This window comes from Caballeronia sordidicola, from assembly GCF_000729995.1.
Taxonomy (GTDB): Bacteria; Pseudomonadota; Gammaproteobacteria; order Burkholderiales; family Burkholderiaceae; genus Caballeronia; species Caballeronia sordidicola_A.
The window spans coordinates 170829-279640 of the sequence record NZ_JNFG01000007.1 but is presented as its reverse complement, the minus strand read 5'-3'; the positions used below and the strand labels follow the sequence as shown (position 1 = coordinate 279640).

Below are 108812 nucleotides of genomic sequence, written 5' to 3'. Positions count from 1 at the left end.
AGTTGTGGCTGTCCTTGCCCAGCTTCGCTTCAATCTCGTTCAGACGCCTCACCAAATCAATGATGAGCGCGTCTTTCTGCTCGTCCGTTAGATTTTTAAGGTTGGGCACAAATGTCATCTCCGAATCATGCCGAGCTTCGCAGCAGTTTACAAGTGCTGACTAGTTACGAAAAAAACAGGAATGCTGCCTTATGGGATGGATGAAAATTCTTTTGGAATGGGAAACACGGTTTACCTATATAACCCAGATAATTTTCCGGGAATGGATGAAATAAAAAATAAGTCCCAGAAATTGAACATCAAATCCATAGACCCGATGCACACGTTATTTAACACGTACGATCTAGTGATAGACGGGGTAACCTACGTACTAGCTGTGGCAAGCTTGCCGCCGGCGGACTACGATACGTTTTAAACGCGTAGATCGCTCCGATGGAAAGAACGAATAGGATCGACCGGCGCTGATTAGGTAACGAGTCATAGCCGAAAGCAGCGATAGCGTGCATCCATCCACTGATCGGATTTTCACGGATTGGCGACGATCTTCATAGCGATGTCGAAGGGCCGAAGATGGCCGATCCCGGTCCGACAGCAGTCCCGCGGTGGGGTTCACCGATCATCCATCCCCATCTAGCAGAAGTCGATCCCTTCCTGTCGTTCGGAACAGCCTTGCCGCGAGGTCCTTTTCGGGAGCACTACGACGAGGTTTGATTGAGTGGCCGAGATGAAATCTCCGCTGGCCAAGGCAAAGCAGGTGTTCGAGTGTCAGGGGGAAAGCCTGGGGCGTCGCCGCTTATGGCCGATGCCGTCGGACCGGACATAATCAACTATTTCACTTTGTCGACACGACACGATAGCTTCGCGCACTGTCGACAACAACGTCGCCCAGACAGAGGAGCCCGTCATCTGCCCGTTGTTCAATTTGTCGACGACAGCATTCTATTGTCTCGAATCCGGTACCCGCGCGGAGCAACAGCCGACAAAAACGACGTATATGGCGCCTCGGCGATTTGCTCAAAACTCGTCCGAACACTTTCCGTACTCGGTGCGGTGACTGTACGGTCGGTATTCGCTGCCGCCCTTATAAGGATCGCAGCGTCCTCAAGTGTTTTTGAGGCGCGAGTCATTCGCTCATCGTCTTGGGTCTTGTAAGTCGTTTGCGCGTTTGCCTTCCCATCACTAGCAGCCTGCTGCCCCTCGGCCCGGTCGGTGCGCGCCTTTTGAGCATCATCCTCGCCATTAAGCGTGTCGACCAATTGACGAATGGCCTGAGCTTCAACGAGCCCTAGGGGCACGAGTGCGCCAGCACTGGGACCGAGCTGGCGCCGAACTACAGCCTGCGACGCCAGGTACAGAATGAAGTCGAATTCCAGTCCAGTTCTGACCGCCAGCAACACCGGGTCTTTCGATTCGAGCTGACCTATCGAGGAGATGCCCTCCGCTGCCAGCAGGGAACTGGTTCTCACGGTCACACCTTCGAGACTAAGAAGCTGGTCGGGAACCTGCCTGGTGTCGCCAGTCTGAATTTGGCCCATCGTAATTCGGCGAAGCAACTTCTGAATTTCTTCTATCGGAAATGCTCCCAGGCCGAACGCGACGAGGGTGTGAGAATCGGTAGTTGCCCCGCTAAAATTGCCGACCGCGACTCCCAAAGGTATCGCGATAAGGAGCCTCAACGCATACCAATAGACATCCGCAATATTAAGAGTGTTTTGTCGGACTGAGTTAACACCGTCCCCGACAGCAAACATGTAAGCACCCGCCATTGCCGCTGTCGCAAGATTAGGGTTTGCTCCGAATACCAGGCACTGATTCGAAGTTGCCCCGAACTGCCTTGCGCATCCCCAAAGCCAGGAAACCAAGGCTGCGTTAGCAAACGATATAACTAACAGCAGGATAAATGGCGTCATAAACGCCTTGATACCGTATTGCTCATCGTATATTTTGAGAAAAAGCTCGCCCGATTTGTCCCGTGTCGGCCGAGTGGTCCTGATATCCCGGGAGACCCTACCGGTGTTTTGGTCAGTCAACTCGCTGAAATCTATCTGTTCGACCGTCGCACGCCTTAGCCAGTAACGGTCAAGATAGCAAAGAAGAGCCCCGTCCGATAATCGATTCCGGAACTCGTTGCGCCTGACATACCATTGCTTTGTCAAGAAAGTGATAAAGGGAGCCGCACCCAGAACAACGACAATCGCCGAAAGGAGGACCGCTCGAGTGAACTCGTTTCCCCGCAACTGAACGACGAGAAGTAGAAACAAACAGCCGGCTGCCCAGCCGACCACGACTAGCGCGCATAGCCATCTAAACCGTATCAGCTTGCTGTCCGGCTCCCTTTTATCGACTTCGGAAAGCAAATCGGGTGGCGCGTTAGCAAGATCCGTCACTGGCATGTCCGACATTGCTTTGCTCTCCCCCTGCAAAAAGTGAAGGTTGGAACCCAGCCAGCGTTGCTTTACTCAGAAAATATCCGCTACGTAAGTTAGATGACAGCGCATAACGCCGTCGCTTAATCATAGGCGATAAAAACCCCACAGCAAATACACCAGTCTGAGCGCGCAGCCCGCCGTAGCAACGATTAGCGCATGCCGCAGCGGGACTTAGTGATGCTAAGCACTTTGACCGGTCGACGAACGTCAGCCATCTGAGTGAAGCGGACCATGTAACGTCCGCCTGAATGTGCGGTCGAACAGCTGTTCATGGCCGATCCCGGTCCGACGTTGAACTGGCGAAGTGGGCCGCCAATGATAGGTCCGCGTCGGGCAGAAGTCGACCCAATGGCGACGATCGTCGAATCCTGCTGAACGGCAGCTCCACCCGCCGGGTTCGGACATTCATTGGCGCCACTCGCAGGATTGATCCAAACGATCGTTCGCAGTGAGACCGCGCGGTCGCCGAAAAGGCTGACCAGCATTAGTTGGCAAGCTGAGGCTGCGGGACGATCCATTTTCCATTGAGAATTTCAGCACGTGGACGATAAAGGCGGAGCGTGTAGTTCCAGCCGTTCATTGTCGGCAAGCAGTTCGGAACCTTGCCATCGCACCCACCGAACTGGACGGTAACAGAGCCGTCTGCATCCTTTTTCGATGTGATGTTATTCAGCGAATAGGCGTTGTACTCGTTCTTCTGAAAGAAACCATCCGCGTTGTACAGGCTGATAGACCAAAAGCCATCCACCGGCACGTCCTTGACGTGGAGCTTATAGATGGTGGTCCCGTCGTTTTTGGGAGGTGTGAAGTTCAGATAGATTGCATCTTTCCTCGGATTTCCGCCCCAGGTCGTGGCTGCGGCGACCAATCGCTGAACAGGATCAACCTCGCCCTTCATTCCGAATGCGTGACTGGTGTCGGTCATGGTTGTACCAAGCACGATCAATGCGTCACGCACCTTCTTCTGGCTGACAGGATCCCATTTAGGCACCTCGAAAGTGCCTGATGACTTTTGCTCGACCTTCACCGCATCCTGCAAGGCATGCACCTTCTGCATGTCTGCCGGGTCGTTGGGATCGACTAGCGTTCTGATTCCCACCAGCACATAACGCGTACCGATCTGCTTTTTGGTGAGGGTATGCCTTCCCGGCGTGTAGATCGCCGGGAGAGAATACTCGTCCGCGCTGATCGCCTGCATTGACATGAAGCGGTGGCCAGCGTTGGGAAGCGTGATGGTCACAGGGCCCGCGTCCAGGTCAAAGACCGCAGCGGAATAAAGCGTGTCGCGGTTCTGGCGAATGATGGTCTGTGCATCGACCGGTGACAGTTCGCGATGATGTTCGAACTTTCCGAAGCCGTTCTCCTTCGTAGCCACGGCTGCCAGATACATGTCCGACTCGGCGCGAATGAAGTTATTCACGGTTACCGGTACTGTCGTATTCGCTGGAGACTGCTGCGCGGCCGCAGTGCCTGTAGAGAAGAGAAGCACGGTGAACATGGTCGAAATTTTCATATCTGCCCTTCGGTATCTATGAGTTCGAATATGTCGCGAATAGCGGCATCGAGCGCTCCCCAACCCAGTCACTGGGGGGCGACTTTCGCGACGTCCGGCAGCACCCATTGCTTGTCGAATAAAGCCTTCGTCGGCGCGTAAAGCCGGAACATCAATTCGAACTTGCGAGCGGGGTCAGTTGGCACCCAGTTGCTATCTTTCCCGGTCGGAGCTTGCGGGCCGAAGAAGATGTCAATTGAGCCGTCTGCGTTCTTTTGCAACTCGGGAATCTGCGAAGAGCGGCTCGCGCGCGGCATATTGCGTATCAGTGCATGCGTCTGCCGATCATAGGCGGTCACCGACCAATATTGCCTGACTGGAGCGTCAGCCGGGACCCGCAGCCGATAGGACTTGCTTCCATCAAAGGAATCGCCGTCCTTGTCCCTAATGGAGATGAGATACATCTGCCCGGCGCCGAGGTGCTTGATACCGACAAAGGCATAGCTGTAAGACAGGCCGCGCGCGTCAACCGGGTACGAATTCGGATCGGAGAATGAGTTCGCCGCGGCTTTCACCAGTTCGGGAACGGCCGGAACCGTCCAGCGGCTGGTTTCCGAAAAGAACGGTGGCAGGCCCGCGTCGTACTCCTGTTCCAGCAACGCCCCGGCCGCGCGTGCAGCCGTATCGAGTTGCTTCGTTGTGGCGTCGCCCGGATTGAACGGCTTACCCTTTTCTATGCCGAGGGACTTGAGTTGATCAATCATGATGCGGTCGCGGTCAAGCCAAGGCTCAGCTTGTACGAACCGATTCAGATGCTCAAAAAAGCTCGCATCGTAGTGGATCGTTGAGTCGAAGATGACGTCCTTGGCATCAGTGAATACCGTAGCTGGCGGATTGGCGGCTTGCGCGAGCGGATATACCTTGACCCTTTTACCGTAGGCTACTGACCGCTCAACATCGGCATCACCATGACTATGCAGATTCGAACGAATGAGCGCATAGCCGCCAAAAGTATCGGAACGCAAAACAATGTAGCCAGCAGGCACTTTGCCGGTGTACCCCGGAGGCAGTATGAGAAACTTTCCCCCGGCACCTTTGTCCACCCCTAGCAGGCCAGCATCTTCGAGCGGCACCTGCCAGGCGGTGACGATATTGCCGTTGAACGATCCGCTTTTGTTCCCCGGAGGCAGGTCGAGGACGATCGGCCCATCTTTCGTATCGAAGAAGGCCATAAAGTAGATCGCATCTGGATTGGGGGTCAGCGTCTGATTCTTCCAGTCAAGAGGGTGCCCCCAGTAGACGACCCCATTCACCTTGCCGTCCGTCTTACTAAGCATTTCCTGAAGCATGAGGTCGTAATTGACCGCAGGCATGCCCCAGATCACTGCCTCCACCGCGCGGTTTTTGACCAGTTGACCATCAGACTCATCGGGCGAACGGGTTTGGCTCGAAGCGGGGCTTATGAAAAAAAGAACCGAGCAAACCACAACGACAAATCTAAACATCGCTGCCTCCGCGCAATATCGGGTAGGTCGACGCCGTGTTGGCTGTGCACCAATGGCATTTGACACCGATAACCGTTTTCGGTCGTCCGGTCAACAATCGAGCCTCAACCGTGGCGAAGCGGGCGCCGCTCGGGAATGACCGCATCTCACTTCTCAGCGGTCTTTGGTTGCCTTCGAGCGAAGGGCGCTTGTTGGCCGAGATGGAATGGACACCGACCTCCCTTCGGTGAGGTGGGCATGATTGAGGGCCGAACCCGGTCCCATACCGAAATTCCGTGCTGGACCCATCGCTACATCTACCAAGCCGTGAAACGCAAGCTTACTCATGGTTTCGGGTCTTGTCGGGCATGCAGGACTTCAGGAATTCTTTGGCCTCCGACGGTCGGGTAATCTCCGTCCATTGCAGATGAGCATAGTGTGGGTCTTCCCGGAGTTTGGCGAACTTGATGCGGTTCTTCGCGAACGTCGTGTATGACCACAGAAGTATCGAGTCGCGGGATAAAAATGCCATACGCAGCGACTCACGATTTCCGTGTGAAAGGCGGGTGCGCAGGATTCCCCGGCTAATGGTACGGCAGAGCAAACGGGGGAAGACGGTGGTGCGGCCAAAATTCAGCCAGACGACATGCGTGGCACGAGACCAGAGCAGATCGCGTACGGCACTATAGTTGCCGTCTGTCACCCAGCACTCTCCGGCAGTGGATTCCCGAACCGGGTTTTCGAAGCTTGAATGTGGAACGGGCTGCCATTCAGGGCCCCAATAAAGCTGGTCGAGTTCGATGTAAGGACAGTCCATGATCCTTGCCAATGCTTGAGCCAAGGTGGACTTTCCCGCTCCGCTTGTTCCGACAATGAGAAAACGCATGGACATCGGGCCTCGGGCCTCGCTTCGGGCGGATTATTTTATATCGTGACCTTATTTGATGTGCTGCCATTGTTGACGATCTGGCAGCTACCGTCGGCTGTCTCTTTGTGGCCTACATCTGCCGATATCGCATATCCTCACCGGAGAACAAGGCCGCTCCCCGGGAGGGCACGGAGCTGCTTTCAATGTTCAGCTATGCCTTGCTTGGCGAGGCCGTCAAGATATCGAGCCGCGCGCCTTGTATCCCAGATCTTCCGGCTCTTCGTAGACCCGCTCAACGTCTTCGGCGAGATACAGGCTGGCGGCAAAATCGAAGTGCTTATCCGCCTTGATCGTAACGAAGGGATTGGCCTTTTTTGCCCCAAACAACGTACCCCAGCGTTCGTCCTCAGCGATACATTCGATCATCGGGACGCACGGGACATGGTCAATAAAGGATGACCGTTTTCTGACAGTGCGCGGGTGTATTCTGCCGTCGTATGCTCGCAATTTCACCGACGTCGGCGCTCATTGTCTGGAGAAGCGATGAACACTAGCACACACAGGCCTGACACCCTTACCTGCCAACTGGTGCAAGCTGGCCCAGAGTTCGAGGGGAAGCAAGGGCTGACCTACGCTGTAGGTATCTCAGCTCAGAGTGCAGGATCGAAGCATATGCATCTTCAGCTTGCAACAATTCCACCAGGTGCCCGTGCCAAAGCCCATCTTCATGCGGAACATGAGACGGCCATCTATCAGCTGAGCGGCGTCTCGGGGTGCTGGTATGGCGAACGATTGGAGCACCATGCGACGGTTCGGGCCGGAGATTTCTTCTACATCCCCGCGGGGGTGCCGCATGTTCCGTACAACGTGAGCGCGGATGAGCCTTGCGTCGCGGTGATCGCCCGAACGGATCCCAACGAACAGGAAAGCGTCACGATGCGGCCAGATCTTGATGCCTTACCTGACTGGTCGCGCGTTACGCCTTGACCGCTCTATTTGCGATGTGTGCAACGGAGCCGTCGCACGACGACGCATCACCACGTCGTCCCTGATCAGAGCAGACAAGCATCTGGCACTGCATGTGCCATTCGAAGGCATGCGACCCATTTCGACCCGCTCCAGCCGTTCGACACCAGGGGCCGCGAGGACCGCTTTCACGGTCCAACGATCATTCCGGCCTTCTTGCTTATTTCAAAGCAGCAATCGCGTTCGTCGAATCAGGACGCGCGGATGGATGGAAGGAAAACGGCAATCCCTGCCTACAAACCGCGAGCAAGCTCGCGAGCTTTTTCGCTGGCCTCATTGCGGGATGCATGGTCCTGCTCGGGGCCTAGCAATGTTTTTTCGACACTGATCACCCGTACGTCGGTGATTCCAACCATACGCGACCACATGGTCAGATAGGTGGTCTGAAAGTCGAACTGCTCCGGTGGAAAATCCGCTCCAAGCCCAACGCCTCGCGCCGCGATCGTGACGACTGTCCTTCCGCCAAGCAGGCCGTTCAATCCTCTTTCGTCGAATGAAAACAGCACGTCCTTCTGCGATATGACATCGATCAGATGCTTGAGGCGATACGGGATGCCGAAATTCCACATGGGTACGCTGAAGAGAATGACGTTTGCCTGTCGGAACCGTTCGGCAAGCGTTGTGACGATGCGCCACGCGTCGGCCTGCGCGGGATCGAGCGGCCGGCCCTCGATGCCCGCGTATTTTGCTTCGAGCACCGGCCCGTCGAAAACGGGCAGGTCGATTTCCCAGACGTTCAGTTCGTCGACTGTCCCGTCGGGATGTCGCTCCTTCCAGGCTTCAGTGAAGGTGTTAGCGACCTGCCGAGAGGCTGAGCGCCCTGTGCGTGGCGAACCAATCACGTGAAGAAGATGCATAAGTCCTCGCAAAAGCTAAGTTGGATAAGGGGCGATTTCCGCCGCGAAGTCATGTCAGCATCTGCGTCAAGTCGGGATCGCCCTTTGTCATCGCGCGCTGATATCCGGCCCGTCTGCCGATGCGCTGAAGATACTCCAGTATGTTCGGATATGTCGCGAGATCAACAGGATGAAACAGGCGCATCGTGGTGAGCGAAAAGACGCTCATGATGTCGGCCGCGGTAAACATGCTTCCAGCGAGATAGTCGTTCTGTGCAAGCCGCGCTTCGATCAGCGCGAGCACCTTGGATAGTTGATATTACTTTCACAGATCGTCAAGCACGCGCTTTCTTTGGCGAGAACCAGCCCCTACTTTTGGGCAGCAACAACAGCAAAGCAGCCACTACTTCGGCAATGAGCCAATAACTACTTTTTAATACAGGGAAAAATGGGATGTGGTAAGTAAATGATAGGTATGCCTGGTATATAAACGCTGCTGCCAACAGAGTTGATATAATCGCCACTACAATTCGCGCCCAATTTTTTCGCGTTGCTAACTTAAAAGCCAAAAATACTTGTAGAACAGCAAACGCGAAGCCGGCTGCTAAAATCCCTATTACTAGCATGTGGACGGTATCGACTGGAATTTTAGACGCGGAAATTGAATCTCTGATAATTTTCTCTGTAAAAATAGCATGCATCACAAGGTAGAGAGTCAGTAAAGACGCAACCCAGTAAATCAAGATCGCAATTTTTGCAAGAACAGGGGCATCTTTTGTTTCGATTAAGCCAGTTCCAAGATTATCTTTCATTATCCTGACACCTCTTTAGCCAATGAATCACATTGAATTGTAATTTCCGAAAAAGACGGACTGCATTGTTTCTGATTTCAAGTCCAGCGCGCAGTAAAATTCATTCTGCATCTAGCAGTTAAGAATAGAGTTCAGCATAACGGCCAACGTTGGTCAAGGCAACAATTGTTAAGCCGGCGAATGACCATTTGAAACTGGCCACTGGCGGATGCAAACTACTGCGCCGCATGAATCTCGCAAGCCCCAATCGATAGCGAGCGAGCCGGCACGTATCTCCAATTCGTCCGGAATCGGGAATCCATTCAGTTCGAAAGCTACAATCGAATTTCAAGAAAAATACGTTTTCATTCGGGCAACGTGCATAACGGCTTGCAAAAAAATGAATCCGCTAATGTCTCTGATGATTACCGATTCCATCCGCGCTCTATTTTCTTCGACTTTGAGTCAACTGCCGACGATCCAGGAGTAGAGGTCGAACGCCTCATGCCGGCCGCACTCGGAAATAAAAGGTCAGCGCCACTACGCACGGCTACCAACCCAGGCCGAGAGCGAAATCAGAGGCCGACTTTCACTAACTGCGGCCCTGGACAACACCTCGGCGCTCTGAACTCTCGACGGTGGACAAATGCGACGGATGAATCGGCGCTCGATTCAGCGTTCGTGATAGATCGCAAGCCAGACGGTTTGCTCTTTGGCATGCGTCCAGGCAACGCGATGTCGGCAATGCGGCTCGATCAGCACGTAGTCGCCGGGACGCATGTCGTGCAGCGTCGAGTCGTCTTCGAACTCGAGCACGGCTGCGCCCGACAGCAGTGCAACCCACTCGGCGCGCGAGTCGTCGTACCAGAACCCTTCGGGACTCGTGTGTCCCATGGATACGATCCGCTCCACGTTAAGGCGCTGCCCCGTGATGAGCATGTCGATGCGCTCTTCGCCGCCGTGCTTCGCTTCGAAGCTGAACAGGTTACCCGATTGAAGTTGCATGGCTCGACCTCACGTTAGCCTTCACGTCACACGCGCAAGACCGTCGAGCAGCGTCGGGCGCAGCTCACTGATCGCTGGATGGATACGCTTTGCAACTGTAGCGCATAAGAATCAGTAAAGAGGACTGGCCGATGCCGGCGGCAAATGAGCCATTGCAGTGACCGGTCTTTCAATCAATCGGGCGATCGGAGATGGCCAAACTCCGTCCGCCCGTTCGTCATGTACGACCGGGCGAGTCCGTTCGGAGTTGCGCACTTTCGACGGCACGGTCCGCTCGCCTTTTCAATGACTCCGTCACGCGGAAGTCTCGACAGTGACAGCGGTTTGCGAAAAGCCGGACGAAATGAGATGGCCGGTTTTACTAACTGGGGCGCCGCACAACATCTCGGCTACCTAAGCTAGAGGGGCGTATGTGTGCGCGCTTTGTCGCCGCGCGGCGTGAAAAAAGCCAGCGCCGCCGCGACGATAAACAACGCGGGTACATCGCCGAATAAATGGCCGACATGGCGTGCCCCGTCCATCTCGACGCCGAAGGACTGCACGGCCATGATCGCGCCGTGCACGACGCTCGACCACACCGTGAACCAAATCAGGCTCAGATGTTTCATCGGATCGCGCGATGCCATTAGCAGGAACACGCCGAGCGTCGCGTAGATGCCGACGATCATCAGCGGGTAGTCGGAATGACCGCTGTGCCACGTCCAACCGGACGGCCACAGGAACATCAGCGGCCAGATCGCGAACACGGCGATCAGACCCACAACGATCAAAACGATGCGCAAGCCGGCGAGTCGTTGGGTATCGTTCATGCGGCCTCCTTAGTGCATTGAGTCTGTGGGACACGATACTCCCGTGCGCCGCTTTGGAGAGCAATTGTTGGCGATCGTGGCGCTGGCAGCGAATGTCGGAGCGTGGCTGTGTAGAGCCAACTGTTGTTTAGGACGCTGTCGGCACGAGGCCTGTGCGATGAGCTCGCGCAAGTCGTAGGGGTTGCCCTACGCGAATGCGTAGGGCGAGAATCAACGGATCTCGACGCCCATCTGGCGGCTGGTCTGCTCTTGGCGACGTGGACCGTGGGCCTCGTCCAAGCTCACCGGACCTTTCGACAGAATCGAGATACAGAGGAAGCGAAAGCGGCTTTTCTGGCTATTGTTGATAAGGGAACCATCGGTGTGAAAGCTGCAATGGCAGGCACGCTTTTAACCTGACGTCGCAATCTCTGAGAAGTAGTTCGGGCGAACGAATCCTTCTGGCCGGATTGAAACCCGGCCGCAAAGTCTTTCTGGCAGACGTAATTGTCTCGTCCGAACTCCCCCGAGTCGCCCGACGAGCCATCGCCGGTGACAGAACGCTCGTGGGCCGACACGCGCGCTTCAGGCCCTCTGAAGAATATCCACCGCTTTTTCGGCGTCATCCAACGAGTCGATGGCGAGATAAGCAATGAACTGTGTGCCGAGTACAGCGGCGGATAAACCGCGGAGGTTGATCCCCTCGTCTGCCAGCATCTGGGACATTTGCGCAATGGCCCCCAACTGGTCCAAACCCATTACACGGACGGAGTAAAGGCTCGTTGTGATGCTGAATCCCACCTGTGTCGCGGCGCGGATCTCCCGTTCCCCCTGCAGCGGTGCGACAAAAACGACGCCCTTATCCGGTGCTTCCGGCGTGCGTCGCGCGACGACGAACTGCAAGTCCACGGCAGCATCGCGTAAAGCGCTTAATACTTGCGCCAGTCCGCCCGGTTTGTCCTCGATGGTCGCTGCCCAGACATCGACGCGTTCTACGCTCAGTTCCATGGCCGTCCCTCCCGCCTGATGCCTCTCTCAATGAAAATCTAGTTCACCAAGTGCGCGCAAGCAAGGCCCGCAGCGAATACCGAACCCGCGGGACCGGCACCGTCAGGTTTCATGCAATGCAGCACGGGCACTGTGCGGCCAGGAAACCACCCGCGGCAGCTCCTCCAGCGCAGTCAACGGTCGTTTATCTCTTCGAGTCCGCCGGCAGGTCGCCGGCCAAACCGCGATGGCGCGCCTCGCTAGTCCTTGAACGTCGCCACCGATTGCACCGCCGCGCTGTTTAGCGCCTATTGTTGTCCCGCTATGAACGACTGTTGAACAGCACGGCGCCTTAGATCTTCGGTAGTTTCCCCTTTGTTATCGGGTCGCCAGCCGGGCGGATTGATTGCATAGCCACACGCCTCGCCTATCGAACGCGCTGATAAAAGATCGCGCAAGAACGCTCGCCAGTGTTCGAACTCGATAGTCAGCAAGTTGTAGGTCATCATCGGCTGGACCAGACCGAAGCGACACGGCACGGTGCGTTTTTCCGCGATGTAGGTACCAAATAGCCGATCGAACACGATCAGCACTCCGCCATAGTTTCCATCAAGGTAGTCGAGGTTGGATGCGTGATGCACGCGGTGCGCAGAAGGCGTGTTGAGAATCCATTCAAGCGGCCCGAGCCGTGGAATCCAGGTTACGTGCAGCCAGAACTGGTAGAGCAGGTTGAGCGAAAGCAGCATCAGCACGATCTGGGGCGGCATGCCGAATAGCGGCGCGAGCACGAAAAACAGCAGCGATCCTGTAAGACGGCCAGTCCAGCCAATACGGTACGCGGCGCTGAGGTTCAACTGGTTCGGCGAATGGTGGACGGCGTGGGTGCACCAGAACCAACGCGTCCGATGCGCCGCACGGTGGTACCAGTAATAGCAGAACTCCTGACCAATGAAACACGCCAGCCATCCGCTCCAATGATTCATCGGCAAAGTCCAGAGCCTGTGCCGCCAGAACCAGTTCATCCCTTCGTTCCAGAACGCGAGCGGCAGTATCCAGTGCAATGGATATTCACGAAAGAGAAAGTCCGACACGGACACACCAGTTGCCTTCCAGTCATAGCCGCGTCGAATGGTAAGCACCACAGCCTCGATCAATGAAGCGACGAGGATCAGGACGTTTGCGTATTTGAGCAGGGTGAGCAATGCAGCCATGGCCGGACCATCCATAGGGTGATTCCAGCCAGCGTAAGTTGACGTCCATCGAGCCGCAATCGATGTGGGATGAACCGGGTCTGCCGTGGGGCAGATGGGGCGCGCGGCGCTAGGGCCGCAGCCGTTGCATCAAAGTTTCCCGATGCTGCCGGCTGCAGGGCACCTCGGCGCCGCTGCGCAGCAGGACTGTCGCATCGCCTTTTCCCCGTGGCCGCACGGCGAGCACGGCGGCCAGCGCCACCGCGGCGCCTCGGTGCGTGCGGACAAATGCGGGAGCGAGGTCATTGAGCAAGGCGGCCAGCGTGCGTCGTATCAGCAGGCTTCGCCCGGGGAGATGGAGGTTGACGTAGTTGTCGGCAGCCTCCAGCCATTCGATATCCACGCAGCGCACCACATGCGTTGTCCCGCGATCGGCGACTATCAGATGCGCGGGCATGCCGACGCTCGGGCGAACCGCACCGCGGACGGCGCCTCGCAAGCGCAGCACGGTGCGTGCGAGGCGCTCCGGCTCGACCGGTTTCAACAGGTAATCGGCTGCCTGGGCGTCGAATGCCCGCACCGCATACTGGTCGAACGCGGTCACGAATACCAGCGCTGGAGCGTCGTCCGGCAGCGAGGCCGCCACGTCGAAACCGTCGATTTCGGGCATCTGTACGTCGAGGAAGATCACGTCGGGCTGCAACTGCGCAGCTAGCGTCAGCGCTGCTGCACCGTCGGCGGCTTCGCCTATCACCTCGATATCGGGAAACGCCTGAAGCATGCGCAGCAGCTTGCTGCGTGCGAGTGCCTCGTCGTCCACAATCAGTGCGCGCACGGCAGGCTCACCCCAACGATCAGGCCACCGCCAGATCGCAATCGCAATTCGAGACTCGCCTGCGTGCCGTACAACGATTGCAGACGGCGCTCGAGGTTGCCAAGACCCACGCCGCGCTTGTCAGGAAGGCTCTGCAGATCTCCGTCATCCTCAATCTCGATCTGCAGCCGGCTCACGCTACGCGTGATGCGTATAGCGATGTGCGTCAACGCGCTGCGTTTTTCGACGACATGGTGGAAGCAGTTTTCCAGCAGCGGTTGAAGTCCGAGCGTGGGGACGCGGCAATCCTGTGCGTTGGCATCGATTTCCCATGAAATCCGGACGCGATCGGCGAAACGCTGGACCATGATGTCCGCATAGGCGTGAAGCAGCGTCAGTTCATCGGCGAGTGATTGTTCGGGGCGCTGGCTCGCGTCGGTGGCGGCGCGCAACAATGTCGCCAGACGGGTGAGCAGGATGTCGGCTGCGTCGGGGTCGCTGTGGATCAGCGATGAAACGGTGTTCAGCGCGTTAAACAGAAAGTGCGGTTGCAGTTGCTGTGTCAGCTGGGCGAGTTGGGCCTGCTTCGCCAGGTTCGCCTGTTTTTCGACGGCCAACCGCTCGTCGACCCACGCCCCGTAGGACCGAACGCCGAAAGAGATGCCGATGAACAACGCATAGAACACGATGAAGCTTGTCGCTTCGTAGGCCATCACTTCGACCCACGGGCCATGCGGGTACGTGGCGCCCGCCAGTGCGTAGACGCCGATCCGCAACGCATACATTGCAGCGATGTAAGCGACCATTTGCAGCGGCATCGACGCCCAGGTGCGAAGAAACCATTGCAGGGGCTGGTTGAGAAAACGATTGCGTCGGCTCCCGCGCCTTACCTGCACCGCAATCAGCACGGTGGCTGCAAGCGCCGAGGAGCCGGTGTTGACGAGCGGGCGCCAGAACTGCGGTTTGCCTGTCCACAGGGTTTCCTGAATCCCGACAGCCAGCATGAGCAGCCAGAATCCGGCCCATGGCCACACCAGGCGCCGCCACAGGATGGTTGGATTGGGTTCGTCGAAGAGGGTGCTCGAGGGCATATACCTGGCTCATTCACGCTGTTCCTCACCCGGCTTCGATGAGCGCCGACTATGGTAGTCGTAAAAACGTGTCGTGGTACAGGGTGGACTCCGGCCTTGTGTCGAAGCGAGTTCGCATGACATTGCCAGACATTTTCGATGCGCACGAGGCGGCCGAACAATCCCCAAAGCGTCTCAGCTCCGCCAGGCCGCCCCCTCGGGAAAGTCATGTTGATCGAGCGATGCCGCGTGCATTTCGATGCTATATCCGGGAAGTTGCGGCGGCATATAACGGCCGTTTCGGATCACGACCGGATCGACGAAATGCTCATGCAGATGATCCACGTACTCGAGCACCCGGTTTTCCAGCGTCGCCGACACGCAAATATAGTCGAACAGCGAAATGTGCTGGACGTACTCGCACAAGCCGACGCCGCCCGCATGCGGGCACACGGGCACGCCGAATTTGGCCGCCATCAGCAGGACGACGATCACTTCGTTCAGACCGCCCAGGCGGCAGCTATCGATTTGGCAGAAGTCGATGGCCTGCGCCTGCAGTAATTGCTTGAACATCACCCGGTTCTGGCAATGCTCGCCCGTCGCGACGCCGATTGGCCGAATCCGCTGGCGGATGGCGGCGTGGCCGAGAATGTCGTCGGGACTCGTGGGTTCCTCGATCCACCACGGATCGAATTGCGCCAGGCGCCGCATGTTCGAGACCGCTTCATCGACATCCCATACCTGGTTCGCATCCATCATCAGCTTGCGGTTTTCGCCGATTTCTTCGCGCAGGATACGGGCTCGACGCATGTCTTCGTCTAGATTGCCGCCCACCTTCTGCTTGAAGTGCGTCCAGCCCTGCGCGACGCCTTCACGGGCAAGCCGGCGGATCTTGTCGTCGTCGTAGCCGAGCCAGCCGGCCGACGTCGTGTAGGCCGGATAGCCCTGCGCCAGCATCTCCTTTTCACGCTCGCCCCGGGTCTTTGCATGGCGGTGCAGCATGGCGATGGCTTCTTGCGGCGTGATCGCATCGGTCACGTAGCGGAAATCGAGGCAACGCACGAGCTCTTCGGGGCTCATGTCGACGAGCAGTTTCCACACCGGCTTGCCTTCCGCCTTGGCCCACAGGTCCCAGGCCGCATTAACAATAGCCGCCGTTGCCAGATGAATTGCGCCCTTGTCCGGACCAATCCAGCGCAACTGGCTGTCCGATGTCAGCGCGCGCCAGAAAGCGCCCATGTTCGCGGCGATATCCTCGAGCGTCTTGCCAATGACCAGCGGAGCAATCGCCTTTACCGCACTCACGCAGATCTCGTTGCCGCGCCCAATGGTGAAGGTCAGGCCATGGCCTGTGAATCCTTTGGGCGAATCGGTTTCGAGCGTCACGTAGGTGGCGGAGTAATCCGGCGCGGCGTTCATTGCATCGGAGCCGTCGAGTGAACGCGAGGTCGGAAACCGGATGTCCCGGACGGACAGCTTGGTGATGGTGGTCATCTGAAGCTCCTCCTCTTCTTCGACAGCTATCGACTTGCGCGTATGAATCGAAACAGGGCCGTGGCGTCGAAACAAACCGCGCCCCTGTCTTTGGCAGCGAAGATCAATCGTAGAGCACGGCGGCGATCTTGGGATCGTTCATATTGCTCTTGTCGTACCAGTAAAAGCCCGTGTCGACTTTCTTGGGCAGCGTCTCGCCCTTCAACGCCTTCACAGCAGAGTCGACGACGCATTTGCCGATGCCGACCGGGTTCTGCGTAATGGCGCCGGCCATCAAACCTGAATTGATGTCCTCCTTTTGCTCCTTGCCGGAGTCGTAGCCAATCAGGACGAGCTTCTTGCCCGATTCCTTGACGCCGATCGCGGCGCCTTCCGCCGACCCCTCATTCGCCCCGAAAATGCCCTTGAGATTGGGGTTGGCCTGGATCATCGTCTTGGCGATTTCCGCCGACTTCAGATGGTCGCCGCCGCCATACTGGACCGAGACGATCTTGATGTTCGGATGTTTTGATTTCATCTCGTTCAGGAAGCCGTCGCGGCGATCAACGCCGGTGCGGCTGGTCTGGTCGTGCACGATCAGGCCGACCTCGCCGGCATTGCCGACCGCCTCGGCCATTTTGTCGGCGGCGAGTGCCGCTGCGGCCACGTTGTCCGTTGCGCAAGTCGTGAGCGGAATGTCGCTGTCGACGCCGGAGTCGAAGGCGATGACCGGTATCTTCGCGGCCTGCGCCCGCTTCAGGAGCGGAATGGCCGCTTTGCTGTCGAGTGCAGCGATGCCGAGCGCCTGAGGCTTCTTGGCGAGCGCGGCCGAGAGCATGTCGATTTGTTTATCGACCATGGCTTCGGTTTCCGGACCCTCGAAGGAGATCCGGACGTTCTGCGCCTTCGCCGATTGTTCCGCGCCGGATTTGACGGCCTGCCAGAACTGGTGCTGGAAGCCTTTCGAAATAAGCGGAATATAAGGTTCGTCCGCGCGCACCAGACTCGTCCCGCCAATGAGCGCGCCAACGCCGACTACGACACCGATGAGTCTTCTTTTCAACATGGTGGTTCTCCTCCTAAGGTGGGCTATCAACCTTCAGCCGTTGGGGGAGCCTTGGCGCTCCCTTTTCTTGATCTTGTCCCGTGCGGCGTTAGCTTTCGTCCGCTTCAGTCAGTTTCTTCCGTCAGCTTTTCTTGCGCCGCAAAATATCGGCATAGACCGCGAGAATGATGATGAGACCTGTCACCACGATCTGCCATTCCTGAGCGACCGACATGATGCGCAAGCCGTTGGTCAGCACGCTCATGATGAACGCGCCGATGATCGTCCCCAGGATCGTGCCCGAACCGCCGCTAAGCGACGTCCCGCCAATGACCACGGCGGCGATCGCTTCGAGTTCATAACCTTGGCCGAGCGCCGGCTGGGCCGAATTCAGGCGCGAGGCGATCAGCAGCCCCGCGATGCCGCAAATGGCCCCGCTCAGGCCGTAAATGGCGATCTTCCACCTATCCACATTCACGCCGGAAAGGCGCACGGCTTCTTCGTTGCTGCCGAGCGCAAAGGTGTAGCGGCCAAGCGCCGTGCGATTGAGCGTGATCGAGCTCACGACTGCCAGGAAAAACAGGATCAGGACTGCGTTCGGAACAGGCAGGCTCGGGAATACATAGCCGATCAGCGAGTCCTGGGAGATCCTGTAGAAGTTTTCGGTGTCGGTGAAATAGATAGGCTTGTCGGCCGAGACAACGAGCGACAGTCCTTTCAGCAGCAGCATCATGCCCAGGGTGGCGATGAACGGCGGGATCTTCATTTTCGCCGTGAGGGTGCCTGAAATAGTCCCGCAGAGCGCACCCGTTGCAATTGCAGCCACCACGCCGACTGACATCGGCAAATGCCAGTAAGTCAGGAACACGCCGCAAATAACGGCCGTGAAAGTCATCAACGTACCGACGGATAAGTCGATGCCCCCGGTGATGATGACGAACGTGCAAGCGATCGCCAGAACGCCGTTAACCGCCGTCGCCTGCAGAATCCCGAGCATATTGTCCATCTGCATGAAAGCGGGCGAGGCGAAGCTGAAAAACGCCAGCAGCAGGACCAGGCTCCCGAAGGCGAGCATTTTTTGCAGAGCGGTCGGCGAAAAGAGGCGGGCTCTCAGGGCTGAGGCCCGTCCCCGATTTCCCAGCGCCGAAGTATCCGATGGCAGTGTCATAAAACGGACCGCTCCTCTAAAGACTCATGCCGCTTTCAAGGTTTCACGCTGCGTCGCCAGTTGCATGATGCGCTCCTGCGTCGCCTCCGTGGCTGAGAGTTCGCCGGTAATGCGGCCCTCGCACATCACGACAATGCGGTCGCTCATGCGCAGGACTTCCGGCAGTTCAGATGAGATCATTACGATCGCCTTGCCTTGGCCCGCTAGCGAGCGCAGGAGCTTGTAGATTTCGCTCTTGGCGCCGACGTCGATGCCACGCGTCGGTTCATCGAAGAAGAGCACGTCGCAGTCGCGCTCCAGCCATTTCGCGATGACAATTTTCTGCTGGTTGCCGCCCGAAAGGAGGCGCACCTCCTGCGTCGCGGAGGGCGTCCTGATGGCGAGCAGATTGATGAAATGGGCGGCTGTCCGGCGAATTTGAGCGCGGCGCAGGAAGACGTTCAGCGACAGGAACTTACCCAGGTTGGACATCACGATATTCGATTCAACGTCCATTCCGGTCGCCAGGCCGAAGCGCTTGCGGTCTTCCGAGAGATAGCCGATGCCGCGCGCCACCGCGTCGCTTGGTGTCCTGATCGTCACCTTCACGCCTTTCACGACAATTTCGCCGGATTCGATCGGATCGGCGCCGAACACCGCTCGGGCGACCTCGGTTCGACCGGCGCCCATCAGGCCCGCAAAACCCAATATCTCGCCTTTGCGCAGCGTGAAGTTCACGTCCCTGACCAGCGGGCCGGCGTTCAGGTTTTTAACTTCGAGTGCGACTTCGCCCGCGCCTGCGACGCTCTCGGAAGGCGCGGCGTCGGTCAAGGTTCGCCCGACCATCATGCCGATAATCGCTTCAACGCTGGTGTCCCCGGCGGTGACGGTGGCGACATATTCCCCGTCGCGCAACACGGTGACGCGGTCGGAAATCTGCTTCAGCTCGTCCATCTTGTGGGAAATATAGATGATGCCCACGCCCCGGCTCTTGAGCTCGCGGATGATGCGGAAGAGTTCGGCGATCTCGGCGTCGTTGAGCGCCGAGGTGGGCTCGTCCATGATCAGGACGCGTGAATCGAAGGACAAGGCCTTGGCGATCTCGACCATCTGCTGGCTGGCGACAGTGAGAGTGCCGACAAGGGCGCGCGGGTCGAGATTCACATGCATGCGGGCAATAATCTCGCGTGCTTGCGCGTTGAGTTTGTCTTCGTCGAGGAACAGGCCGAGGCGTCCGCGTGGTTCGCGGCCGATGAACATGTTCTGCGCGACGCTCAGGTGGTTCATCAGCTGGAGTTCCTGATGAATGATGCAGACGCCCATGGCCTGCGCCTCACGCGGGCTTGAGAAGTCGACGGGCTGGCCGTCATAAAGGATTTCGCCAGTATCCCGGGTGTACACGCCGGCGAGGATTTTCATCAGCGTCGACTTGCCGGCGCCATTCTCGCCCATGACTGTGTGGACTTCGCCCGCCATGAGCTCGAGCTGAACTTCGTGAAGCGCCCTTACGCCGGGAAAGCTCTTGCTGAGCCTTTTGACGGAAATGAGCGGGGTCATGGCGCGGATTTGCCGGCAATTTCGTGACGGTTGCCGGCCTCATCGCGAAAAGCGGGGTGAAAAAGCGCCGGGAGTCGCCACGCCGGGCGTCGATACGCCTGGCGTAGCCGGGTATCGTGGCTGAATTCGCGGTGGATATCGCAACGAGAAGCCAGACGCATTGCTGGGCCCCCAAAACCGATGTGCCACGATTCTACGACGCTGGGCGCCAGTGGCTCAACGGTAGGCATTCCCTAGTGTCGAGCGCATGGCGTCTGCGCCTCGGTTGGTCCGAAAGTGCCGTGGGTTCGCCAATATGTTAGTCGAACACCAGCGCCTCTGCCGCACACCACAAACTTAGCCATACCGATTTCCGGCACGGTTTTCTTCCTCTTTTTGTTCTGCTTCCCGGCCGTATCCGAATTGGCTCTACGCGCGAGGTGGTTTCACCGCAGCAGTCCTTTGGCATGACGATGCCTCACGGCTTCGGTCCCTTGGCAAGGCCGAGTTTTTCCATTGCCTCATGAGCATCAATCACCATCGTAGCGATCTCGCCTACAGTGATCCGGAGGGTCGTGGCGCGTGAACGAATGTGCTCGTACGCTTCATTTTCGCTTAGCCGGTGCGCCTCCATGAGGAGGCGAATGGCCTTCTCGATGTGACGTCTCGCCTTGATCGCTTCCTCAAGCTTGCCGATCTTGTTGTGCAGTCGATGCTGATAGCCTGACGATGCGCGCGCGAGCACCAGGGTGCTGAGAATGCCGGTGGATCGGTACGGCTTCGTGATCACGCCATGCGCTTGTGTATCCACCAGCATTTTCAACGCGGTTGGATTCTCATAGTCGGACAATGCGATAAGAGTCGCTTCGGTGTCGGCCGCACACCAATTTCCTGCGCTGCGCGTTTCGGGACCGACGAGAAAAAAAATGGCGTCGACATCTACGGGCAGTTGAGACGGAAACGGCCAGAGAATACGCACTGGACAGCCAATCCGGCGCAATTGCTCCTCCAGGACGCTGCGGTCGTCCCCGGGCGGATGGATCACGAGGACGCGTAGTGTGCGTAGGTCGTCAAATAGCCGACGAGCGCCTGTGCTCATGCCGGGTCTCCGTCGAGCCAGAATTCTGCGAATCCGTACGATGTCAGGTAGGGGTCGGGTTTAATCGGACTACGGCCCTCCCATACTATATCGAACGAGCCGTCCGATCGACATACCGCAATGCGAGGGGTCAGGATCGCGTGGTTGTTCTCCGGATCGATTTTGAGCAGACCTTCCGGCGAATCGAACTCGACCTCGTGGACGGCCTCCACCAGCTTTGCCGTGTCGAGACTTCGGGTACGGGCCAACGCCAGTGCAAAGAGGTGGACCTGGTTGTACGCCATCTCGGACCACATGCTGGCCGGCTGGTCTCCGAATCTCGCTTGCCAGGATGCCAGGAAGCGCTTGTTGCTCTCGTGCTTCAGCGTGTTGACATAGCTGGCAGAGATGATGTGGCTGCCACACAGTTCGGGACCGATCATCCGCGTTTCGCCTTCCGTCATCGTCAGGCTTGCGATCGGGATGCGCGCAGGGTCGATACCGTGCTCGCGGTACAACTGATAAAAGGCGCGCGCACCCCGGCCGATCAGGGTGGAGAAAACCACGTCGGGCTCCATGGCCTTGATCTGCCGGACGACTTCCTCCAATGCTGAGGGATCTGCATCGCTGGGTAAATAAAGTTCTTCCACGATTTCGCCGCCATGCTCCTCGACCATGTCTCGCATGATCCGGTTCGATTCTCGAGGATAGATATAGTCGGTGCCCACCAGGAAAAACCGCTGGCCGTGATTGCGCAGCAGATACGCCGCCAGTTGCATGCTGTTCTGGTTCGGCACCGCCCCTGTGTAGATCACGTTCGGCGAATATTCGAATCCTTCGTAGATCGAGCAATACCATAGCAGCGCGTTGTTGCGCTCGATGACCGGCAGCACCGCTTTTCGGCTTGACGAAGTCGAGCAGCCGAAAATCACCGTCACGTCGTCTTCCTGAAGCATCCGCGTGGCGAGCCGACGATATTCGTCGGGATCGCTCTTCGGATCGTACACGACCGGATCAAGCAGACGCCCATCGACGCCACCGGCCGCGTTGACCTCCTCGATCGCGAGGGCGGTGCCGCAAAAGTGCTCTGATTCAGTCGCCGCGGTCACTCCCGTGCGGGAGTACAGGACGCCGATGCGCCATCCGCTGTCTGCAGACACCGGGCCGGCCGACAGCTGCGAGTTCGTGCCCATCTGTTTCCTCCGTGTATTGCTTCGTGCTTCCCTACATCGAGGGAAAACGTCTGGCGGGTGCAGCGATTGCCCGCTCGACGGATGCACGATGATGATCGTACTCGAATCCCAACGCCTGATACGCTTCGTAGCTTTGGATCGTGCTGCGGGCGGTGATCATCCGCGTCAGACGCGCAGGTGTTCGAAGATCGATGCCGCCGCAGCGTCGTCCTTCGCATTTCCGTGGTCGATGATCTCGCCTTGCTTGAGCACGGCGTAGCGGTCGGCGACCTTCAGCGCGAAAGGCACGTTCTGCTCGATCAGCAAGAGGGTAGTGCCGTGCCGGCTGCGTTCCCATAGTAGTGCTTCGGCTAACCGGTCGATCACGGACGGCTGCAACCCTTCCGTGATTTCGTCAAGCAGGATGATCAACGGGCGCATCATGAGCGCGCGTGCCACCAGGAGCATCTTCTGTTCACCGCCCGAGAGTGTGCCGGCGAATTGCTTCAACCGGCTCTTGAACACCGGGAAAATCGGTTCGATTTCGGCAAAGCGTTCGTCGAACACAGATACTTTGGCAAGCCCCAGGCGCAAGTTGTCGCGGATACTGAGATCCTGGAACAACGCATGTTCCTGGGGTGCGTAGGCAATGCCTGCCCGGGCGATCCGATGAGGCGCCATGCGGGTAATGTCCTGCCCACGAACGCTGATAGCGCCGGTTTTCTTCGGCAGATAGCCCATGATCGTCTTGAGCAATGTGGTCTTGCCCATGCCGTTCTTGCCGAGCAAGGCGACGGCCTCACCATTGGCGACGGTCATCGACAGATTGCGAAGTACAACCGAAGCCTTGTAGCCGCTGGTCACGTCCTGCAGGTCCAACGCAATCTGACTCATGACGCCTCCCGATGTGTCGTGCTCCCGTCGGATCCGGCGTTTTGCGCGGTTCCGGCATAGATCGTCTTGACCAGCTCCGAGTTGACCACTTCGTCGAAGTTGCCTTGCATCACAATGCGGCCCTGATGCAGGACCACGATGCGGGTGGCAATTTCGGCGACGAAATCGAGGTCGTGCTCGACTAACAGACAACAGAGCTTGTATTGATGCGCCAGCGCGGCCAGCACATTGCCGATTTGCGTGCGCTCTGTCTTGGTCAATCCCGCTGTGGGCTCGTCGAGCAGTACGATCCGTGGCTCCAGCGCAAGCACCATGGCCAGCTCCAGCGCCTGCTGTTCCCCGTGCGAGAGATCACTGGCCACAGTGCCCAGCTTCTGATCGAGGCGAGTGGTACGGACAACCTCCATTGCATACGGCGGCAAGGCAAGGGTAGTCGAGCGTTTGAAGAGTGAAGGCCGTTCGATGATCGTCCCCGCGATTCGCAGACACTCCGCCACGGTGAGCGTCTCGAAGACGTTTGCGTTCTGGAACTTGCGCCCTAACCCAAAGCGCACGCACTGGTCCGGGGGCAGTTGCCGGATATCGTTGTCACACAGCACGACCGTACCGGCAGAGCGCTCGGCTCCGTCGCTCATGCAGCGCATGAGCGTCGTCTTGCCGGCGCCGTTCGGCCCGATAAGTCCAACCAACTCGCCCGCGTCAGCGCTCAGGTCGATGCCTTGCAGCACCTTGAGGCTGCCAAAATTCTTGGCGACGCCGTTCATTTGCAGCGCTGGTTTGGACAATGCCTGCTTGTACTCCGTCCTTAGAGCCCGCTCGACCAGTTCAGGTCCGGCACTCCTGCCAGCCAGGTGGCGCAATGGCTGCAGAAGCAGCGGCACCAGCCCTTGCGGCAGCAATACGATCACCGTCACAAATGCGGCGCCGAGGATGAGTTGCCACGCAAATGGCATGCTGCCGCTGAGATAGGCTGTTCCAACATTGATCAGGAGCGCGCCGATAACCGGCCCCCACAGCGTTCCCCTGCCACCGAGTGCGACCCAGATGATCAGTTGGGTGCCGAGGACAAACCCGGTCAGTTCAGGCGCGACCACGCCGCTAAACGATCCGTAGCCGAAGCCTGCGAGACCGGCGATGACCGCAGTCGCAACCAGCAGGATGATCTTGACGAGCGACGTATTGATACCCAGGTACGAGCAGCGTGATTCATTGTCGCGAATGGCCGCCAGCACGCGGCCGCCATCGCTGCGCACGAATAGCCAGGCCAGCGTGGCGACGACCAGCAAGGCCGCTCCGGCGATCCAGTACCACGCCGGGAGAGAAAGATCGAACGTCTCGTAGCCGGTGAGCCCTGAACTCGAGCCAGTCCATTGGCCGCCGGACAGCAGCAACTGACTGAGGACGATCGGCAGCACGAGCGACATCACCGTCGCGAAAAACGGCGAGGCGCCTCGATAGAACGACAGCCAGCCGAGCAGTGCAGCAACGGCCGCAGTCACCACGATGGCCGCGCCCAGCGCCAGCACCACGTAACCAGCGGTGAAACCGCCGTGCGTGAAGACCAGGCCGGCCGCGTAGGCACCGAGGCCGAAGAATGCCGATTGCCCGAACGTCAGGTACCCCGCGTACCCCCACAGGATGTCCACCGTCACTGCGACTATCGAGAAGAAGAATGCCTGAATCAGGACGTTCAGCAGATACGTGCCGAAGACGAACGGACCTGCAGCCAGCAGCAGAACGCCGAAGCCGCCTGCCATGATCAAGCCGCGCCCATGCATCCCCCGCCGGTTGCGTACTCGCTCGTCGCCCTGCGCGCAATAACCGCCGGCACGATCTGGCGACGCGTTGATTTTAGCCATGAGAGAACCCCTTCGGGCGAATGCGCAGCGTGAGCGCGGCCAGCACGGCAATGGTCAGTCCACCCAGTACCGGGCTGACGAACGTGCTGACCAGAACCTGGCAAGCGCCAAATACAAGGCAAGTGAGCAGCAGGCTGACCATCGAGTAACCAGAGACCATGACCAGCATGAAGGCGCTCACCAGCCAGGTCAGCCCCATGTCGGGATCGACGCTCGACAACGGGGTAATGAGCGCGCCGGCCAGGGAACCCAGCGCGGCGCCGATACTGAACGTAATGAATCGAATGCGGCCGGAATGAATGCCGAGCCCCCGGGCCAGGTCCTCATTCATGATTACCGCACGGGTCTTGACGCCAAAGCGCGTTCCCGTGAAAAGCGCGGTCATGAGGGCGCAGAGACCGAGCGCGATCGGGATCAGCAACAGGCGATAAGCGGAATACTCAGTCCCTGCGATGGAAAAGGCCCCTTTCAGCGGCGTTTCCACGAACTGGACCTCGCGACCAAAGGCCATCACGATGAGCTGTGCAATCACGATTCCCAGGCCCCAGGTGGCGAGGATCGCGTCGAGTGGGCGCTTGTAGAGCGGGCGCACGATCACCTGTTCGACGACCATGCCTGCCGCGGTACCGACCACCAGCGCGAGCGGCAAGCTGACCCACGGATTCAGCTTCAACTGCGTCACTACGAAGCTGGCGTAGGCGCCTGTCGTCAGCAATGCGCCGTGGGCAAAATTGACGATTTTCATGACGCCGAAAATCACCATCAACCCCGCCGTCACGATGAACAGCACGGCCGCGGTTGTGAAAATATCAAGTGCTAGGACCATTGTCGTCTCCAGTCACATCCGCCCCTGCACATTGACCGCAGCCAGGTATCGGGCGGATGCTTAGTTCCAAATTCCGTCTACTTGATGTTCGGACACTGAGCGCCCGGGTCCACTTCCGAAAAAGTTTGCAGGATCTTGACCGACCCGTCCGCCTGAATCTGACCCAGGCGCATTGCGAGCGGCGTATGCCGGCTCTTGTCCATCTTTACCGGACCGCGCGGACCGTCGAATGACACCTCGCCCAGCGCCTTGATCACCTTCGCCGAATCGGTGGAACCCGCCTTCTCGACTGCGGCCTTGTATAGGAAGAAGGCCTCGTATTGCGGCTCGGACAGTTCATTTGGCGTCTTCAGATCCTTGCCGAACCGCTTGTCCATGGCCGCGAGAAATTTCTTGTTCCCGGGCGTGTCAATACTCGTCAGGTAGGAGCCCGACATATATATGCCCGTGGCGACGTCACCCATGCTCCTGGCGGTCCCTTCGTCGATGGCCAGATTGCCGTACGGCAGCGTTAGCCCCGAAGCGTTCAACTGCTTGGCGAGAGCGACGTTCGGTGCACCACCCGCAGTTGCACTGATGAGGGCGTCGGGATGAACTGAGCGGATCTTGGAAAGAATCGGCGTCCAGTCAGTACCGTCGATCGGCAGGTACTCAACGCCGACGACCTTGCCACCGTGCTGCTCGATGTACTTCCTGGTGAAATCGAGCATGCCTCGGCCGAAGGCATAGTCATTGCCGACCAGGTAGAAGGTTTTGGCGCCCTTGCTTTTCGCGAAGTAGTCCACGACCGGTGCGACCTGTTGTTCCGGTACCCAACCGTTGACGTACATCCACGGGCTGCACGACCGGCCTTCATAGAACGACGTATAGATCAACGGCTTCTTGCCACGCGCCAGGATGGGAAGAGCCGCATTGCGCGCGGCACTGGTTTCCATGGAAATCACGGCGTCGACGTTCTTCTGGAAAACCAGCGTGTCGTATGCCTTCTGCGCACCGACCGCGCCAGACGCGTCGTCTGTGATTTCGAGTTCGACCTGGCGACCCAGGATGCCGCCCGTGGCGTTGATTTCTTCGACGGCAAGCTGCGAAGACTGGACCACGGCCGGCGCGACCACGCTATTGGCGCCCGACAACCCGACTGCGACGCCGATCTTGATCGGGTCGGCCGCAAACACGTTGATGCAAGTGCTGACACCGACGATTGCCGCGATGGTGGTAGCAAGGATTTTCTTCGTGAACTGACTCATGGAGTTTCCTTCATAGTGGTCGGGTTGGATTTCGAGGAACATGCAGGCGCCGGTGGATGTATCACGAGCAAGAGGAAGGCGAGCCAGTGCCCAGCATCGGGTTGTACGCGTCAGCACGCCGATCGCGCAGCACCTGATTGAAAGCGTTGAGCGTGCGCCCGGAGCGTGTGCGTTTCAGATCGATCGCTGCATAGAGGATTTCTTCGCAGTCGCTGCTGGCCGGCCCTGCCACGGGCCAGCCATCGCCACCCACAATGAGGCTCTGGCCGATAAACGGCTGGCCGCGTTCGGTCCCGATCCGGTTTGCACAGGCGATCGCCATGCCGTTGCTGTGCGCAGCCGCCATGGTGAGCGTCGTTGCCATGGCTGGACGATCATCTGGCTGTGCTGGCATCGGCACCCAGTTCGTCGGCACGCAAACGATGTCCGCGCCTTGCACGGCCGCCAGTCGATATGTTTCGGGAAACCACCCGTCATAGCAGATCGCCATCGCGATGCGCCCCAAGGGCGTGTCGAACACCGGCACGCCAAGGTCACCGGGCTCGAAGAAGAGATTTTCGTTGTTCCAGAGATGCAGTTTGCGATAAACGCCGATGTGACCCGATGGGCCGGCGAAGAGGGCTGAGTTGTATAGACGCGTCCCCGCCCGCTCGGCGACCCCGGCGACAATATGAATGCCGAGGCGCTGCGCCGCCTCGGCAAAGACCTGAGCGGTTTCCCCGTCCGGCAGCGCTTCTGCCAGGGAGAAAGCTTCGTCGCGGTCCGCAAAGACGTATCCGGTGTTGGATAACTCGGGCAGGACCACTAACGACGCGCCGTTTCTTGCGGCGGTTTCAATATGCCGGATCGAGCGATCCACGTTATCGCGCTTCGCTCCGATCCGCGGCTCCATCTGGACGCATGCGATGACGGGGCCTTCGAATTCACGTTCTGCGGGGTTGTACTGCAACATCACGATTTCGTCTCCCAAAAACAAAAAGCCCCCGAACCAGCGTTGGACGCAAGTTCAGGGGCTGCATAGCCTTTCATATGTAGCACGGCATCGTTGCCGTGGAGCCGCCATAAACCATGGCGACTCAGTGGAGACGAATTTACGAAGCCAAATTTACGATGTCAAGAGCTTTGCAAGCTTATAAGGTAAGTCCCCGCTAGTGAAGGGGGACCACTGCACTCGAGGGCGGCGGACGCCGGCTCTCGACGAACTGAACTTCGGCACGTACGAGCGTAAAACCCCCATAGGGATAGCCCATGGTCTGCGGGCGGAGCGGGTTTCTCGACCAAGCCCGCGCCCGGCCCACCGCTTTGCTTCGGGCGCCCTACAGTGCGAGATCGAGCACGACCCGGCCTTCGATATCGCCAAGACGCATGCGCTCGAACACCTTGTTGATATTGTCGAGGCTGTCGGTGGAGACGGTGGCCTTGACCTTTCCCTCTTCGGCGAAGATCAGTGACTCCTGCAGATCGAGCCGTGTGCCGACTATGGAGCCGCGCACGGTGATGCCGCCGAGCACGACATCGAAGATCGGCAACGGGAAGTCCCCCGGCGGCAAGCCGTTCAGCGCGACCGTACCGCCTCGTCGCACCATGCCCAGTGCTTGCGAGAAGGCCTTCGGCGACACCGCGGTGACCAGCACACCGTGTGCACCACCAATTTCCTTTTTGATAAAGGCGACCGGATCGGTGGTCTTCGCGTTGACGGTGAGGGTGGCTCCGAGGCGCTTGGCGAGCGCGAGCTTGGCATCGTCGATATCGACCGCGGCGACGTTGAGCCCCATCGCTTTCGCATATTGGACCGCCATGTGGCCCAAGCCCCCTATGCCGGAGATGACAACCCAGTCGCCGGGCTTGGTATTAGTGACTTTGAGCCCCTTGTAGACGGTGACGCCGGCGCACAGGATAGGCGCGATCTCTACGAAGCCTATCCCCTTCGGCAGGTGGCCGACGTAGTCCGCGTCGGCCAGCGCGTATTCGGCGAAACCGCCATTCACCGAGTAGCCCGTATTCTGTTGCGATTCGCACAAAGTCTCCCAGCCGCCGAGACAATGCTCGCAATGGCCGCAGGCGGAGTACAGCCACGGAACGCCGACCCGGTCGCCGGCCTTGACATGCTTCACCCCTGCGCCGACCTCGGCAACATAGCCCACACCTTCATGCCCCGGTATGAAGGGCGGGTTGGGCTTGAGCGGCCAGTCGCCCTCGGCGGCGTGCAGGTCGGTATGACAGACCCCGCATGCCTCGATCTTGACGAGAACCTGCCCTGTGCCCGGCGTTGGCACAGCCACTTCCTCAATCTCCAACGGCTGGCCGAAGGCGCGGACCACTGCGGCTTTCATTGTCTTGCTCATTAGTCGATCTCCTTGTGGAAGCATCGGGTGATGCGAACCGGTTTCTTCTTGCTCACGGTCTCGGACCGACACCGCGCTTTCGTGCGACGTTGGCGTTTGCCTCGTAGGTCGTTCAATGTATTCGGCGCATTCTGTCGGCTGCCGGTATATGTTCATACGCGAGATATGTGCCAGAGGCGCACCTTTGCCATGCGGGGCATGCCTGGCACAGGTTTGTTCGACTGATCTGCTGATCCGCGCCGCGGCCGAAGTGTTCAGTGGGGTGTGCCGTTTCGAGACAGCAGGCGGGCATGTGTGGCGAAGCGATACAAAAGAACCCGCGGCAACCGTGGCGCCTTCTGTATGAGACCCTTTTGACTGGTCATGGGGAAAGTTGCATTGCTATCAGGTTGCGTAGCGATGAATTGTCGTAGTGCAAAGTAAATGTCTCACCGGCAGAGAATTAGCTTAAGGGTTTTGTCGCGATCATGACATTTTGCAAAAATAATCAGGATGGCTTATCGAAACGGCAGTGTCATCGAGCCCGATCATGGTCTGATTTTCCGTCCTTCGTTTTCCGGGGGACGCCGGCTTGCGGCGCGAGAAAATGCCGTATGACGTGGCAGCCCTTGAAGCGACCATTCGAGATCCGCGTGAATTCGTCTTCGGTGGCTGCGATTTGGCCTTGGCTGACGCTTACAGAACGGCTACAAACAAAGCGCGAACGTGCGCGTCACGATAACGAAGCGCGCGCCACGGAGGGTCAGCCGGTCTTACGAAGCTTGCGTAAAGCGTCGTTGCGCACGCTGGAAGCACTCCAGTTCGATTTTGCATAAGCGTTGCTTTTAATGCTGCTTAACCCCACACCCCGTTCTTGTGCAAAGTCGCACCAACCGCAATGAAGATGTGCACCGCAGTCAAGCCAGCGACCTCTTCAGCCTGAATAACGGCAGCGGTTCGCTGCGCGCAAAGCGTTTATTGTAGGGAACTTTTGATTCCCACTATGAACATGGCACAAACGTTGCCTTGGCTTTCCCGTTGATCGTGACTGGTTTGCTTTTTTGGCCTCAAGGACAGGGAAAGAACCGCAGATCACCGTGAAGAGTCGCATGTGAACGGTTTCACAGGGGGAATCTTTATTGCCCGTCAATAAAATTCCAGTTTCATTGAAGACAAGCTCGAAACGCGCTGCAATCAGGTTCAAAAGCGCGTTGCATGGCTTGATCACATGCGTTGCGTGTAGCTTTTTTAAACCACGATGGATGTTGTTGCAGGGAGCGGCGAGGAACCTGGGCGCATTCAACTTTGATTCACCAATCTGTAAGGAGCCCAACATGAGCACGCAGCAAAGCAGCACGCAAGCGGCGCCGGCATCATCCGGCAGCCTGCGAGCCGGTACTTTAGGTTTTGCCGAGGTGATCGGCCAATCCATCGCGAACGTTTCTCCGACCTTCACGCCGTCGATCAACGTGACGGCGATCGCGGCGCTGGCCGGCGCGGGGACCTGGTTGATTTATGGTCTTTCGACCATCGGCCTGCTGCTGGTGAGCATGAGCATCATCGCGCTCTCGAGCCGGATAGCGTCGGCCGGTTCGTTCTTTATCTATATCTCGCGCGCGCTTGGACCGATGGCTGGAGGCATTGCCGGCTGGGGCTTGATCGCGGCTTACGTGGGCACGGCGATGGGGGTGGGCGCCGCAGGCGTGATGTTCGTGCAGAACGCGTTTTCGGCCTGGGGCATCAATATCCCGTCATGGGCCGTCTATACGGTCTTTATCGGCGTGGCCTGGTTCTTCTCGGCACGTGACGTGAAGCTTTCCTCGCGTTTGTCGCTCGCGATTGAAGCCGCTTCGGTGGTGATCGTTGGCGGTGTGCTGATCTATGTGCTCGCACTGCATCCGGACCATATTGTCGACCATACGCAACTGGGGCTGCAGGGCGTGAGCGGCAAGGGCATGGCACAGGGCATGGTGCTCGGCATCTTCTCGTACGTGGGTTTCGAAAGCGCGGCCTCGCTCGGCCAGGAAACCAAGAACCCGCTGCGCGTGATTCCGCGTGCGGTGGTCTGGAGCGTGATCCTGTCGGGCCTGTTCTTTATGTTCGTGGCCTATTCGATGACGATCGCCTACCACGACGATGCAACCAAGCTCGGCGGCGATTCGGCCGTGCTCAGCACCTTGCTCACGAGCGTTGGCGCCTCGCCGCTGGGTCCGGTGTTTTATCTCATCGCCTCGGTCAGCGCGTTCTCGTGCGTGCTTGCGTGCATCAACTCGTCCAGCCGCCTGCTGTATTCGATGGGCCGCTACCAGTTCGTGCACCGCTCGATGGGTATGGTGCACCGCACGCACCAGACGCCGTACCTGGCCGTTGCGTTTTCCTCGATCGTGACCTTCGTGGTGTGCATTGCGATGCTCGGCACGGGTCCGCTCAACACCTTCGGCTATACCAGCACGTTCGCGACTTTTGGTTTCCTGGTCACGTATTTTCTGGTCGCAATCGCGGCGCCGGTCTACCTGAAGAAGCAGGGCGAGCTCAAGACGATCAACGTGGTGTGGGGCGTGCTCGGCGCACTGGCAATGGTTGGTGCGGTGATCGGCAGCGTGTATCCGGTGCCCGATTATCCGTATAACATCCTGCCGTATCTGTTCGTTGCGTATATGCTGGTTGGCGCAATCTGGTTGATGATGCTCAAGAAGCGCTCGCCGCAGGTGCTCGAGAAGATCGAGCACGATCTGGAAATAAGCGACGTCATGACCCACGGCAAAAAGTAAATGGCTGAACCCTTCTCCCTGGATAGCTTGCCTGCACCGGACACGGTCCGGATGCCAGACGATCCGGAGGGAAGGCCCGCCAGCCGTCGCGGAATGGACTGCCAGGAAATCGACCTGCAGTTGCGGCCGGAGCGCGGCGAGTGCGCTGCTCTCGAGATCGGTTGTGTCTCTTGCCCTGCCCGCGTCCGCGGGCAGGGTCACAACGACGAAGACTACATCAACGAAGACTACGTCGGCGTGATGCTCGGCAATCTGGCGGCGCGCGTCGCGCGTGGCAGTGTGATCGCCCTGGCCGATGGCGTGAGCGGCAGCAAGGGCGGGCGGGTCGCGGCCGAACTCTCGGTGCGGACTTTTATAGATGCCTATTACGGGCTCCCCGACACCTTGCAGCCCGGCGTGGCCGCTGCGCGTGCGCTCGGGGCAATACACGGCTGGCTGCATCAGATCGGCCGCGTCGATCCCGCGCTGAACCAGATGGCTGCGTCCTTTGCGGCGCTGATCGTGCGCCGGGCTACTGCGTATCTGGTGGCGGCCGGCGACGTGCGGCTCTATCTGCTGCGCGATGGTCAACTGACCCAGCTCGGCGACGACGACGTGATTCCGGTCGCATTCGGTTCCTATGTGGCGCATGCGGTCGGCATGCATCCGGCGCTGGTGACTCGCATCGAGACGCTTGAGTTGCGCGAGGGTGATCGCTTGCTGATGTGCTCCGACGGGCTCTATCGCCGCGTGCCAATGCGCGAGCTGCAGAGAGTACTGGCGGCGGGCGGCAGTGCGCTCGACACTGCACGCCGGCTCGGCGCGCTGGCGGTGACACTCGGCTCGCAGGACGACGTGACGAGCGCGGTGCTTGATGTGGGCGACCTGCCTTTGCTTGATGTCGGTTACCTGGAGCGGGTGGTCGGTGCCTTGCCGATTCCGGCGGTGCCCGACGCCGGCAATGTTGTCGATGGCTATCTGCTCAAGAGCGTGTTGAGCGATGGCTTCTATTCGCGGATTTTCGCCGGCTACGATCTGGCCGATCCGAACACGCCGCTGGCGCTCAAGTTTCCCAAGCCGCGTGTCTCGCAGGACGAGAACGTTCGTCAGTCGATCGTGCGCGAGCGCTGGCTGGCCGGCAAGATCGGCGACGAAGGCGTGCTCGCGCCAATGCCGGTCGATGCCGACCGGCAAACCCGGCTCTATGTGGTGATGCCGCTCGGCGCAGGCGTCACGCTCGAAAAACTGCTTGCGGCACCTCAGCCCATCGCGTTGCCGCGTGCGCTCGAGATTGCGCGGCAACTGGGTCATTCGATCGGCGCGCTGAATCGCCGCAATATCTTCCATCGCGATATCAAACCCGAGAACGTTTTGGTGATGCAGGGCGATAACACGCGCCTGCTCGATCTCGGTTTCGGCTATATGCCAGGCATGCAGTTGCCGGACGCCGGCACCGCACCGGGCTCGCCCGCTTATATGGCGCCTGAGTTGATGAAAGGCGAGCAAGGTGATGCTCGCTCCGAGGTGTTCGCGTATGGCGTGACCCTGTACCGGCTGTTCAGCGGCGGCAAGCTGCCTTACGGATTTAATGGCCGCGTGCCACTGTATCAATATCGACCGGACGCGCCGCAATGGCTCGACTTGGTGCTGGAGAAAGCGTTGCAACCCGATCCGGCGCGCAGGTATCAGGACGTGGTTGAAGTTTGCGCTGATCTCGATCGTTTTTCGAAGGGTCGAGACGCGATGGCGCCGGCTCGGCGCAGGCCCTTGCTCGAGAGCGATCCGGTGCTGTTCTGGCAGTTGGTCGCGGTGCTATTGCTGGCGTTGCTGCTGTGGGCGCTGATGCGCCATTGAGCGGGGCGGGTGGGCCACGCCGTGCTGGTGCGCGCCGTGGCCCCGAACCGGCTTACTGCTTCGTCAGTTGACCGAAGGCGATCACCGAGTTGTCGGCTGCCTTGACCAGATAGACAATCGTCCGCTGGTACAACGTCGTGCTGCCGGAAACGGGCAGGAACGTAATCGCTGCGCTACCCGTGTAGGTCACCCCTGAACGCAACGTGCAGGAGCTCGTCGTGCCGCTCACGGTCATCGTGTAAAGGTTCTTGTTCGAGCCCGCCGTGGCCAGCGCCAACGTGCCGGCGACACCGCAGCCGAGGAACGAGCCAGTGAAGCCGCCCGCAGTGTCGACTGTCATGGTCGTCACGCTTTGTGTCCACGTACCCGCGACGCTCGATTGGCTGACCGCAAGCGCATTCGCCGGGTCGTAGTTCAAGGACAGGTTCACGGTGCTGTTGTTGGCCACGAAGCTGCCAGTCAAGGTCTGGTTCGCCGTGAACGTTCCGCTTCCCGAGGTAGCCGGGTAGCGCACATTGCCCAAAGTCTGAAAGCCGCTTGTCAAGGTCCAGTTCGGCGCAGCGGTCGTTGCCGCCCCGAAGAACATGGAGGTGACGACGGAAAACAAACCGCTTGCGTAAGAGATGTTGTTCGCCGGGTCCACAATGGCCGTCAGGCGGGACGTGGACGATTGTTGCGTCCAGATACCTTCAAAACCATTGCCTGTGGCAGCAGTCGAGCCACTCTGCGGGGCGCTCAGGCTAGGAAGTGCTTCGCCCGTCACGGCGGGCGTTGACGCGGCCGCAGGCGCCGACGCGGCCACCGGTGCGCTGGCTGAAGAGGCCGGTGCCGCCGCTTGTGCGTCCGACGTGCTGCCGCCCCCGCCTCCGCCGCACGCGGCGAGCGCAAACGAACCCAACATGGAAATGATCAAAGGCAATCTTGTTTTCATGTGCATTATTTTTTTAATGCGGAATCTGGATTCCGCAATGGTTGATTGGATTTGGATACTCCGTGCGCGGGATTACGCAAACTTGTAAACGGCGGTAAGACAAAAATCTTTAGGTGCTTACTAAAGAAACGTCTTTAAATGCCGGCGGAGTTTTGGCGGAGTGGAAAACGTCCGACGGAAGGGCTGCGTTTGCAGCCGTTTATTGCTGTCGGGAAATGCTGATCGGCAGTTTGCGCGGGTGCGATCGACTCGTAAGCCGGGTATCGTGACCCGCTGGTAATTGGTTTGATACTCGCGAGTCCGGCACTCCAGACTTAAGATCAATTACCAGAGCGCATTGGGGTTCATGTCAGGCTGGTCGCTAGATCGTCTTTCTTTACGGCAACCTGCTGAAGGGAGGTTACTAATTGGGCGAACGATAAAAGTGCCGCGCAATCGTTGTCGGATGGCTTATATCGACTAATTTCGAACGATTCGTGAATATTCGGCTTCTTCGACTCCGGCGAAATTGAACGCCAAACTTAATCCTCCCTCATGCCGCCGCTTCAAAAATCCCCCGAACCCATTGAGCGAAGACTCGAACCCTCGCCGATAACTGGCGGTTCTGCGGATACAAAACCGAAACCGGCATAGGGGGCGGCGGAAACTCATCAAGCACGACCTTCAGTTTCCCCGCCGATAATTCTCCCATTACCCGATACCGCGGCACCTGCACCAGCCCCAATCCCGCCACCGCGGACCCCGTGTACAAATCCGCGCCAGTGACCGACACCACGGCGGCAAGCTGGACCTCGACCACGCGGCCATCGACGGTAAATTCCATCGGCAAGACCCGCCCCGATCCGCTCGACAGATAGTTCACCGCCCGATGCGCGCCGAGCGCCTCGAGCGTCTCCGGCTCCCCAAATTGTTCCAGATAGGCGGGACTGGCCACCGTGACCTGCTCCATCAGCGCGACGCGGCGTCCGACCATCGACGAATCCTGGAGCGTCCCCGCCCGCAGCACGCAGTCGATGCCCTCGCGCACCAGATCCACCAGCCGGTCGTCCTCGCCAATCTGCAACTCGATGTCCGGATACTGCGCGATGAACTCAGGCAGCGTCGGCACCACGAAATGCCGGGCAAGCGTCCCTTGCAAATTCACACGCAGCAGGCCCTTCGGCGCGACATTGCGGAACGATCCCTCCGCTTCCTCCATGTCCGCGACCAGCCGCACGCAGCGCCGGTAGAACGCCTCGCCGTCGTGCGTGAGCCGCACCGTGCGCGTGGTGCGCTCGAGCAGCCGCGTCCCGAGCCGCTCCTCCATGCGCTTCAGCAAGTTGGTGACCGTGGCGCGCGGAATCTGCAAGTCGTCGGCGGCCTGCGTAAAGCTGCTGCGCTCGGCGATACGGATAAACACCTGCATTTCCTGGAACCGGTCCATGGGCGACTCGCGAGCGGTGAGGGTGCGATTGTTAAAGTAAATGGAACGATATTAACAAATCGCGGGTAATTATCAATCGATGTGAATGATCAATACTTTATTCCACGCACTCACCACCCAAAGGAGCGAATCATGAACGCAGTCAAGAACACCCAGGTCGCCATTGTCACGGGCGCATCGCGCGGTATTGGCGCAGCAGTGGCGCGGCGTCTCGCCAACGACGGTTTTGCGGTCGTCATCAACTACGCAACGAGTTCGAAGGAAGCCGATGCGCTCGTTGCGGAACTCGCCGCGCAGGGCGCGAAAGCCATCGCGATCAAAGCCGACGTAGCGAACGCCGACGAAGTCCGCGCCCTGTTCGAAGCGACCGAACAGCAACTTGGCAAGATCGACGTGCTGGTGAATAACGCCGGCGTGCTGAAGACGGTCCCGCTTGCCGATACCTCCGACGCGCTCTACGACCAGACCTTCGGCATCAATGTTCGCGGCACCTTCAACACGCTGCGCGAAGCGGCGGCGCGAATGAACGAGGGTGGCCGCATCATCAATTTTTCGAGCACGACGCTTGCCCTGAACATGCCGGGCTACGCCGTCTACAACGCGACGAAAGCCGCCGTGGAAGCGTTCACGCATGTGTTCGCGAAGGAACTGCGCGGCCGCAACATCACGGTGAACGCGGTTGCTCCCGGTCCGATCGCGACCTCGCTTTTCCTCGATGGCAAGACCGAAGAACAGATCCAGGCCTTCGCCAAGATGCCGCCGCTGCAACGCCTCGGCCAGCCCGAAGATATCGCATCGGTCGTGTCGTTCCTCGCCGGTCCCGATGCGGGTTGGGTCAACGGCCAGATCCTGCGCGCCAATGGCGGTATCGCTTAAGACATCAAGAATATTAGCTTAGCTAAACGTTTAGGAGAATCAACGTGAAATCAGTCATTTTGGTAACGGGCGCAGGCACGGGCATCGGCAAGTTGAGCGCGTTGGCGCTGGCCGAAGCGGGGCACGTTGTGTATGCAACCATGCGCGATGTGGAAGGCCGCAATCGCAGTCGTGCCGATGAATTGCGCGCTATATCGGCGCAGAAGGGCATCGCGTTGATTCCGCTGGAACTCGATGTCCTCTCGCAGGATTCCGCCGATGCCGCTGCCGCGACCATCGTCCGCGAGCAGGGCAGGATTGACGTGGTGATGCAGAACGCGGGGCATCTGGTGGTCGGTCCGTCGGAAGCGTTCACGCCGGAAGAAATGATGAAGGTCTTCGACACCAATCTGTTCGGCGCGCAGCGTGTCAACCGAGCGGTGTTGCCGTATATGCGCAAGCATGAATCCGGGCTGGTCCTGTGGATCAGCAGTACGACGACCAAGGGTGGTTTCCCCCCGTTCATGGGGCCTTATGGCGCGGCCAAGGCGGCGATGGATTCGCTCGCCGTCACATTGGCTTATGAACTGGCGCGCTTTGGCGTGGAGACATCCATCGTCGTGCCCGGCGCATTCACCAGCGGCACTGACCACTTCCCGAGCGCGGGCAAACCGGCCGACTCGGCGAGGGCTGTGGCCTATGCCCGATACGACGGCGTGATGGACCAGATCGGCGAGCGTTTGACCGCGCTCACGCCGGCTGACGCCGATCCCAAGGCGGTCGCGGATGAAGTCGTGCGCATTGTCGGGCTGGCGAAGGGTACGAGGCCGATGCGCTCAGTGATCGATTTTGTCGGCGATGGCGCGGCGCAGGTGCTGGAGGTGTCCGAGCGGGTGCGGATTGAATTCGCGAAGCGCATCGGCATGGGCGATCTGCTTGAAGCAAAGGTGTCACGATGATAAGCGTGACGAGGGCCGGGTGTATCGTTCGCGGTGCTTGGCTCGGCCTTCTTATGCTGAGCGCTGCGTGCGGTCAGCAGGGTTACGCGCAGCAAGAGGAGGGCAAGACCATGAAAGCATCGACGACGTATTTATATCTGCTCAGGAAGACGCCGTTTTTTACCGGGCTTGATACAGAGCAGTTGCGCTGGACCATCAGTCACTCGCGCGAGTGGGAAGCGCAGGCGGGCACGGTGGTCGCGAGTTGTTCAGCGGCGGATAAGAGCGATGATTTCTGGATCCTGCTCGATGGCCGCTGGCAAGTGGAGCACGATGGCCATACCTACCCGGCCGGTCATGCCGATGCGGGCAAGTGGTTTAGCGCATCGGAGGCGCCGGGGAGTTGCCGGTTGGTCACGACTGAGCACAGCTACGTGATGAAGATCACGCGCGCCGATATGAACGACATGCTCAGCCGTGGGTTCGCATTTGAATCGCACATGCGCCAGGGGAGTGCGTACTACTCGAAGGTGTTTGCGGCGATTCCCGCAGGGAAATGAAACCCCCTAAACCCGAAACACCGCCACCGCGACATCCAGCTTCTCCGCTTGCTGTTCAAGCGATGCCGCAGCCGCAGCCGCTTCCTCCACCAGCGCCGCATTCTGCTGTGTCACCTCATCCATCTGCGCGACCGCGCGGTTGATCTGTTCAATACCACCGGTCTGCTCGTTCGATGCCGCGCTGATCGCGCTGATGATGTCCGACACCCGCTTCACGGCCGCGACCACTTCGCTCATGGTCTGGCCCGCTTGTCCCGCCAACACGTTGCCGGCCTGCACCTTGCCCGCCGATGCATTGATCAACTCCTTGATCTCTTTCGCGGCCCCGGCGCTGCGCTGCGCGAGGTTGCGCACTTCGCCCGCAACCACCGCAAAACCACGCCCTTGCTCACCCGCACGCGCGGCTTCCACAGCCGCGTTCAGCGCGAGAATATTCGTCTGGAACGCAATCCCCTCGATCACGCCGATGATGTCCGCAATCCGCGTGGAACTCGTCGCGATGTCGTCCATCGTATGCACGACCTTGCCCACGACCGTGCCGCCACGCACAGCGGTTGCCGATGCATCGACAGCCAGCTCGCTCGCTTGCCGCGCGTTGTCGGCGTTCTGGCGGACAGTGGCCGTCAACTGCTCCATGCTCGACGCTGTTTGCTGCAATGAAGCCGCCTGTTCTTCCGTGCGTTGCGACAAATCGATGTTGCCCGCCGCAATCTCACGCGCACCGTGCGAGATTGCGCCCGTGCCGCCGCGAACCTGCTGCACCGTCCCCACAAGTCCCTGCTGCATCTTGCCGAGCGCTGCAAACAAGCGGCCCATTTCGTTGTCGCGCGAGGCATCGATGCTTGCCGTCAGATCGCCCGCGGCAATCTGTTCGAAGTGATGAATCGCCGATTCGATCGGCTTCATCACCGCTGCGCTCAACGCCGCCCGCGCGATGAACCCCAGCACCAGCGCCAACGCCGCAACGACCGCGGCCGCTGTCGCCATGGTGTGGAACTGAGCCTGTGCCTGCGCATAACGGTCTTGCTGATGCGCAATCTGGAACGCTTCCACCGCGGACATCGCGTGATCGTAGGTGGCGTATAAACTGTCCGCCGTCTGAACCTGGAGCGTGCGGAACGTGGTGAAGTCGTTCTGCGCGAGCGCATCGAATTCAAGGTTGAGCGCCTTCGCAATCAACGCGTCGCGCGCGGCCTTGGCGGCTTGCACGAGCGGCTCTTCCTGCGGGTCACGCGGTTTGGCGAGGTACGCATCGAACTCGGTATCGCTCGCTTTCAGCGTCTTGCGCGCGTTGGGCAGCAGGTCGTCGCCCGCCTTGCCGAGCATGAACAGCGTCTCGAAGCTGCCGAGCGCAAGGCGCACTTGCAGCAGCCGCTGCGAACTCGTCTTGAGATGCGTAATGGCCACGGTGTCCGTGGCGACCATCTGCTCCAGCGCCTGGTTGCTCTGGCGCAGGCACAAAGCGGCTGCAAGCAGCACCGCCACGAGCGCGAGCGTGTAGCCGGCGATGGTAATCGTGAGTCCGCGGCGAATCGTAAAGTTCTTGAGCATGGTCTTGATCGCGGGCGAACACAGCACGCGTGGTTTTCCTCGGTTGGATCTTTGGCCGGTAATCGTTTAGTTTTCTTGAATAAACAGTGGACGATGCCGGTCGCGGCTAAGGCAAGCCAAGCTGATCACCAGGACCGCGACAGGGCTCGTTACGCGATTCTCATGCAGCCCGCGCGATAGCGACATCGGGAAATGTGCGCCTTCAGATTCCGCGTGTTCGTGCCGATAAGCGGGGGATGCTGCGCACAAAACGGTGGAAAGGGGCTCGATCGCGTTGCTCAATTTCCGGTTGCCGGCGAGACCAGCATCAACACGATCCTGCTCAGCTCACCTGTGTCGCGAACGCATAACCGTTTTTGCCATTGCGCTTCACCTGGTACATGGTTTCGTCGGCGGCGGTGACGAGCTGATGGAAGTCCCTGACGGGATTGGGAAAGCTCGCTATGCCGATGCTGGCGCTGACAAATCCAATCCCCATCTGCTCGTCGGTCTGGAGCACGCAGTCAATCAGGCGCTGTGCAATCGCCTCTAATTCAGCGGTAGTTGAAAACTCGCGGACCAGTACAACGAACTCGTCGCCGCCAAAGCGGGCGACCACATCTACCAGACGCACGGTCTTGCGAAAGCGCTTTGAAACGGCAACCAGGAATTCATCGCCGATGCGATGGCCGAGCGAGTCGTTGACCTGTTTGAACCCGTCCAGGTCGATGTAGATCACGGCAATTTTTTGGGGCGTCGGATTGCCCGATGATCTCGCTGCCGTTTCCGCCAGCGTGGCGAACAATTTCCGTCGATTGGGCAGGCCGGTCATCGCGTCGTGCAGCGCCGCATGCTCGAACTTGTGCGACTCGCCCGCCAATTGGCGCGTGCGCTTTGCATACATGCCCAAAGCGGTGATCAGCGCGCCGAATACACACGCCGACAACACGATCAGCATGCTCGCCACACGCGCAATGCGCGTGCGCGCGTCGGCGCTGTCATTGTTGCGCTGCGCTCGCCAGTACACGGATTCCACGGCGAGCAGCGCGTCGGTATCGTCGAGATTGGCGTCGGGCGACAGGGCAGATTGAGGGATGCGCGGCGCCGCTGACGGGCTGGCGTTCACCAGCGCAGCGAGCGACGCAAGGCGGGCAGCGAGGTCATTTCGTGCCCGCCGATAATCGTCCGATGGTTCCGGTTGTTCCGGTTGTCCTGATCTCGCGATGTTGTTGTCGGATTGTCGTTGCCAGACGCGGACCAGATTGCGGGCGCTTTCCGTCCGTTCGATCCCTTCGAGAACCAGCCCGCTGTATTCCTGCTTCAGTTGGTCCGAGAAGATTGTCCGGATTTGTAATGCAAGGAACAGCAGGCCTATCAGCAGGCAGAGGAAGGAAACGAAGGCGATCGTAGCCGGACCTGGCCCGGAGCGCATCGGCAGGGCAGGTTTGCAGGCGCGCTGCCGCTCACGGATGGGCGTAGATATCTCGCTGGCTTTCGGTGCCATGCTGTCGGTAGCTTACGCGATGAAAAAATGAACCCATGCGGGTGAACACGTTGCCATTGGACTTGACGCGCGACACCGGACGGCGGTGTTCCACGCTTGCAGAACAATTTGCTCGCAGAGGGCGGGTGACGGCCAACTTGGGCGCGGCCGAATCAGAAGGCTCTGCGTGGCGATCGAACTGAGTGGAAGGCACGGGCGCGCTCAGATCGGCGCTGGCGATGGTGACCAGACGGGGAGGAGGGGCCAGGGGCGCCGCGACGTCACCGGACGCAACCGTCGGTTGCACGGCTGGAATGGGTGCTGGCGCCGGTACTGCGCCGAGCCAGAGCGTCTGCCGCGCATGTTCCATTGCTTCGGCGTAGGCGTGTTGATCCTGGTTGAACCAGACACCGTACGCGACCGTACCCATGATTCCGACTGTCAGTGCGCTTGCCGAGGCTATCCAAAGCGCAAGCCGGCCGAATCTCACGGGCGTTTGTGCAAACGCAGGGTCGCCGTCGGCGTCAAGATTGAGGTCGGCATCGGTTCCGTCAGTCTCCGATGGCAACTCAGGAGGTTTGGACATGACAACATTCTCCGGTCATTTCGTCTGATATTTCAACGAAATTAATTCATACGATTATGCGAAATATGGGGGTGCGAGGCTGCTAAAAGAATGTACCCCCAACGCGTGGAGGTAACCTGAACATTCAGCAGTTAATGTGCCCGCGCCGTGCAAAAAGAGGCCATGTACTCAGCCTTCCGGTTTTTGAATCGAGGCGAGATTTCATGCGTCGAGGGGCGGAGCGGCGCGGGCCGGCATCGACCTGAAGCGTGATCCGATTGCCGCGTGAGTGCGGGCTTACGGCAGCCCGACGTGAAAGCGGGGCGCAGTGCGATGCGAATTTGAATGGACTTCAGACAGCCTGGTGCTGAAAATAGTAGGAATCCGTACTAATAGCTCATCATTCTTCAGGCGATAGACCAGGCCTGCAAGGCAGCGAGATCGGCACCCGGTTAGATGAGCTCGCCTCGCCACCCTATGAAAGGCACCGGCCGCTTGATCTAACTGGCCGGTTGCGCTTCGGGGAAGTGCCAGTTGCCGTTCAATACCTCGGGCCGGGGACGGTAGAGGCGAACCATGTAGTTCCATCCCGGCGTGATCGGCAAGCAGTTGGTTGTTTTTCCATCGCAGCCGCCGAACTGGATTTCGATTGTCCCGTCAGCGCCTTTCTTTGCGGTGACGTTGTTGAGCGAATAGGCTCCGGCCGCATTGGGCTCGTAATAGCCCTTGGCGTCGTACACGCTGACCGACCAGAATCCGTCGACGGGCACGTCTTTGGCGCTGAGCTTGTAGATAGTTTTTCCGTCGTTCCTGGCCGGCGTGAAGTTGAGATAGGTTGCATCCTTGTCGGGATTGCCGCCCCAGGCTGCCGCCGCGCCCACCAGCCGGCGCACGGGGTCGACTTCGTCCTTGGTGCCGAACGCGCCCTTGAAGTCCGGGATTGTCGAAGCCAGGATCAGAAGGGCACCACGTACCTTCTTTTGGCTTGCCGCATCCCAGTTGGGCGTTTCAAGCTTGCCGGGGCCTGCCTGGCTGACCTGGACGCTGTCCTGCAGCACGTGGACTTGCTTGATATCGTCCGGGCTGCCCGGGTCAACCAGGGTGCGTACGGCGACGACCGTGTAACGCGTGCCGACACTCTCCCGCGTCAGGATATGCGTGCCCGCGCCGTAGAACACGTTCGGAGTGTAGTGATCCTCGTTGATGACCTGCATCGCCATGAAGCGCTTGCCCGGATCCGGCAGGGTGATTGTCACTGGCCCAGCGTCGAGGTCGAAGACGCCGGACGAATAGAGCGTGTCGCGATTAAGCCGGATGACAGTCTGGTGAGCAATCGATGCCGGCTCTCTCCGATGCAGGAATTTGCCCAGGCCTCCCTGCTTGGCCAAGGCGTTGACGTACAGGTCGGACTCGGCACGAACGAAGTTGTCGACAGTGACGGGAACAACCGTGCCGGCGGGGGGCGCAGTGGCGTTTTGCGCATGGACAGCGCCAAGCATGGCAATAGCAGTCCCGATGACGCAGGTGGCAGTCAGTATTCGTTTCACGGGTCATCTCTGTCGGTTGTGGGCGCGGGCTGTCCATGGTTTGTCAAAGCGTCCACCAGGTCGGTCCTGTACCGGACCGATATCAGAAACGTCAACCGAGCGCAATCAACGCGATCTGTCGACTGCGACGGCTATTCGAGGCAGCATTGATTTGTTCGAACTGCATTTGCAAGGGGAGGGTGTGTGAGCGGTTCAATAGAACCATTAACTCATCGCGTCGGAAGACTCCTCCGGGTTGACCTTTTCCTGACATGGCCGGCTCAGTTCGATCCACTGCGGCCGAAAGAGTCTTCGTCGAACGACGGCTTCAATGATGCTAGATTCTCGTTTCACACCAAGATGAGCATCCGCTATCCATGATTCTTACCGGACCCGAGATCAGCTACGCTCTGGAACATGCCGAGGCCAGCCACTTACGCCGGCAGGTCGAAACTTATTGCCAACTTACTCATCGAGAATCGGCTCGCGCCATTGCCGTGAGCGGTGGAATAGCCGCCGTGACAGAAACGGTCTTTGGCCGGAAGCTAAACCATGTCACAGGACTTGGCATGGGCGCGCCTGTGGGTGAGCAGGCAGTGGAAGAGCTCGAACGAGCTTATGCCGCGCTGGACCTGGACGTTGAGATTGACCTGTGCCCACACGCCGATAGCACTGCGCTCGCGGTACTGGCAGAACGTGGTTATGGGGTGCGCGCATTCAGCAACACCTATGTTCGACGGCTTGCCGATTCGGATGCAGACGCGGTGCTACCTGACTCCATTGAGATTGTTGAAGAGAGAAGCCAGGTCGAAGACGTGTTCGTGTCGCACTCGATCGCGGGCTTCGCGGTACAAGCGGTACCTCGCCCAGCCATTTTGCTCAACACGCTTGCACGCATCGCGGTTGCGCGGGCTGACACTGTTTTATTCATGGCAAGGCGGGACGGGGAAATTGCGGGAACCGCGGGCATGAGCGTAATCGATACCCCGGCAGGCCCGATCGCGCATCTGTACATTGCGAGTACGCTCCCGGCGTATCGCGGTCGAGGCGTCCAACTCGCGTTACTTCGCGCGAGGTTGTCGGCGGCAAGACGTGCGGGATGCATCATGGCGAGCGTGACCGCGCGGCCGGCAAACACCAGTGCCCGGAATACGGAGCGAGCGGGTTTTAGCCTCGCTTATACCAAATCGACATTGGTTAAAAGGCGCCGGAATAGAGCAATCGGGTGATGCCGGTCGAATATCCGTTCGTGTCAGCGGCCCGCTGGTTTTGAGACCCGCGCAGTTACGCGGTGAGCATGTGCTGCGTGATGCCCGGGAACGTCCGCTTGAGGTCGCCAAAAGATCCCTGAAGAGGCCGGCGGCTGCGCAATGCAGCGGGATGTGCCTCACATTCGCGCGCACATGAGTCGACCGCTCGTGCGCAATCCGTCCTTGCGACGATGCAGGTAGCGCCGGTTCAATTCATCGGGCTCGAAGGTCGCGGCCTCGCTGAAACCAAGACTGAGGACTTGCTGGCGTAACAAGGCGGGATCGAATGCGGAGACCCACGGCTCGCCCACAGCAGCGGCGCGCTGCCCCATGACCTCGCCAATGACCCGCTGGATGGGATCGAGCATTGAAGGGGGCACCCGGTAGTCGAAGCTGATCGAGCTGCATTTGGGCAGGCCTGCGACGAAGCTTAGCGACGCCATGATCGCCTCCTCGGTCAAATACATGGTCACGCCCAACCACGAAAAGCATGCCGGGATGTCCGTTCGAAAGCCTGCTCCCTCTAACCCTTGCGCTAGTGTTGCATGCTCGAAATCGACGGGAGCGAAGCTCAGGTTTTCTGGCAGAGCAATACCGGCATCCCTCAGGCAACACTGCTTCCACTGCTGCGTAGAAGGATGGTCAACTTCGAAGACACGAAGGCACATGGCCTCATGCGGGTTGCGGTAGGCAAAGGTGTCCAGGCCTGCGCCAAGGACAACATATTGCCGTACGCCGCTCGCGACTGCGCGAGCCAATTCATCTTCTGCAAATCGGCTGCGAACGACCAGGGTCCCGCGCAGACCGCGCAACATTGGATCGTTGTAGAGGAATGGATCCTCGCGCAGTTTCGCCTCGATTTCCCGTCCGAGGATTGGCAGGGCGACCGGATCGTCCAGCAAGATGGGTTCGTCAAGCAACTGATGCACCGCCCGAAGCATGGCCACCCGTGAAGCGGTGCGGCTGGGTTCGCCAGTCCGGACTATGTTCTCGTGCGAAATTGCCATCATGTTCCTCCGTGCCTGGAAGGTTGAACAGGCTGGATTGATTCGGACTGGCCAGCGCTTGCCGGCGTGACGTCGCTGATCTATGCGACGTTGCGGCGAGACAGGACCTGCATCCAGGCGACTGGAGACGGTGATTGCCAAGTCGCCGATGGCTCCCCAAGTTTTTTTACCATGTATCGGCTAGATGTTGCGGAATCGCGAAGTTCGGCAAATAGGCAATACCCAGTCATCACGGTTGAAACCCTGTCGTAAACACCGTGCGTGCCTGGTTTTCATTTGCCCAATGATCCTCGACCTGAGCCAAGGGCACCGGGTTCGTCGCGATCTTGAAGCCGCCGGGGACCGTGGCGTTCAACAAGTGTTCGATCGAAGCAAGGAGGCGCGGCATTGGAATGCTGCCAATACCACTGCCCATGAGTTCGATAGCCGATGATCGTAGCACTGCGCCGGGAAGCGTGATGGATGCCTCGCTCATGGCCCCTATCTGAACAAACCGGAGCGGCACCGCCTCCGGCGAAGCTTTGGCGCCGGCCGCCAGCAACAGCTCTGCGCTTTGCCCCCAAAGATAGTCGAGCACCACGCCAATACCCTGCTGAAATTGCTGTTGGAACGCGCTTTCGAGTGCATCGTTGTCCTGCGTGAGACTGATCGTCTCGTCAGCACCCAGTGCTTTCAATGACTGCAGGGTTTCTGCATTCCGCCCGGTCGCAATGATCTTGCCCGCGCCCAGATACTTGGCGATCTGCACGGCGAGACGGCCCGACACGCCAGTTGCACCATTGATCAGTACCGTCTCCCCCTTCACGAGCTTTGCGCGTTCAGTCAAAGCCGCCCATGACGACATGCCCGGAATAGCAATTGCCGCAGCGCTCACCTGATCCAGCGCCGCGGGCAAAGGAATACAACGCGCCTTCTTGACGATGCAATGCTCCGCCATGCCGCCGAAGGGCGCTTCAGGCAGCACGAAATAGACGCGCGTGCCGTCTTCAAGAACACCGGTGCCGTCGACTCCAGGCACGAAAGGGAGCTTCGCCGCGGAGCTATAGTGCTTGCCCGATGCCCGGCTCTTGGTGACATGACTCAGCGCGGATGCTACAACCGCGATACGGACTACGCCTTCGGCGACAGCCGGCTCCGTGAAGTCGGTATAAACCGGCGTCGCACCGGCTGCTTTGACGAGTGCTGCTTTCATGGTTGCTCTCCTTTGCCAAGTATCCGAGCGTACGCTTCATCCAGGATTGGATCATCGAATATATGTGTACTATACACATATATGGGCACTGACAAGGAATTGAATCGCGATGGGGAAAGAAATCCGCGAGTTGCGGGAAGCATTATTGGACCTGACGGGTGTGCTTAATCGGCCGCAGCCCGATGCTGCGCTTATCGAGGCGGCAGGCGTCGATCTGGATCGTGCGCTTTTTCCGCTGCTGGCAAGGGTCGCCCGGCTGGGACCGCTTGGTATTGTCGAACTCGCGGAACTCGTGGGGCGCGACTACAGCACGGTCAGCAGGCAGATCGCCAAACTGGAAAGCCTCGGACTAGTCTCGCGGTGTCCGAGCCCGGACGACGGCCGGGTTCGCGCGGCCGTCATTACGGATCAGGGCCGGGTCATGACGGATGCGCTGGACGCGGCGCGCCAGAAAATCATCGAAGAATTGCTTGCCGGCTGGGAAGCAAAAGAGGTGGGCGAGCTTGCGCGGCTGCTTCGAAAATTTGCGGATGATGCGCTTGGCTGGGTCAAGACGCTTTGAACGGGACTTCGCTTGACCGGGCGAAGGCCGCTTCATCATGAGTGAAGTGCTCAGGCGGATATATCCTCCAGCGCAACATTCCGGGTCTTCGGTCCCAGTATTGCTATCGCGCAAATCACCACGATCATTGCGCCGGAGATAAACACGAATACCCCATTCACACCAAACTCCCTGAGGCACCAGGCGATCACAAAAGCGGAAAACATCGCCGAGATCCGGCTCCATGAATAGACAAAGCCTACGGCCCGCGCCCGAATGCTGGTCGGGAACAATTCGGCCTGGTACGCGTGGTAACTGAACGAGATGATGTTGCCGGCAAGAACCAGACATACGCCCAGGCTGACCAGCATGACGGTTTCGCGCGCCTGGCTGAACATCAGGCCGCACGCTACATTGACCGCCGCCATCACAATGATCACGGTCTTGCGCTCGAATTTGTCCGCGACCAGCATGCCGAGCAGCGGACCCAGGGGCGCCGCAATGGCAATGATCGATGCATACATCAGGCTGCTTGTGATCGTCACGCCTTGCTTGATCAGCAAGGTGGGAATCCAGTTGGCGAACCCGTAGTAACCCATTGTCTGGAAGACGTGAAAAATGATGAGCATTGCTACGCGCTTTCGATAGGGCGCCACTAGCAGGTCCCGAAACGACGCACGAGCTCTCACCGGTTCGGGCAGTGCGGGTGTGGGCAGCGGCTTTCCGTATTCGTTCTCGACCCGCGCTTCAATGCGTGTCATGACGGCGTCGGCTTCATTCAGGCGCCCTTGCTGGGCGAGCCAGCGCGGACTCTCGGGAAGCCGCCGGCGTACCCACCATACGACCATCGCGCCAACCACACCGGTGAAGACGACACAACGCCAGCCGTCGATACCGAACACCTGGCGAGGCACGAGCAGGTAAGACAGAAACGCGACAACGGGAACCGCGCAGAAACCGATCGCCTGCGAGCATGCCGAAGCACGACCGCGAATGTGCTTGGGAACAAGCTCCGAGATGTACGTCCCAATGGTGACTATCTCCACGCCGATTCCAACGCCTGCTATAAATCGCCATAGATTCAATCCGAAGGCGGTGTCCTGAAATGCCATGATGATGTTCGCCGCGGTGTACCAGAGCAGCGAGTAGGTGAAGATCGCGCGGCGGCCGAATTTATCGGCGAGAAAGCCACATGCTGCCGTTCCTATGAAAAGACCGGCGAACAGCGCCGCGATAAAGCTCGCCACTCCGCTTGTCCCAAGCAATCCATGCGTGGTCGAGGTCAGAATGCCGCTCTTGACCAGGCCCGGGGCGATATAACCCGAAAACATCAGGTCGAATATCTCGAAGAACAGGCCGAGACTTAACAGCATGACGAGTTGCCAGATCGTTCTCGTCGCGGGTAACCGGTCCAGCCGCGCCGAGATCCGCGCCGCGCCCAGCGCAACGTCATTCACCGCGGATTCGGCCTGGCTGGATGCATCCGGCATTGCGCCGGGATGTGCAACGGCGGCGGAAAAAACAGCATGATTCGACGATTCCATCGCCTGTCTCCATGAGTTCCGGTCTTGGGCCGGCTCAAGTACTATTCGGGACTACTTATGCGCGCTCAGGCGGCTTTCGAGTGCCCGGCGGAGGTGAGACCGTCGATCTGTGTTTCAGCGTAGCCAAGTTCACGCAATACCTCGACCGTGTGCTCGCCGACCTTTGCAATCGGTTGACGCGGCTGCAAGCGCTCACCATTCATGGAGATGGGCAGAAGCGGCATCGCCGTCTCGGTTCCATCGTCGAGCGTCAGCGTTGCAAGGCCGCCGCTTTCGATCAAATGCTTGTCGTCGAACAGCTCTTCGGGCTTGGTGATCGATGCAAATGGAATATGACTGCGTTCGAACTGCGGCGTCAGCGCTGAGCCTTCGAGCCGGCTCAACGTTTCGCCCAGCGTTTGCAGAAGCCACGGGCGCACCACCACGCGATCGTTGTTGGTCGCGAGTCGCGGGTCCGCGAGCAAATCGGGTCGATCGAGAATGGCGCACAGGGAGCGCCATTGAGTGTCTCCCGTCGCCGCAATGAACATCTGCTCGCCTCCGGCAAGCGTGAAGACGTCGTACACCGCCCATGCGCTGATACGTTCAGGCATTGGGGCGGCAGCGACGCCGGTCGCGGCGAACTGTTGCATATGTTGGGCCGAGAGCAGCACGCAATTCTCGAACAGCGCGCTTTGCACTTCCTTGCCGATGCCGCTCGACTTGCGTTCGAAGAGTGCTGCAAGCACACCGATCGCGCCGAACATGCCGCCCATGATGTCGTTCACGGAGCTTCCCGCGCGTAGCGGCCGGCCGACCGGGCCCGTCATGTAGGCGAGCCCGGCCATCATCTGCACGACTTCATCGAGGGCGAGCCGATGTTCGTACGGTCCGTTGAGAAAGCCCTTGTGCGACACATAAATCAAACCGGGGTCCCGCGCTTTCAAACTCTCGTAGTCCAGACCCAGCGATGCCATGCGGCCAGGCTTGAAATTTTCGATGAAGACATCGGCCGTGTCGACCAGCTTGTGAAGCGCATCGAGACCTGCTTCGGTGTCGAGGTCGAGGGCGATGCTCTTCTTGTTGCGGTTAAAGGTGCGGAAGAAACCAGCGCCGGTGCCGAGCAGACGCCGCGTGCCGTCGCCGCGTGGCGGCTCGACCTTGATGACTTCAGCGCCGAGGTCTCCCAGGATCATGCCGCAGGTGGGTCCCATCACCATGTGAGACAGTTCGACCACGCGAATGCCTGCCAGTGGCAGGGCGCTGGTTTGTGCGGAAGCCGTAGAGGGGTTCATCGGGTGACCTTTGATTCGTGGAATTGCGAGGGAACACCCGCGCGTGCGAGGTATCCATAGAGCGCCTCACCGGGCAGCGCTTGTTCGAGCACGCTGCGTGAAGCAATCAGCTTTTCTACGTCGACGCCTGTCTCGTAGCCCATGCTTTGCAGCATGAAGACAAGGTCTTCGGTGTTGACATTGCCGGTAGCGCCCGGGGCGTGGGGACACCCTCCGAGTCCGGCCAGCGACGAATCGAACTCGCGGATGCCGTGCTGAAGGGCGATGAGCGTGTTGGCAAGGCCAAGGCCGCGCGTGTCATGGAAGTGCACGGAGCGCAGTGCGTGGCCCGCAATGTCACGGACGAGGTCGATGATTTCGCCCACCTGGCGAGGGGTGGCCTGACCGGTGGTGTCGCCGAGTGCGATTACGTCGGCGCCTGCCTCGAGTGCTCGCCTTGCGATGTTGGCGATGTCTTCATATGGCACGTTGCCTTGCAACGTGCAGCCAAATACGGTGGACAGTCCCGCAATGGTCTCGGCATGGCCCTTGGCGAGCGAACACATCTCGGCAAACGCGCCAAGCATCTCTGCGGGGGTCTTTCGCACGTTGGCGAGGCTGTGCGCGGCGCTGACCGATATCGGTGCGACGATCCTGTGGACACCGGATTCGATCGCGCGCTGCGCACCCTTCACGTTTGGAACCAACGCGGTTACCACGAGGCCCTCAAGGGTCAGCGCGTGGGCAATCACCGTTTGGGCATCAGCCATTTGCGGCAGCAGTTTCGCCGGCACGAAGGACGCCACCTCCATGCTACGTATGCCGGCTTCCCAGGCAGCGTCGATCCAACGCTTCTTGTCGTCGGTCGACATGATCCGCGAGATGCTTTGCAGGCCGTCGCGCATGCCGACCTCGGTGACGATCACGCGTCCGGTAGGGTAGTTCATCGCTTCTCAACTCATGATGACAAAGTTGAGTTGAAGCGTGACGGGCTGGATCCGCGCTGAAAAGACTCATTTGGCGATGCAGTCCATCTTGCCCTGCGATGGCTGTTGACGGTTACGTGGCGGGGCGAAATGTCTGAAAAGGGAAAACCCTTAAGGGCTTATGGGGGGCTGTGCGATGCAGAGGTACATAAACCAGGCGGGGCGTCAGCGCGTTGCCATGAGGTGCTCTATCAGTCGCGCTGCGGGCAGCGTCAAGGCCGCGCGATCACGCACGCAAATGACGAAGTGCCGTTCGGCCCAGGCTTCGGCCAGCGGAATCACGGCGAGTCCGTACTGTTCCCGGACCTGAGGGTTGACCGCTTCGCGAGGCAGGATCGCTACGGCGAGTCCTGCCTGGATGAATCTATAGGCCGCATCGAATGTCGAAACATACGCCCGGTAGCTAAGCTCTCGACCCTTCTCCGCGGCAATGCGCTGCATCAGGGCGTTCACGGACGCATTCGACGATAGTCCAAGGTGGTTCAGATCGAGCGTCTGCACGAAGCTGATGTCCGCCGCTCCCGCCAGCGGATGATGCTTCGGGACCACCAGGGCAAGATGGTCCGAGCGGTACGTCGTCACGTCGAGTTCGCGGGTGGAGATGAAGTCGCGGCAGATACCAATATCGGCTGCGCCCTCTTCCAGTCCCCGGACGATGTCAACGCTCGTACGCTCTTCAACGTCGACGCGCACACTCGGGTTCGCTTCCAGGAATCTCGAGAGCGCTTCAGGCAGAAACTCAACCATCGACGACACGTTCGCCAGCACGCGCACATGTCCGCGGCCGCCGGCGGCGTATTCACTCAGCTCCGCCTGCAAGCGCTCGTGGTCAAGCATGATGAGACGCGCGTGCTTAAGCAGCGCCTCGCCCGCTGCGGTCGGCCTGACGCCGCGCTGGCTGCGTGACAGCAAGGCGGTTTCGACCAATGTTTCCAGGTCCGCTAAGCGCTTGCTGACAGCCGACGGCGCAATAAACTCGCGCTCGGCGGCGCGTGCGATCGTCCCTTCTTCACATACCGCGATGAAAAGTCGAAGACTGATTTGGTCGATTTGCCACATGTTTATGCGCCGTGAGTCAAGGCGCACAGTTTGCACCAGCCTGAGCGTATTGACCGCTGGGATGTACCCGGTCTGCCGGCGCCTCGAGTCCGGCACATAGCCCCGGTCAATACGTCAGGAAGGCATTCTGAAGTTTGCGTGTGCACTGCTCTCCGGTGAGCGCCAGCATCATCAGGATGCGCGCCTTGTGAGGAACCTGATCGTCCGTTACCAACCAGTCGTAGCGGTCATCGGGCTGCGCGGCGTTACGGATGACGACGCCACTTCCCGTGCGCGAACCCCGGACAACGTGAACGCCACGCAATCTCGCATCGACCAGTGAGGCCACTACGGATGTCGCCACGTTGCCGTTGCCGGTCGCCGCATAGATGAGCGCCTTCACACCTGAGTCGAGCATGGCGTGCACCATCGCGTCGTTCATACCGCCGTGCGCATAGAGGATACCGACCTCCGGCAGAGCGTCGATCTCATCGATCGACCATTCGCTTTGCACTGTATGCCAACGCGCTGGCAATCGATAAAAGACCGGCTTGCCTTCAACGATATATCCCAGGGGACCGTAGGGCGAGCTGAACGCCTCCTGCTTGAAAGTATTGGTCTTCGCAACATCACGCGCGGTGTGGATCTCATCGTTTGCAACGACCAGCGTGCCCTTGCCGTGGGCTAACGAACTCGCCGCCACGACGATCGCGTTGTAGAGGTTAAGCGGCCCGTCCGAACTGAGTGCGGAGGGTGGACGCATGGCGCCCACCAGGACTACCGGCTTCGTGCTTTTGAGCGTCAGATGCAGGAAATAAGCGGTTTCATCGATGGTATCGGTGCCATGCGTGACCACAACGCCATCCACGTCATCACGTTTCAGCAGCGATGAAATCCGCTTGCCCAGCTGCAGCAGTTGCCTGCTGCCGAAGTTCTCCGAGCCGCACTGAAATAGCTGCTCGGCGCTGATGTCGGCAACCGATGCCGCAGCGGGCAGATCCGCCAGTATCTGGTCGATGGACACCACGGAGCAGTCATACGCCGATGTGTTGACCGGCGATGCGCCGCGGCCTGCGATCGTGCCGCCTGTGCCGATGAGTACGACCCGCGCTTTCGGCGGGGCAGCCAGGCCGACACCGCCCGCGTCAGGAACAGGAACGTCCATGTGCACTACATCTTCACGACGGTGAGCAGCGTCTGCTTGCCGCGTTTGTAGTCATACAGCGAGATCGCGCCCTGCTTCAGATCGCCGTGCGCGTCGAACTGCGTGCGTCCCAGCACGCCGACGAAATTTGCGCTCGGCATGGCTGCAAGGATATCCGGCGCTTTGGTCGAGTTCGCGCGCTTCATTGCGTCGACGATGATGTACACCGCGTCGTAGGCGAACGGCGCATTGAGCTGCACGTGCTGATGAAAGCGTGCTTCGTAACGTTGCTCGAAAGCGGGGCCGTTCGGCATCTCCTGAAGCGGCATGCCAGCGATCGAGCACACGACGTTGTCTGCGGCATCGCCGGCCAGTTTCGCGAGCGAATCGGCACACAGGCCGTCACCCCCCAGCACGCGTGCTGCAATGGCGAGCTGTCGCGCCTGCTTCGCGAACGGACCGCCCGTGGCGTCCATTCCTCCATACATGATGATGTCCGGATGCTCGCCCTTGATCTTGGTGAGAATCGAGCGGAAGTCGACGGCCTTGTCGTTGGTTGCATCGTGTGAGAGCACGGTCAGCCCGTCAGCCTTCGCCTGCTTCTCGAACTCATTGGCGAGCCCCTGGCCGTACGCTGTCGCGTCGTCGACGATCGCCACCGACTTGGCTCCTAGCGTCTTCTTCGCATAGTCGGCCAGCGCCGGACCCTGCTGGGCGTCGGTGGCGACAACCCGGTAAGCGGTCTTGAAGCCTTGTTGCGTATAAACCGGGTTGGTCGCTGAAGGGGAGACCTCGACAACACCCGCATCGCTGTAGATCTTCGATGCGGGGATCGTGGTTCCCGAATTCATGTGGCCAACCACGGCGACAACCTGATCGTCGACCAGCTTCTGCGCCACCTGCGTGCCCTGGCGCGGGTCCGACGCGTCGTCTTGTGCATCCAGCTCAAGCGTCACCTTATGGCCGCTGATCACCAGCCCCTTCGCGTTGATTTCCTCCACCGCCAGGCGGGCGCCGTTCTCCGTGTCCTTTCCCCACTCGGCATTGGCTCCGGTCAACGGTGCGGCATGGCCAATTTTGACAACTTCGTCTGCGAACGCGCTGGCCGAGCCGAGCATGATCAGACCCACTCCGATATTGGCGCATAGCGCGCCGTGAAATCTAGCCGACATGAGACTCTCCTGGTTATGCAGCTTGCTGGACGATGGTGCACCGACACTCGTGAGTGATCGATCGGGGGCAGGTGACAGGAGCGACTTTAGAGACGACAAAATGGCCGGCATTGCACCAACTCGTAAAAAAATAGAAGAAACGCGACATGGCGGGCAAGCGCATTTTCTGGCTTATATACTTGGGTTCACCAACGTCTTGCGGGAACGTCATGGCACGCGAAAAAACACTGGCCGATGCCCGGGAGCCGTCCCTTGGCCGGGATCTCGTCGATCGGCTCGATCGCGCCAGCGTCAAGCGAGAGGGCAACGCGTCGCGCTCGGGGGCCGAGCTCAACATCGGATTTCTTCTCTGGCCCACTTTCCCACTGCTTTCGCTGGCGGGCTTCTGTGACGCGTTGCGCCATGCAGCCGATCTCGGCGACCAGAGCCGTCCGCTGCGATGCGCATGGATGCTGCTCGGCATGGCCGATGAAACCGTGGAAGCGAGTTGCGGAGTGGCCGTGCCCGTGCATGCGGTACAGGGGTCACCGCGGCAATTCGATTACCTCGTGGTGATCGGCGGCCTTCTGCCGAAACTTGAACAGGTCGACCGGCGCTACTGGGACTATTTGCGCGAGGCTGACACCGAAGGCGTGCCACTGATCGGCATGTGCACCGGCAGTTTCGTATTGGCAAAAGCAGGCTTGATGCGGGACCGGGTTGCTTGCGTCCACGCGTTCCACCTGGAGGACTACAAGACGATGTTCCCGGACTTGCGGGTCATCGCCAATGCAGACTATTTAATCGACGGCAACCGGATCACGTGCGCCGGCGGCGTGTCGGTCCTCGAGTTGGCAACGCGTTTGATCAGCCTGCATTGCGGCTCGGACAGAGCGTCCAAGGTGATTCATCAAATGACAGTCAGCCGTCACGGCGGCACGTCGTTCGTGGAGCGCCGCAAGGCGCTGGGCTATCTGGCAGTCGGTGATCTGCTGGTACGCCACGCTGTTGTGCTGATGGAAGAAAACCTGGAGGCGCCGCTCAACGTCACGGTGATTGCGAAGATGACCGGGACAAGCGTCAGGCAACTCGAACGTAACTTCCTGACTGAGATGGGGATGTCCCCCAAGGAGTTTTACCGGACGATGCGGCTTCGATACGCGCGCTGGCTACTGCTTAATACAGAAAAACGCATCACGGTAATCGCCTATGAATGCGGTTTTGCCGACTCCGCACATTTCATCCGCGGCTTCAAGGAAGTCTACGGCGTGACGCCCGGCAGGCTCAGGGCATCACTGGAAGAACGCTTGTCCTGACGGGCGGAGCATGCATGTCGCAGACATGCGGGGGACATGTCTGCGACATGACAGACCCTTTGTCGACCCTTTATTGACCGGAAAGATCGAGATATTTTCTGAGAACCAGCAGCGAAATAAGCTTTTCCCGTCGCGTGTCAAGGAACTGCATGGCGTACTGATTGGCGTTTTTGATTATCGCCATCGCCTTTTCTGTATGCTTGGTGTAATAATTTATTTTATCTTCCAGATCGGAAAATTCGTCGTCCAGAAGCACGTAGTGGTGATCCGGGATCAAGGAACCTTCCATGAACCAGCTTTCCACCCGCGGCTTGCGCATGAAGCATACGGAATTCGAAAGCATGATCCATTTCAAGTTGGTGGCGACGTCATTACCTTCCAGACTGATCACGAACTTGTATTTCAACTGGTCAGCAATACTCATATAAGGTCGATGACCATGCTGACCTTTCATGGCGTCGTCAGTGTCGCCAATATCGGCTATTGGTGAACCGTGATACCTGGCGACAAATGCTTTTCGGTGCTCCTGGTAGCACGCACCTCGAAAAACGGCCATGTTGAGTTTGCTTTCAAATGATCGCGTATCTTCAATAAAATTGAAGTGCCTCATTTTGTCCAGCTTCAGTATGACCGAATTTTCATTGGCTTCGGTGAGTGGTCTGGTCTTAAGAAGCGTTGGCTCATCCACCGCTTCTTTAATGTCCTTGAAAACATAGTTGAATTTCACCGAACGTGCGAAGTATCGGGATATCTCTTTGAAATCATAGTAGTAGGCGCTTGGATTGCCGCGCAAAGGCAGCGTGCTGCTCCGGCTAGCCGTTTCGTTCAGGACAAATTGGCGCTCGAGCTTATTATAATAATTGGCGCGTGAGCGAATATAAGTCCATTGATGTTCGTCCAGATTCCTGAACATGCGGTCATATCTTTTTTCAAAAATCAATGATGGAAAAAGATCGAAAATAACATTTTTTGCGTAAAATTTTAATTTTCTGGCATGCATAAATCTGACTCAATCTTGTAATGGGGTGCTAAAAATTTAACGAAAAATGTTGTGAAGCTTTTGCGAGGCAAGGCGACCGTCATTCTTCAGAAAACTCATCACCTTTGGGTCACACCGGAATGCTCTGCGGCAGTTGCTCTACAGTCTTACGTTGCAGCAGTTACTTGTAAAAGCAGATTGCGGGACAGTACTACATTGAACGAGTGGAGCAGTTGTTGCATGGAGCGAAACACACGGACAGACGCTAGTGTACCTGCTAGCACTTTCGCGACAATATAGTCAACAGTTTTTGAGCCTTGAAGGTCGAGGTCGAATCGTTTCGACTACTGACTTATCCGACCCGCTGCACACGTTGTGCAGCATGGAGGCTAACGTTTGCGAAGCTCGGTGAGTGATCAGCCATGCTAATTACTTCTCTCAAGCGAAGAGACTAGCCAACGACGGTGGGACGAACCGTCCAGCTGTTCTATCGCTTGCTTGCAAATGGGATGGGATAGCCAGGCAGCGATCGCACCTAATCACATTCCACCCAATTTCGACGTCAGGTTGGCCGCAGTCAATGCGGAGCGCAACCACGTCTCGAACGTCGCCGCTGCTTGTGAGCTGGTTTTATAACCTCTTGATCGAACCAGGTAATAGGACGTCACTTCTATGCTGAACTGAGCGTCATCGAAAGGCGCGATAAGCCGTCCGTCATTCAATTCTTCCGCCGCCAGAAGCTCGCTTTCGAGTACGACGCCCAGCCCGTCGACTGCAGCCTCGATCGCCATGACCGACCGATCGAGCCAGAGTTCGTTGTCCGGCCGCACTTCCTTGCCGCAGACGCGCCGCAAGTACTCTGACCACGTCAGCCCATTGGACGAGTGGATCAAGGTCGCGCGCAAAAGGTCCTGTGGCGTGCGCAGCGCGAGCGTGGCGGCAAGGGCGGGGCTGCACAACGGGCGCAGCCGCTCCAGCAGCAAGGGCTCTACATCGTGTTTTGCAGTATTCGGATGCCCATAAGCAATCGCAATATCGAATCGGGTTGTCTCGAGGTCATCGTGATCTGAAAGCGTAGACAACCGGATCCTGACTTCCGGATTGGCGCGCAGGAATTCCGGAAGCCTGGGTTGCAGCCACTTGGCGGCGAAACTTGGACCCGATGCGACCACCAGGTAACCACGCTGCGACTGCGGCGCGACCAGATTGGTAGCTTCGGCGATCACACCGAATGCGCGTTCAAGCTCGCGGGCGTAAGTCCGCCCTGCAGCCGTCAGGGCGGCTCGCCCCGGATGCCGTTGAAACAACGGTACGCCAAGGAAATCCTCGAGTTGCTGGATGTGATGACTGACCGCCGACGGTGTGACCGCAAGCTCTTCCGCGCCAAGCGCGAAGCTTCCCCGTCGTGCCGCGGCCTCGAACGCAAGGAGTGCCTTGAGCGGCGGCAAGCGGGATTTCGTCGGGCTTCTAGTTGAGCTCATTTGAGGGGGTGCTGAGTTATATGCGTTGGCGCTGACATTTTCGCCTACCTATGATCTTTTCTGACGGCCGCCAGACAAAGCAAGCGTTATGCCAAATAGTGTACGTAGACGAGCATGGCGCGGTGGCGGTCGTTCGATGATGACATGCAACCCAGGTTCTGCGGCCAGCGATCAGATCCGGCCGACAACCCGCCAACGAGCCAACGGAGTGAACGATGAAAGAAGGACTTCTGCAAGCATCCAGGGACTACTTGGTCAGATACGGCGGCGACGCCTTCCCGAACCTGTTCACGTCTGCCAAGGGCACTATCGTAAAGGATAGCAATGGACGCGAGTACCTGGACTTCACGTCAGGGCAGATGTGCGCCACGATCGGGCACAACCATCCTGCGATTGTCGAAGCGGTTCACCGGGCGGGCGAGAAGGCCTTCCACATGTTCAGCGGCATGATCCCCGAAGTCGTCGCCGAACTCGGGCAGACGCTTGCACGTGACTGGCTGCCCGGCGACATCAAGAAGACGATCTTCATCAATACCGGTTCCGAGGCCACCGAGGTCGCGCTGCGCATGGCCAAGATGTATACCGACGGCTATGAAGTCCTGGCGCTGGGCGGCTCGTGGCATGGCATCACCGGTGGCGCGAGTACCGTGTCCTTCGCGAGTGACCGCAAAGGGTATGGCGTTCCCGCACCCGGCGTTTTCCTGATTCCCGAGCCGAATTCGTATCGCCCGTACATTCAGGCGGCGACGCCGGAAGAAGCGGCGCTCGCAAACCTGAACCTCGCGTTGAAGATGTTCGACATGCAGTCGAGCGGGCGCGGTGCGGCGATCATTGTCGAGCCCGTCATTAGCGCAGGGGGCGTCCTGGTGCCACCGAAGTCGTTCATGCAGGCACTCAGAAAGGCGGCAGACGATCGAGGCATGCTGCTCATTTTCGATGAAGCGCAAACCGCGTTTGGCCGGATTGGAACGCGTACCGGATCCGAATTCTTCGGTGTCGTCCCCGACATCATGACCATGTCGAAAACGCTCGGCGGCGGCTTGCCGCTTGCCGCGGTATCGACGACTGCAAAGATCGAAGAAGTCCTCCACCAGAAGCACTTCACGTTTTACACCAGTCATGTTTCGGACCCGCTCACGGCCGAAGTTGGACTGGCCGTGTTAAAGGTGATCAAGGAAGAGAACCTCATTGCGCGCGCCAATGAGATGGGGGGCTACCTGCGCCGCCGCTTCGAAGAATTGCAGCAGCGCTATGAGGTGATCGGCGACATCCGGGGCGCGGGCCTCCTGCTTGGCGTCGAGCTGGTGACTGACCGGGCATCGCGCAATCCGGCTCATGAGCTCGGCGCAATGACGACCCGGAAATGCTTTGAGAACGGTCTAAGCATGAACATTCGCCGTCGTCCGGAACGCGGCTCGGTGTGGCGCATTGCGCCTCCGCTGACGGTCTCAACGGACGAGATCGACCGCGCGGTGGACATTCTCGACAAGGCACTACGCGACAGTCTCGACGAAACAGCGGTAGCGAAAGCCGCCTGAGATTGGGCGTGGACATCGAACGGATTTTTTCAATAATGGGGAAACCATGAAGCGCACCGCGGCGAGACACTGGCTGTTCATTGCGGCCATTACCGGCATTGGACTTACTGCTCCCGCAGCGCACGCGGAAAGTTCAACGCTGGAAAAAATCCGGTCCTCCAATACGCTAACGCTTGGCTATCGCGAGTCATCGATTCCGTTTTCTTTTCTTGGCGCCGGTCAAAAGCCGGTTGGCTTTTCGCTAGACCTGTGCGCGGCAATCGCGGAAAAAGTGAAGGCGGAGCTGAAGCTGCCGAAGCTGAACGTGGCTTATCTGGCGGTCAGCGCAGCGAATCGAATACCGCTCCTGCAAAACGGCACGATCGACATTGAATGTGGAAGCACGACCAACACCGCCGAACGCCAGCAGCAGGTCGGATTTTCCGTCGCCACGTTCGCCGGTGGCCCGACCTGGCTGACCACGGCATCGTCGGGAATTACCGATGTGAAAGGGCTTCAAGGCAAGACCGTCGTACTGACGCAGGGGTCGCTCAACCTGGGTCTTGCCATGAAGATCAATAGCGACCTCAAGCTCAACATGACGATCCTCCAATCCAAGGAACAAGCCGAATCGCTTTTGTTGCTGCGCACCGGGCGCGCGTCGGCATGGTTTGAAGACAACATCCTGGAAGCAGGTCTTGTAGCAGGATCGCCCGACCCCAAGGCATTCCGATATCTGCCGAATGCAAGCGCTCAGGTCTATTACTACGGCCTGATGATTCCGAAGAACGACCCGGGATTCAAGTCGGTGGTAGACGGCGCTCTAAGTGCCCAAATGGCGTCCGGCGAATTTTCAAAGACTTACGCCAAGTGGTTCACGCAACCCATCCCGCCCCACGGACAGAACCTGGCTTTGCCAATGAACGAAGCGCTCAAGGCAAGAGTGGCGGCACCTAGCGACTCTCTTACCCCGTAGCGCTTCAAGCAGTCTCGCTAAAGAGTCTGTCCAGGCAGGGGCCAATTGAAACTCGGTACGTGCTGGTTGCATCGCTACGATCAAACAGGGACATCACCGCGTCGTCGACTTGACGATGCGGCGCCCTTTCACGCGCGCCTTTTCAGTGAGCGGAAAAACAATGCAAGTTCTCTTTGACCAGACAGCAGAAGGGGGCACCTACCTGGGGTGGTTGATGTCCGGCTTATGCTGGACGTTGCTCTTGTGGTTTGTTTCCGGCGTGTTCGCGTTCGCAATCGGCATAAGCGTGGGTGCGGCGCGAACGGTCCGCTATCTTCCATTGCGTATCGCGGCGCGGATTTATGTTCAGGTGTTCCGCAATGTCCCGTTGCTCGTCCAAGTATTCCTTTGGTACTTCGTCCTGCCAGAAGTGATCCCTACCACATGGGGGAACTCGATCAAGCAGATCGCGCCGCCGTGGGCCAGCTTTTATCCCGCCGTAGCCGGGCTTAGCCTGTACACGGCATCGCGTATTGCGGAGCAGGTTCGTGCCGGTATCAACGCGCTCTCCGATGGCCAGAAGAAAGCGGCCGACGCGCTCGGCCTTTCCGTCTTCCAAACCTACCTGCTGATCTTGTTGCCCCAGGCCATTCGCATAACCATCCCGACGCTAACCAGCGAGGCACTTGGCCTGCTTAAGAACACGTCGGTTGCGTTGACGATCGGTTTGCTCGAGATCACTGCCCGAGCGGAACAGATCAACGAATTCACGTTCAGGACGTTCGACGCCTTCGCGAGTGCAACAGTTCTGTACCTGTTGATCGCACTCGTGTTGCACCAGGTCGCATTTCAGGTGGAGCGGATGCTCCGTATTCCTGGCGTGAGCCAAAACAACACGGTTAAAAAATAGGGGGCGTCATGTCTTTTGATTTTGCTGCCGTGATCAACGCCACCCCGTACCTGCTGCAGGGACTCTTGTTTTCGGTGGAGCTCACGCTGGTGGCCATGACCGGCGGAATGCTGTTGGGAACGTTCATGGCAATCGTCAGGCACATGGCTGTGCCCGTGGCGGCCGACGCCATTCGTGCATACGTAACCCTGATGCGCTCCATTCCCCTGATTCTCGTTCTCTTTTGGTTCTTCTTCCTGGTTCCGCTGCTGTTGGGTCACTTGACGCCGGCGGGCCGTTCGATCCCGCTCGGCCCGAAATTCACCGCTTTCATCACCTTCACCCTTTTTGAATCCGCTTACTACGCGGAGATAGTGCGTGCCGGGCTTAAGGCGATCGACAAAGGGCAATACGAAGGTGCGAAGGCGCTTGGTCTTTCCAGCTCGACCATGTATTGGAACGTTGTCGTGCCTCAGGTCTTGCGGGTCACTGCGCCGATCATCGTGTCGCAGACAATCATCCTGTTTCAGGACACGGCGCTCGTCTACGTACTGTCACTAACCGACTTCTTTGGTGCAGCAGCAAAGATCGCTCAGCGCGATTCGAAACTGGTGGAGTTCTATTCGACGGTCGCGGTTGTCTATCTGCTCATCTGCTCGATGGGATCCGAGTTGTCCGAGCGTTTCCGGAAGAAACAAGGGTACCGCCCGCCCCGCGGCGGGCTCGAACGCGCCAAGCGTATGTTCGGTCTTGCCCGTCCATAAACATCGTTACCTTCGAGGTCTGATCATGGATGACGCGTTTTTGGCTCGAAATGAAATCCTCCGGATAGAAGGGCTCGAGCAAAGCTATGGATCGCTTCCTGTTTTGAAGGGCATCGACCTTCGTGTTAATAAAGGAGAGCGAATCGTAATATGTGGTCCGTCGGGTTCGGGAAAATCGACGTTGATCAGGTGCATCAACGGGCTGGAAACATTCAAGTCCGGAACGATCTCTGTCACGGATGTTCGTAGTGGCGACCATCTGACTCTACTCAGGGATATCCGTCGGGAAGTAGGCATGGTGTTTCAGAGTTTCAACCTGTTTCCACATATGTCGGTACTTGAAAACTGCATGCTGGCACCCATTAGAGTGCGCGACGTGAAGAAGGCTGAGGCGCGGGAAAGAGCCCTCTATTTTCTGCAGAAAGTCCGGGTGCTGGATCAGGCGCAAAAGTATCCCGGGCAGTTATCCGGCGGGCAACAGCAACGGGTGGCCATAGCGCGGGCGCTGTGCATGCAGCCGTCCATCATGCTCTTCGATGAACCAACCTCCGCGCTGGATCCTGAAGTCGTGCAAGAGGTCCTGGCCACCATGGTCGGTCTCGCCAAAGAAGGCATGACCATGCTGTGCGTTACGCACGAAATGGGGTTCGCGCGAGAAGTCGCCGATCGCGTCATTTTGATCGACGGGGGCAGGATTGTTGAAGAGGCTGCACCCGCCCAGTTTTTCGACACGCCTCAACATGAACGCACGAGGGCGTTTCTCGGGCGTGTGCTTCGCGGACATCCCGAAGTTGCATGACTGAGCGATCACTGCGCGACGTCGTGCCAAGCTACCAACCCAGGACCTCTACACCCCTAAAGCCGCAGAATAAGGTTCGATCAATCCGGCGAAGCGATCGGCGAGCGTCTGTCTTGCCCGTGCGGGCCATATTGCGCTGAGTTCAAAACGCGGCAACGCGGCGCCATCGACTATCTCGCACAGCTTTACTCCGCTAAATTGCAACGCCCGAACCGAATGCGGCAGCAGCGACACGCCGCATCCCGCAGCCACGCAAGCGAGTACAGTCAGCGACCGATTCGCCTCCTGCGCGATCTGCACCTCGCAACCCGCTTGCCGGAACGCGCTCAGAATGCCCGCGCGAACGCCCGGCAACTGACCCTGTGGAAACCAGACCAGCCCGTGCGGCGCGAGTTCGCGTAACGACACCTTGGCACCCGTGGCCAGCGGAAACGTTTCGGGCAACACGGCGATCAACGGCTCGCGCGCGATCAGCTTCTCGCGCATCTTGCCGGCGACTGCCACCGGCGTATGCAGCAAGCCAATATCGATTTCACCTTTCTCCAGCGCGCTCGCCTGCTCGGCATTACTCATCTCGCGCAGCACCAGTTCGACATCCGGCACCGACGCGCGCAGCGCCGCAATCGCTCGCGGCAGCACCTCGAACAGCGCCGCCGACGCGAATCCCACCGTCAGCCGCCCAGCGCGCTGCGCGCCGATCTCGCGAGCGCGGTGCGAGGCGGCGTCGATTCTCGCGACGCTCATCCGGACGTCCTCCACGATCGCCAGCCCGGCCGCGGTCAGGTCCGCGCCACGCCGTGTGCGGCTGAAAAGCTTGACGCCCAGTTCATTCTCGATGCGCGTAAGCGCCTGACTCAGCGCGGGCTGCGCAATGTTCAGACGTTCGGCGGCGCGGGTGACGCTGCCGGCATCGGCGACGGCGAGAAAGTACTTCAGGTTGCGTGTGTCCATATTAAAACGATATGAAAGATGATCGTTTGCATCATATATCTTTATCCAGGCGGTCCTTAGAATGCCTCCATGGACGAGACGCGTACATGACGCTCGAAGTGAAAAAGAGGAGACGACAAGTGAACTGGTACCGCGACATATCGGCGACAGAAAAACGTACCCTGTGGAGCTGCTTCGCCGGCTGGGCACTCGACGGCGTGGACACGCAGTTGTTCAGCCTGGTGATCCCGACCTTGCTCGTGACCTGGGGTATCGGCAAGGGCCAAGCGGGGTTGATCGGCGGCGCGACGCTCGTCGCCGGTGCGTTGGGCGGACTGCTCGCGGGCATGTTGTCGGATCGCTATGGCCGCGTGCGCGCGCTGCAGATTACCGTGGTCTGGTTCTCGCTCTTCACCTTCCTCAGCGCCTTCGCGCAGAACTTCGAACAGTTGCTTGCGCTCAAGGCTCTGCAGGGCGTGGGGTTTGGCGGCGAATGGACCGCGGGCGCCGTGCTCTTGAGCGAGACCATTCGCGCGGAACATCGTGGCAAGGCAATGGGCATTGTGCAAAGCGCGTGGGGTTTCGGCTGGGCAGGCGCCGTGCTTCTTTACATGCTGGTGTTCTCGTTTGTATCGCCAGAGTGGGCGTGGCGGCTGCTGTTCGGTATCGGCGTGATTCCTGCCGGGCTCGTGCTCTATCTGCGCCGTAACATTGTGGAGCCGCCGCGCGTGAGCGCAAGCACAGGGTCGTCCAGGCTGGCGCTGCCCGCGGCAAGCAGCATCTTCGACCGGTCGGTGATCCGTACAACGATCGTGGGCGCACTGATCGGCGTGGGCGCACATGGCGGCTATCACGCGATCACAACATGGCTACCGACGTACCTCAAGACCGAGCGGCATCTGTCCGTGCTCGGCACGGGTGGTTATCTTGCCGTCGTCATTACGGCATTCATCTGCGGCTGTTTCGTGAGCGCCTGGCTTCAGGACCGGATCGGCCGCAGGCTCAACGTGATCCTGTTCGCCGTATGCTGCGTCGCGACGGTCAATCTCTACGTCTTCCTGCCAATGGGCGACACCGCGATGCTGTTCCTCAGCTTCCCGCTGGGCCTTTTTGCTGCGGGCATCCCGGCCACGCTCGGCGCGCTTTTCAACGAGCTTTATCCGCAAGGCATCCGCGGTACCGGCGTGGGCTTTTGCTATAACTTCGGGCGGATCGTCTCGGCAGGTTTTCCGGTGCTGGTCGGACACATGGGTAACTCGATGCCGCTTGGCTCGGCGCTTGGCATCGACGCCGGCATTGCCTACGGACTCGTGGTCGTGGCCGCTCTCATGCTGCCGGAAACAAGGAACCGAACGATTGCGACGGTAGCGGCCAATGTCGCGACCCGCGCCTGAGACGGGGAACCCATGATCGACGAACGGATTCAAACGATGCAGGCACAAGACACGACGGTGGCGGATCAGTGGGCTGACATTAACGACACTAGGATTACGGCTATCGACGCACATGCCCACGTTTTCGTGCGCGGCTTGCCGCTGGCGGAGCAGCGTCGCCATGCGCCGGATTACGACGCCACGCTCGATGCTTACGCAGGCCACTTGCTGGCGAACGGTATCTCGCACGCTGTGCTGGTCCAGCCCAGTTTTCTCGGCACAGACAACAGCTATTTCCTCGATGTAGCCAAGCGCTATCCGCGACGCTTTCGCGGAGTGGCGGTCGTGGATTGTGCGGTCACCGATGCCGAACTCTCACTGCTCGATAGCACAGGTGTGGTGGGCATCCGATTGAACCTGATCGGCTTGCTAGTGCCTCAACTGAGCGCGCCTGAGTGGCAGCGATTGTTCGCGCGTGTCAATGCACTCGGCTGGCATGTCGAGGTCCATCGTGAAGCGGTGGATTTGCATGCGGTTGTCGGTCCGCTGCTGGCACAGGGCTGCACCGTGGTCGTCGATCACTTCGGCCGTCCGAATCCGCGCATCGGCGCAAACGATCCGGGCTTCGGATACCTGCTGTCGATGGCCGCGACAGGACGCGTTTGGATTAAGCTGTCGGCGGCTTACCGGAGTGCGCCTGGCGATGACGGAACAGTCCTGGGGACCACCCTGGCAAGCCGGCTTCTCGACGCCTACACACCCGAGCGGTTGGTCTGGGGCAGTGACTGGCCGCACACGCAGCATCAGCAACTGATCGATTACGATGCCACACGGCGCGCGCTCGATCAATGGGTTCCCGATGCGACGCAGCGCGAGCTTATTCTTACTCGCTCGGCTCGCGCGCTGTATCGATTCGAATAGGTGATTCGAGTAAGTCGCCCCCGCGTCACTAACGTCAACACGGAGAGTTCAATCATGTCGCTTCCATCCGCTGAACGTCGCAGTGCCTTCCGCTCGCTGGTCGAAAGCCGGCGCGCGTTGCTCGTGCCCGGTGCATTCAACGCGCTGAGTGCGCGCGTTGTCGCCGATACCGGTTTCGGTGCGTTGTATATCACCGGCGCCGGTGTGACCAACATGTTTTTCGGGCTCCCGGATCTCGGGTTTATCGGTCTGAATGAAATGGCCGACCATACCGCGCGTATCCGCGATGCGGTGGACTTGCCGCTCATCGTCGATGCTGATACCGGTTACGGCAACGCCCTCAACGTGCGCCATGCGGTTCGTACGCTGGAACGCGCGGGCGCCGACGCCATCCAGCTCGAAGACCAGGTGAGTCCCAAGAAGTGCGGGCATTTCGCCGGCAAGGCGGTGATATCGACGAGTGAGATGGTCGGCAAGCTGCACGCGGCAGTCGATGCTCGCGAGGACCCCAATCTGCTGATCGTCGCCCGTACCGATGCCTGCGCGACCCATGGATTCGATGCCGCCATTGAACGCGGACATCGCTTCGCTGAAGCCGGTGCGGATGTGCTCTTCATTGAAGCGGTTGAAACGATCGATGAGATCCAGCGCTTGCCCACGTTGTTCAACGCGCCTCAGCTTATCAACATCGTGATTGGCGGCAAGACGCCCACGCTTCCGCAGTCCAGGCTGGCGGAACTTGGCTTCGGAATCGCGCTTTACGCAAACGCGTCGCTACAGAGCGCCGTTCGCGGCATGCAGCGGGCTTTGGGCGTACTCAAGGATCAAGGGAAGCTCGACGAAGATCCGGACCTCGTGGTGCCGTTCAACGAGCGCCAGCGGCTGGTCGACAAACCCTTCTATGACCAGCTCGACAAAAAATACGCCGCGCACGATGACTAAGCCGGCTGCGCCGTAAGGAAAGCGGATCGTTCACTGCATAACAACCAAAAGGAGACTGACTATGAGTACCCCTCGAATGGAACGACCTGCGGGTCGACCTGCGCTGTTGAAATCCATTGCAGGCGGCCTCGCCGGTAACCTGATCGAGTGGTACGACTTTCTTGCATACAGCATCTTTTCCATTTACTTCGCCAAGGCGTTTTTTCCTAGCGACAACGCCACGGTCCAGTTGATGAACGCGGCGGCAATCGCGGCGGTCGGGTATGTGGCTCGTCCGCTCGGCAGTTGGTTGATCGGGTTGTATGCGGATCGTCGTGGACGTAAGTCGGCGTTGACCTGGTCGGTATCGGTGATGTGCATCGGTTCGCTGATCATCGCCGTTACGCCGGGCTACGCGACTATCGGGCCTTTCGCTCCCGCCATCCTGATCTTTGCACGGCTGTTGCAAGGCCTGAGCATGGGCGGCGAATACGGTACGAGCGCGACTTATCTCAGTGAGATCGCGCCGGCGAATCGCCGGGGCTTTTATCTTGGGTTCCTGCAGGTGAGCGTGGTGGCGGGTCAGTTGCTGGCGCTGGGTCTGCTGCTGGTCATGCAGCACGTGCTGTTCACCTCCGAGCAGATCGACCGGTGGGCGTGGAGAATACCGTTTGTGATTGGCGGCGTGCTTGCATTGTTTGCGCTCTACATGCGGCGCAATGTGGTGGAAAGCGAGGCATTCCACCACAGCGGGACACGGCGCGGCCCAACCATCAGCCGGGAAATGCTGCTCCACTGGCGGCAACTTTTATTGGCTGTGGGAATTACCGTGGGCGGGACGGTGGGCTTCTACACCTACACCGTCTACATGCAGAAGTTCCTTGTGAATACCGTTGGTCTCGGCAAGGAGACAGCCACGCTTGTTTCAGCTTCGGCGCTGCTTCTGTATATGCCGTTGCAGCCGCTCTTTGGCCTCGCTTCCGACATCCTTGGACGCCGACCCGTCCTGATCTTTTTCGGCCTGAGCTGTACGCTGTTTTCCGTGCCCATTTTCAATGCGCTTGCAAGCACGCACGATCCTCTGGTTGCGTTTGTTCTGTCGTTTTGCGGGCTCTTCATGCTGAGCGGTTTCACGTCGGTTCACATGCTGGCTAAAACCGAACTTTTTCCCGTGCGCATTCGGGCGCTGGCCGTGGGTCTGCCGTATGCCCTGACCACGGCCATCCTCGGCGGAACCACGGAATTCGTCGCGCTGAAGTTCAAGTCGATCGGGCACGAGCATTATTTTTACTGGTATGTCTCCGCATGGTCCGCCATCTCCTTGTTCGTCTATCTGAAGATGCCGGAGACGCACGGGCGCAGTGCGAGGCTTAAACTTCAACGGGCGATCGAATATGAGGGCGGTTGAGATTTAAAGCTTCCCGGAGTGGGAGTTGTGACAACTACCACCGGACGGTTTAACCGGGGAAGCGCTCGCCGAACATGGGCAGGCCGCTGGCCGAGCTCTTAGCGGTCGCTTCATCCTGCAGCACGTCCCAATGCTCGACGAGTATCCCGTTCTCCATCCGGACGATGTCTACCGCAATGAACGCCGCAGCCTGTCCGTTGCCCGAGAAGCGTCCGTGCACCATGACGAAGTCGCCTTCGGCCATGATGATGCCGTGTTCGTACACCAACGTGTCAGGCAGATTCCGGGTGAGTTCGAAAAGACCTTCACGGCCCGGAGCGATGTGCGCGCTGTGCTGAATGTACTCAGGAGACCAGAATTTTTCGGCAGCTGGATAGTCGCGCTGATTGAAGAGCGTATCGAATGCTTCCAGCACGATGCTCTTGTTCTTCTCCTGAGTGTTCATGGCGTTTCCTTTGACTTGCGTTGGTTGAGTTTCATTGAACTTCGGCGCGAGCGGCTCTCTTGACCGGCTCACGCCGACGGTGGATCAAGAAGTTATCGGACTGGCAGCCGCCAGCGCCGGATAGTCTGTGAAACCATGCTCATCCCCGGCGTAAGCCGTTGCCCGATCGAACCGATTCAACGCGGCGCTTTCGCGAATACGCTCAGGCAGGTCGGGGTTGGCAATGAACATTCGTCCGAACGCAACGGCGTCGGCCAGCCCGGACTCGACTACGCGTACAGCAGTCTCTGGGCTGTAGCCGCCGGCGGTGATCAGCGGCCCGTCGAATACAGGGCGGAACAGTGCTACGTTGTTGGCGCTGTCCACACTCGCGTCATCGCCGAAGCCCGCCGACGACGCACGCGGCTCGATCAAGTGAAGATACGCCAGCTTGCGCCGGCCGAGTTCGCGGATGACGTGGGTGAAATGAAGGACCGTGTCGCTGTCACTCAGACCGCCCAGGTTGCCATGCGGCGAAAGGCGAACCGCGGTGCGATCGGAGCCGATAACGTCGGTGATCGCGTCGACCACTTCAAGCAATAGCCGTGTCCGGTTTTCAATCGACCCGCCGTACTCGTCGGTGCGATGATTGCTGCCGTCCTGCAGGAACTGGTCGAGCAGGAAACCATTTGCTCCGTGGATCTCGACACCATCGAAACCGGCATCGAGCGCATTCCTCGCTGCGCTCCAGAACGACACCACGATCTCCGATATTTCGAGCGTGTCCAGAGCATGCGGCGTCTCGTAGGGCGCCTGCTGAAATGCCGGCGTGTACGCGAGACCCGGCGCAGCTATCGCCGAAGGCGCGACGGGCAGGCTGCCGTCCGGGTTGTAGCTCGAATGCGACCAGCGTCCATGGTGAACGATTTGAAGCATGATCCGGCCACCCTTCGCATGAACGGCCTCGGTGACCGCGCGCCAACCGGCAACCTGTTCTGGCGAATAGATGCCGGGCATCTGCGGATAGCCATGTCCGTTGACGCTGATGGCCGTCGCTTCGGTAATGATCAGACCCGCCGTGGCTCGCTGCGCATAGTATTCAGCGCTGATGGGCAAAGGCACCCCGCCGGGTCCGGCGCGCATGCGGGTCAGCGCCGGCATCACGATACGGTTGGGCAACGACAGCGCGCCCAGTTGCAGCGGGTCGAACAGTGAGTCGGTAGACATGGCGAGATTCCCGGTCGAATGCGGTATGGAGCCAAAGACGCGCGGTCGGGCAATGAGCCCGGTTGACCATTGGCTGAAACTCAGCTGAAGCTCAAATGACCGAAGTCGAGGGAAACGAGAAGCGGCTCAGGCACCTTCTGCATGTTCTCGTCATAGGCGTAGATGCGCCGCTTGGTGGGCATCTTGATGCCCTGGAAATCGACGTAATCGCTGACATAGTTGGCGCCGGTCGCGCCGCCCAGAATGTCGACGGTGTAGTCGTGGCGGCGCATCAACCCGTCCGGGCCGAAATGGGTGATCTGCGTCCGGGTGTGACTATGGATATCAGCAGGGAACGTCACCTTGAGGCGGCGCCATTCCTCGCCGTTTTCATGCCACGGCTCGATCTCTTCGCTCTCGAACCCGGGATACGTGTAAAGGAAGGGCGACGTGAGATAGGTCCACAACGCTTCGCTTGCAAAGTAGGTGACGTGGAACTTGTCCCACGGCGTTTCCTGGACGTGACCGGCGTAGGCGGCCTCGGGGTCGTCGCGGCTCTCAAGCACCTCACCGTCCAGCGTTTCGATCGATACCCGACCCGGAACAAACACGCTGCGCTGACCGGCTGCCAGGAAAGGCGTGATCGTCAAGCGCTGCTGATGCGTGTCGATCTCGAAGATTTTGTCATTGAGCAGACCGGGCTGCTGCTTGAGGTGCCAGATCGCGCCGTCGACCGAGAGTTCGGCCTTGAGCCGGCTGAACGTATTCCAACGATCCAGACCACCGTGGGCTTCAATGGCAAAGGCGAGCAGGTCGTTCATAGTCAATCTCCGGTGTAGAAAAGGAACGACGCGTAAGACGGGTGGGCTCGCGTTGTTGATGAACACAGGTTAAAGCGATCGCCTTCCAGCCGGTAGCCGGTCCTTTTAGCTATGACTTATGTGATTTACACATGAGGTCGGGTTAACGCCGTCGGAGGATTGATAACGCGACGCTATGGCTGACGGCAGCGCCGCGTTCGCGCAAAGCCTGCGCTTTAATTGCGCCCAGCTCGATGGATTCAAGTATCCGTAAGCGAGAAGAGCCAGGCACCCGATGATTTCGGTTATCTTTCATGCCTTAGGTGCATTAATTACCTTGCTTCCCAAATTCCGGGAGCCGGCGCAGCTATCTCGTTCGACGGGAATCTTGATGAAAGACATATTCGCGCTCAAGCTCTACACACGCGTCGCCCGGCTGGGCAGCTTCTCAGCCGCTGCGCGCGAATGCGGACTCTCGCAGTCCCAGGCCTCGCGCATCATCGCCGAGCTGGAAGCAGGGCTCGGCGCCCGGTTACTTTCGCGCACCACGCGCGCCGTCGTGCCGACGGAAGCGGGTTCCGAATTCCTCGCCAGAATGGAGCCGATTCTTATTGCTCTCGACGAAGCGGAACATAGCGTTCGCGAAGGAAGCGAGTTGCGCGGGTCGCTGCGAATGAGCATGCCGACCAGCGTGGCAATTCGGGAGGTCATCCCGCGGCTTGCGACATTTACCGCCACGCATCCCCATTTGCAGATCCATTTTCTACTTGAGGATCGGCGGCAGGATCTGGTTCGCGACGCGGTCGATGTCGCGATCCGCCTTGGCCCGCTGGCGGATTCGGGCGCAACGGCGAAACTTATCGCAACGATCCCTCGCCTGATTCTGGCGGCGCCGAGCTACCTTGAGCGCGCGGGGATACCGACGAAGCCTGACGATCTCGTTGCGCACAAGATAGTGGGCGGCCCCGCGGCGTCGGTTGCGTGGGCGTGGAAATTCGAGCGCAATGGCGAGACGGTGGTGGCGGAAGTCTCGCCGCATTTCACGACGAACGAGAATGAAGGCGCCGTTGCTGCCGCGGTGGCCGGTTTTGGGATTACGTCGACGACTGGATGGGCGTGCCGCCGTGAACTCGAAGACGGGTCTCTCGTTGCGTTGCTCACGGACTGGAAAACCGTTGACGTTCCCGTGCACGCCTATTTCCCGCTAGGCCGGGCGACACGCGCCGCCGGCCGCGCGGTGATCGAGCACCTCATAGCGGATCTTCGAGTCACAGAGAACACTTTGCGCTCCACTTCATGATGTGGAGAAGGAGCGGAACCTGGACACACGATCGCGATTGCATTGGAGGTCACGGCGTTCGCTTGTGCATTCGCTTGAACCATGTCAATCTATTTTCCGTTCGCCGTGCAGTGCCTGCATTTGAAGAATCGATGAATAGCGATTCCTTTGTCGAAGCCCGCAAACCGGCGAGCTGCGTCACGCGAACCGTTCGTTCCCAAGGTCAATACAAGAATAAAAGAGCGTACTCGGACGGGGTTGCTGTTTCACTAAGGTGCTTCATTAATAGACGGAGTCAGCCATGTCTATTGTTGCCATTGATGGTGTTCGTTGGACCAATGATCGCGTTACCCACGTACGTTGGGGCAACATCGATGAATTGTCGGCCGCCTGGACGTCGGTGCCCAAAGTTGTGGATGTGGACCACGTCGTAAAGGTCCTGGAGAAAGGAGAGCTCGTGCGAACGGTGTTCAAGCTCGGCGGGCGAAGCTATCTGGGTCCTCAGGTCAGCTCGATCCCTTACTCTAACGGGCACATTGGCATTGAAACCTCTTTTGAAGAGGGTCGGATTGAGAAAACGTTGGAAGATTTGCCAACTGTTTAATTGATTCGGCTTGCTTCGTTTTGCTCTTTAGCGACTACGGGACACGCTTGGGCGATCGCAACTGCGCTTGCGCCAGGCGGGCCCGTTGAGATCATTCGTCCAGGAATGATTGCTCCAGCTCGTCGGAATAAACCTCCGCAAGCAGTGCGCGCAGCTTCGATGCTCTCGCTGCGCCATACGCGTTTTCAAAGCGCATTTGAGCTTCGTTCCAAAGGGCTTTGGACTCGGCCAGCTTCTCTTTTCCCGCCGGGGTCAAGGCAACCCGGCGTCCGCGTTTATCGGTTTCATCGGGAAGCGATTCGATAAAACCGTCGCGCTCAAGCGGCTTGAGATTGTGCGAAAGCGCGGAGCGGTCGAGCACCATGTCTTTAGCCAGATTGCTCATGTTCGGCGTGCCCGCGCGATCGATATGCGCCAGTGTGGAGTGTTGCGACAGCTTGAGGCCGCAAGGCGCAAGCACGCTGTCGTACAGTTGCGAGAGCCTGCGCGTGGCCTTGCGCAACGCGGCGCCGTTGCATAACGAGACTGCGGCAGACGAATGCTGCTTGTGTGAAGTGTTCATGGCTCACGTGGAAATGACGGTTCGAAAGATCGTCTGCCAATCTTAGTCTATTGACACATCCAGGCGCATGACGGACTGCCGATCCTGATGAGGCGCGGTTTCCTCGGCGCTTATCAGCAGCCAGCACAACGCGCTCGCCACGAATGCAACAGCGGACGCCGCGAGCAGCACACCCTCGTATCCGTAACCAAGGCTGGCTCGTGCAATTGATCCAAGGCCCTGGTGCGATGAAATCAACGACGCCGCGGAAGCCAGGTTGCCATTCGCAATAGAGCGCGTAATCTCCAGCTTGTCGTGGCCGCCGAGTACCGGCAATGCTCTCTCAATGCTCGCCTGGATTCGATGAAACAACAATGCGCCCAACGCCGCGAATCCCACCACAATGCCGCTGAACCGCATGGTCCCCGATACGCCCGACGCCATGCCGGCTCGTTCCACGGGGATCACCGTCATGCTGACCTTGGCGATCTGACCGTTGAGAATCCCGGCGCCCGTGGAGGCAACCAGCATGGGGAGGAAGATCGCGCTATAGCTGAACGCCTGGATCTGCAGCGCGGTTCCGAACAAGCCGGCTGCGACCAGCAACAAGCCGCAAACGAGCAGCATGCGACCTGACATCCGATGATCGAGATACACGGACACAATGCGCGGCACCCCGAACAAAGGCACGGCGAGCGGTAGCATCAGCAGGCCGGCATTGAGCGGAGAATAGCCGAGCGCGCTTTGGAAAAAGAAGGGCAGATAGGTCAGCATGGTCAGGAATGCGACCGCGTATGACACGCCGGCAAGACTCGCGCCGAGATAGGTCCGCTTGCCGAAATAGCCAAGCTCGACCATGGGCCGCGCCTGCTTGAGTTCGACGATCACGAACGCTATCAGGAAAATGACCGAGCCCGCCAGCCGCGCCCTGACGGACGTGCTAAGCCATCCCTCGCGATTGCCTGAAATCAGCGCCCAGGTCAGCAATCCGAGAAACGCACTGAAGGTCACTACGCCCCAAACGTCGATGGCGATTGCATGGGGATCCTTGGATTCATCGACTACAAAATACGTCAGGGCAATCATGATTGCGCCAACGGGCAGGTTGACATAGAAAGCCCACTGCCAGCCGAGCGACTGCGTAATCAATCCGCCGGCCACGGGACCGAGCATGATGGCCACGCCGATCACGGAGCCCCAGAATGCAAATGCCTTGGCGCGCTCCTTACCTTGAAATCCATGTGCGAGAACTGCGAGTGCGGCACTTAGTTGCAACGCTGCGCCAACGCCTTGCAGCGCGCGTGCGGCGTTCAACACAGCAGTCGATGTAGCGGCGCCGCAGATAAAAGATGCGGCGGTGAAGACGAACAAGCCGATGATCAACAAGCGCTTTCTGCCGAAGCGGTCGGCGAGTGCGCCTGCTGGCATGACCAACGTTGCAAATGCCAGCGTGTAGGCCGAGATCACCCATTCAATAGCGACGAAATCCGCATGCAGCGAACGCGCAATCGACGAGAGCGACACCGCCACAATATTGGCGTCCAGGTTGATCATGAATGAAGGTACCGACACGCATAACAACAACAGAAATCGTTTCTGCATATCTTTGTCTTGATGGGGAAACCGGTGGCCGGGTGGGGTGCATCGAGTAGTTGCGGGTACATTCAATATGATTGCATATGCCAATATATTATCTGCTGCGCGAATTTAGGCAAGCGAATTCTGTTGCGTGCCTACGCGCGATCAGACCCCGTCTTGGCGGAAATGGAGACGCACGGATACTCGTGCGTTTGTGCTTTGGAGAAGTGCGGAGGTGTATAGGCGGCTTCTGAGAGGCCGGTTCAATGCGCTCTACAAGGCGAGCTTGTAACCCTCGTGGCTGGCCTTGAAACCGAGCTTTTCATAGAACCGGTGTGCGTCGGTACGGCTCTTGTCGGTCGTGAGCTGGACCAAGTTGCACCCTCGCGATCTGCATTCGGCGATCGCCCATTCGAACATCTCCTGCCCTAGTCCCGAATCACGGCGATGAGCGGCGATTCGAACCGCCTCTATTTGCCCCCTCCACGAACCCATGCGTGCAATGCCGGGGATGAACGAAAGTTGCAGCGTGCCGATTATCTCGTCGCCATCGGCAACCACGACGAGTCGCTGGTTCGCATCGGCTTCTATAGCCTGGAACGCGTCGACATATCTTGGGTCAAGCGGCATGCCGATGTTTTCTCTCTGGCTCCCGAGTTCGTCGTCGGCTAACAAGGCGACGATTGCAGGGACATCGGCTAAGAGAGCGGTCCGGAAAACAATGTGTTCCATGTTGGAACCTCAAAGAGTCGGTAGTTGAGGGTTGCATGTTCGATGAGCCAGGCTATTCCTCGTCACTCAGAAGCGTGCGCAGCATCCGTTCGGGGTTGGCCAGGAACGCCCGCATGACCTGGAAGTGTTCTGTCTCTTCGTAGCTGACGCGTTTCACGCCTTCCGTAGTGAACTCGTAAATCCACGCGTCCGGATACGCCATCAGGATAGGCGAGTGAGTGGCAATGATGAACTGGGATTCATCGCGGGCCAGATCATGAAGTCTGGCAAGTGCGGTGAGTTGGCGTTGTGGAGACAACGCGGCTTCAGGTTCGTCGAGGAGGTAAAGACCTTTGCCGCCGAAGCGGTTCATCAGCAGCGCCAAAAAAGACTCGCCATGTGAGCGCTCGTGCAGGGAATTTCCGCCATAGGAGTTGATGACGGGAGGGCCGAACGAGAATTCCAGATCGAGGTTCTCGATCTCGGTAGCCACATTGAAGAAGCTCTCTGCGCGCAGAAAGAATCCGTCCTTCGGCCGTTTTATTCCTTTGGCGATGCGCAGGTATTCGTCAAGCACCGAGTGCGACGCCCGGGTACCAAAGTTGAAGTTCCTGGTGCCGCCTTCGGGGTTGAATCCCATCGAGACGGCGATAGCTTCCAGGAGCGTCGATTTTCCGGAGCCATTTTCGCCGACGAAGAAAGTCATCTTTGGATGCAGTTCAAGCGTTTCCAGCGACCGGACCGCCGGCAGCGAGAACGGATAGTGATCGAATGACTCGACCTTGTCGCGCTGCAAGCTGATCCGGCTGATGTACTGGGTAGAGATCATGATAGTGGCGTCATGCTTTTCCGGGAGTCACGAATGAGGTGACGCTGTGGGATGCATTGCATGGATACTGTGGAAAGCTGCGCCTGACGCCGCTTTGACGAAGCGTCATCTTAACCCCGTGGGCCGCCCGCGAAATGAAGCGAGCGTGTGCCGACTTGACGTCCGTCATTTACAATGCTCGAAATTTTTCGTGCCGCCTGACTGCTATGCCGGCATCCCCATAAGCGAGGTCTTCATGATCGTCAAACCACGCGTGCGCGGTTTTATCTGCGTGACTACTCATCCCGTCGGCTGCGAAGCCAACGTCAGGAAACAGATCGACTACGTGACGGCACAAGGCCCGATTTCTGAGGGACCCAGGAAAGTCCTGGTGATCGGCGCCTCGACCGGCTACGGGCTTGCGGCCCGGATCACGGCGGCGTTTGGTTACGGCGCGCAGACCCTCGGTGTGTTCTTCGAACGTCCCGGTGAAGAGACTAAGCCCGGTTCGCCCGGCTGGTACAACACCGCAGCTTTCACCCAATTCGCGGCCGCTAAGGGGCTCTACGCAAAGAGCATCAACGGCGATGCTTTCTCCGACGAGATCAAGCAGAAGACAATCGATGTCATCAAGCAGGATCTCGGGCAGGTTGATCTGGTTGTGTATAGCCTTGCATCGCCTAAACGGATGCACCCAAAGACCGGAGAGGTTTTCAGTTCGACGCTGAAACCGATCGGCAAAACCGTCACGCTTCGCGGCCTCGATTCCGATAAGGAAGTCGTCAAGGAAAGCGTTCTGGAACCGGCGACGCAAAGCGAGATCGACAACACCGTGGCCGTGATGGGCGGTGAAGACTGGCAGATGTGGATTGATGCACTGAGTGCAGCCGGCGTTCTGGCAGAGGGCGCGAAGACCACCGCTTTCACGTACCTCGGCGAGAAAATAACTCACGACATCTATTGGAACGGCTCCATAGGCGCTGCCAAGAAAGACCTGGATCAAAAGGTCCTGGCGATTCGCGATAGCCTGTCCGGTCGCGGTGGCGATGCGCGCGTCTCGGTATTGAAAGCGGTTGTCACGCAGGCAAGTTCGGCCATCCCCATGATGCCGTTGTATTTGTCCTTGCTGTTCAAGGTCATGAAAGAAGAGGGCACGCATGAGGGCTGCATCGAACAGGTTTATACCCTGTACAAAGACAGTTTGTATGGCGATTCGCCTTGCATGGATCAGGAAGGACGGTTGCGCGCGGACTACAAGGAACTCAGTCCGGCAGTCCAGGCTCGCGTGCAGCAACTCTGGGATCAGGTCACTAGCGACAACCTATACGAGCTCACCGATTTCGCCGGCTATAAGAGCGAATTTCTGCGGCTGTTCGGGTTCGAGATCGACGGGGTCAACTATGAAGCCGATGTCAATCTCAAGGTGGACATTCCCGGCATCGTCCAGGATTAGGTCCACGCTGCGCCGGCCTGATTCTATCGAGGCCGGCGCGCCAACGCCCAAGCATCAAAGCACTCCCGTCACCCCTGCACGCGCCAGCCAAGTCCCAGGCTCTTCTGCAAAGATACAAAATCCTTCAGCAATTCAGCTTGTCCAGAGACCACATTCTGCTGCGCGCTGAACTGCGTGCGTTGGGTATCGAGCAGGTCGATCAGGCTTGATGTACCCGCTGTATAACGCTGACGCACCAACGTAAGCGAGCGGTCCGCCGACGCCTGCACTTGCTGCAGCGTAGCCAGATGTTCGCGCTGATGCCCATATCGCGACAACGAAGTATTTGCGTCCTGCAACGCCGCGAGCACCGTATGCGCGTATTTCGCATCGGCCTCGTCGCGCGATGCTTCGGCGCCGCGAACGCTTGAGAGCGTGCGGCCGAAGTCCAGCACGTTCCACTGCAGATAAGGCGCACCAATCCAGCTGAAATTGTTCTTGCGGACGAGGTGGCCAGGATTGGCGGCGGTATAGCCGATGTCGCCGAACAACGTCACCTTCGGGAAGAAGTCAGCCTTGTGCTCACCGATCTGGGCGTTGCTGGAAGCAAGACGCCGTTCCGCCGCGCGAATATCCGGCCGTTGCTGCAGCATTGAAGCCGGGTCGCCGATAGCCACGGAAGCCGGCAAGGCCGGCAGCGGCCGCGGCGCAGACAACTCCTGATCGAGCGCACCCGGAGCCTGGCCCGTCAACACGGCAAGCTGATCGAGCGATTCGGCAACTTGCTCGTCGAGCGGCGTCAACGTCGCACGGGTGTTCTCGACCTGCGTGGTCAGGCGTTCCACATCGACGTCGGCGGCCGTGCCGTGCGCGCGGCGCTGCTGCGTCAACGTGAGCATCTGCTGCTCGAGTTCCGTGGAGCGTTGTGCAAGCGTCAGGCGCTGCTGCTCGTCACGCAGGTCGACATAGGCTTGCGCGACTTCCGCGGCGAGCGACACCTGGGTGTCGGCGAGGTCGGCGTCGACCGCATCCGCTTCTGCTGTCGCGGCTTCCACCGCGCGTCGCGTGCCGCCGAACAGATCGATCTCCCACGAAGCATCGAAGCCCGCCGTATAGAGCTGCAGCGGTCCCCCTCCCGACGAAGATGAGCTGCCCGAACTGCCTTGCGACGATGACAGCGAACTCAGGTTGGGCTCGCGCATGCGCAACGCGGCGGCGTCGAAAGAGGCGGTCGGCATGCCGTTTGCTTTTTGGTGCTGCAATTGCGAGCGTGCTTCGCGCAAACGCGCTTGGGCCGCATGAACGTCCGGGTTGTGGGCGAGCGCGGCGTCGATCAACGCGTTCAGTTGCGGGTCGTTGAGCGACAGCCACCATTGACTCGGTGCACGTGTCGCGACCATGCCGACCGCGGGCGTACGCACGAAGTTGGAGGCATGCGCGGCGTCGGGCGCGACCTGCGGCGCACCGGCATAGTCGGGACCGACGGTGCAGGCCGAGATGGCACAAACAGACGCCAGCAACGACAGTAAAAGAGGGGTAGTAGGGCGAGCGAACATCGTGGATAGTGTCTTTGCCGTCAATGGCCGGCGGACGGCGAAACGGGGCCGCGCGGAGTCTTCAGGAGGAGCGCGAGCGGCACGCAGGCAAGCAGCGCGAGACCGAGCAGATAGAACGTCTCAGAGTAAGTGATGACAGTCGCCTGCATATGGATCTGCGCCGCGATCTGGCCGAGCGCACGCATTTTGGAGTAGGCCATGTCGCCGGTTTGCGCGAACCAGCTCGCGGCGCTCGACGTCAGGCGTTCCTGGCCCACCAGCGAGTTGGCCGTCAGCGATTCGCGGATCATCGCGGTATGGAAGGTGGTGCGCCGGTCGATCACGGTCCCGATGATTGCAAGTCCAACCGAGCCGCCAAGGTTGCGGGCCATGTTGTAGAGACCGGCTGCATCGCCTGAATCCTCGCGCGAAACTGCCGCCATCGACGCCTGGTTCAACGGCATCAGCGCGAGGATTTGCGCGAAGCCGCGTATCAGCTGGGACCAGAAGAAGTCGTGCCCGACACTCTGCGCGGTCAGGCCGATATCGAGCATGCAACTCAACGCAAACAACAACAGCCCACCGATCACGAGCATGCGAAAGTCGAGCTTGCCGAGAATGCGCGGCAAGATGGGCATGATCAGGAACGCCGGCACGCCCGATATCAGCATGATCGCGCCCGACTGCTGCGCGTTATATCCGGACACTATGCCGAGGAACTGCGGTAGAAGGTACGACACGCCGTACAGCCCCGCACCGACCGCGAACACAATGACGATGACGCTTGCATAACGCGGGTTGCGCATCAGGTTCAGACGCATGATTGGGCGCTTCGCGGTGAGTTGCGAAATGGCGATCAGCACCATACCCGCCAGCGACACGCACGTCAGCGAGATGATCATGCTGGACTCGAACCAGCGTTCGCGCTGGCCTTCTTCGAGCACGACGGTCAACGAGCTCAGGCCGATCGTGAGGCCTACAATGCCGACCCAGTCCGCCTTGAAAAACGTGCCCCACTGCGGGCGGTCCGCCGGCAATCCGACGATCAGCAAGGTGATCAGCGCAATACATACAGGCAGGTTGATAAAGAAGCACCAGCTCCAGCTGATGTTCTCCGCGAGCCATCCACCGAGCACCGGCCCCAGCAGCGGACCGAGCAACACGATCAGGCCGAACATCGTCATGCCGACGGGCATCTGCGAGCGCGGTAACCGCGTCCGAATGATGGTCTGCGCCGTCGGGATCATCGCGCCGCCCGCGAAGCCCTGGCCAATACGCCCGGCGATCATCATGGGCAGGCTGTGCGACCATCCGCACATCATGGAGAACGCGATGAACAGCGTGGCGTTGGCGAGCAGGAAGTTACGCAGGCCGAACACGCGCGTGAGCCACGCAGCGAGCGGGATCATCACGATCTCGGACATGAGGTAGCCGGTCGAGATCCACGTGCCTTCGGTGCCGGTTGCGCCAATCTCGCCCTGGATCTGCGGCAAAGCGGAGTTGGTGATCGAGATATCCAGCGTGGCCATCAGCGCGCCCAGCGAGCCGGCCGCAACCGCCAGCCAGTCCGCCGCGCTCGCGCGCTCCGCCTCCGGCGCGGGCGCCGCAGGTGCCGTGGTCACATCAGCCATGATCGTTCTCGGCTTTGATGCGCTGGTCGCCTTCGCGTGATGAGCGGGTATCGACATCGGCCGTCACCGACAAGCCGGGCAGCAATACGCTGCGTGTCTCCGGCCCTGTCTCAATGCGAATGCGCACAGGAATGCGCTGGACGATCTTGGTGAAATTGCCCGTGGCGTTTTCCGGCGGCAGCAGCGCGAATTGGGCCCCGGTGCCGGGAGCAAAACTGTCCACCACGCCGTGCAGGTCCGTGCCTGGCAGCGCATCCACGTGCAGGATTACCGGCTGACCGACGCGCATGTGGCCGACCTGCGTTTCCTTGAAGTTGGCCGTCAGATAGGTGCTTTGCACCGGTACCACCGACAGCATCCGCGTGCCCGGCTGTACATACTGACCGACTCGAACCGAGCGGTCGCCCACCTTGCCGGCCAGTACGCTGCGTACGACGGTGTCCTGCAGGTCGAGGTGCGCTTGCCGTGCGCTTGCTTCTGCCGCCTCGAGCTGGGCACGCGCCTGGGCGATCTGCGCGGTGGTGGCGGCGATCTGTGTCTCGGCGGCATCGACGGCGGCTGTGTTCGCTGCCAGCGTTGCCACCGCCTGATCGCGTGTGCTGGTCAACTCGGACAGCCGTTCGCTGGTTTCAGCGCCGGTGGCGGCGAGCGGCGCGTAGCGCTGGACTTCGTCGCGTGCATGCTGGGCGCTGACGCGGGCGACTTGCCGCTGCGCTTTGGTTTGTTCAATGTTGGCGTGCTGCTGGAGGATGTCCGCTTGCGCGCGCTGGATATCTGCGGCGCGTGCGGCGATGGTCGCCTGCGCCTGATCGAGCGCGACCTGGTACTGGCGGGTATCGAGCCGGACCAGCGGGTCGCCGGCCTTGACCGTGGCGTTGTCACCCACGTAGACATCGGTCACGTAGCCGCTGACCTTGGGCGCAACGGTGACACTGTCGGCTTGCAAATAGGCGTCGTCGGTGCTTTCAATGAAGCGGCCCACTGTCCACCAGCGCGCGAGCCAGATACCCGCAACGACTAGCGCGATGATCCCGAGCACGACCAGGATCAAGCGCTTTCCCGATCGCCGCGTAGGCGATGCGGCGGAATCCTGGGGCACTTCGCGCGGAGGCGCGCCGGCGGTTGTTGACATTTTTAATCCAAATTATTCCAATCGGAACAATTATTCCAGTTGGAAGAATTGTGTCAAGTGATATATTTGTTTGGTTGAACGGAGAGGCACGAATGAACGACACAAAACGGCTGCGCCGTCCGCCGGCCGGCGGATATGTGCGAGGCGACGAGACAAGGCTGCGAATCATTGAAGCCGCGATCGAGTCGTTTGGAGAGCATGGTTTCGAGGGTGCGTCGACGCGCGACATCGCCTCGCGTGCCGGGGTCAATGCACCCGCGCTGCAGTATTACTTCGAGAATAAAGAGGGGGTGTACCGGGCTTGTGCGGAATATCTCGCCGACTCGTCCTGGGTCTCGCTTGAGCCGGTGGTCACTCACGCAGCCGAGGTGTTGAGCCGCGACAGCGATATTCCGGAGCTGATCGATGCTTTCATTCGCATTCAGGAGGCGATCGCGGACCGTATGTTCGAGAAGGCTTGCGGCACGTCCAACCAGCGGCTTTTCTTTACGCGTGAACAGACGGGACATGAGCCGACCATTGCATCCGACATCATGACGCGGCGCGTGCGGCAGCCCTTGAACGATGTTGGCTCAAGGTTGATCGCGCGCATCACGGGGGCGAAACCCGACGACGAGCTTACGTTGATCCGGCTGCTGAGTTTGCACGGGCAACTGTTGATGTTCCATGTCGCGCCGCGCACCACGCTTGCATTGCTTGGATGGAAGGAGATCGACACCGAGAAGGGCAACTTGCTCAAGGCGACGGTGCGCACGCAGACGCACATCTTGCTTGAGCAATGGAGCAGGGAGGGGTTGGCGAAGAAGCCTGAATCGATTGCACGCAAGAGGCCCGTGGCGAAATCAGCGCCCAGGAAACGCGCAGTCCTCAACGGTGCGAAGGCTGCCGCAAAAAAGTAACAGCGAAGACTACGCGAGAGGGTCCCTGCAGTGTCCCCGTCACGCTAAGCCGGGAAGCCTACGGGAACCCTTCGCACGTTTTATCGCCGCGCCTCAAAGATGAGATTGAACGGCGTCGCCGTCGCGCGGCGGAATTGCCTGAAGCCTCCTTCCGTGACCACATCGTGAATTCGCCGCTCGCCGGCTTGCGCGCCGACGCACATGGCGCCCGCCTGAACCCTGGAAGCCGGTGTACAGATCAGCGTAGACGCCGAGTAAAAGATCCTCCCGACCGGATTCAGGTTTCCTTCGAGCGTGTCGTTGGCAAACGGTTCGACGATCATCCACGTGCCATCGTCAGCCAGGGTTTCATGGACGTGACGCTTACTTCTTATTTAATCGACGCCGCTTGGTGAAGACACGGTTCCGATTGCTCAACAGCGAATCATGCGGTTCTCGGTGCATCGACCGGCGGAGTGCCCTGGTGGAACAGCGCGCTCAACTGGGCACGCAGTTCGGGAGAGTCGGTGTGTTTATGAACCGACACGGCATGCTGGACGGCGGCATCCAGGAGTTCTTGATCGGAGTCAGCAGACAGCGCGATGGTGCAGTTCATCTCGCTGGGAAACTCGCGGCAGTCGATGTATTTGCGGGTCATGGCGTTATCCCCCCAACTACGTAGTACGGAGTTAAGTGACAAAGAAGGGCCGAGGTGGCGCCACTCACCTTCCAGCGAATAAGCGCCTGCGCAAATTATAGGTCGCTGACACGAGCTTACGACCTCGTTCGTCGCTACGCCCCGGGGTGCAAAGCACCGCGGTTCAGGCGAAAAATTTTTATTTCGTTAGCGAGTTAAAAGAGCGGACGAACACCCCCGGGCTTTGTACGCGAGCTGGCTTGATTCCTGCGCGTATCACGGTGATATCGAATCCGTCTCAGGTTATGGGAGTCAGCGGATGGGTCGGTCAATCGCCTTCACTTCGAAAACTTTTTTGAAGCGGGGGTTATCAGAGGCACGAGGGCCGTCATTGGCACCGGTGGCTTGCACAACGGAACTGTAAGTAATGGGGGCTAAGCTGGTCGCGCAATGACGGGGAGTCACTTCTCCTGTGCATTCGAGCGCTGGTCGTCTCGGCCCCGATCGTCCTTCATCAGCAATCTTGCCGCGGTTGTCGATGCGGGCACTTCACCTCTTGCAACAAAGGAGACGAGCTTCATGACGCGACATTCCCGAAGTTTGTTGTATCGCCGGTTGGCGACAGTCGCTATCGCAATTGCCGCTGCAACATCCGTACTGCCGGCGCAAGCACAACACCGTGACGATCACGGCGGCGGCCGCGGTGGATACCATGGTGGTCACGGCGACGACCATGGCGGATATCGAGGCGGCGGTGGTGGCGGTGGCGGCCTGCTCGTCGGCGCGCTGCTGGGTGTTGTCGCGGGTGCGGCCATCGTGGGCGCCGCGACGCAGGCGCCTCCTCCCGTGGTCTATTCAGCACCACCGCCCCCGCCTCCACCGGGCGTCGCTTATTACCCGAATTGTTATCCTCCTGGTTACTGAGCTTGCGACCTCGAGCCCGCCGACCTCTCTGGAAGCACATTGCGCTCATCGAGTACATTGGCCGGCAGCAAGACCACCACGCGTCCTGATGAAAACGTCGCGCATCCAACAACTCAATTCAAGCCTCCCAACATGAAACCATCCATTCGTATTGCTGTTGCGCCTGCATTGCTGGCGTTTGCCTGCTTCACGACTTCCGCATGGGCGCAGACCACGGCGGCAAGCGATTCAACCGCAACGCCTTCTTCGGCCGCTTCCGCACCCGTTAGCCATGCACAGAAGCACGCAGATTTTGTGGAGAAACGAATCGACGACCTGCACGCGCAGATGAAGATCACGAGCCAGCAACAGCCGCAGTGGGACGCCTTTGCACAAACGATGCGTGACAACGCGACCAAGACCGACCAGGCCTTCCACGATCGCGCGCACAAGCTGCCCTCGGAGAATGCGGACGACGCCATGAAGTCCTACGCCGAGTTGGCCCAATTGCACGCGGACAATATGCAGAAGCTGGCTGCGTCGTTCAGCGCTCTTTATGCCACGCTGTCCGACGAGCAGAAGAAGATTGCCGACCCGCTGTTCCGAAATGACCACGCTAAGGGACATGCGGGGCCGCGCAAGCATAGGCCTGCGGCTTCGGCTCCGGCGCCGGCTTCGAACTAAACTCCCGTTGGTCTATTGCGCAAGCCCTTAGCCTGCACGGCGGGGCTCGACTTCTCCCAGTCCAAGGATTCGGCTAGACGCGGTCGGCTAGACGCGGTCGGCTAGACTACGGTTTTCTCGGGAGCAAGAATATGGTCGCGGCGCTGATAGTAGTCGATGTGCAAGAGGGCCTGTTCGGGCCGTCTCCTTCACCGGCAGCGTCCGAAGATGTTTTTGCCCGCATCAACGAACTGACTTCGCGCGCGCGTGCGGCCGGCGTTCCGGTGATTTTTGTTCAGCATGAAACTGCGACGGGCGACCTTGAGTATGGCTCGCCCGGCTGGGCGCTTGCTAAAGAGCTTCACGTGCAAGCGTCTGACGAGATAGTTCGCAAGACAACGCCGGATTCATTCTTGAGGACGAGCCTTGGATCGATACTCGAGAGCGGTGGAGTATCCAACGTGGTCATATGTGGCTACGCCACGGAGTTCTGTGTCGATACAACGGTGCGCCGTGCTGCTGCGCTCGGATACGGCGTGACGCTCGTCGCCGACGCTCACACCACGCACGACAAGGCGCACGCCACTGCTGCCAGAATTGTCGAGCATCACAATGCAACCTTGCCGGATATCAGCAGTTTCGGCCCGAGCATCAAGGCAGTTGCCACCGCAAACATTCGCTTCGATGGCGGCAAGGCACTCACGTGATTGCTTGTCCTCTCACGATCCGCAGACGAGCGTAGAAGCGAAAAAGGCTGGGCGCCTGAGCGCCCAGCCTTATAGTTGCCTTGTGTTTTATGCAGGTTCAGTAGCCCCTGCTATTTCCCAAGCATCAGGTCAGCTCGCGTCCACCGGTTTCGTCCAACATAGAAACGGCAATCAGCGAAATAATCACGCACACGATCATGTACCACGCGGGGGCCATCGTATTACCAGTAACCCTGATAAGCCACGCAACAACCAACTGCGCCGACCCGCCAAACACCGACACTGCCACTGCATACGCGCTCGCCAAATAACCCGCGCGCACATGCTTCGGAAAGTTCTCCGGCATGAGTGCATAGGCCGGTGCCGAACCCATCGTGTAGAACAGCATAAGCAAGACGATCAATCCAACCATGACCGGCAACGAAGGAAACTGATTCATCAGCCAGAAAGCCGGATAAAGCAGCACAATCAGCACTATGCGTCCGACCAGGATCAGCGGCTTGCGGCGTTGCATCTTGTCCGATAGCGCACCCCAGACCGGACACAGCGTCAGCGAAACGATCGCCGCGAAGATCGACACCAGCATGGAAAGCTTGGGCGGCATCTTCAGGTATTGAATCGAATAGGTGGGGATGTAGTACATCAGGACGTAGGTTGCCACCGTCATGCCCATGATGGCGAAGACGGTCAGGAACCACTTACGCACAAGGCCCGGCTCCAGACTCGACCTGGCTGCCTTGGCCTGCTTCGGCGGCTCTTCCACAATGTGCCGGCGCAAATACACGCCGACCGGCATGATCAGCGTGCCGATCAGGAACGGTACGCGCCATCCCCAGTCGAGCAATTGCTCGCCGCTTAACTGGTAAGTCAACAGTGCCGCAATGCCGGAGCCCATCAGCGCAGCAGCACCCTGACTCGCGAGCTGCCAGCTAGCGCGGAAACCGCGCCCTTTAGCCGAACCCGTCTCGAGCAGCGTCGCCGTGGCGGCGCCGAATTCTCCGCCCTGCGCGAAGCCTTGCAACAGGCGAGCAAAGATGATCAAGGCCGGAGCGGCGAGACCAATGCTTGCGTAAGTGGGCGCCAGGCCGATCATGGCCGAGCCGATCGCCATCAGGAAGATGGTCAGCGTCAGCGCAGTACGCCGGCCGCGTTTGTCCGCGTAGTGTCCCAGCACGAAGCCGCCGACCGGACGCGCGACAAAGCCGATCGCAAACACGGACAGCGCAAGTAACGTGGAGACAACCGGGTCATGCGCCGGGAAGAAAAGCTTGGCGATCGTGAGCGCGAAAAAGCTATAGACGGTGAAATCGTAAAACTCGAGCAGGTTGCCGATGATCGCGGCAATCACGATCTTGCTTTGCGAAACCGCTTTAGCAGGCTGGGCTGTAATGACTGACATGGATGTCCCGTGAATACTTGGGTCCTGCGCACGGCTAAGTGCGATGCCGAGGCATCGCACTGTACGCAAGCTTGGCGTGCTACCAAAGTGCTACTGAAGTGCTATTGATTCAACCGCGCGAAGCCTACTGCGCGAGGAAACGCTCGACCAGACGAGTCCAGTAGGCAGCGCCCACCGTGAGGTTGTCGTCGTTGAAGTCGTAGGACGCGTTATGCAACATTGGCGCGCCTTCACCGTTGCCCAGACGCAGGAAACATCCCGGCTTCTTCTGCAGGTAATAAGCGAAATCCTCGCTGCCTGCGATCGGGCCGAAGTTATCGACAACCCGGTCGTCGCCAACCAGTTCTCGCGCCACTTGCGATGCCAGTTCGGTCTCTGCCTGACTGTTGATCACGACCGGATAACCCGGGACATACTCAATCTCCACGCGTGCGCCATACGCGCTTGCCTGTGCTTCCGTCAGCGCGCGGATGCGTGCTTCGAGCAGCTTGCGCACAGCGGGGTCGAACGAACGAACGCTGATCTGCAAGCGCGCCGACTCAGGAATCACATTGGCGGCGAAACCCGCGTTGAAGGCGCCGACCGTGACCACGGCCGTTTGCATCGGGTCGATACTGCGCGCGACCACCGTTTGCAACGCGGTCACCAGTCCCGCGCCGATGACAACAGGGTCCACAGCAAGATGCGGGCGCGCTGCGTGGCCGCCACGGCCGTGAATGGTGATGTTGACCGTATCCGACGCCGCCATGAAAGGGCCGCTGCGGAACATGAACGTGCCGGTCGGATAGCCGGGATGATTATGCAAGCCGAAGATCGCCTCGCAGGGGAAGCGCTCGAACAAGCCGTCGGCAATCATTCGCATGGCGCCGCTGTCCGCGCCGATCTCTTCGGCGGGCTGGAACACGAGATGAACCGTGCCGTTGAATGCGCGTGTACGGGCAAGGTGGCGCGCGGCGCCCAGGACCATGGTGGTGTGGCCGTCGTGGCCGCACGCGTGCATCAGGCCCGCGTTGCGGCTGGCGTACGGCAAGCCGGTTTCTTCAGCAATCGGCAACGCGTCCATGTCGGCGCGCACGGCCACGGCGCGGGTTCCTGAACCCGCAGTGAGCGACGCGACCATGCCCGTTCCGCCCAGACCACGCGTCACCTTGTAACCCCAGCTTTCCAGGTTTTGCGCAACGAGGTCGGAGGTTTGAAACTCCTTGTACGCAAGCTCCGGATTCTGATGCAGGCGATGCCGGATATCGCTTAGTTCATCGCGCAGATCCGTCGTGTCGTCTAGTGAGCAGAAGCTCTTGGTATTTTCCATGGTCGTGCACGTCTCTCTGTAAGAAATCTAATGGGGGAGTATTCTGCTGCAAAATCCGCTAATCAATGACGTTCGTTGACCGATAATGTTGACTTGCATGTCAACAGACAACGATATGGCTAAAGACAATACGCCTGCCCGCGAGAATTTGCTTAGCGCCCGGAGCCTGCGTTATTTGCATGAGATCGACCTGCACGGAGGCGTGCGTGCCGCGGCCGACGCGCTGGCCATTAACGGCTCCGTGATCAGCCGGCAAGTGGCGCAACTCGAACGCGACCACGGTGTTGTGTTGCTGGAGCGGCGCGGCAGGCGCGCGGTGCTGACGGAAATCGGGCTAAGCCTCGTCGAACATTTCCGCGAGAGCTGCCGCCGCGATGCGGACATGCTGGCACAACTGGAAGATTTTAGGAGCCTGCGGCGCGGACGGCTGGGCATTGGCGTGGGCGAGGGGTTCGTCGAGAATCTGCTGGCGACCGTGCTGGAGGGCTTCAGCTTGCAGTTTCCTGACATCGTGGTGGAATTGCGCAGCGGCGCGACGTCCGAAATCATTGCGATGGTCCGCAACGACGATGTCGATCTTGGCCTGTGCGCCGGCGCGGGCGGCGATCCCGCCATACGTTCCCGGACCTTCCGGGCGGCGCAGTTCTGTGCACTCGTCAGCCCGCGCCATGCGTTGGCGGGTGAGCGGCGCATCCGCTTTGAACAGTTGCGCGATCAGCGGCTTATCTTCATGCCCGAGCGCTTCGGCGCCCAGCAATATCTCGACGCCATCATTCGGGCAGAGCGGCTGAACCTGACACCGTCGTACCGCTGCGATCTTTTCTCGGCGGCCCAGGCGATTGCCGCAGCGGGACTGGGCGTGGCGTTCATGTCGACGGATGCGGCGCGGCAATACCTTGAAGCGGGGCGTCTGGTTGCACTCGAACTGGAGCATCCGATCGCACGCGAATTCAGCAGCCAGGCAATCCGGCGGGTCGGCCGGCGCCTTTCTCCGGCAGCTGAATTCCTTTGGCGGCATCTTGTAGAGGCGATGCAGCGGCGATGGGCCGTTACATCGCCGAAGCAAGGCGAGTGATCATCAGGCGGCTCGGATTGAGTGGCCCGGTTCACCGCGCTGCAATACGAGAATGCGCGAAAGCAGCTCATCGCGGTCCATGTAACAGCCTCGCAGGAAACGCTTCCCGCTTGCCTGATCGAAAGCCTTGCGGGCGTGCATGGTCCTGCGATTATCGAAGCACCACATCTGCCCCGCCTCCAGCCGGCGACTCACTATGAACCGTGAATCCCGGGTAAGCGCGGAAAAGTGCCTGTACGCGCGATAGAACGCGCTCATCTCGGAGGCCGGTAAATTGAAGGGCGCACGAAGCCAGTTCGCCAGCCGGATTTCGCTCACCTCGCCGCGCGAGTCGAGGCCAATAATCGGTGCATAGCTGCGATAGTCGCTCTGCGGCGCCTTGTTCCAGAACTCTACCGGGTGCTCGCACAGCAGGCGAAAGTCTTCGGGGGACGCGGCTCGCAAAGTCGCTGCAATCGCGAATCCGTCCACGAAGGTACTTTCTCCGCCGGCGGCGTCGTTGATCAGGCAATGGAGAAACTGCAAGCCGGGCTGAAGTTCCCGGGTCGGCAGGTCGGTATGGGCCGGCAATTCCAGGGCCGTGTAGGCATTGCTATCGGCTGCTTCAGCTTTCGTCCTGACTTCGAAGGTAACGCCGAAATTGCTCTCGCGAATAAACGATATACGCCTCGCCACGTTTTCCAGCGCTTCACCGGTTGCGGGCATGCCGGTGAGCATGGTCAATCCGATGTCGCGCGCCGCAAGCAGCCAGTCGAGCAAGACAGGGTCGGATGACATCACGGCCGAGTAGTCGAACGTGGGGATAAGCAGGTCGCTTTCCCACGGACGTACGCTATATAGCCGGTCCGCCCGTTCGCTTCGGGACAAAGCGTCATACGCGTGGGAACGCAACCAGCCGGCTTCATACACGCTGCGATGACCGTCGCTCCAGTGCACAGTCAGCGAACCCGTTGCATTCAGCGAAATGCTCTCGGCGGCAAGGTTACCCGGTGCATCCACCACCTCGAACATTTGTTCGCGCGTCCCCGGATGGACGCACTGGGAACACGGGCAGTTGTCGCGCAGCCATAAGAAATGATAGTGGCTGATCCGGTCATCGTCCCACGTCGCTTCCAGGCTGTCGGTCAGGAGTTTGACGGCTCGAAGACGATGGGTCGATTCGAATGTTCTCCAGTCTGCGGAGAACGTTTGGTTGGCCGGGCTTGCTATTGCGTTCATTTTTACCTCCATGTTGTGGTCGTGTCGTCATGCCTGGATTCTTACTTGCTTCACTCAATATGTAATCCTAATTTATGAAAATTTACGATTCCAACGTCCGGCTAACTTTACGGTTCCTGTTCAGCGATAAACAATAAATATGCGACGTTGATTGCTAATTTTGCGACAATCGATTGTGAAGGCGAAAAGCGTTCGAGCGCTTTCGCCGCATTACGGTGCCGTCAGGTCTGGTTGGAGCGTCCGCCCCATGAGCGAACTCATTGTTTTCTTGTTGATGCCCGGTTTTTCGCTGCTCGACTTTGCAGCCATAGCCGAACCTTTGCGGTCCGCTAACCGGCTCGGCGGCGAGTTGTATCGCTGGAAAGTGTTGAGCGCGGACGGACATCCGGTGGCGGCAAGCAACGGCATGTCGATGGCAGTGGACGGGCCGTTACAAACGATTGAGACGGCTTCAATCCTGTTCGTGGTCGCGGCTTATGATCCGCTGGCATATCTCGACCGATCGCTCAAGCATTGGCTGAAACGACAGGCAAGCGCGGGAATCATTCTTGGCGGCGTGGACACCGGCGCCTTCGTGTTAGCGGAAGCGGTGTTGCTGCAGGGATTTCGCGTAACCGTTCATTGGGAGACGATCGCGGCGTTCGTAGAACGCTATCCAGCATTGCGCACCAGCCATGAGATCTTCGAGATCGACGGTCAGCGGATTACCTCAGCTGGCGGAACGGCATCGATGGATCTGATGCTCGAATTGATCGCGCGGCGTCACGGGCGCGATCTTGCGATCCGGGTGGCCGATCAGTTCGTGCTGGGACAGATTCGTCCGCAGAAGAACCTGCAACGCGCGGCGCCCGTCGAGCGTTATGGCGTGAACAACACCAAGCTGCTGTCGGCTATTGCGCAGATGGAACAGCACATTGAAACACCTTTGGCTATCGATCCGCTGGCCAGGAATGTCAATATCACCCGCCGGCAACTCGAGCGGCTTTTTCAGGCAAGCATGGGCGAATCGCCCGCCGGTTTCTATTTGAACCTGCGGCTGGAAAGAGGGCGTCAACTGCTGCAACAAACCGACCTTTCCATCATGGAGGTCAGCCTTGCAAGCGGGTTCGAATCAGCTTCTTATTTTGCGCACTGCTATAAGAAACGTTTCGAGCGGTCACCGCGCGAAGACCGGCAAGCCTTTGCTGGAACCATGGGTCCCGACCGCTCATAAACCATGCGTCGCCTCTTATCCGAAAAACCAGTCATTCGGAAACCGCGGAGCGCTAAGCCTCTTGCGCCACGTCGCGCAGGAACACGGGAAGATCGGTGGCGGACGGCGTGACCCCTGCCTGATACATCATGTCGCCGACAAACCCGCGGTGATAGGTGCCGTGATTAACCACATGCAGGATCATTTCGTTGCAGGTCATGACACCCTCGCCACCGCCAATAAACTTGAAGTGAATTGATCGGTCGAGATCGCCGGCCGATAGACCCTCGGCGAAATCGACATACCATTGGTCCAGCGTCCGGACCGCTTCCCACAGTTCTGCCAAAGACGGATGACCCGGCGTATTGCGTGCCGAGTAACCATGTTCGCGCCCCTGAAGATGAGCCTGGAACACGGCGTCTATGACGTAGATGTGGTTCAGCGTGTGGACCATGTTTCCGAAGCGTGTCTGCCGTGGGCGGACAACCTCTTCGTACGGCATGTCGCGCAGCATGGAGAAGAGGAGATCGTTGGCCCAGGCTTTATAGCGGGTCAACATTCGGACGGTCTTGTTAGCGGCAGTCATGGGTTCCTTCCATGGCAAAAATCAAGTGGCGATTCATCAAGTGGAATAGCGTGCTTCAGCTTATCCGCTAAGCAATCGGTGCGACAGATACAGTGATCGTACGAACCGCCAGATCAGTTAAAGCCCAAGCGTCGCAATTTAGAATCCGTGTCAGAGCGGCACGACATCGTGAAACTTGCTGTAGTCCAGATGCGTTTCACCGTCCCGCTCATATAGCAGGTCGACGTACTGATGCTGCCAAAGAATACATTCAGGCGGCCATGCATAACGTGCCTGCATGGGCTGCGCCGTGGTTTCGTCCAGGCCTTCCACCATCAGCATCAACTCGGAGTTCGTCGCTTTGAGCGACTCGAGTGTCTGGCCAAAGAGCGGACTTTCCTCATCGATGACATGCATGAGGCTCCACCCGAGCAGGAAGATCGGATGCTGTTCGCGGATCAGCGGAAGATCCAGCACCTTGCGAAAATAGAAGCCTTCGGGAGTGGTCTCCGAACGCATCAGCCGCATGCGCGCCCTCGCTTCCACAATCACGTTCTGACGCGCATTGGCGGCGCGGACCATGAGCGTCATCCGGCCGTCGATAGGACGCACGACCGCGCGCTTGGCAAACAGGATGCGCGCATGGGGCCGCGAAAACCGCGCGAAGATCATCCCGGTCGTCAACGCAATGCCTGACATGCCGACGAAGATTTCGAGCGTGGCGACAGTGTGGCCGTAGATGGTATCGGGATGCATGTCGCCGTAGCCAACCGTTGCAAGCGTCTCCACGCTGAAGAAGAACGCGCCTAGCAGACCAGCGGGAGCCTGGTTTGCAATAGCGTGAGGTCCCAGCAGGTACAGCAACGCGAACCCGAAGTTGAGCAGCAGAAAGAGCAGCGCCGCGACCGCGAAGAACAGCGGCCACCCGACCGTCAGTGCAATGTGGTAAATGTCCTGCCAGAAGAAGGTCTTGAGGCCGTGCGTGATGACATGACGGTTTTCATCCAGCGCCAGCCGTCGATGCGGTGCACCAGGCTCGTATGCCTCATGTGACGACGATTGAGTTGGTTTGGATGGCATGGTTGAAAGACTCTCAAAAGGGGAGGCGGAACATCTCGAGCGGCGCGCGTGCGAATGTTCGACCGGTATCGTCCTTATACAAGTTTCGTGAAACCGTCGGCGCTCCAGCGTTCGCTTCCTACGCCGTGATGAACGAAGAACAAGCCATCGGGATCATACTGATCTTTCACAGCGAGCAGCCTGCGGTAATTTGAGCCCCAGAAAGCCCGTTGCCAATCCGCGTTGAAGAAATTGCTTTCGGAGACGTAAGAACCGGGGTCCGGAACCAGCTTGCGCACTTCGTCCATCGCGCTCCCGATAGCTCGCGCGGCCCGCCGCGCTGCTTCGATATCCGGCTCGTGGCCCTGAATGCCCGGATAGGCCGGCGGTCCTTCCGCCCCGGCAATGAGCAGCGCGAAGGCGTCCAGCGCGGCCGGGTTGGTGGCGGAGTCACGTGCTGCCGCGATGGCTTCGGCGGGCGCGCCCGCCAAACCCTTGTTGACGTGCAGCGACACGCTCCATTGCCGGCTCGCGGCAAACAGCGTATCGGCCAGCGTTTGACGCTGGTCATCTTGCAACAAGGCCGCAGGAAGCCACGCGGATTCGTAGCCGTGCAGCACTTGTCCCGCCTCTCCCCGATTGCCCGACCAAAAAATATTGTCGCTGGATGCGCCCGGGCGGTCGTCGGTGCTAATGAAACCGAGGAGCTTCTTGAGCATCGTCGGAGCCCAGAAACCGCGAGCCGGGAGGGCGACGATCTTCAGCGGCGAGAACTCGACCTTGAAATCGTCCGGGGACGCGGCAAGTGACTCCATGAACGGTTGCCAGACCACTTGCGCTTCGCTGCGGCTGAGGCCCTGGAACACCATCGAGATATTGAGGACGTTGTTAGGACGAAACCGGATCTGTTCGCCCCAGTGCGGGTTCATCAGGTCCTGATGATAAAAGTCCACCATCAAGCCAATCAACCGGCGAAATGCCGCCGCCGACGTGGCCTTGATCGTCATGTTCACCGCGCCGAAGGTCTCGGGTAACTCGTGGACCCGAAGCGTCAGCCGTGTGACCACGCCCAGGCTACCACCGCCGCCGCCTTTCAGCCCCCAGAACAAGTCGGGATTCGTGCAGGCATTGGCGATCCTGACGGCGCCGTCCGCCGTCACGACTTCGGCTTCGAGCAGGCTTCCTGCCGCCAGTCCGTAGGCTTTGGAAAAGCTTCCGAACCCGCCGCTCTGGATCAGGCCGGCCACGCCGACCGTCATGCAGCCGCCACCCTGGACGTAACCGCCGGCCTGCGTGGTGACCGCATCGTAGACGTGTGCCCAGAGCGCGCCGGCGCCGACCGTGACTGCCCGCACCGGCGAGGCGTGCCCCTCGCATCCCGTACCGACAAACGCGTCTCGCAGGGTGATGTCGTTCATTTTTCGCGTCCAGACCAGCAGGGAGTCCGGCGCATTGGACGTGCCTTGATAACTGTGGCCGCCACCCTTCACGACAAGCCGCAAATTATTTCGGCATGCGAAGTTGATGGCAGCAACTACATCATTCGTATTGCGTGCGGCCACCGCATAGACGCTGGGTGTCGATGTCCACGCGTCGACCCAGCCGAGGGATTGCGTCAGGCCGACTTCATCGCCGAGAAAATAGGGGTTCTTGAGTTCCTTGAACAACTGCTGGCAGTCGGCGCTATCGGGCGAGTTCAGGCAAGTCGCAAAGGGCGATTGCACTTTGACCAATGCATCGCCGACTTGCTGGCCGAGTTCGTTCCACTGTGCATCGGATGGCCAGCCCGGGTCGCCCGGGCGCACTCGGGCTGGCGCACTGGGCGCCATGGCCGCACGCGACGGCGTGAGCATCGGTTTCCATATGCCTGACAAAAACGGAAGTCCGGCTGCGAATTGCAAAAGACGTCGTCTTTTCCGGGAGAGCGTTTGGTTCGAAGGTTTCATCGGTTAGCGTGAAATCTTGAAGTGGTCGCAACCGTGAAGTTAACCCCGTTAGCTACGGTTGTGTACCCTCTACACCACGAAAATCGTTTTCCGCGTCGATCATGCGGCGCTTGAGCAGCGGCACGTTGTTCACCACGCGCAAACCGGTGCGCATCGCGCCGAGCGCCACGCGCCCGACCATCGGGCGATGTATCGCACCGCTGGCGTCGAACTGCTTGCGCGACTCCGCTACCGCGTGGAAGCCGTATTCGCGCATTTGCGCCTCGTAACCGGCGATCGCGTCGTGGCCCGACATGTCGCCGCGCTGAGCCGCGCCCAAGCGGGCTGCCAGCAGCGCGGCGTCGCGCAGCGCGGTGTTGGCGCCCACGCCTCGGCCCGGCGTCATCAGGTGCACTGCGTCGCCCAGGACGGTCACGTTGGTGGTCGGCCACGCGTCGACGGGCACTGACGTGCGGACATCGACGGCAAAGGCGGTATCAGGATCCGACGCGCGAATCAGCGCGCGCAGGTTCGGATGCCAGCCGTCGGTGATCTCGGTCGCCAGCGCGAGCAGCGCGGGTTGGCTGAGCGATTTGGGATTGGCTGGCAGGTTACGCAACGCGCCCCATACGCCCCACATCAGATAGTCGCGGGTGTTGTCGAACAGCAGGCCTGGCCAGCGCGTGAGCAATTCGGCATCGCTGCCGCCGAGGCCCTCCTTGAGACCGTGCGCGCCCCACGGGAACTCCATGACATGCACGATGGCGCCAAAGCCCTTCGGCGCGTTGATCAACGTGATGCCATCCAGCACTTTCGGCGGCAGCAGCGCGCGCGATGCTTCGCTCATTGGTACCTTGGCCGCGATGCTGACAATACCGGTGTTCTCCAGCCGCGCCTCGGGCAGCAGTTGCCGGCGCACTTTGGAGCGCGCGCCATCCGCCCCGACCAGCAGATCAGCCGTGGCTTGCGTGCCGTCGTCGAAAAATGCGGTCACGCTGCCGTTGGCGTGCTGCTCGTACCGGGTAAACGTTTTGTCGAAGTGAATGTGCTGTTCCAGTCCGGTCAACAGCACTTGCCGTAGCGTCATCCGGCTCACGGATTTGCCGCCGCCCATGGACTCCTCGTCGAGCCTGACTGATAACAACTCGGCTAACCGCTCCGTCAGGATGTTGAAGTGGCGGGGTGTACGCGCGCAGGTTGCAACGAAAGTCGCGAACAGATCGGGCGGCAAACAGGCTTTCAGCGACGCAACGCCATGCGCATTGATGCCTACGCGATAACCCTGCAAACCATCGGTCCGCGTACGGTCGCGCTCGTAGACGGCCACGTTGATGCCCGCCTGCTTCAGGCCATGCGCGAGACACAAACCGCCCGTACCGGCGCCGATGATGATGACGTTCATGGGTTCGCGGTTCATGGTTTCGTCTCCTTGCCGGCGGTGGGCGTGTTCAGTTTGTACGAGGTGGCGTCGGCGGGTAGCGCGAAGCGTTGTGCAATTTCATCCAGCCACTCCGGGCTCCAGGTGAGGGTGCCGGACTTCAGATCAGCCGCCACGCTTCGGACCCAGTCGAGTTCGGCCACGAGCTTGGCGCGGATCAATTCGCTCTCGAGCAGGAACAAACGCGGTACCTGCATGGCGTGGGCGTGTTCGTCGCCTGCGTCGAGGCGAGCCAGTTCACGCTCCATTGCGCCGATGCGGGTAACGAGCTGCCGGCACACGTCCTCCGGTGTCAGCACGGGCAAGAACGAGAGCGCTGCGGGGAAAGACGGAAATTCGTGCGCAGGTTGAGCGAGTTGTTCACGCAGCCAGAGCCGGGCGGTGTCGCGGCCGGCCTCAGTGATCTCGTAGATCGTGCGCTCCGGGAATGCACCATCGCGTTCCGTCTCGCGCACAGCTACCAGGTCGCCGCGCATCAAGCGATCGATCGTTTGATAGAGGCTATTGCGCTGGCTGACATTGATGACTTCGTCCTTGCCACGCGCCTTGATGAGCTGCTGCATCCGGTAGGGATGCATGGGCGCTTCGGTCAGCATGGCAAGGACGGCGAGGGCAAGCGGGGAATAACGGACCATGGATATCAATTAGTCTTAATGTATCTAGTCATAATATAACTATATTTACGAGATTGGCAAGTGGGAGTTTTGAGGCGTTGGATGTGCAGGGGAGCGGATGACGTGACAGGCTATGCCTTTTGGTATTCGCGCGTGCCAAAGACCGCCCGGAACGCTTGGCTTAGGTCGCGGCGTGCAAGATCGCTAAGGACTTGATGAGCGCAAGCCTATGCAGTTGCTTAATGCCACTTAAGAGACGCTAAGCGTCAACGCCGCTTAGAAGGAGACGCAAGCGTGGCTCTTGACCCTGAGCACGGACTCCTGGCTAAAGCGCGATTTGTATTCGTTGGCAATCGCCCTTACCGCGGCTTCGCTAGACTCGTCGTCAGGATGCACCAGGCTAAGCACGAACGAGGCTTCGTGAACGATGGTGTTATCGGCTCCTTTCCATTGTCCGGATGCTTGCCACACCGTCAGCCCTTGAGGAAACCGGGGTGTCACTGAGGTCCGCAGGAATTCGGTCCACTCTCCGGGAGTAACAGTACCGACGGGCTTCGCCGTGCCGAAGATCATTTCGTCGTTGACCGCGCGCTCTTCGCCGGGAGCGCACCGGGTCTCCTGCACTGCGGCGCATCCGTAGACTGTCAGCACGGACGCGAAGAGCGCAGCAGTTCGAAGACGAGACAAGCTCAGTACTGTCATTATTTGCGAGGTTCGCAGGGCGCCAGGCTGGCTTGCCGACTACTGGCCGGCCGCTGCCCAAAGTAATGAGAGACCGGACGACAACATGAGTCCGTCGACCAGCAACTTGAACGTCGATGGCGCCATGCGGACGACTATCGACTTGGCGAAAAACGATCCGGTCATAAGCGCTGTTCCTGCGATCAGGCCTTGAAACACGATGCCCGCCGGCAGTGCGCCAAACTCCTTGAACGCCGCGATCTTGGTCCCGTAGACGGCGAGCGAACCGGCGGCTTCCGTCGCGAGGAAAGCGCCTCGTTCAAGTCCGTAAGACGTGAAAACAGGCACCGTGATCGGACCCGTGGAGACAACGATGCCGGTCAAAAATCCGACCGGGCCGCCGATCAGTGCAAGGTGCAAAAGGCTGAACTTGACCGACCGCCGTGCGAGCCATCGCCGGGTGGGGATCATGGCGACAAAAAATACGCCGAGGGCAATTTCAACCGCGCGGGCAGGCAACGATAACAGCGTGTGAACCCCCAGCGCGGCTCCCGGAACAGCGGTCAGGCAATAGGCGCCGCAAGCGCGCCAGTTGATCTCTCTCCACCACGCGACGATCTTGCCGAGATTTCCCATGATCGCGCCGATCGCCATGATGGGAACGGCCTGCTGGGGACCAAAGAAGATGACGAGGACCGGCATCAGCATCATGGACGATCCCGTGCCGATAATGCCGCTCAACATGCCGGCTGCCACGCCGACGATTAAAACAAGGACGTATTCCATAGCCCGCGTCTTTGTAGGGATTATTCGAATAAGTGACGTTGAAGAAATGGGACTGGCCAGTACGGCGCACGACGTATGGTACGTGAACTCTGGGCACGTCGCGAGGAGCGGCACAATGCGGGAAAGCGCTTGACTTAGAGTGCACTCTAAGTCCTACCATGCTCTATGTCGAAACGAGAACGCAGCCATGAAGATAGGTGATATCGCCGGGAAGACGGGCCTGACAGCCCACACGATTCGCTACTATGAACGGATTGGATTACTCCCGTTCGCGCCGCGAGATGGCACGGGTCAACGTGTTTATGACGCGTCCATCCTCACGTGGATCGAGTTCCTGGGGCGGCTTAAAACGACCGGCATGTCGATTCAGGAAATGCTGCGTTATGCCGGGCTTCGCGCGCAGGGAGCAGCGACCGAGAAAGCCCGATGCGATCTGCTGACTGAACATCGCGATCAGGTCCGGCTAAGGGTGGAGGAACTTCAAGCGTGCCTTCTCGTTCTCGACAACAAGATAGCGGGTTATGCCAATACTCAACTGAGGACGGAAAAATGCAAGACACGATCGAACGCCAAGCGGATCAGGAAAGTCGCCTAGAACGGGGCAAACGGGTGTTGTCGGAGATCGACGGGGAAGCCGGTGAGAAGGTCATCGACTCGCTTGCGGATATCGCGCCGGACTTCGCGCGCTACGTGCTTGAATTTCCCTTCGGCGACATCTACTCGCGACCGGGCCTGGACATTCGCGCTCGTGAAATCGCCACGATTGCAGCGCTTACCGCTTTGGGCAATGCAACGCCTCAACTTAAGGTCCATATTGCCGCGGGGCTGAATGTGGGTATTAGCCGCGACGAGATAGTCGAGACCATCATGCAAATGGCCGTGTATGCAGGATTCCCGGCTGCCCTTAATGGCCTGTTCGCCGCAAAGGAAGTTTTTCGCGATCACGTTTGAGCGGAGGCATGTAAGCGCACATGCCCGACGCCTTAATCTAATTGCCTGCGCCCGCATCGTTCAAGCAAGCACGAGCGCGGGCGCGGGGGTCGCAACCGGACGCGCAATCTCGAGAAAGGCGTTAAGCGCGGTGGTCGCATAGACGTCGCGGCGACGCACGAACAACGTGTCGACGCGAGCATCTTCGGGCGCAACATCGTGCACCGCCACGCGGCCTTCGCGCCACGCCGTGGCGACCACGCCTTTCGGCAGCAGCGTCACGCCCACGCCTGCAGCCACGCAACCAAGCATGGCGTCGAGCGAGCCGAATTCCAGCGGCGTACTGACTCGCAAGCCGTGCCGCGCCAGCACGATATCCAGCCGTGTCCTATACGAACATCCAATCCGGAATACGATCGTCTTTACGTCGCCCGACTGCGCAAGCTCGGCAATAGAGCGAATATGACGCGCCGTCACAAGGACCATTTCCTCGCGAAAGAAGGCCTCGGTGGATAGCTCTTCGTGATGCACCGGACCCGCGACAAACGCGCCGTCCAGCCGGTATTGCAGGACGTCGTCGATCAGGCTCGCCGTGGTTCCGGTCCGCAGCACCATGTCCACTTGCGGAAAAGCCAGCGCAAACGACGCGAGTGCGTCGGGCATGCGCAGTGCAGCAGTGGTTTCCAGCGTACCGAGGACCAGCGGTCCGCGCGGGACGCCGTCATCCTTGACGGCGCTGCGCGCGTCGTCGAGCAGTCGCGCCATCTGTCTGGAGAAAGGCAGCAGCCTGCGGCCGGCAGCCGTCAGTTCCACGCCTCGATGGTGCCGGTGAAACAGTGGCGCGCCCAATTCCTCTTCCAGCAAGCGAACCCGCGCCGTCACGTTCGACTGAACCGTATGAAGCTCCAGGGCTGCGCGATTCATGCTGCCGTTTCGCGCGACCGACTCGAATATGCGTAAATCGGCTGCGTCCATGTCGACTCTCGATATCGGGAAAAGTGATAGCAATTATCACATCAAAGCGCCGCTTGCTTCTTGAAAGCTTGCTAAGCTTTGCGCTGCTGGCGGCGTGGGCTAGCGGCTATCTTCGAGCGCAAGCCAAGCGGTTCCATTGAGAAGTAATTCGGGCATTGATGTACGCTTTTAAGCTTAGTGCACTCGGGCCGCGCGCGGGTCAAGCCGTATGCAACGAATGGATCCCAAGTCACCCGGGCACCGCGAACATCATCAAGGAGAAAAGAGCATGGGCACCTGGCGCGATCGTCGGATTCTCGACTTGTTTGGTATTGAAGCACCTATTGTTCTAGGTCCCATGGCAGGGCCCGGCACACCCGAATTGGCCATTGCCGTATGCGAAGCAGGCGGCCTGGGATCGCTGCCTTGCGCGCTACTCAGCGTGGAGCAAGCGCGTGACGGCATCGCGTTGATCCGCTCGAAAACGCGCGCCCCGCTCAACATCAACTTCTTCTGTCATGTTCCGCCGCAACCCGATACAGCGCGCAGCATGGCATGGCGCGCGCGTCTGGCGGAGTATTACATTGAGCATGGACTTGATCCTGAAGTAACGCCGCCCGCGGCAGGCCGTCGCCCGTTCGACAGTGACTTCTGCGCGGTCGTGGAGGAATTCAAACCCGAGGTCGTGAGTTTTCATTTCGGACTGCCAGATAAAAGCCTGTTGGATCGCGTGAAGGCGACCGGCGCGAAAGTCATAGCGTCGGCAACGACTGTGGCAGAAGCACGCTGGCTCGAGGCGCATGGGTGCGACGCCGTGATTGCGATGGGCGTTGAAGCAGGCGGGCATCGCGGAAATTTCCTGACGCAGGACTATGCTGCACAGGTCGGCACGTTTGCGCTGGTGCCGCAAGTAGCCGACGCCGTCTCGGTTCCCGTGATCGCCGCCGGGGGCGTCACCGACGCGCGGGGAATTGTTGCCGCGCTCGCACTCGGCGCATCGGCTGTGCAGATGGGGACCGCGTATCTGTTTTGTCCGGAGGCGAAAGTGCCCGAGGTGCATCGTATTGCGCTACGCGAGTCCCAGGATGATTCCACCGTGTTGACGAACATATTCACGGGCCGGCCGGCACGCGGCATCATCAATCGGGCGATCCGTGAACTGGGTCCGCTGTCCGATGTGGCGCCCGCCTTTCCGCATGCCGGCGCCGCGCTGGCACCGCTTAAGGCCAAGGCCGAGCAGGCAGGCAAGGGCGACTTTACGAGCCTGTGGTCGGGACAGGCGGCGCGGCTCGGGCGTGAGTTGCCCGCGGGCGAATTGACGCGAGTGCTGATCAGCGAAGCGCTGGCGAAGATGGCGCAGGCTTGACGCGTTGCGGGTGACGTTCGCCTTGTGCGCTTAATGCGTTAAAAGCGGCTGAGCGTCACCCTTGCATCGCTGCCTCGAGCACGGTAAAAACACGTGGGTCTGTCGACTGGGCGACGTTAAAGCGCAGGAAGCGGCTTGCGGACTGCGCGACGCTGAACGCATTGCCCGGCGCAAGGATGACGTTCTCGGCCAGCGCCCGGCGGGCAACGTCGGTTGCATCAAGTCCTTCGGGAAGCTTGCACCAGAGAAACATGCCGCCTCGCGGCTCGATCCATGGTTCGATGCCAAGTGCTTCCAACCGCGTGCTTGTTTGTCCCATCGAACGGGACAAGCGCTCTCGCAAGCTCTCCATGTGCTTTCTGTAGGTGCCGTCTTTCAGCACGCCGAGGATGAGTTCGCCCGAAAGACGTCCGCCGCCGAACGAGGTGGCAATCTTCAGATCGATCAATCGCTCGACCCAGTCGCGCCGCACCGCAATGAAACCGCAGCGTACGGACGCCGAGAGGCTCTTGGAAAAGCTGCCGATATGGACGACTCGCTCAAGGCCGTCGAACGCTGCAAGACGGGGAGCGGATTCGTGCTCGAAGTCGCCGAAGATATCGTCTTCGATAATCGTGAGGCCCGATTGGTCCGCGAGCTTCAGAAGCCGATGCGCGACGACCGGCGAGAGCGTTGCGCCTGTCGGGTTGTGCAGCGCCGAGTTGGTGATGTAGAGACGCGGCCGATGCTCCGCAAGCGCCTGCGCAAACAGGTCGATATCGGGACCTGCCGGCGTGTACGGAACGCTGACGACCTTGGCCCGGTGAGCACGCAACAAGGCGATGAAATTGAAATAGCAGGGGTCATCGACGAGCACCGTATCGCCGGGTTCGAGCAGCAGGCGGCATAGCAGGTCGATGGCTTGCGTGCCGGATTCGGTGAGGATGATCTGATCAGGCGCCGCTTCAATGCCGCGATCCGCCATGCGACGAGCGAGCAGTTGCCGCAGCGCCGGGAGCCCGAGGGACGTGCCATAGTCGGCCAGTACGGCGGCGTCAGTGCGCGCGACGGATCTCAATGCGCGGCGCAGCCCCGCCTCCGGCAGCCACGATGCAGGCAGCCAGCCGCAACCGGGTTTCAGGGCGTTCGCGCCAGCCTCCAGCGATTGTCGCGACACCCAGAACGGATCGACAACGCGGTCCAGCCTTGGGCCTAACTCCGCAAGCGACAGCGGCGGCAAGTGTCCGGCGACGTAAAAGCCGGACCCGCGGCGCGACTGGATGACCCCTTCGGCAGCGAGGCGGTCGTAGGCTTCCACCACGGTGGACTTCGACACTTGTAAGGTTTCAGCGAAGCCCCGGATTGATGGAACCTTGGCGCCCGGCGCCAGGGTACGTCCGGCAATCCGCTGTCGGATGGCCTGCATGACACGCTCAACCAGTGTGGCGGCGTCAGCTTCAAAGAAAGTGGTGTCTGCCATGTGTACTGATATTTAACCCATACAGTTTTCCATAACTGTATTGCACTGTCTCTGGAAAATCCATGCTTTGTGCGCCGATACTGTTAGCTGAAAATAGGGGAGCATGATGGACAAGACGGCAAGCGGATGGATGAACGGTTTCCTCGGGATGCTGATTTTCAGCGGCTCATTGCCTGCGACACGCGTCGCGGTCGCCGCCTTCGACCCGGTCTTTCTGACGGTTGCGCGTGCTGGAATCGCAGGTTTGCTGGGACTCATGCTCTTGCTCGTGTTCCGGCAAAAGCGGCCCGAACGAGGTGACCTGATCTCGCTCGCCGTGGTCGCGTGCGGCGTCGTTATCGGCTTTCCGTTGCTAACCGCCCTCGCGCTCAAGCACATCACCGCCGCTCATTCCGTTGTCTTTGTTGCTTTGCTGCCGCTTTCGACCGCCATCTTCGGCGTGTTGCGTGGGGGTGAGCACCCCCGCCCGGCGTTCTGGCTGTTTTCAGGCATCGGCGCCTTGCTTGTAGCCGGTTTTGCGCTGGCCCGTGGGACGGGGGCGTCGCCTATCGGCGATCTGCTGATGTTCGCGGCCATCATCGTCTGCGGGCTGGGTTATGCGGAAGGCGGTCGACTCTCGCGCAAGCTTGGCGGCTGGCAAGTGATCTCGTGGGCGCTGGTGTTGTCGCTGCCTATCATGGCGCCGCTGGCACTGTTCACCATGCCGTCGACCTGGGCCGACGTAGGGGAATCGGCATGGATGGGACTTGCTTACGTGTCCTTGTTCAGCATGTTGATTGGTTTTGTGTTCTGGTATCGCGGGCTGGCTCAGGGCGGTATTGCGGCAGTGGGGCAGTTGCAATTACTTCAGCCGTTCTTCGGGCTCGTGCTTGCCGCAACCTTGTTGCATGAGCCTGTCGGCTGGCCAATGGTGGCTGTTGCAACGGCCGTTGTGCTTTGCGTGGTCGGCGCAAAGCGGTTCGCACGGCCGGCGGATGTCGCGTTATCGCGTTAGGGAATTTTTCCGGGGCCGTGATGAGCGCTGCCCCGCAAGCCTATTTGTCGCTTTTTTGTCGCTTATTCGTCTTTAGGTACGCGCGGCAATCCATCCTGATCCAATGCCGCTATTGAACGTCAACGACTATTTTCCCCTTGGTGGTTCCCGCTGTAATGGCCTGATATGCGAGGTCAGCGCTAGCCAGATCGAAACTGCGTGGGTCTAGTTTGGGAACGAGCTTTCCCGCTTCGACCAGCTGCGTCGCTACTTGCAGGATTTCTCCATGGTGCTCACGGTGCTTGCCGGTTAGCAGCGCTGAGAGCGTGAATACCCCCGAGTACGTCGCCTCGCGGAATGACAACGGCGCGAGGGCGTGCGTCCCCCAGCCTAGTGCGCTCACGACACGCCCGAATTGCTTGACCGCCGAAAACGACGCATCCAGCGTTGCTCCGCCAACGGTGTCGGCCACCAGGTCAAAGCCTTCTCCACCCGTATGTTCCTGAACGTATTGTTCGACCGACTGATCACGATAGTCGATAGCAACCGCGCCGTAACTCGCCATGAGTTCAGCGTCACCCTTGCTCACCGTTGCGAAAACGCGGGCGCCTAGCGCTATCGCGAGTTGCACGGACACGTGTCCGACACCACCCGCTCCGCCTTGCACAAGCACTGTTTGCCCGGCTTTTAACTGCGCCCGGTCCACGATTCCCTGATAAGACGTGATGAAGCCGAGCGGCAGGGCCGCGGCTTCTTTCATCGAGAGATTGGAGGGCTTTAACGCGATCAGCCGTGCATCGACTGCTGCGAACTCCGCGAGTGATCCCTGGATGCCGCCGACACCGCCAGTCATTCCGTACACCTCATCACCCACCTTGAACTGAGCGACGCCTTGCCCGACCGCTTCGACCACGCCCGCCATATCGATACCCAGCACCAGCGGTAGCGGATGCTTCGCGTGTGCTGCGCTGCCGGCGCGAATCTTGGTGTCCAGCGGATTCAAGCCGCTCGCTTTAATACGGACCAGCACCTGGCCGGGCTGCGCGCTTGGGCGAGAGAGCTGGGTCAGTTCAAGCGGACCGTTATAGCGGTTCAGAACCAGCGCTTGCATGTTCATGATATTTCTCCCGGTGATTGAGTGAATTTGCTTGATTCATCTTCGTCCATGCAGGAAATTACGTAAATCGACGTTATTGCACGACGTCCAAACGTTTATGCATGAGGCGAAATGGACTGGGGCGATGTTCGGATTTTTTTGGCGATTGCCCGCACGGGTTCGCTTGGCGCGGCCGCAAAGCGGACCGGTCAAACACAACCGACCATGGGCCGGCGGCTGCGAGCCCTCGAATCAGCGGTCGGCCAAACCCTGTTTCAACGCACCACGGACGGTTTTGTCCTGACAGATGAAGGAACAGCCGTTCTGATGCACGCGGAGCGTATGGAGGAGGATGCACTCGCGTTCGAGCGCTCTTTGGCCGGTAAGGAGCAGCATCTCACTGGCGTGCTGCGGGTGTCATCGTCGGACTGGTTTGGTATTCATGTCCTGACGCCGCTTTTCGCTGAATTCCTTAAGGCCAATCCGCGCGTGAGCGTCGAATTAGTGACCGATTCCCGCCAATTTAGTCTTGCCAGGCGCGACGCGGACCTGCTGTTTCGCATCACGCAGTTCGACGAGGCCGATGTGATCCAGCGGAAGTTCATGCACATGGACTACGCGCTGTATGGTCCGGTCGATATGGTTCCACCGCACGCGGGCGACGGCGAGGGTTATAGCCTCATCACAATGGACAGCGCATTTGGAACGCTGCCCGACGTCGACTGGACGAGACGCGTGCTGCCGAAAGCGCACATGGCGTTCGGCAGCAATAACCGCGGCGCGCAAGCCAGGATGTGTGCGGAGGGTGGCGGACTAGCGGTTCTCCCCTGCGCGCTCGGCGATAATACGACCGGCATACACCGCATCGATCTGGGAGAGAGGCCGCCCGGCCGCGACGTTTGGTTCGGCTACCATCGCGACCTGCGCCGGCTAGGGAGACTGCGGGCGCTACTTGATCTGGTTATCGAGCGATTGGCGAATGTGTGAATCTTTTGGTCCGTCCTCTTTAATTCCATGGCCCATGCTTTCAATTAGCTTCCGATGTAACGATTGTCAAGGCGCATCGGAACTGCGATATAGAACCGGAATATTGCCGCACGCGTATCGCTCCAGCGATCCGTTACACTCGGCACGCTGAAAAACCGCACGCTTGCGAATTCGAGTTCCGAATTGGAGCTCTTTAACGAGCCGGAATTTGCCGCGAAAGAATTGTTTGACTGGATTCAGACTCGGACGCGGTGTGTAAGATGTCGTCTGCAATCGACGTCTGGATCAGTTGGGCTGGGTGTGGTATTTGTATTCCATTGACCCGCAACGCGACTGTTCCCAATGCGACCCGGCGCGATGCGCGTACACTAGCCGCTGTTTCAGTGAAGAGGCCCGTTGGGGGAACCACCCCTGCGCGTAGGCAGCACCTCTTGAATCGCCGGCTGATAGGGCATGTTGTCGTCCATAACGTCACGGCTACTGAAGACTCCGACGAAGTTCGCAGGCTGGAATGCCGCTAATCCGGCAACCATCGGTCCGGCAGGCCTGGCCGGTTCGCCAGCCGGCAGACTGACTGAGACGTTAGCGGCGAACCCATTATTAAAACGCGATTCCTTCTGCGCCAACCTTTGTTGATCAATACGCTGTCGAACACCCATACAACTTCAAAGAATGACTTTTTATAATGCAAACAGAAATGCCCACCCTTAAAGAACTGCTCGCGCAACGCGAAGCGCTTCAGGACCAATTGAACGTCGCCCGACAGCGCCAGGCCGAAATCGTCCTCGCTGAAATAGTCGCAAAGATGGGCGAATATAAGATCTCGCTTGCCGAGCTCATGGGACACAACCATCAAGTCAAGGCGACTGCTGCGGTGTCCGTCACAACGGGCTTACCCAAATATCGTGATGCGGTGAGCGGTGCGACCTGGTCAGGCCGTGGCCGGGCGCCTCACTGGATCGTCGACAAAAACCGTGAAGATTTCCTGGTAGATGCCTGAATCAGTGCCTTTGTGCGGCGCGTTGGCGCTGTGGCATGCGATTGCGTGATGCCTGCGGGATTTACAAGATTCCGGGCGGCGGTGACAGAACCGAGCGACATGTAAGAACCCACTGAAGACGAATTGAGCCCATTGCCTGTTGTCGATAAGCAGGCAGGTCCC

The 108812-nt window shown here is 59.4% G+C and carries 100 protein-coding genes and 1 pseudogene; 33 read left to right on the top strand and 68 right to left on the bottom strand.

Annotation, left to right across the window (positions count from 1 at the left end; all coding sequences use genetic code 11):
- Nucleotides 1–917: 917 nt before the first annotated feature.
- The 5 genes from FH08_RS0108300 to FH08_RS0108275 form a co-directional block, all read right to left on the bottom strand.
- The gene (locus FH08_RS0108300) at nucleotides 918–2402 is read right to left on the bottom strand and encodes a hypothetical protein (protein ID WP_051887921.1); all 1485 of its coding nucleotides are present in this window, start codon (nucleotides 2400–2402) and stop codon (nucleotides 918–920) included.
- 511 nt (nucleotides 2403–2913) lie between these two features.
- Nucleotides 2914–3942, bottom strand: a complete 1029-nt coding sequence (locus FH08_RS0108290; protein ID WP_031357889.1) for a DUF1254 domain-containing protein — start codon at nucleotides 3940–3942, stop codon at nucleotides 2914–2916.
- A 68-nt stretch (nucleotides 3943–4010) separates the two neighbouring features.
- Nucleotides 4011–5426, bottom strand: coding sequence for a DUF1254 domain-containing protein (locus tag FH08_RS0108285; protein ID WP_031357888.1), 1416 nt, complete (start codon nucleotides 5424–5426; stop codon nucleotides 4011–4013).
- 319 nt (nucleotides 5427–5745) lie between these two features.
- Nucleotides 5746–6291, bottom strand: a complete 546-nt coding sequence (locus tag FH08_RS0108280; protein ID WP_031357887.1) for a toxin — start codon at nucleotides 6289–6291, stop codon at nucleotides 5746–5748.
- A gap of 216 nt (nucleotides 6292–6507) precedes the next feature.
- Nucleotides 6508–6699 (bottom strand): hypothetical protein, encoded by a 192-nt coding sequence (locus FH08_RS0108275; protein ID WP_031357886.1) that lies wholly within the window; start codon nucleotides 6697–6699, stop codon nucleotides 6508–6510.
- 117 nt (nucleotides 6700–6816) lie between these two features.
- On the opposite strand from FH08_RS0108275, the gene FH08_RS0108270 reads away from it, so the two are divergent.
- The gene (locus tag FH08_RS0108270; protein ID WP_051887919.1) at nucleotides 6817–7260 is read left to right on the top strand and encodes a cupin domain-containing protein; all 444 of its coding nucleotides are present in this window, start codon (nucleotides 6817–6819) and stop codon (nucleotides 7258–7260) included.
- 272 nt (nucleotides 7261–7532) lie between these two features.
- Here FH08_RS0108270 and FH08_RS0108265 read toward each other — a convergent pair whose 3' ends face one another.
- The 21 genes from FH08_RS0108265 to adhP all read right to left on the bottom strand — a co-directional run bounded on the left by FH08_RS0108265 (nucleotide 7533) and on the right by adhP (nucleotide 29402).
- On the bottom strand, nucleotides 7533–8156 hold the full coding sequence (locus tag FH08_RS0108265) for an FMN-dependent NADH-azoreductase (protein WP_031357884.1): 624 nt from the start codon (nucleotides 8154–8156) through the stop codon (nucleotides 7533–7535).
- 49 nt (nucleotides 8157–8205) lie between these two features.
- Nucleotides 8206–8439, bottom strand: a complete 234-nt coding sequence (locus tag FH08_RS0108260; protein ID WP_031357883.1) for a glutathione binding-like protein — start codon at nucleotides 8437–8439, stop codon at nucleotides 8206–8208.
- Between the two features lie 31 nt (nucleotides 8440–8470).
- Complete coding sequence (locus FH08_RS0108255) at nucleotides 8471–8947, bottom strand: hypothetical protein (RefSeq protein WP_031357882.1); 477 nt, start codon at nucleotides 8945–8947, stop codon at nucleotides 8471–8473.
- 651 nt (nucleotides 8948–9598) lie between these two features.
- Nucleotides 9599–9931, bottom strand: a complete 333-nt coding sequence (locus tag FH08_RS0108250; RefSeq protein WP_031357881.1) for a cupin domain-containing protein — start codon at nucleotides 9929–9931, stop codon at nucleotides 9599–9601.
- Between the two features lie 398 nt (nucleotides 9932–10329).
- Nucleotides 10330–10740 (bottom strand): DUF6632 domain-containing protein, encoded by a 411-nt coding sequence (locus FH08_RS0108245; protein WP_031357880.1) that lies wholly within the window; start codon nucleotides 10738–10740, stop codon nucleotides 10330–10332.
- A 564-nt stretch (nucleotides 10741–11304) separates the two neighbouring features.
- Nucleotides 11305–11727, bottom strand: coding sequence for an amino acid-binding protein (locus tag FH08_RS0108235; RefSeq protein ID WP_031357878.1), 423 nt, complete (start codon nucleotides 11725–11727; stop codon nucleotides 11305–11307).
- Nucleotides 11728–12014: 287 nt separating this feature from the next.
- Nucleotides 12015–12917: a sterol desaturase family protein gene (locus FH08_RS0108230; RefSeq protein ID WP_031357877.1), complete on the bottom strand. Its 903-nt coding sequence runs from the start codon at nucleotides 12915–12917 to the stop codon at nucleotides 12015–12017.
- A 109-nt stretch (nucleotides 12918–13026) separates the two neighbouring features.
- On the bottom strand, nucleotides 13027–13731 hold the full coding sequence (locus FH08_RS0108225) for a LytR/AlgR family response regulator transcription factor (RefSeq protein ID WP_031357876.1): 705 nt from the start codon (nucleotides 13729–13731) through the stop codon (nucleotides 13027–13029).
- Complete coding sequence (locus FH08_RS0108220) at nucleotides 13719–14801, bottom strand: sensor histidine kinase (RefSeq protein WP_051887918.1); 1083 nt, start codon at nucleotides 14799–14801, stop codon at nucleotides 13719–13721. The genes FH08_RS0108225 and FH08_RS0108220 overlap by 13 nt, the downstream gene beginning before the upstream one ends.
- A 174-nt stretch (nucleotides 14802–14975) precedes the next feature.
- A complete protein-coding gene (locus tag FH08_RS0108215) occupies nucleotides 14976–16274 on the bottom strand; it encodes an L-fuconate dehydratase (RefSeq protein WP_031357874.1) in 1299 nt (432 codons plus the stop codon).
- A gap of 103 nt (nucleotides 16275–16377) precedes the next feature.
- On the bottom strand, nucleotides 16378–17319 hold the full coding sequence (locus tag FH08_RS0108210; RefSeq protein ID WP_031357873.1) for an ABC transporter substrate-binding protein: 942 nt from the start codon (nucleotides 17317–17319) through the stop codon (nucleotides 16378–16380).
- 121 nt (nucleotides 17320–17440) lie between these two features.
- Nucleotides 17441–18466, bottom strand: a complete 1026-nt coding sequence (locus FH08_RS0108205; protein WP_031357872.1) for an ABC transporter permease — start codon at nucleotides 18464–18466, stop codon at nucleotides 17441–17443.
- A 24-nt stretch (nucleotides 18467–18490) separates the two neighbouring features.
- Nucleotides 18491–20002, bottom strand: a complete 1512-nt coding sequence (locus FH08_RS0108200; RefSeq protein ID WP_031357871.1) for a sugar ABC transporter ATP-binding protein — start codon at nucleotides 20000–20002, stop codon at nucleotides 18491–18493.
- A gap of 457 nt (nucleotides 20003–20459) precedes the next feature.
- On the bottom strand, nucleotides 20460–21080 hold the full coding sequence (locus FH08_RS0108195; RefSeq protein ID WP_031357870.1) for an ANTAR domain-containing response regulator: 621 nt from the start codon (nucleotides 21078–21080) through the stop codon (nucleotides 20460–20462).
- Nucleotides 21077–22252, bottom strand: coding sequence for a transporter substrate-binding domain-containing protein (locus FH08_RS0108190; protein ID WP_031357869.1), 1176 nt, complete (start codon nucleotides 22250–22252; stop codon nucleotides 21077–21079). The genes FH08_RS0108195 and FH08_RS0108190 overlap by 4 nt, the downstream gene beginning before the upstream one ends.
- 165 nt (nucleotides 22253–22417) lie before the next feature.
- Nucleotides 22418–23125: an ABC transporter ATP-binding protein gene (locus FH08_RS0108180; protein ID WP_031357868.1), complete on the bottom strand. Its 708-nt coding sequence runs from the start codon at nucleotides 23123–23125 to the stop codon at nucleotides 22418–22420.
- Nucleotides 23122–24903 (bottom strand): ABC transporter permease subunit, encoded by a 1782-nt coding sequence (locus FH08_RS0108175; RefSeq protein ID WP_419177989.1) that lies wholly within the window; start codon nucleotides 24901–24903, stop codon nucleotides 23122–23124. Before FH08_RS0108175 ends, FH08_RS0108180 begins: the two co-directional genes overlap by 4 nt.
- Nucleotides 24904–24976: 73 nt before the next feature.
- On the bottom strand, nucleotides 24977–25810 hold the full coding sequence (locus tag FH08_RS0108170; protein WP_031357866.1) for a branched-chain amino acid ABC transporter permease: 834 nt from the start codon (nucleotides 25808–25810) through the stop codon (nucleotides 24977–24979).
- Nucleotides 25811–25887: 77 nt separating this feature from the next.
- The gene (locus FH08_RS0108165; RefSeq protein WP_031357865.1) at nucleotides 25888–27057 is read right to left on the bottom strand and encodes a substrate-binding protein; all 1170 of its coding nucleotides are present in this window, start codon (nucleotides 27055–27057) and stop codon (nucleotides 25888–25890) included.
- Nucleotides 27058–27118: 61 nt separating this feature from the next.
- Complete coding sequence (locus FH08_RS0108160; RefSeq protein WP_031357864.1) at nucleotides 27119–28009, bottom strand: nitrilase family protein; 891 nt, start codon at nucleotides 28007–28009, stop codon at nucleotides 27119–27121.
- A gap of 364 nt (nucleotides 28010–28373) precedes the next feature.
- Nucleotides 28374–29402, bottom strand: coding sequence for an alcohol dehydrogenase AdhP (adhP, locus tag FH08_RS0108155; protein WP_031357863.1), 1029 nt, complete (start codon nucleotides 29400–29402; stop codon nucleotides 28374–28376).
- Nucleotides 29403–30715: 1313 nt separating this feature from the next.
- Between adhP and FH08_RS0108145 the strand changes: the two genes are divergently transcribed.
- A complete protein-coding gene (locus FH08_RS0108145; RefSeq protein ID WP_031357861.1) occupies nucleotides 30716–32152 on the top strand; it encodes an APC family permease in 1437 nt (478 codons plus the stop codon).
- The gene (locus tag FH08_RS0108140) at nucleotides 32153–33985 is read left to right on the top strand and encodes a bifunctional protein-serine/threonine kinase/phosphatase (RefSeq protein WP_081889390.1); all 1833 of its coding nucleotides are present in this window, start codon (nucleotides 32153–32155) and stop codon (nucleotides 33983–33985) included. It abuts the gene before it with no gap.
- A gap of 52 nt (nucleotides 33986–34037) precedes the next feature.
- Here the strand turns inward: FH08_RS0108140 and FH08_RS0108135 are convergent, their stop codons facing one another.
- A complete protein-coding gene (locus FH08_RS0108135; protein ID WP_326928937.1) occupies nucleotides 34038–34916 on the bottom strand; it encodes a hypothetical protein in 879 nt (292 codons plus the stop codon).
- A gap of 532 nt (nucleotides 34917–35448) precedes the next feature.
- On the bottom strand, nucleotides 35449–36339 hold the full coding sequence (locus FH08_RS0108130; protein WP_031357858.1) for a LysR family transcriptional regulator: 891 nt from the start codon (nucleotides 36337–36339) through the stop codon (nucleotides 35449–35451).
- A 132-nt stretch (nucleotides 36340–36471) separates the two neighbouring features.
- On the opposite strand from FH08_RS0108130, the gene FH08_RS0108125 reads away from it, so the two are divergent.
- The 3 genes from FH08_RS0108125 (at nucleotide 36472) to FH08_RS0108115 (ending at nucleotide 38692) form a co-directional block, all read left to right on the top strand.
- Nucleotides 36472–37215, top strand: a complete 744-nt coding sequence (locus FH08_RS0108125; RefSeq protein ID WP_031357857.1) for an SDR family oxidoreductase — start codon at nucleotides 36472–36474, stop codon at nucleotides 37213–37215.
- Between the two features lie 44 nt (nucleotides 37216–37259).
- Nucleotides 37260–38153, top strand: coding sequence for an SDR family oxidoreductase (locus FH08_RS0108120; RefSeq protein WP_031357856.1), 894 nt, complete (start codon nucleotides 37260–37262; stop codon nucleotides 38151–38153).
- 110 nt (nucleotides 38154–38263) lie between these two features.
- Entirely contained in the window at nucleotides 38264–38692 is a 429-nt protein-coding gene (locus FH08_RS0108115) for a hypothetical protein (protein ID WP_235210307.1), read from the top strand.
- 6 nt (nucleotides 38693–38698) lie between these two features.
- Here the strand turns inward: FH08_RS0108115 and FH08_RS0108110 are convergent, their stop codons facing one another.
- The 4 genes from FH08_RS0108110 to FH08_RS0108095 all read right to left on the bottom strand — a co-directional run bounded on the left by FH08_RS0108110 (nucleotide 38699) and on the right by FH08_RS0108095 (nucleotide 43817).
- Nucleotides 38699–40243, bottom strand: coding sequence for a methyl-accepting chemotaxis protein (locus FH08_RS0108110; protein ID WP_031357854.1), 1545 nt, complete (start codon nucleotides 40241–40243; stop codon nucleotides 38699–38701).
- A 322-nt stretch (nucleotides 40244–40565) separates the two neighbouring features.
- Entirely contained in the window at nucleotides 40566–41726 is a 1161-nt protein-coding gene (locus FH08_RS0108105; protein ID WP_031357853.1) for a GGDEF domain-containing protein, read from the bottom strand.
- Nucleotides 41686–42291, bottom strand: a complete 606-nt coding sequence (locus FH08_RS0108100; RefSeq protein WP_031357852.1) for a hypothetical protein — start codon at nucleotides 42289–42291, stop codon at nucleotides 41686–41688. The genes FH08_RS0108105 and FH08_RS0108100 overlap by 41 nt, the downstream gene beginning before the upstream one ends.
- A gap of 479 nt (nucleotides 42292–42770) precedes the next feature.
- The gene (locus FH08_RS0108095; protein WP_031357851.1) at nucleotides 42771–43817 is read right to left on the bottom strand and encodes a DUF1254 domain-containing protein; all 1047 of its coding nucleotides are present in this window, start codon (nucleotides 43815–43817) and stop codon (nucleotides 42771–42773) included.
- Between the two features lie 548 nt (nucleotides 43818–44365).
- On the opposite strand from FH08_RS0108095, the gene FH08_RS0108090 reads away from it, so the two are divergent.
- A complete protein-coding gene (locus FH08_RS0108090) occupies nucleotides 44366–45025 on the top strand; it encodes a GNAT family N-acetyltransferase (RefSeq protein WP_160172437.1) in 660 nt (219 codons plus the stop codon).
- 158 nt (nucleotides 45026–45183) lie between these two features.
- Here FH08_RS0108090 and FH08_RS0108085 read toward each other — a convergent pair whose 3' ends face one another.
- Together FH08_RS0108085 and FH08_RS0108080 are read right to left on the bottom strand one after the other, a co-directional pair.
- Nucleotides 45184–46056 (bottom strand): class I SAM-dependent methyltransferase, encoded by an 873-nt coding sequence (locus FH08_RS0108085; protein ID WP_235210306.1) that lies wholly within the window; start codon nucleotides 46054–46056, stop codon nucleotides 45184–45186.
- A gap of 226 nt (nucleotides 46057–46282) precedes the next feature.
- Nucleotides 46283–47245, bottom strand: coding sequence for a quinone oxidoreductase family protein (locus FH08_RS0108080; protein ID WP_031357848.1), 963 nt, complete (start codon nucleotides 47243–47245; stop codon nucleotides 46283–46285).
- A gap of 109 nt (nucleotides 47246–47354) precedes the next feature.
- Here FH08_RS0108080 and FH08_RS0108075 point away from each other — a divergent pair, with 109 nt between their 5' ends.
- The gene (locus FH08_RS0108075; RefSeq protein ID WP_031357847.1) at nucleotides 47355–47807 is read left to right on the top strand and encodes a MarR family winged helix-turn-helix transcriptional regulator; all 453 of its coding nucleotides are present in this window, start codon (nucleotides 47355–47357) and stop codon (nucleotides 47805–47807) included.
- Between the two features lie 50 nt (nucleotides 47808–47857).
- Here FH08_RS0108075 and FH08_RS0108070 read toward each other — a convergent pair whose 3' ends face one another.
- The 6 genes from FH08_RS0108070 to FH08_RS0108045 all read right to left on the bottom strand — a co-directional run bounded on the left by FH08_RS0108070 (nucleotide 47858) and on the right by FH08_RS0108045 (nucleotide 54869).
- On the bottom strand, nucleotides 47858–49330 hold the full coding sequence (locus tag FH08_RS0108070; protein WP_031357846.1) for an MFS transporter: 1473 nt from the start codon (nucleotides 49328–49330) through the stop codon (nucleotides 47858–47860).
- A gap of 65 nt (nucleotides 49331–49395) precedes the next feature.
- Nucleotides 49396–50604: a CaiB/BaiF CoA transferase family protein gene (locus tag FH08_RS0108065; protein WP_031357845.1), complete on the bottom strand. Its 1209-nt coding sequence runs from the start codon at nucleotides 50602–50604 to the stop codon at nucleotides 49396–49398.
- Entirely contained in the window at nucleotides 50601–51530 is a 930-nt protein-coding gene (locus FH08_RS0108060) for a hydroxymethylglutaryl-CoA lyase (protein ID WP_031357844.1), read from the bottom strand. The genes FH08_RS0108065 and FH08_RS0108060 overlap by 4 nt, the downstream gene beginning before the upstream one ends.
- Nucleotides 51531–51734: 204 nt before the next feature.
- Complete coding sequence (locus FH08_RS0108055; RefSeq protein WP_031357843.1) at nucleotides 51735–52628, bottom strand: LysR substrate-binding domain-containing protein; 894 nt, start codon at nucleotides 52626–52628, stop codon at nucleotides 51735–51737.
- Nucleotides 52629–52734: 106 nt separating this feature from the next.
- Nucleotides 52735–53772 carry an asparaginase gene (locus tag FH08_RS0108050; protein WP_051887908.1) on the bottom strand — a complete coding sequence of 346 codons (1038 nt, stop codon included), beginning with the start codon at nucleotides 53770–53772 and terminating at the stop codon, nucleotides 52735–52737.
- Between the two features lie 5 nt (nucleotides 53773–53777).
- A complete protein-coding gene (locus tag FH08_RS0108045) occupies nucleotides 53778–54869 on the bottom strand; it encodes a branched-chain amino acid ABC transporter substrate-binding protein (protein WP_051887933.1) in 1092 nt (363 codons plus the stop codon).
- A 263-nt stretch (nucleotides 54870–55132) separates the two neighbouring features.
- On the opposite strand from FH08_RS0108045, the gene FH08_RS0108040 reads away from it, so the two are divergent.
- Nucleotides 55133–56218 carry a GlxA family transcriptional regulator gene (locus FH08_RS0108040; RefSeq protein ID WP_051887931.1) on the top strand — a complete coding sequence of 362 codons (1086 nt, stop codon included), beginning with the start codon at nucleotides 55133–55135 and terminating at the stop codon, nucleotides 56216–56218.
- Between the two features lie 70 nt (nucleotides 56219–56288).
- Here FH08_RS0108040 and FH08_RS0108035 read toward each other — a convergent pair whose 3' ends face one another.
- Both FH08_RS0108035 and FH08_RS0108030 read right to left on the bottom strand, forming a co-directional pair.
- Nucleotides 56289–57218: a glycosyl transferase family 90 gene (locus FH08_RS0108035; RefSeq protein WP_031357839.1), complete on the bottom strand. Its 930-nt coding sequence runs from the start codon at nucleotides 57216–57218 to the stop codon at nucleotides 56289–56291.
- Nucleotides 57219–57736: 518 nt separating this feature from the next.
- Nucleotides 57737–58678, bottom strand: coding sequence for a LysR substrate-binding domain-containing protein (locus tag FH08_RS0108030; protein WP_063771172.1), 942 nt, complete (start codon nucleotides 58676–58678; stop codon nucleotides 57737–57739).
- Nucleotides 58679–58893: 215 nt separating this feature from the next.
- On the opposite strand from FH08_RS0108030, the gene FH08_RS0108025 reads away from it, so the two are divergent.
- The 5 genes from FH08_RS0108025 (at nucleotide 58894) to FH08_RS0108005 (ending at nucleotide 63602) form a co-directional block, all read left to right on the top strand.
- Nucleotides 58894–60216 carry an aspartate aminotransferase family protein gene (locus FH08_RS0108025; RefSeq protein ID WP_031357837.1) on the top strand — a complete coding sequence of 441 codons (1323 nt, stop codon included), beginning with the start codon at nucleotides 58894–58896 and terminating at the stop codon, nucleotides 60214–60216.
- 46 nt (nucleotides 60217–60262) lie between these two features.
- Nucleotides 60263–61171, top strand: coding sequence for an amino acid ABC transporter substrate-binding protein (locus FH08_RS0108020; RefSeq protein ID WP_031357836.1), 909 nt, complete (start codon nucleotides 60263–60265; stop codon nucleotides 61169–61171).
- A gap of 160 nt (nucleotides 61172–61331) precedes the next feature.
- A complete protein-coding gene (locus tag FH08_RS0108015) occupies nucleotides 61332–62060 on the top strand; it encodes an amino acid ABC transporter permease (RefSeq protein ID WP_031357835.1) in 729 nt (242 codons plus the stop codon).
- Nucleotides 62061–62068: 8 nt separating this feature from the next.
- Complete coding sequence (locus FH08_RS0108010; RefSeq protein ID WP_035565586.1) at nucleotides 62069–62803, top strand: amino acid ABC transporter permease; 735 nt, start codon at nucleotides 62069–62071, stop codon at nucleotides 62801–62803.
- A 25-nt stretch (nucleotides 62804–62828) separates the two neighbouring features.
- Nucleotides 62829–63602 carry an amino acid ABC transporter ATP-binding protein gene (locus FH08_RS0108005; protein WP_031357833.1) on the top strand — a complete coding sequence of 258 codons (774 nt, stop codon included), beginning with the start codon at nucleotides 62829–62831 and terminating at the stop codon, nucleotides 63600–63602.
- Nucleotides 63603–63650: 48 nt separating this feature from the next.
- On the opposite strand, the gene FH08_RS0108000 is transcribed toward FH08_RS0108005, so the two are convergent.
- Nucleotides 63651–64553: a LysR family transcriptional regulator gene (locus FH08_RS0108000; protein WP_031357832.1), complete on the bottom strand. Its 903-nt coding sequence runs from the start codon at nucleotides 64551–64553 to the stop codon at nucleotides 63651–63653.
- A gap of 119 nt (nucleotides 64554–64672) precedes the next feature.
- Here FH08_RS0108000 and FH08_RS0107995 point away from each other — a divergent pair, with 119 nt between their 5' ends.
- The 4 genes from FH08_RS0107995 (at nucleotide 64673) to FH08_RS0107980 (ending at nucleotide 69155) form a co-directional block, all read left to right on the top strand.
- The gene (locus FH08_RS0107995; protein WP_031357831.1) at nucleotides 64673–65926 is read left to right on the top strand and encodes an MFS transporter; all 1254 of its coding nucleotides are present in this window, start codon (nucleotides 64673–64675) and stop codon (nucleotides 65924–65926) included.
- A gap of 12 nt (nucleotides 65927–65938) precedes the next feature.
- The gene (locus FH08_RS0107990) at nucleotides 65939–66826 is read left to right on the top strand and encodes an amidohydrolase family protein (RefSeq protein ID WP_035565584.1); all 888 of its coding nucleotides are present in this window, start codon (nucleotides 65939–65941) and stop codon (nucleotides 66824–66826) included.
- A gap of 54 nt (nucleotides 66827–66880) precedes the next feature.
- Nucleotides 66881–67768 carry an isocitrate lyase/PEP mutase family protein gene (locus FH08_RS0107985; protein WP_031357829.1) on the top strand — a complete coding sequence of 296 codons (888 nt, stop codon included), beginning with the start codon at nucleotides 66881–66883 and terminating at the stop codon, nucleotides 67766–67768.
- Between the two features lie 61 nt (nucleotides 67769–67829).
- Entirely contained in the window at nucleotides 67830–69155 is a 1326-nt protein-coding gene (locus FH08_RS0107980; protein ID WP_051887906.1) for an MFS transporter, read from the top strand.
- 49 nt (nucleotides 69156–69204) lie between these two features.
- Here FH08_RS0107980 and FH08_RS0107975 read toward each other — a convergent pair whose 3' ends face one another.
- The 3 genes from FH08_RS0107975 to FH08_RS0107965 all read right to left on the bottom strand — a co-directional run bounded on the left by FH08_RS0107975 (nucleotide 69205) and on the right by FH08_RS0107965 (nucleotide 71606).
- Nucleotides 69205–69600: an ester cyclase gene (locus tag FH08_RS0107975; protein WP_031357827.1), complete on the bottom strand. Its 396-nt coding sequence runs from the start codon at nucleotides 69598–69600 to the stop codon at nucleotides 69205–69207.
- 84 nt (nucleotides 69601–69684) lie between these two features.
- On the bottom strand, nucleotides 69685–70806 hold the full coding sequence (locus FH08_RS0107970; protein WP_031357826.1) for an alkene reductase: 1122 nt from the start codon (nucleotides 70804–70806) through the stop codon (nucleotides 69685–69687).
- A gap of 80 nt (nucleotides 70807–70886) precedes the next feature.
- Nucleotides 70887–71606, bottom strand: a complete 720-nt coding sequence (locus FH08_RS0107965) for a hypothetical protein (protein WP_031357825.1) — start codon at nucleotides 71604–71606, stop codon at nucleotides 70887–70889.
- Between the two features lie 370 nt (nucleotides 71607–71976).
- Here FH08_RS0107965 and FH08_RS0107960 point away from each other — a divergent pair, with 370 nt between their 5' ends.
- Both FH08_RS0107960 and FH08_RS0107955 read left to right on the top strand, forming a co-directional pair.
- Nucleotides 71977–72885, top strand: a complete 909-nt coding sequence (locus FH08_RS0107960) for a LysR family transcriptional regulator (RefSeq protein WP_031357824.1) — start codon at nucleotides 71977–71979, stop codon at nucleotides 72883–72885.
- 280 nt (nucleotides 72886–73165) lie between these two features.
- Nucleotides 73166–73468, top strand: coding sequence for a hypothetical protein (locus FH08_RS0107955; protein ID WP_031357823.1), 303 nt, complete (start codon nucleotides 73166–73168; stop codon nucleotides 73466–73468).
- Nucleotides 73469–73559: 91 nt separating this feature from the next.
- On the opposite strand, the gene FH08_RS0107950 is transcribed toward FH08_RS0107955, so the two are convergent.
- The 4 genes from FH08_RS0107950 to FH08_RS0107935 form a co-directional block, all read right to left on the bottom strand.
- Nucleotides 73560–74030: a MarR family winged helix-turn-helix transcriptional regulator gene (locus tag FH08_RS0107950; protein WP_031357822.1), complete on the bottom strand. Its 471-nt coding sequence runs from the start codon at nucleotides 74028–74030 to the stop codon at nucleotides 73560–73562.
- Nucleotides 74031–74072: 42 nt separating this feature from the next.
- The gene (locus FH08_RS0107945) at nucleotides 74073–75611 is read right to left on the bottom strand and encodes an MFS transporter (protein WP_031357821.1); all 1539 of its coding nucleotides are present in this window, start codon (nucleotides 75609–75611) and stop codon (nucleotides 74073–74075) included.
- 249 nt (nucleotides 75612–75860) lie between these two features.
- On the bottom strand, nucleotides 75861–76319 hold the full coding sequence (locus FH08_RS0107940; protein ID WP_031357820.1) for a GNAT family N-acetyltransferase: 459 nt from the start codon (nucleotides 76317–76319) through the stop codon (nucleotides 75861–75863).
- 52 nt (nucleotides 76320–76371) lie between these two features.
- Complete coding sequence (locus tag FH08_RS0107935; RefSeq protein WP_031357819.1) at nucleotides 76372–77127, bottom strand: AAA family ATPase; 756 nt, start codon at nucleotides 77125–77127, stop codon at nucleotides 76372–76374.
- Between the two features lie 235 nt (nucleotides 77128–77362).
- On the opposite strand from FH08_RS0107935, the gene fabV reads away from it, so the two are divergent.
- Entirely contained in the window at nucleotides 77363–78559 is a 1197-nt protein-coding gene (fabV, locus tag FH08_RS0107930) for an enoyl-ACP reductase FabV (protein ID WP_031357818.1), read from the top strand.
- A gap of 68 nt (nucleotides 78560–78627) precedes the next feature.
- On the opposite strand, the gene FH08_RS0107925 is transcribed toward fabV, so the two are convergent.
- Genes FH08_RS0107925 through FH08_RS0107915 form a run of 3 tightly spaced genes read right to left on the bottom strand, consistent with a single transcriptional unit; the run spans nucleotide 78628 to nucleotide 82836 of the window.
- The gene (locus FH08_RS0107925) at nucleotides 78628–80094 is read right to left on the bottom strand and encodes an efflux transporter outer membrane subunit (protein ID WP_031357817.1); all 1467 of its coding nucleotides are present in this window, start codon (nucleotides 80092–80094) and stop codon (nucleotides 78628–78630) included.
- A gap of 20 nt (nucleotides 80095–80114) precedes the next feature.
- Nucleotides 80115–81704, bottom strand: coding sequence for a DHA2 family efflux MFS transporter permease subunit (locus FH08_RS0107920; RefSeq protein ID WP_031357816.1), 1590 nt, complete (start codon nucleotides 81702–81704; stop codon nucleotides 80115–80117).
- Entirely contained in the window at nucleotides 81697–82836 is a 1140-nt protein-coding gene (locus FH08_RS0107915; protein ID WP_031357815.1) for an HlyD family secretion protein, read from the bottom strand. Before FH08_RS0107915 ends, FH08_RS0107920 begins: the two co-directional genes overlap by 8 nt.
- A 92-nt stretch (nucleotides 82837–82928) precedes the next feature.
- Between FH08_RS0107915 and FH08_RS0107910 the strand changes: the two genes are divergently transcribed.
- Nucleotides 82929–83735: a CerR family C-terminal domain-containing protein gene (locus tag FH08_RS0107910; RefSeq protein WP_031357814.1), complete on the top strand. Its 807-nt coding sequence runs from the start codon at nucleotides 82929–82931 to the stop codon at nucleotides 83733–83735.
- Nucleotides 83736–83815: 80 nt separating this feature from the next.
- Here FH08_RS0107910 and FH08_RS0107905 read toward each other — a convergent pair.
- Both FH08_RS0107905 and FH08_RS0107900 read right to left on the bottom strand, forming a co-directional pair.
- Nucleotides 83816–84109: pseudogene (locus tag FH08_RS0107905) on the bottom strand (SAM-dependent methyltransferase); the annotation flags it as partial.
- A gap of 50 nt (nucleotides 84110–84159) precedes the next feature.
- Entirely contained in the window at nucleotides 84160–84372 is a 213-nt protein-coding gene (locus FH08_RS0107900) for a DUF1059 domain-containing protein (RefSeq protein WP_031357812.1), read from the bottom strand.
- A 558-nt stretch (nucleotides 84373–84930) separates the two neighbouring features.
- Between FH08_RS0107900 and FH08_RS48200 the strand changes: the two genes are divergently transcribed.
- From FH08_RS48200 to FH08_RS0107885, 3 genes are all read left to right on the top strand, one after another.
- Entirely contained in the window at nucleotides 84931–85275 is a 345-nt protein-coding gene (locus FH08_RS48200; RefSeq protein WP_051887905.1) for a hypothetical protein, read from the top strand.
- A gap of 132 nt (nucleotides 85276–85407) precedes the next feature.
- Complete coding sequence (locus FH08_RS0107890) at nucleotides 85408–85938, top strand: Spy/CpxP family protein refolding chaperone (RefSeq protein WP_031357810.1); 531 nt, start codon at nucleotides 85408–85410, stop codon at nucleotides 85936–85938.
- 131 nt (nucleotides 85939–86069) lie between these two features.
- Nucleotides 86070–86624, top strand: coding sequence for a cysteine hydrolase family protein (locus FH08_RS0107885; RefSeq protein ID WP_031357809.1), 555 nt, complete (start codon nucleotides 86070–86072; stop codon nucleotides 86622–86624).
- Between the two features lie 124 nt (nucleotides 86625–86748).
- Here FH08_RS0107885 and FH08_RS0107880 read toward each other — a convergent pair whose 3' ends face one another.
- Nucleotides 86749–88023, bottom strand: a complete 1275-nt coding sequence (locus FH08_RS0107880) for an MFS transporter (protein ID WP_031357808.1) — start codon at nucleotides 88021–88023, stop codon at nucleotides 86749–86751.
- Between the two features lie 124 nt (nucleotides 88024–88147).
- Complete coding sequence (locus FH08_RS0107875) at nucleotides 88148–89332, bottom strand: M20 aminoacylase family protein (RefSeq protein ID WP_031357807.1); 1185 nt, start codon at nucleotides 89330–89332, stop codon at nucleotides 88148–88150.
- A 115-nt stretch (nucleotides 89333–89447) separates the two neighbouring features.
- On the opposite strand from FH08_RS0107875, the gene FH08_RS0107870 reads away from it, so the two are divergent.
- Nucleotides 89448–90407, top strand: coding sequence for a LysR family transcriptional regulator (locus FH08_RS0107870; RefSeq protein WP_152602750.1), 960 nt, complete (start codon nucleotides 89448–89450; stop codon nucleotides 90405–90407).
- 3 nt (nucleotides 90408–90410) lie between these two features.
- On the opposite strand, the gene FH08_RS0107865 is transcribed toward FH08_RS0107870, so the two are convergent.
- Nucleotides 90411–91625 carry a gamma-butyrobetaine dioxygenase gene (locus FH08_RS0107865; RefSeq protein ID WP_031357805.1) on the bottom strand — a complete coding sequence of 405 codons (1215 nt, stop codon included), beginning with the start codon at nucleotides 91623–91625 and terminating at the stop codon, nucleotides 90411–90413.
- A gap of 247 nt (nucleotides 91626–91872) precedes the next feature.
- On the opposite strand from FH08_RS0107865, the gene FH08_RS0107860 reads away from it, so the two are divergent.
- On the top strand, nucleotides 91873–92838 hold the full coding sequence (locus tag FH08_RS0107860; protein WP_031357804.1) for a GlxA family transcriptional regulator: 966 nt from the start codon (nucleotides 91873–91875) through the stop codon (nucleotides 92836–92838).
- A 52-nt stretch (nucleotides 92839–92890) separates the two neighbouring features.
- Here the strand turns inward: FH08_RS0107860 and FH08_RS0107855 are convergent, their stop codons facing one another.
- From FH08_RS0107855 to FH08_RS0107825, 7 genes are all read right to left on the bottom strand, one after another.
- Nucleotides 92891–93403 carry a DinB family protein gene (locus FH08_RS0107855; protein ID WP_031357803.1) on the bottom strand — a complete coding sequence of 171 codons (513 nt, stop codon included), beginning with the start codon at nucleotides 93401–93403 and terminating at the stop codon, nucleotides 92891–92893.
- A 150-nt stretch (nucleotides 93404–93553) separates the two neighbouring features.
- Nucleotides 93554–94462, bottom strand: coding sequence for an ion channel (locus FH08_RS0107850; protein WP_035565575.1), 909 nt, complete (start codon nucleotides 94460–94462; stop codon nucleotides 93554–93556).
- 74 nt (nucleotides 94463–94536) lie between these two features.
- Nucleotides 94537–96294, bottom strand: coding sequence for an FAD-dependent oxidoreductase (locus tag FH08_RS0107845; RefSeq protein ID WP_200878714.1), 1758 nt, complete (start codon nucleotides 96292–96294; stop codon nucleotides 94537–94539).
- Nucleotides 96295–96439: 145 nt separating this feature from the next.
- Nucleotides 96440–97783: an FAD-dependent oxidoreductase gene (locus FH08_RS0107840; RefSeq protein WP_031357800.1), complete on the bottom strand. Its 1344-nt coding sequence runs from the start codon at nucleotides 97781–97783 to the stop codon at nucleotides 96440–96442.
- A complete protein-coding gene (locus FH08_RS0107835) occupies nucleotides 97780–98439 on the bottom strand; it encodes a PadR family transcriptional regulator (RefSeq protein WP_035565572.1) in 660 nt (219 codons plus the stop codon). The genes FH08_RS0107840 and FH08_RS0107835 overlap by 4 nt, the downstream gene beginning before the upstream one ends.
- 255 nt (nucleotides 98440–98694) lie before the next feature.
- Nucleotides 98695–99105 (bottom strand): DUF3574 domain-containing protein, encoded by a 411-nt coding sequence (locus FH08_RS48195; RefSeq protein WP_235210305.1) that lies wholly within the window; start codon nucleotides 99103–99105, stop codon nucleotides 98695–98697.
- A gap of 54 nt (nucleotides 99106–99159) precedes the next feature.
- The gene (locus FH08_RS0107825) at nucleotides 99160–99885 is read right to left on the bottom strand and encodes a sulfite exporter TauE/SafE family protein (protein WP_031357797.1); all 726 of its coding nucleotides are present in this window, start codon (nucleotides 99883–99885) and stop codon (nucleotides 99160–99162) included.
- A 187-nt stretch (nucleotides 99886–100072) separates the two neighbouring features.
- On the opposite strand from FH08_RS0107825, the gene FH08_RS0107820 reads away from it, so the two are divergent.
- Both FH08_RS0107820 and FH08_RS0107815 read left to right on the top strand, forming a co-directional pair.
- On the top strand, nucleotides 100073–100480 hold the full coding sequence (locus FH08_RS0107820; RefSeq protein ID WP_031357796.1) for a MerR family transcriptional regulator: 408 nt from the start codon (nucleotides 100073–100075) through the stop codon (nucleotides 100478–100480).
- Complete coding sequence (locus tag FH08_RS0107815) at nucleotides 100435–100836, top strand: carboxymuconolactone decarboxylase family protein (RefSeq protein ID WP_035565564.1); 402 nt, start codon at nucleotides 100435–100437, stop codon at nucleotides 100834–100836. The genes FH08_RS0107820 and FH08_RS0107815 overlap by 46 nt, the downstream gene beginning before the upstream one ends.
- Before the next feature lie 60 nt (nucleotides 100837–100896).
- Here the strand turns inward: FH08_RS0107815 and FH08_RS0107810 are convergent, their stop codons facing one another.
- Nucleotides 100897–101790, bottom strand: coding sequence for a LysR family transcriptional regulator (locus FH08_RS0107810; protein WP_031357794.1), 894 nt, complete (start codon nucleotides 101788–101790; stop codon nucleotides 100897–100899).
- Between the two features lie 268 nt (nucleotides 101791–102058).
- Here FH08_RS0107810 and FH08_RS0107805 point away from each other — a divergent pair, with 268 nt between their 5' ends.
- A complete protein-coding gene (locus FH08_RS0107805) occupies nucleotides 102059–103135 on the top strand; it encodes an NAD(P)H-dependent flavin oxidoreductase (RefSeq protein WP_031357793.1) in 1077 nt (358 codons plus the stop codon).
- Nucleotides 103136–103190: 55 nt separating this feature from the next.
- On the opposite strand, the gene FH08_RS0107800 is transcribed toward FH08_RS0107805, so the two are convergent.
- Entirely contained in the window at nucleotides 103191–104594 is a 1404-nt protein-coding gene (locus FH08_RS0107800) for a PLP-dependent aminotransferase family protein (protein WP_031357792.1), read from the bottom strand.
- Nucleotides 104595–104700: 106 nt separating this feature from the next.
- Between FH08_RS0107800 and FH08_RS0107795 the strand changes: the two genes are divergently transcribed.
- Nucleotides 104701–105588: a DMT family transporter gene (locus FH08_RS0107795; protein ID WP_031357791.1), complete on the top strand. Its 888-nt coding sequence runs from the start codon at nucleotides 104701–104703 to the stop codon at nucleotides 105586–105588.
- A gap of 109 nt (nucleotides 105589–105697) precedes the next feature.
- Here the strand turns inward: FH08_RS0107795 and FH08_RS0107790 are convergent, their stop codons facing one another.
- Entirely contained in the window at nucleotides 105698–106684 is a 987-nt protein-coding gene (locus FH08_RS0107790; RefSeq protein WP_031357790.1) for a zinc-dependent alcohol dehydrogenase family protein, read from the bottom strand.
- Nucleotides 106685–106795: 111 nt separating this feature from the next.
- On the opposite strand from FH08_RS0107790, the gene FH08_RS0107785 reads away from it, so the two are divergent.
- Together FH08_RS0107785 and FH08_RS0107775 are read left to right on the top strand one after the other, a co-directional pair.
- Nucleotides 106796–107650, top strand: a complete 855-nt coding sequence (locus FH08_RS0107785) for a LysR family transcriptional regulator (RefSeq protein WP_031357789.1) — start codon at nucleotides 106796–106798, stop codon at nucleotides 107648–107650.
- A 697-nt stretch (nucleotides 107651–108347) separates the two neighbouring features.
- A complete protein-coding gene (locus FH08_RS0107775; protein WP_031357787.1) occupies nucleotides 108348–108650 on the top strand; it encodes an H-NS family nucleoid-associated regulatory protein in 303 nt (100 codons plus the stop codon).
- Nucleotides 108651–108812 lie beyond the last annotated feature (162 nt).

What these genes read in the sequence shown, in the direction of transcription:
- FH08_RS0108300 (WP_051887921.1), bottom strand. Translation starts at nt 2,402, where the DNA reads ATGTCGGACATGCCAGTGACGGATCTTGCTAACGCGCCACCCGATTTG.
- FH08_RS0108290 (WP_031357889.1), bottom strand. Translation starts at nt 3,942, where the DNA reads ATGAAAATTTCGACCATGTTCACCGTGCTTCTCTTCTCTACAGGCACT.
- FH08_RS0108285 (WP_031357888.1), bottom strand. Translation starts at nt 5,426, where the DNA reads ATGTTTAGATTTGTCGTTGTGGTTTGCTCGGTTCTTTTTTTCATAAGC.
- FH08_RS0108280 (WP_031357887.1), bottom strand. Translation starts at nt 6,291, where the DNA reads ATGCGTTTTCTCATTGTCGGAACAAGCGGAGCGGGAAAGTCCACCTTG.
- FH08_RS0108275 (WP_031357886.1), bottom strand. Translation starts at nt 6,699, where the DNA reads ATGATCGAATGTATCGCTGAGGACGAACGCTGGGGTACGTTGTTTGGG.
- FH08_RS0108270 (WP_051887919.1), top strand. Translation starts at nt 6,817, where the DNA reads ATGAACACTAGCACACACAGGCCTGACACCCTTACCTGCCAACTGGTG.
- FH08_RS0108265 (WP_031357884.1), bottom strand. Translation starts at nt 8,156, where the DNA reads ATGCATCTTCTTCACGTGATTGGTTCGCCACGCACAGGGCGCTCAGCC.
- FH08_RS0108255 (WP_031357882.1), bottom strand. Translation starts at nt 8,947, where the DNA reads ATGAAAGATAATCTTGGAACTGGCTTAATCGAAACAAAAGATGCCCCT.
- FH08_RS0108250 (WP_031357881.1), bottom strand. Translation starts at nt 9,931, where the DNA reads ATGCAACTTCAATCGGGTAACCTGTTCAGCTTCGAAGCGAAGCACGGC.
- FH08_RS0108245 (WP_031357880.1), bottom strand. Translation starts at nt 10,740, where the DNA reads ATGAACGATACCCAACGACTCGCCGGCTTGCGCATCGTTTTGATCGTT.
- FH08_RS0108235 (WP_031357878.1), bottom strand. Translation starts at nt 11,727, where the DNA reads ATGGAACTGAGCGTAGAACGCGTCGATGTCTGGGCAGCGACCATCGAG.
- FH08_RS0108230 (WP_031357877.1), bottom strand. Translation starts at nt 12,917, where the DNA reads ATGGCTGCATTGCTCACCCTGCTCAAATACGCAAACGTCCTGATCCTC.
- FH08_RS0108220 (WP_051887918.1), bottom strand. Translation starts at nt 14,801, where the DNA reads ATGCCCTCGAGCACCCTCTTCGACGAACCCAATCCAACCATCCTGTGG.
- FH08_RS0108215 (WP_031357874.1), bottom strand. Translation starts at nt 16,274, where the DNA reads ATGACCACCATCACCAAGCTGTCCGTCCGGGACATCCGGTTTCCGACC.
- FH08_RS0108210 (WP_031357873.1), bottom strand. Translation starts at nt 17,319, where the DNA reads ATGTTGAAAAGAAGACTCATCGGTGTCGTAGTCGGCGTTGGCGCGCTC.
- FH08_RS0108205 (WP_031357872.1), bottom strand. Translation starts at nt 18,466, where the DNA reads ATGACACTGCCATCGGATACTTCGGCGCTGGGAAATCGGGGACGGGCC.
- FH08_RS0108200 (WP_031357871.1), bottom strand. Translation starts at nt 20,002, where the DNA reads ATGACCCCGCTCATTTCCGTCAAAAGGCTCAGCAAGAGCTTTCCCGGC.
- FH08_RS0108195 (WP_031357870.1), bottom strand. Translation starts at nt 21,080, where the DNA reads ATGAGCACAGGCGCTCGTCGGCTATTTGACGACCTACGCACACTACGC.
- FH08_RS0108190 (WP_031357869.1), bottom strand. Translation starts at nt 22,252, where the DNA reads ATGGGCACGAACTCGCAGCTGTCGGCCGGCCCGGTGTCTGCAGACAGC.
- FH08_RS0108180 (WP_031357868.1), bottom strand. Translation starts at nt 23,125, where the DNA reads ATGAGTCAGATTGCGTTGGACCTGCAGGACGTGACCAGCGGCTACAAG.
- FH08_RS0108175 (WP_419177989.1), bottom strand. Translation starts at nt 24,903, where the DNA reads ATGCATGGGCGCGGCTTGATCATGGCAGGCGGCTTCGGCGTTCTGCTG.
- FH08_RS0108170 (WP_031357866.1), bottom strand. Translation starts at nt 25,810, where the DNA reads ATGGTCCTAGCACTTGATATTTTCACAACCGCGGCCGTGCTGTTCATC.
- FH08_RS0108165 (WP_031357865.1), bottom strand. Translation starts at nt 27,057, where the DNA reads ATGAGTCAGTTCACGAAGAAAATCCTTGCTACCACCATCGCGGCAATC.
- FH08_RS0108160 (WP_031357864.1), bottom strand. Translation starts at nt 28,009, where the DNA reads ATGTTGCAGTACAACCCCGCAGAACGTGAATTCGAAGGCCCCGTCATC.
- adhP (WP_031357863.1), bottom strand. Translation starts at nt 29,402, where the DNA reads ATGAGCAAGACAATGAAAGCCGCAGTGGTCCGCGCCTTCGGCCAGCCG.
- FH08_RS0108145 (WP_031357861.1), top strand. Translation starts at nt 30,716, where the DNA reads ATGAGCACGCAGCAAAGCAGCACGCAAGCGGCGCCGGCATCATCCGGC.
- FH08_RS0108140 (WP_081889390.1), top strand. Translation starts at nt 32,153, where the DNA reads ATGGCTGAACCCTTCTCCCTGGATAGCTTGCCTGCACCGGACACGGTC.
- FH08_RS0108135 (WP_326928937.1), bottom strand. Translation starts at nt 34,916, where the DNA reads ATGAAAACAAGATTGCCTTTGATCATTTCCATGTTGGGTTCGTTTGCG.
- FH08_RS0108130 (WP_031357858.1), bottom strand. Translation starts at nt 36,339, where the DNA reads ATGGACCGGTTCCAGGAAATGCAGGTGTTTATCCGTATCGCCGAGCGC.
- FH08_RS0108125 (WP_031357857.1), top strand. Translation starts at nt 36,472, where the DNA reads ATGAACGCAGTCAAGAACACCCAGGTCGCCATTGTCACGGGCGCATCG.
- FH08_RS0108115 (WP_235210307.1), top strand. Translation starts at nt 38,264, where the DNA reads ATGAAAGCATCGACGACGTATTTATATCTGCTCAGGAAGACGCCGTTT.
- FH08_RS0108110 (WP_031357854.1), bottom strand. Translation starts at nt 40,243, where the DNA reads ATGCTCAAGAACTTTACGATTCGCCGCGGACTCACGATTACCATCGCC.
- FH08_RS0108105 (WP_031357853.1), bottom strand. Translation starts at nt 41,726, where the DNA reads ATGGCACCGAAAGCCAGCGAGATATCTACGCCCATCCGTGAGCGGCAG.
- FH08_RS0108100 (WP_031357852.1), bottom strand. Translation starts at nt 42,291, where the DNA reads ATGTCCAAACCTCCTGAGTTGCCATCGGAGACTGACGGAACCGATGCC.
- FH08_RS0108090 (WP_160172437.1), top strand. Translation starts at nt 44,366, where the DNA reads ATGGGCGCGCCTGTGGGTGAGCAGGCAGTGGAAGAGCTCGAACGAGCT.
- FH08_RS0108085 (WP_235210306.1), bottom strand. Translation starts at nt 46,056, where the DNA reads ATGATGGCAATTTCGCACGAGAACATAGTCCGGACTGGCGAACCCAGC.
- FH08_RS0108080 (WP_031357848.1), bottom strand. Translation starts at nt 47,245, where the DNA reads ATGAAAGCAGCACTCGTCAAAGCAGCCGGTGCGACGCCGGTTTATACC.
- FH08_RS0108075 (WP_031357847.1), top strand. Translation starts at nt 47,355, where the DNA reads ATGGGGAAAGAAATCCGCGAGTTGCGGGAAGCATTATTGGACCTGACG.
- FH08_RS0108070 (WP_031357846.1), bottom strand. Translation starts at nt 49,330, where the DNA reads ATGGAATCGTCGAATCATGCTGTTTTTTCCGCCGCCGTTGCACATCCC.
- FH08_RS0108065 (WP_031357845.1), bottom strand. Translation starts at nt 50,604, where the DNA reads ATGAACCCCTCTACGGCTTCCGCACAAACCAGCGCCCTGCCACTGGCA.
- FH08_RS0108060 (WP_031357844.1), bottom strand. Translation starts at nt 51,530, where the DNA reads ATGAACTACCCTACCGGACGCGTGATCGTCACCGAGGTCGGCATGCGC.
- FH08_RS0108055 (WP_031357843.1), bottom strand. Translation starts at nt 52,628, where the DNA reads ATGTGGCAAATCGACCAAATCAGTCTTCGACTTTTCATCGCGGTATGT.
- FH08_RS0108050 (WP_051887908.1), bottom strand. Translation starts at nt 53,772, where the DNA reads ATGGACGTTCCTGTTCCTGACGCGGGCGGTGTCGGCCTGGCTGCCCCG.
- FH08_RS0108045 (WP_051887933.1), bottom strand. Translation starts at nt 54,869, where the DNA reads ATGCTCGGCTCGGCCAGCGCGTTCGCAGACGAAGTTGTCAAAATTGGC.
- FH08_RS0108040 (WP_051887931.1), top strand. Translation starts at nt 55,133, where the DNA reads ATGGCACGCGAAAAAACACTGGCCGATGCCCGGGAGCCGTCCCTTGGC.
- FH08_RS0108035 (WP_031357839.1), bottom strand. Translation starts at nt 57,218, where the DNA reads ATGCATGCCAGAAAATTAAAATTTTACGCAAAAAATGTTATTTTCGAT.
- FH08_RS0108030 (WP_063771172.1), bottom strand. Translation starts at nt 58,678, where the DNA reads ATGAGCTCAACTAGAAGCCCGACGAAATCCCGCTTGCCGCCGCTCAAG.
- FH08_RS0108025 (WP_031357837.1), top strand. Translation starts at nt 58,894, where the DNA reads ATGAAAGAAGGACTTCTGCAAGCATCCAGGGACTACTTGGTCAGATAC.
- FH08_RS0108020 (WP_031357836.1), top strand. Translation starts at nt 60,263, where the DNA reads ATGAAGCGCACCGCGGCGAGACACTGGCTGTTCATTGCGGCCATTACC.
- FH08_RS0108015 (WP_031357835.1), top strand. Translation starts at nt 61,332, where the DNA reads ATGCAAGTTCTCTTTGACCAGACAGCAGAAGGGGGCACCTACCTGGGG.
- FH08_RS0108010 (WP_035565586.1), top strand. Translation starts at nt 62,069, where the DNA reads ATGTCTTTTGATTTTGCTGCCGTGATCAACGCCACCCCGTACCTGCTG.
- FH08_RS0108005 (WP_031357833.1), top strand. Translation starts at nt 62,829, where the DNA reads ATGGATGACGCGTTTTTGGCTCGAAATGAAATCCTCCGGATAGAAGGG.
- FH08_RS0108000 (WP_031357832.1), bottom strand. Translation starts at nt 64,553, where the DNA reads ATGGACACACGCAACCTGAAGTACTTTCTCGCCGTCGCCGATGCCGGC.
- FH08_RS0107990 (WP_035565584.1), top strand. Translation starts at nt 65,939, where the DNA reads ATGATCGACGAACGGATTCAAACGATGCAGGCACAAGACACGACGGTG.
- FH08_RS0107985 (WP_031357829.1), top strand. Translation starts at nt 66,881, where the DNA reads ATGTCGCTTCCATCCGCTGAACGTCGCAGTGCCTTCCGCTCGCTGGTC.
- FH08_RS0107980 (WP_051887906.1), top strand. Translation starts at nt 67,830, where the DNA reads ATGAGTACCCCTCGAATGGAACGACCTGCGGGTCGACCTGCGCTGTTG.
- FH08_RS0107975 (WP_031357827.1), bottom strand. Translation starts at nt 69,600, where the DNA reads ATGAACACTCAGGAGAAGAACAAGAGCATCGTGCTGGAAGCATTCGAT.
- FH08_RS0107970 (WP_031357826.1), bottom strand. Translation starts at nt 70,806, where the DNA reads ATGTCTACCGACTCACTGTTCGACCCGCTGCAACTGGGCGCGCTGTCG.
- FH08_RS0107965 (WP_031357825.1), bottom strand. Translation starts at nt 71,606, where the DNA reads ATGAACGACCTGCTCGCCTTTGCCATTGAAGCCCACGGTGGTCTGGAT.
- FH08_RS0107960 (WP_031357824.1), top strand. Translation starts at nt 71,977, where the DNA reads ATGAAAGACATATTCGCGCTCAAGCTCTACACACGCGTCGCCCGGCTG.
- FH08_RS0107955 (WP_031357823.1), top strand. Translation starts at nt 73,166, where the DNA reads ATGTCTATTGTTGCCATTGATGGTGTTCGTTGGACCAATGATCGCGTT.
- FH08_RS0107950 (WP_031357822.1), bottom strand. Translation starts at nt 74,030, where the DNA reads ATGAACACTTCACACAAGCAGCATTCGTCTGCCGCAGTCTCGTTATGC.
- FH08_RS0107945 (WP_031357821.1), bottom strand. Translation starts at nt 75,611, where the DNA reads ATGCAGAAACGATTTCTGTTGTTGTTATGCGTGTCGGTACCTTCATTC.
- FH08_RS0107940 (WP_031357820.1), bottom strand. Translation starts at nt 76,319, where the DNA reads ATGGAACACATTGTTTTCCGGACCGCTCTCTTAGCCGATGTCCCTGCA.
- FH08_RS0107935 (WP_031357819.1), bottom strand. Translation starts at nt 77,127, where the DNA reads ATGATCTCTACCCAGTACATCAGCCGGATCAGCTTGCAGCGCGACAAG.
- fabV (WP_031357818.1), top strand. Translation starts at nt 77,363, where the DNA reads ATGATCGTCAAACCACGCGTGCGCGGTTTTATCTGCGTGACTACTCAT.
- FH08_RS0107925 (WP_031357817.1), bottom strand. Translation starts at nt 80,094, where the DNA reads ATGTTCGCTCGCCCTACTACCCCTCTTTTACTGTCGTTGCTGGCGTCT.
- FH08_RS0107920 (WP_031357816.1), bottom strand. Translation starts at nt 81,704, where the DNA reads ATGGCTGATGTGACCACGGCACCTGCGGCGCCCGCGCCGGAGGCGGAG.
- FH08_RS0107915 (WP_031357815.1), bottom strand. Translation starts at nt 82,836, where the DNA reads ATGTCAACAACCGCCGGCGCGCCTCCGCGCGAAGTGCCCCAGGATTCC.
- FH08_RS0107910 (WP_031357814.1), top strand. Translation starts at nt 82,929, where the DNA reads ATGAACGACACAAAACGGCTGCGCCGTCCGCCGGCCGGCGGATATGTG.
- FH08_RS0107900 (WP_031357812.1), bottom strand. Translation starts at nt 84,372, where the DNA reads ATGACCCGCAAATACATCGACTGCCGCGAGTTTCCCAGCGAGATGAAC.
- FH08_RS48200 (WP_051887905.1), top strand. Translation starts at nt 84,931, where the DNA reads ATGACGCGACATTCCCGAAGTTTGTTGTATCGCCGGTTGGCGACAGTC.
- FH08_RS0107890 (WP_031357810.1), top strand. Translation starts at nt 85,408, where the DNA reads ATGAAACCATCCATTCGTATTGCTGTTGCGCCTGCATTGCTGGCGTTT.
- FH08_RS0107885 (WP_031357809.1), top strand. Translation starts at nt 86,070, where the DNA reads ATGGTCGCGGCGCTGATAGTAGTCGATGTGCAAGAGGGCCTGTTCGGG.
- FH08_RS0107880 (WP_031357808.1), bottom strand. Translation starts at nt 88,023, where the DNA reads ATGTCAGTCATTACAGCCCAGCCTGCTAAAGCGGTTTCGCAAAGCAAG.
- FH08_RS0107875 (WP_031357807.1), bottom strand. Translation starts at nt 89,332, where the DNA reads ATGGAAAATACCAAGAGCTTCTGCTCACTAGACGACACGACGGATCTG.
- FH08_RS0107870 (WP_152602750.1), top strand. Translation starts at nt 89,448, where the DNA reads ATGGCTAAAGACAATACGCCTGCCCGCGAGAATTTGCTTAGCGCCCGG.
- FH08_RS0107865 (WP_031357805.1), bottom strand. Translation starts at nt 91,625, where the DNA reads ATGAACGCAATAGCAAGCCCGGCCAACCAAACGTTCTCCGCAGACTGG.
- FH08_RS0107860 (WP_031357804.1), top strand. Translation starts at nt 91,873, where the DNA reads ATGAGCGAACTCATTGTTTTCTTGTTGATGCCCGGTTTTTCGCTGCTC.
- FH08_RS0107855 (WP_031357803.1), bottom strand. Translation starts at nt 93,403, where the DNA reads ATGACTGCCGCTAACAAGACCGTCCGAATGTTGACCCGCTATAAAGCC.
- FH08_RS0107850 (WP_035565575.1), bottom strand. Translation starts at nt 94,462, where the DNA reads ATGCCATCCAAACCAACTCAATCGTCGTCACATGAGGCATACGAGCCT.
- FH08_RS0107845 (WP_200878714.1), bottom strand. Translation starts at nt 96,294, where the DNA reads ATGCTCACGCCGTCGCGTGCGGCCATGGCGCCCAGTGCGCCAGCCCGA.
- FH08_RS0107840 (WP_031357800.1), bottom strand. Translation starts at nt 97,783, where the DNA reads ATGAACCGCGAACCCATGAACGTCATCATCATCGGCGCCGGTACGGGC.
- FH08_RS0107835 (WP_035565572.1), bottom strand. Translation starts at nt 98,439, where the DNA reads ATGGTCCGTTATTCCCCGCTTGCCCTCGCCGTCCTTGCCATGCTGACC.
- FH08_RS0107825 (WP_031357797.1), bottom strand. Translation starts at nt 99,885, where the DNA reads ATGGAATACGTCCTTGTTTTAATCGTCGGCGTGGCAGCCGGCATGTTG.
- FH08_RS0107820 (WP_031357796.1), top strand. Translation starts at nt 100,073, where the DNA reads ATGAAGATAGGTGATATCGCCGGGAAGACGGGCCTGACAGCCCACACG.
- FH08_RS0107815 (WP_035565564.1), top strand. Translation starts at nt 100,435, where the DNA reads ATGCAAGACACGATCGAACGCCAAGCGGATCAGGAAAGTCGCCTAGAA.
- FH08_RS0107810 (WP_031357794.1), bottom strand. Translation starts at nt 101,790, where the DNA reads ATGGACGCAGCCGATTTACGCATATTCGAGTCGGTCGCGCGAAACGGC.
- FH08_RS0107805 (WP_031357793.1), top strand. Translation starts at nt 102,059, where the DNA reads ATGGGCACCTGGCGCGATCGTCGGATTCTCGACTTGTTTGGTATTGAA.
- FH08_RS0107800 (WP_031357792.1), bottom strand. Translation starts at nt 104,594, where the DNA reads ATGGCAGACACCACTTTCTTTGAAGCTGACGCCGCCACACTGGTTGAG.
- FH08_RS0107795 (WP_031357791.1), top strand. Translation starts at nt 104,701, where the DNA reads ATGGACAAGACGGCAAGCGGATGGATGAACGGTTTCCTCGGGATGCTG.
- FH08_RS0107790 (WP_031357790.1), bottom strand. Translation starts at nt 106,684, where the DNA reads ATGAACATGCAAGCGCTGGTTCTGAACCGCTATAACGGTCCGCTTGAA.
- FH08_RS0107785 (WP_031357789.1), top strand. Translation starts at nt 106,796, where the DNA reads ATGGACTGGGGCGATGTTCGGATTTTTTTGGCGATTGCCCGCACGGGT.
- FH08_RS0107775 (WP_031357787.1), top strand. Translation starts at nt 108,348, where the DNA reads ATGCCCACCCTTAAAGAACTGCTCGCGCAACGCGAAGCGCTTCAGGAC.